Annotated in this window: 80 protein-coding genes and 2 pseudogenes (1 of these 82 cut by a window edge); 33 read left to right on the top strand and 49 right to left on the bottom strand. The window is 60.7% G+C overall.

What is annotated here, in order from left to right; genetic code table 11:
- Window positions 1–104: 104 nt before the first annotated feature.
- A pseudogene (locus tag NCR98_RS06600) lies at window positions 105–350 on the bottom strand (SDR family NAD(P)-dependent oxidoreductase); the annotation flags it as partial.
- Window positions 351–927: 577 nt separating this feature from the next.
- On the opposite strand from NCR98_RS06600, the gene NCR98_RS06595 reads away from it, so the two are divergent.
- Together NCR98_RS06595 and NCR98_RS06590 are read left to right on the top strand one after the other, a co-directional pair.
- Window positions 928–1,140 carry a YgaP family membrane protein gene (locus NCR98_RS06595; RefSeq protein WP_250525807.1) on the top strand — a complete coding sequence of 71 codons (213 nt, stop codon included), beginning with the start codon at window positions 928–930 and terminating at the stop codon, window positions 1,138–1,140.
- A gap of 130 nt (window positions 1,141–1,270) precedes the next feature.
- Entirely contained in the window at window positions 1,271–1,429 is a 159-nt protein-coding gene (locus NCR98_RS06590) for a hypothetical protein (protein WP_250525806.1), read from the top strand.
- A 49-nt stretch (window positions 1,430–1,478) separates the two neighbouring features.
- Here NCR98_RS06590 and NCR98_RS06585 read toward each other — a convergent pair whose 3' ends face one another.
- The 7 genes and pseudogenes from NCR98_RS06585 to NCR98_RS33310 form a co-directional block, all read right to left on the bottom strand.
- On the bottom strand, window positions 1,479–2,933 hold the full coding sequence (locus tag NCR98_RS06585; RefSeq protein WP_250525805.1) for an efflux transporter outer membrane subunit: 1,455 nt from the start codon (window positions 2,931–2,933) through the stop codon (window positions 1,479–1,481).
- The gene (locus tag NCR98_RS06580) at window positions 2,930–4,534 is read right to left on the bottom strand and encodes a DHA2 family efflux MFS transporter permease subunit (RefSeq protein WP_250525804.1); all 1,605 of its coding nucleotides are present in this window, start codon (window positions 4,532–4,534) and stop codon (window positions 2,930–2,932) included. The genes NCR98_RS06585 and NCR98_RS06580 overlap by 4 nt, the downstream gene beginning before the upstream one ends.
- Window positions 4,531–5,697, bottom strand: coding sequence for an HlyD family secretion protein (locus NCR98_RS06575; protein WP_250525803.1), 1,167 nt, complete (start codon window positions 5,695–5,697; stop codon window positions 4,531–4,533). Before NCR98_RS06575 ends, NCR98_RS06580 begins: the two co-directional genes overlap by 4 nt.
- A gap of 46 nt (window positions 5,698–5,743) precedes the next feature.
- Window positions 5,744–7,009 carry a flavin-containing monooxygenase gene (locus tag NCR98_RS06570; RefSeq protein ID WP_250525802.1) on the bottom strand — a complete coding sequence of 422 codons (1,266 nt, stop codon included), beginning with the start codon at window positions 7,007–7,009 and terminating at the stop codon, window positions 5,744–5,746.
- The gene (locus NCR98_RS06565; protein ID WP_250525801.1) at window positions 7,006–11,028 is read right to left on the bottom strand and encodes a non-ribosomal peptide synthetase; all 4,023 of its coding nucleotides are present in this window, start codon (window positions 11,026–11,028) and stop codon (window positions 7,006–7,008) included. Before NCR98_RS06565 ends, NCR98_RS06570 begins: the two co-directional genes overlap by 4 nt.
- The gene (locus tag NCR98_RS06560; protein WP_250525800.1) at window positions 11,025–17,327 is read right to left on the bottom strand and encodes a type I polyketide synthase; all 6,303 of its coding nucleotides are present in this window, start codon (window positions 17,325–17,327) and stop codon (window positions 11,025–11,027) included. Before NCR98_RS06560 ends, NCR98_RS06565 begins: the two co-directional genes overlap by 4 nt.
- Window positions 17,328–18,001: 674 nt before the next feature.
- Window positions 18,002–18,459: pseudogene (locus tag NCR98_RS33310) on the bottom strand (bacteriophage T4 gp5 trimerization domain-containing protein).
- Between the two features lie 519 nt (window positions 18,460–18,978).
- On the opposite strand from NCR98_RS33310, the gene NCR98_RS06550 reads away from it, so the two are divergent.
- Window positions 18,979–20,358, top strand: coding sequence for a hypothetical protein (locus NCR98_RS06550; RefSeq protein WP_250525798.1), 1,380 nt, complete (start codon window positions 18,979–18,981; stop codon window positions 20,356–20,358).
- An 8-nt stretch (window positions 20,359–20,366) separates the two neighbouring features.
- Here the strand turns inward: NCR98_RS06550 and NCR98_RS06545 are convergent, their stop codons facing one another.
- The 3 genes from NCR98_RS06545 to NCR98_RS33475 all read right to left on the bottom strand — a co-directional run bounded on the left by NCR98_RS06545 (window position 20,367) and on the right by NCR98_RS33475 (window position 23,711).
- Window positions 20,367–20,885: a CBS domain-containing protein gene (locus NCR98_RS06545; protein WP_250464651.1), complete on the bottom strand. Its 519-nt coding sequence runs from the start codon at window positions 20,883–20,885 to the stop codon at window positions 20,367–20,369.
- Between the two features lie 63 nt (window positions 20,886–20,948).
- Window positions 20,949–21,257 (bottom strand): TFIIB-type zinc ribbon-containing protein, encoded by a 309-nt coding sequence (locus tag NCR98_RS06540; protein WP_250525797.1) that lies wholly within the window; start codon window positions 21,255–21,257, stop codon window positions 20,949–20,951.
- Between the two features lie 111 nt (window positions 21,258–21,368).
- Complete coding sequence (locus tag NCR98_RS33475) at window positions 21,369–23,711, bottom strand: tetratricopeptide repeat protein (RefSeq protein WP_502799723.1); 2,343 nt, start codon at window positions 23,709–23,711, stop codon at window positions 21,369–21,371.
- A 471-nt stretch (window positions 23,712–24,182) separates the two neighbouring features.
- Between NCR98_RS33475 and NCR98_RS06520 the strand changes: the two genes are divergently transcribed.
- Entirely contained in the window at window positions 24,183–24,881 is a 699-nt protein-coding gene (locus tag NCR98_RS06520; RefSeq protein ID WP_244827862.1) for a carbonic anhydrase, read from the top strand.
- Between the two features lie 48 nt (window positions 24,882–24,929).
- On the opposite strand, the gene NCR98_RS06515 is transcribed toward NCR98_RS06520, so the two are convergent.
- Window positions 24,930–25,466 (bottom strand): DUF4142 domain-containing protein, encoded by a 537-nt coding sequence (locus NCR98_RS06515; RefSeq protein WP_250525793.1) that lies wholly within the window; start codon window positions 25,464–25,466, stop codon window positions 24,930–24,932.
- Between the two features lie 153 nt (window positions 25,467–25,619).
- Here NCR98_RS06515 and NCR98_RS06510 point away from each other — a divergent pair, with 153 nt between their 5' ends.
- A complete protein-coding gene (locus tag NCR98_RS06510) occupies window positions 25,620–25,847 on the top strand; it encodes an FmdB family zinc ribbon protein (protein WP_244828022.1) in 228 nt (75 codons plus the stop codon).
- Between the two features lie 203 nt (window positions 25,848–26,050).
- A complete protein-coding gene (locus tag NCR98_RS06505) occupies window positions 26,051–26,326 on the top strand; it encodes a DUF1488 family protein (protein WP_244827860.1) in 276 nt (91 codons plus the stop codon).
- Between the two features lie 70 nt (window positions 26,327–26,396).
- Here NCR98_RS06505 and NCR98_RS06500 read toward each other — a convergent pair whose 3' ends face one another.
- Window positions 26,397–26,861 carry a response regulator gene (locus tag NCR98_RS06500; RefSeq protein ID WP_250508984.1) on the bottom strand — a complete coding sequence of 155 codons (465 nt, stop codon included), beginning with the start codon at window positions 26,859–26,861 and terminating at the stop codon, window positions 26,397–26,399.
- Window positions 26,862–26,937: 76 nt separating this feature from the next.
- Complete coding sequence (locus NCR98_RS06495) at window positions 26,938–27,405, bottom strand: ElaB/YgaM/YqjD family protein (RefSeq protein WP_250525792.1); 468 nt, start codon at window positions 27,403–27,405, stop codon at window positions 26,938–26,940.
- Window positions 27,406–27,746: 341 nt separating this feature from the next.
- Here NCR98_RS06495 and NCR98_RS06490 point away from each other — a divergent pair, with 341 nt between their 5' ends.
- Window positions 27,747–28,688 carry a DMT family transporter gene (locus NCR98_RS06490; protein WP_250525819.1) on the top strand — a complete coding sequence of 314 codons (942 nt, stop codon included), beginning with the start codon at window positions 27,747–27,749 and terminating at the stop codon, window positions 28,686–28,688.
- Window positions 28,689–28,706: 18 nt separating this feature from the next.
- Here NCR98_RS06490 and NCR98_RS06485 read toward each other — a convergent pair whose 3' ends face one another.
- The 3 genes from NCR98_RS06485 to NCR98_RS06475 form a co-directional block, all read right to left on the bottom strand.
- Window positions 28,707–29,240 (bottom strand): cupin domain-containing protein, encoded by a 534-nt coding sequence (locus NCR98_RS06485; RefSeq protein WP_250525791.1) that lies wholly within the window; start codon window positions 29,238–29,240, stop codon window positions 28,707–28,709.
- 89 nt (window positions 29,241–29,329) lie between these two features.
- Window positions 29,330–29,575, bottom strand: coding sequence for a hypothetical protein (locus tag NCR98_RS06480; protein ID WP_250464633.1), 246 nt, complete (start codon window positions 29,573–29,575; stop codon window positions 29,330–29,332).
- 29 nt (window positions 29,576–29,604) lie between these two features.
- Entirely contained in the window at window positions 29,605–29,964 is a 360-nt protein-coding gene (locus NCR98_RS06475; protein ID WP_250464706.1) for a hypothetical protein, read from the bottom strand.
- A gap of 197 nt (window positions 29,965–30,161) precedes the next feature.
- Between NCR98_RS06475 and NCR98_RS06470 the strand changes: the two genes are divergently transcribed.
- Window positions 30,162–31,100, top strand: coding sequence for a LysR family transcriptional regulator (locus NCR98_RS06470; RefSeq protein WP_250525790.1), 939 nt, complete (start codon window positions 30,162–30,164; stop codon window positions 31,098–31,100).
- A 75-nt stretch (window positions 31,101–31,175) separates the two neighbouring features.
- Here NCR98_RS06470 and tehA read toward each other — a convergent pair whose 3' ends face one another.
- Window positions 31,176–32,165, bottom strand: a complete 990-nt coding sequence (tehA, locus tag NCR98_RS06465) for a dicarboxylate transporter/tellurite-resistance protein TehA (RefSeq protein WP_250525789.1) — start codon at window positions 32,163–32,165, stop codon at window positions 31,176–31,178.
- A gap of 480 nt (window positions 32,166–32,645) precedes the next feature.
- Here tehA and NCR98_RS06460 point away from each other — a divergent pair, with 480 nt between their 5' ends.
- From NCR98_RS06460 to NCR98_RS06440, 5 genes are all read left to right on the top strand, one after another.
- The gene (locus NCR98_RS06460; protein WP_350029499.1) at window positions 32,646–33,149 is read left to right on the top strand and encodes a hypothetical protein; all 504 of its coding nucleotides are present in this window, start codon (window positions 32,646–32,648) and stop codon (window positions 33,147–33,149) included.
- A 172-nt stretch (window positions 33,150–33,321) separates the two neighbouring features.
- A complete protein-coding gene (locus NCR98_RS06455; protein WP_250464626.1) occupies window positions 33,322–33,492 on the top strand; it encodes a hypothetical protein in 171 nt (56 codons plus the stop codon).
- Window positions 33,493–33,571: 79 nt separating this feature from the next.
- Window positions 33,572–34,489 carry a YihY/virulence factor BrkB family protein gene (locus tag NCR98_RS06450; RefSeq protein ID WP_244827851.1) on the top strand — a complete coding sequence of 306 codons (918 nt, stop codon included), beginning with the start codon at window positions 33,572–33,574 and terminating at the stop codon, window positions 34,487–34,489.
- A 503-nt stretch (window positions 34,490–34,992) separates the two neighbouring features.
- Complete coding sequence (locus NCR98_RS06445; RefSeq protein ID WP_250525788.1) at window positions 34,993–35,703, top strand: hypothetical protein; 711 nt, start codon at window positions 34,993–34,995, stop codon at window positions 35,701–35,703.
- A gap of 19 nt (window positions 35,704–35,722) precedes the next feature.
- Complete coding sequence (locus NCR98_RS06440) at window positions 35,723–36,883, top strand: GGDEF domain-containing protein (RefSeq protein ID WP_250464622.1); 1,161 nt, start codon at window positions 35,723–35,725, stop codon at window positions 36,881–36,883.
- On the opposite strand, the gene NCR98_RS06435 is transcribed toward NCR98_RS06440, so the two are convergent.
- Window positions 36,880–37,791, bottom strand: a complete 912-nt coding sequence (locus NCR98_RS06435; protein ID WP_250525787.1) for a recombination-associated protein RdgC — start codon at window positions 37,789–37,791, stop codon at window positions 36,880–36,882. The genes NCR98_RS06440 and NCR98_RS06435 overlap by 4 nt on opposite strands.
- A 122-nt stretch (window positions 37,792–37,913) precedes the next feature.
- On the opposite strand from NCR98_RS06435, the gene NCR98_RS06430 reads away from it, so the two are divergent.
- Window positions 37,914–38,234 carry a hypothetical protein gene (locus NCR98_RS06430; protein WP_250525786.1) on the top strand — a complete coding sequence of 107 codons (321 nt, stop codon included), beginning with the start codon at window positions 37,914–37,916 and terminating at the stop codon, window positions 38,232–38,234.
- Between the two features lie 82 nt (window positions 38,235–38,316).
- Here the strand turns inward: NCR98_RS06430 and NCR98_RS06425 are convergent, their stop codons facing one another.
- Window positions 38,317–38,475, bottom strand: a complete 159-nt coding sequence (locus NCR98_RS06425) for a hypothetical protein (protein ID WP_244827846.1) — start codon at window positions 38,473–38,475, stop codon at window positions 38,317–38,319.
- Between the two features lie 317 nt (window positions 38,476–38,792).
- Between NCR98_RS06425 and NCR98_RS06420 the strand changes: the two genes are divergently transcribed.
- From NCR98_RS06420 to NCR98_RS06410, 3 genes are all read left to right on the top strand, one after another.
- Complete coding sequence (locus tag NCR98_RS06420) at window positions 38,793–40,187, top strand: selenium-binding family protein (RefSeq protein ID WP_244827845.1); 1,395 nt, start codon at window positions 38,793–38,795, stop codon at window positions 40,185–40,187.
- The gene (locus tag NCR98_RS06415) at window positions 40,184–40,804 is read left to right on the top strand and encodes a hypothetical protein (protein WP_409014939.1); all 621 of its coding nucleotides are present in this window, start codon (window positions 40,184–40,186) and stop codon (window positions 40,802–40,804) included. The genes NCR98_RS06420 and NCR98_RS06415 overlap by 4 nt, the downstream gene beginning before the upstream one ends.
- A gap of 288 nt (window positions 40,805–41,092) precedes the next feature.
- Window positions 41,093–41,701: a class I SAM-dependent methyltransferase gene (locus tag NCR98_RS06410; protein WP_244827844.1), complete on the top strand. Its 609-nt coding sequence runs from the start codon at window positions 41,093–41,095 to the stop codon at window positions 41,699–41,701.
- 136 nt (window positions 41,702–41,837) lie between these two features.
- Here the strand turns inward: NCR98_RS06410 and NCR98_RS06405 are convergent, their stop codons facing one another.
- The 8 genes from NCR98_RS06405 to paaA form a co-directional block, all read right to left on the bottom strand.
- Window positions 41,838–43,331, bottom strand: coding sequence for an efflux transporter outer membrane subunit (locus NCR98_RS06405; RefSeq protein WP_250464614.1), 1,494 nt, complete (start codon window positions 43,329–43,331; stop codon window positions 41,838–41,840).
- A gap of 23 nt (window positions 43,332–43,354) precedes the next feature.
- Window positions 43,355–44,554: an efflux RND transporter periplasmic adaptor subunit gene (locus NCR98_RS06400; protein ID WP_250464612.1), complete on the bottom strand. Its 1,200-nt coding sequence runs from the start codon at window positions 44,552–44,554 to the stop codon at window positions 43,355–43,357.
- Between the two features lie 22 nt (window positions 44,555–44,576).
- A complete protein-coding gene (locus NCR98_RS06395) occupies window positions 44,577–47,771 on the bottom strand; it encodes an efflux RND transporter permease subunit (protein WP_250525785.1) in 3,195 nt (1,064 codons plus the stop codon).
- Window positions 47,772–47,970: 199 nt separating this feature from the next.
- Window positions 47,971–49,059: a 1,2-phenylacetyl-CoA epoxidase subunit PaaE gene (paaE, locus tag NCR98_RS06390; protein WP_250525784.1), complete on the bottom strand. Its 1,089-nt coding sequence runs from the start codon at window positions 49,057–49,059 to the stop codon at window positions 47,971–47,973.
- 29 nt (window positions 49,060–49,088) lie between these two features.
- On the bottom strand, window positions 49,089–49,619 hold the full coding sequence (paaD, locus tag NCR98_RS06385; RefSeq protein WP_250525783.1) for a 1,2-phenylacetyl-CoA epoxidase subunit PaaD: 531 nt from the start codon (window positions 49,617–49,619) through the stop codon (window positions 49,089–49,091).
- Between the two features lie 5 nt (window positions 49,620–49,624).
- On the bottom strand, window positions 49,625–50,437 hold the full coding sequence (paaC, locus tag NCR98_RS06380) for a 1,2-phenylacetyl-CoA epoxidase subunit PaaC (protein ID WP_250508969.1): 813 nt from the start codon (window positions 50,435–50,437) through the stop codon (window positions 49,625–49,627).
- A 9-nt stretch (window positions 50,438–50,446) separates the two neighbouring features.
- Window positions 50,447–50,731, bottom strand: a complete 285-nt coding sequence (gene paaB, locus NCR98_RS06375) for a 1,2-phenylacetyl-CoA epoxidase subunit PaaB (RefSeq protein WP_250464602.1) — start codon at window positions 50,729–50,731, stop codon at window positions 50,447–50,449.
- 11 nt (window positions 50,732–50,742) lie between these two features.
- A complete protein-coding gene (gene paaA / locus NCR98_RS06370; RefSeq protein WP_250525782.1) occupies window positions 50,743–51,753 on the bottom strand; it encodes a 1,2-phenylacetyl-CoA epoxidase subunit PaaA in 1,011 nt (336 codons plus the stop codon).
- Between the two features lie 298 nt (window positions 51,754–52,051).
- On the opposite strand from paaA, the gene NCR98_RS06365 reads away from it, so the two are divergent.
- Window positions 52,052–52,375 carry a DUF4148 domain-containing protein gene (locus NCR98_RS06365; RefSeq protein WP_250525781.1) on the top strand — a complete coding sequence of 108 codons (324 nt, stop codon included), beginning with the start codon at window positions 52,052–52,054 and terminating at the stop codon, window positions 52,373–52,375.
- 225 nt (window positions 52,376–52,600) lie between these two features.
- On the opposite strand, the gene NCR98_RS06360 is transcribed toward NCR98_RS06365, so the two are convergent.
- Window positions 52,601–53,665 carry a hypothetical protein gene (locus NCR98_RS06360; protein WP_250464599.1) on the bottom strand — a complete coding sequence of 355 codons (1,065 nt, stop codon included), beginning with the start codon at window positions 53,663–53,665 and terminating at the stop codon, window positions 52,601–52,603.
- A gap of 345 nt (window positions 53,666–54,010) precedes the next feature.
- On the bottom strand, window positions 54,011–54,232 hold the full coding sequence (locus NCR98_RS06355) for a hypothetical protein (RefSeq protein WP_250525780.1): 222 nt from the start codon (window positions 54,230–54,232) through the stop codon (window positions 54,011–54,013).
- Window positions 54,233–54,506: 274 nt separating this feature from the next.
- Between NCR98_RS06355 and NCR98_RS06350 the strand changes: the two genes are divergently transcribed.
- Window positions 54,507–55,550, top strand: a complete 1,044-nt coding sequence (locus NCR98_RS06350) for a T6SS phospholipase effector Tle1-like catalytic domain-containing protein (RefSeq protein ID WP_250525779.1) — start codon at window positions 54,507–54,509, stop codon at window positions 55,548–55,550.
- A gap of 89 nt (window positions 55,551–55,639) precedes the next feature.
- On the top strand, window positions 55,640–57,253 hold the full coding sequence (locus tag NCR98_RS06345) for a hypothetical protein (RefSeq protein ID WP_250525778.1): 1,614 nt from the start codon (window positions 55,640–55,642) through the stop codon (window positions 57,251–57,253).
- Between the two features lie 47 nt (window positions 57,254–57,300).
- On the opposite strand, the gene NCR98_RS06340 is transcribed toward NCR98_RS06345, so the two are convergent.
- From NCR98_RS06340 to NCR98_RS06320, 5 genes are all read right to left on the bottom strand, one after another.
- Window positions 57,301–57,663 (bottom strand): hypothetical protein, encoded by a 363-nt coding sequence (locus NCR98_RS06340; RefSeq protein ID WP_250525777.1) that lies wholly within the window; start codon window positions 57,661–57,663, stop codon window positions 57,301–57,303.
- 215 nt (window positions 57,664–57,878) lie between these two features.
- On the bottom strand, window positions 57,879–59,114 hold the full coding sequence (locus NCR98_RS06335) for a porin (RefSeq protein WP_244827828.1): 1,236 nt from the start codon (window positions 59,112–59,114) through the stop codon (window positions 57,879–57,881).
- Window positions 59,115–59,682: 568 nt separating this feature from the next.
- Window positions 59,683–59,973, bottom strand: a complete 291-nt coding sequence (locus NCR98_RS06330) for a hypothetical protein (RefSeq protein WP_244827827.1) — start codon at window positions 59,971–59,973, stop codon at window positions 59,683–59,685.
- Between the two features lie 70 nt (window positions 59,974–60,043).
- The gene (locus NCR98_RS06325) at window positions 60,044–61,195 is read right to left on the bottom strand and encodes a Rieske 2Fe-2S domain-containing protein (RefSeq protein ID WP_250492436.1); all 1,152 of its coding nucleotides are present in this window, start codon (window positions 61,193–61,195) and stop codon (window positions 60,044–60,046) included.
- 150 nt (window positions 61,196–61,345) lie between these two features.
- Entirely contained in the window at window positions 61,346–62,266 is a 921-nt protein-coding gene (locus NCR98_RS06320; RefSeq protein WP_250525776.1) for a LysR family transcriptional regulator, read from the bottom strand.
- A gap of 118 nt (window positions 62,267–62,384) precedes the next feature.
- Here NCR98_RS06320 and NCR98_RS06315 point away from each other — a divergent pair, with 118 nt between their 5' ends.
- Window positions 62,385–63,320, top strand: a complete 936-nt coding sequence (locus NCR98_RS06315) for a DMT family transporter (protein ID WP_250525775.1) — start codon at window positions 62,385–62,387, stop codon at window positions 63,318–63,320.
- 1 nt (window position 63,321) lies between these two features.
- Here the strand turns inward: NCR98_RS06315 and NCR98_RS06310 are convergent, their stop codons facing one another.
- On the bottom strand, window positions 63,322–63,957 hold the full coding sequence (locus NCR98_RS06310; protein WP_250525774.1) for a DUF938 domain-containing protein: 636 nt from the start codon (window positions 63,955–63,957) through the stop codon (window positions 63,322–63,324).
- Between the two features lie 343 nt (window positions 63,958–64,300).
- On the opposite strand from NCR98_RS06310, the gene NCR98_RS06305 reads away from it, so the two are divergent.
- From NCR98_RS06305 to NCR98_RS06295, 3 genes are all read left to right on the top strand, one after another.
- Window positions 64,301–64,807 carry an ankyrin repeat domain-containing protein gene (locus tag NCR98_RS06305; protein ID WP_250525816.1) on the top strand — a complete coding sequence of 169 codons (507 nt, stop codon included), beginning with the start codon at window positions 64,301–64,303 and terminating at the stop codon, window positions 64,805–64,807.
- Window positions 64,808–64,943: 136 nt separating this feature from the next.
- On the top strand, window positions 64,944–66,131 hold the full coding sequence (locus NCR98_RS06300) for a PRC-barrel domain-containing protein (RefSeq protein WP_250525773.1): 1,188 nt from the start codon (window positions 64,944–64,946) through the stop codon (window positions 66,129–66,131).
- A gap of 76 nt (window positions 66,132–66,207) precedes the next feature.
- On the top strand, window positions 66,208–67,449 hold the full coding sequence (locus NCR98_RS06295) for an MFS transporter (protein ID WP_244827821.1): 1,242 nt from the start codon (window positions 66,208–66,210) through the stop codon (window positions 67,447–67,449).
- 3 nt (window positions 67,450–67,452) lie between these two features.
- Here the strand turns inward: NCR98_RS06295 and NCR98_RS06290 are convergent, their stop codons facing one another.
- Window positions 67,453–68,835 (bottom strand): FAD-containing oxidoreductase, encoded by a 1,383-nt coding sequence (locus tag NCR98_RS06290; RefSeq protein ID WP_250525772.1) that lies wholly within the window; start codon window positions 68,833–68,835, stop codon window positions 67,453–67,455.
- A gap of 245 nt (window positions 68,836–69,080) precedes the next feature.
- On the opposite strand from NCR98_RS06290, the gene NCR98_RS06285 reads away from it, so the two are divergent.
- Window positions 69,081–70,394, top strand: coding sequence for a cation:proton antiporter (locus tag NCR98_RS06285; RefSeq protein ID WP_244827819.1), 1,314 nt, complete (start codon window positions 69,081–69,083; stop codon window positions 70,392–70,394).
- Between the two features lie 118 nt (window positions 70,395–70,512).
- On the opposite strand, the gene NCR98_RS06280 is transcribed toward NCR98_RS06285, so the two are convergent.
- Window positions 70,513–71,631 carry a saccharopine dehydrogenase family protein gene (locus tag NCR98_RS06280; protein ID WP_250525771.1) on the bottom strand — a complete coding sequence of 373 codons (1,119 nt, stop codon included), beginning with the start codon at window positions 71,629–71,631 and terminating at the stop codon, window positions 70,513–70,515.
- Window positions 71,632–71,787: 156 nt separating this feature from the next.
- Window positions 71,788–72,243, bottom strand: a complete 456-nt coding sequence (locus NCR98_RS06275; protein ID WP_250464575.1) for an Lrp/AsnC family transcriptional regulator — start codon at window positions 72,241–72,243, stop codon at window positions 71,788–71,790.
- A 285-nt stretch (window positions 72,244–72,528) separates the two neighbouring features.
- Between NCR98_RS06275 and NCR98_RS06270 the strand changes: the two genes are divergently transcribed.
- Window positions 72,529–73,047, top strand: a complete 519-nt coding sequence (locus tag NCR98_RS06270) for a Spy/CpxP family protein refolding chaperone (protein WP_250525770.1) — start codon at window positions 72,529–72,531, stop codon at window positions 73,045–73,047.
- 161 nt (window positions 73,048–73,208) lie between these two features.
- Window positions 73,209–73,637 carry a PGDYG domain-containing protein gene (locus NCR98_RS06265; protein WP_250525769.1) on the top strand — a complete coding sequence of 143 codons (429 nt, stop codon included), beginning with the start codon at window positions 73,209–73,211 and terminating at the stop codon, window positions 73,635–73,637.
- Between the two features lie 381 nt (window positions 73,638–74,018).
- Here NCR98_RS06265 and NCR98_RS06260 read toward each other — a convergent pair whose 3' ends face one another.
- From NCR98_RS06260 to NCR98_RS06225, 8 genes are all read right to left on the bottom strand, one after another.
- The gene (locus tag NCR98_RS06260; RefSeq protein WP_250464566.1) at window positions 74,019–74,384 is read right to left on the bottom strand and encodes a DUF3022 domain-containing protein; all 366 of its coding nucleotides are present in this window, start codon (window positions 74,382–74,384) and stop codon (window positions 74,019–74,021) included.
- A 14-nt stretch (window positions 74,385–74,398) separates the two neighbouring features.
- Window positions 74,399–75,190, bottom strand: a complete 792-nt coding sequence (locus NCR98_RS06255) for a YhfC family intramembrane metalloprotease (protein ID WP_250525768.1) — start codon at window positions 75,188–75,190, stop codon at window positions 74,399–74,401.
- Window positions 75,191–76,270, bottom strand: a complete 1,080-nt coding sequence (locus NCR98_RS06250; RefSeq protein ID WP_250525815.1) for a LacI family DNA-binding transcriptional regulator — start codon at window positions 76,268–76,270, stop codon at window positions 75,191–75,193.
- Window positions 76,271–76,388: 118 nt separating this feature from the next.
- Window positions 76,389–77,360 carry a 2-hydroxyacid dehydrogenase gene (locus tag NCR98_RS06245; protein ID WP_250525767.1) on the bottom strand — a complete coding sequence of 324 codons (972 nt, stop codon included), beginning with the start codon at window positions 77,358–77,360 and terminating at the stop codon, window positions 76,389–76,391.
- A gap of 106 nt (window positions 77,361–77,466) precedes the next feature.
- Window positions 77,467–78,750, bottom strand: a complete 1,284-nt coding sequence (locus tag NCR98_RS06240) for an MFS transporter (RefSeq protein ID WP_250525766.1) — start codon at window positions 78,748–78,750, stop codon at window positions 77,467–77,469.
- Window positions 78,751–78,788: 38 nt separating this feature from the next.
- Window positions 78,789–79,775: a sugar kinase gene (locus tag NCR98_RS06235; RefSeq protein WP_250525765.1), complete on the bottom strand. Its 987-nt coding sequence runs from the start codon at window positions 79,773–79,775 to the stop codon at window positions 78,789–78,791.
- Between the two features lie 14 nt (window positions 79,776–79,789).
- Window positions 79,790–80,560: a sugar phosphate isomerase/epimerase family protein gene (locus NCR98_RS06230; protein WP_250509002.1), complete on the bottom strand. Its 771-nt coding sequence runs from the start codon at window positions 80,558–80,560 to the stop codon at window positions 79,790–79,792.
- A 168-nt stretch (window positions 80,561–80,728) separates the two neighbouring features.
- The gene (locus NCR98_RS06225) at window positions 80,729–81,616 is read right to left on the bottom strand and encodes a LysR family transcriptional regulator (protein WP_250525764.1); all 888 of its coding nucleotides are present in this window, start codon (window positions 81,614–81,616) and stop codon (window positions 80,729–80,731) included.
- A gap of 112 nt (window positions 81,617–81,728) precedes the next feature.
- On the opposite strand from NCR98_RS06225, the gene NCR98_RS06220 reads away from it, so the two are divergent.
- A complete protein-coding gene (locus NCR98_RS06220; RefSeq protein ID WP_250464556.1) occupies window positions 81,729–82,793 on the top strand; it encodes a YeiH family protein in 1,065 nt (354 codons plus the stop codon).
- A 76-nt stretch (window positions 82,794–82,869) separates the two neighbouring features.
- Here NCR98_RS06220 and NCR98_RS06215 read toward each other — a convergent pair whose 3' ends face one another.
- A complete protein-coding gene (locus NCR98_RS06215) occupies window positions 82,870–84,108 on the bottom strand; it encodes a cystathionine gamma-synthase family protein (protein WP_250525763.1) in 1,239 nt (412 codons plus the stop codon).
- Between the two features lie 240 nt (window positions 84,109–84,348).
- Between NCR98_RS06215 and NCR98_RS06210 the strand changes: the two genes are divergently transcribed.
- The 5 genes from NCR98_RS06210 (at window position 84,349) to NCR98_RS06190 (ending at window position 88,583) form a co-directional block, all read left to right on the top strand.
- On the top strand, window positions 84,349–85,074 hold the full coding sequence (locus tag NCR98_RS06210; RefSeq protein WP_250525762.1) for a glutathione S-transferase: 726 nt from the start codon (window positions 84,349–84,351) through the stop codon (window positions 85,072–85,074).
- Between the two features lie 48 nt (window positions 85,075–85,122).
- Complete coding sequence (locus NCR98_RS06205) at window positions 85,123–85,926, top strand: aldo/keto reductase (protein ID WP_250525761.1); 804 nt, start codon at window positions 85,123–85,125, stop codon at window positions 85,924–85,926.
- Window positions 85,927–86,082: 156 nt separating this feature from the next.
- Window positions 86,083–87,819, top strand: coding sequence for a ClcB-like voltage-gated chloride channel protein (locus NCR98_RS06200; protein WP_250525760.1), 1,737 nt, complete (start codon window positions 86,083–86,085; stop codon window positions 87,817–87,819).
- A gap of 227 nt (window positions 87,820–88,046) precedes the next feature.
- On the top strand, window positions 88,047–88,310 hold the full coding sequence (locus NCR98_RS06195) for a hypothetical protein (RefSeq protein ID WP_244827803.1): 264 nt from the start codon (window positions 88,047–88,049) through the stop codon (window positions 88,308–88,310).
- A gap of 30 nt (window positions 88,311–88,340) precedes the next feature.
- A complete protein-coding gene (locus tag NCR98_RS06190) occupies window positions 88,341–88,583 on the top strand; it encodes a DUF2795 domain-containing protein (RefSeq protein WP_250525759.1) in 243 nt (80 codons plus the stop codon).
- Between the two features lie 334 nt (window positions 88,584–88,917).
- Here NCR98_RS06190 and NCR98_RS06185 read toward each other — a convergent pair whose 3' ends face one another.
- Window positions 88,918–89,933: the final stretch of an AsmA family protein gene (locus NCR98_RS06185; RefSeq protein ID WP_250464543.1), read on the bottom strand. It continues 1,357 nt past the right edge of the window; the window shows 1,016 of its 2,373 coding nt (coding positions 1,358–2,373); its start codon lies beyond the right edge, outside the window — the gene reads right to left on this strand; the stop codon is at window positions 88,918–88,920.

Here is an 89,933-nt window from a genome sequence, read left to right as displayed (position 1 = left end):
TTGGAAGCAGGAACCGACCCCAAACCGGACATTTCAATTTAGCCGGATATCGGACATTTCAAATTGGCCTCGACATGCGTGTAGCGGGCATATTCTAATGTCGTGCGTCGAACTGCGCCCGGGGTTTCGTAGTACTTATCGATCACGTCGGGCGTGGCGAGCAGCGAGGACGTATCAAGAAACTCCGGGCGGAGATAGCCCAACTCGACCACTGTCGTGTGACTGTCCAGCGGCTCCAATTTGGCATGCATGGCTTCCGTGATGCCTTCGACCGCGAACTTTGTCGATGAATACACGACCGAACCGGCCGCCGCCCGTTAGCCGCCAATCGATGAAATGTTGATGACGTGGCTTAAGGCCGACCCGACCTCTTCCGAACTTGCTGCGACACAATCCGGGAATTGAAAGAGCTATAGGGTAGATCGTCCTTTGACCTGCCTGACGTTTTTTATCTCGGCAAAGAGTTTAGGCGGCCGATTGCCGCCTGATGCTAACGAGCAATTCTCGAGTCGAGCGCAACGTCGGCGATGCGTGCCTTGCCTTGACTAAAGCAAACATCGGCGACAACACAGGTGGTGAAAATCCGCGAATCGCCGAGTTTGCGTGCGCCCTGGCAATCTCCCTTTCCTATCGATAAAAATGACGTATATAAGAATACCTAATCATTTTTTATCTCATAATAAGATCACGATCAACTCATTGACATCGTTCATGTATGACGCATATCCTTAGCATTGAATATTTGCTTCGCATAACGAATTTCAAGCGGATTTGCTGGCAAGTGGCAAATGTATTTCTTGCGAGCGCAAGTATTCCCGTCGGCGCAGAATCAGCTGCTCAAGATAGCTTCAATTTAGCTTTTTCGCACACATCTCAACAGAAAGCTTGCCGTCTTAACTCATTAATCGAACAAGAGAACAAACGCATATGTCTGCACTTTTTTTTCAGAAAAACCTGCCTCTGTGGGAGCGTGCCCTTCGAACCTGCGTTGGCGTGGCTGTCGCCATCGTCGCGTTCGTCATCCCTATGGAGCCGTGGCTCAAGTGGCTGCTTGTCGTTGCGGGCGTGTCGTTCGTCGTGATGGGTTTCGTCGGTTTTTGTCCAATGTGCGCGATGGTGGGCCGAAGACTGAAGGGATAACGAACTCCGTTCGAATCTTCCCGAAGACGCATCGACAACACTCATCTCGGAGGCATCCATGTATTGCAGTCGATCTATCACCATTCATCTGTTGATGGGAGTTCTAGCGCTCCTTCTCATCGGCGCGGGCATGTATCTCCTGATTTTTTCCGCCTTGTCAGTGAAGCTGTTTTCCATGGTTTGCTTTGTCACCGCCCTCTTCCTGCTCAAGGGGTGTCCCATGTGCTGGCTCGCAGGTCTTGTGGAGAAGATCGCCGCCCAGAAGGCGAAGCCGTTGGCATCGTCGTAGAACCGTCACGTCGCCAGGAGGCGCATCAACGCGCATCCTGGCGACGCCATCACTCCAACTGGCCGGGAGTTACCGCACTCCCTGCGTCCCAGCCCCCGCCTACCGCACGCACTAGTTCGACGCTAGCGACGAGCGCCCGCATGCGGTTTTGCAGGCTGGCTCGTTCGATGGTCAGCATCGTGCGCTCCGACTCCAGCACATCCAGGTAGTTGGTCAAGCCACTCTTCTGACGGGCCTTGGCGACTGCAATCGCTCGTCTGGCAGCATCGAGCGCTTGCTGTCGTCCCGTCACAGCGGTTTCGTTCGTCGCGATTTCAGTCAGCGCATCGTCGACTTCTTTCAGCGCCAGCAACAGCTTGCTCTTGTGCGATGCCACGGCCTCTTGGTAGCGCGCATCCGCCGCCGCGAGGTTTGCCTTGTTCCTGCCGTCATCGAAAATCGGCAAGGAGATGGCCAGGGGGCCGAACGACAACTGTTGACCGCTGAGCAGCGAACCAAGATCCCTGGACGCGAATCCAAAATCTCCCGTCAGTTTGATCGTCGGGTAAAACGCCGTTTCAGCGATGTTTCGATCGGCAATCGCCGCGCGGATGTCCTGCGCACTCGCTGCCAGATCAGGACGTCGCGAAAGGATCGTCGCGGGCGCGCCAGGAGCCATACGCGGCGGCGGTGGCGGCAGCCAGTCGGCGGTGGCTTCGTCGTGATGAATCGCCGGCACGGAAAACTCCGCCACCGGCCGCGCGGTCAGAGTAGCGAGGCTGTGCTCGTTCAACTCGCGCCGCTTGCGCGCTTCTTCCATGTCGGCCGTGGAGTTCGCCAGTTCGGCGCGGGCCCGGGCCAAGTCGAGTTCGCCCGCCAATCCACCGCGATAGCGCGTTGTCAGCAGGCCAACGGTTTCGGCATGTGAGCGCTGAACAGCTTGCAGGAATGCCAGATCCGCTTCCGCCGAGCGCATCTGCCAATAAAACTGAACCACTTCGGAACAGAGAATCAACATGTACGAATCGATGTCGATCTTCGCCAACTCGACCCGGGTATTGGCTGCCTTCACGGCATTGGCCACGCGTCCCCACAGGTCCGGTTCCCAGGAGGCTCTGGTTTCGATCGTATACTGGCTGCCTTTGATCGATTGCTGCCCAAGCGCTAGGCCGAACGGTGTATTGGGCGAAGTGCGAGAGTAGCCAATGCCGACGTCGGCATCAAGACGCGGTAGTGATGTGGACGAGACGGCATTGACCTGTTCGCGGGCAGCACGCAATCGGGCATAAACGACACCCAGATTGGGATTGTCCCGCAAGCTCGTTTTCACGAGCTGGTTGAGGACTGGGTCGTGATAATTTTCCCACCACTTGCCCTGAATACGCTCGCCGTTAAAGTCACCCTTGAACTGCTGCGGCGCGTTGACAGGTCCTTCGATGGGAGTCAGCGGACCCGTGGAACAACCCGCCTGCGACAACGCGAGCGTCAACAAAAGAAGCTGGTACTTGTTCTTGCGGATGCTCATTTTCCCGTTCCAGAAACCACTCTATCTGCCAGCCAGATGACCACGGCCGACGCACTCAACACGACACCCAGGACGAAAAAACAGTCGTTATAGGCCATGACGTACGCCTCCCGGCGCACCACATGCGAAATCGCCGCGAAAGCCTGATTGGTCGCACTGGACGAGTCCGCATCACTTTGCAGAAAGCCGGACGACAAACGCCCGATTCGCTCAAGCACACTGTTCGAAAAAAAAGAAACCGATTCACCAAGGCGCATCGAATGGTATTTCTCCCGCGTAGTGAGTAATGTCGCGAGGATGGCGGTCCCGACGGCGCCACCCAGTATTCGCGACATATTGAACAGGCTGGACGCCGAGGACATGTTGGTCAGTTCCATCCGGGCCGTGGCGAAATTGGACAAGGTCAACACGATCATCGGCTGACCCAGACCTCTAAACAGTTGCGAGGCCACTAACTGGTCGTGCATGGTGCCCGCCGTCATGTTGGTATTCATAAACGACGATACGGCGAACAGAATCAGACCCAGCGCGCAAATTAGACGGTTGTCGTAGACTTTTGCGAACCTGGCCACGACAGGCATCAGAAATATTTGTGGCAGCCCCATCCACATGATGACCAGGCCTATCTGGAAGGAGTTGTAGCCCGCGATCTGCGAGAGAAACAACGGCAGCAGAAATGTCGACCCGTACAGCGCCATGCCGCTCGTGGCGCCGACGATGGACGACACGCCGAAATTCCGGCGCGCGTAGAGTCGCAGGTTCACGTAAGGGCTCGTGCGCGAGAACATCCTGTATATCCAGATGCTCAGGTTCACCAGCGCCAGCCCGAAGAAGACCTGAACGAAGCGCGAGTCGAACCAGTCGCGCGTGTTGCCTTCTTCGAGGAAGACGATCAGCGAGACTAGCCCCACCGTCATTGTCGCGATGGACAGCCAGTCGGCTTGCCGGAGCGCACCGGCCTTGCCCGCATCGTGGTCGAGCCCGTGGGCAAGGCCAATCAGCAACAGGATGCCCGGCCCCCAGTTGATGAAAAAGATCGACGGCCAGCCATACATACTCGTTAGCACGCCGCCGATGGTCGGACCGAAGGCCGGCGCCAAGGTGGTGGAAAGCATCAGCCACGCAAGTCCTGCCGGGCGGCTGGCCGGCGGAAGGCGCGTCAACAGCAGCGTCATGGCCATCGGAATCAGCGCGCCGCCCGCCAGGCCCTGCAGCATGCGAAAGACGATCATGCTTTCCAGATTCCACGCATAGCCACACAAGGTGGAAAACACGAGGAAAAAAAATCCGCTGGCCAGCATGTACATACGGAGACCAAGAACGGTCATGAAAAAGGCCGTCACCGGAATGACCGTCACCTCGGCCGCCAGATAGGCGGTGGACATCCACGAGCCTTCGTCCTGTGTGGCGGACAGCGAGCCGAAGATGTCCTTGAGCGATGCATTGGTGATCTGGATGTCCAGAATGGACATGAATACGCCGAGAATCGCGGCGGAGACCGCCACCCACGTCCGACGCAAGGCCGCATCGTCGGTAAGCGGGTCTGGTGATGACGGCTTGCCGGGGCCGCTTTGGAACATATCGGTGCCGACGGTCTTCATGAGCGCCCTTGATGACTGGCTGCTGCGGCAGGATGCGCGGGGCGACCCTGCCGAAGATCAATCTCCACGACTGCGGACATGCCCGGCGCAAGACGCGACTTGTAGGCATCGACGGAGGACGGCTCCAGCGAAATTCGCACGGGAACGCGCTGAACGATCTTGGTGAAGTTACCGGTTGCGTTGTCCGGCGGCAGCAGCGCGAACTGATTGCCGGACGCGGGCGAGAAGCTCTCGATATGCCCAACGAAATCGTGCGCCGGAAAGGCATCCACGTGAACGGTCGCAGTCTGCCCCGGCACCAGTTGGCCAAGCTGGGTTTCCTTGAAATTTGCATTGACCCACACATGGTCCTGCACGATGGCAAGCACCTGCTGACCTAGCGCGATCCGGGATCCGACCTCCACGTTCTTCCTGCCTACGACGCCGCTGACTGGCGCGTGGATGTCGTTATAGCTCAGTTGAAGTTGCGCGTCCTGAAGTTGAACGAGCAGCCCACTTTTCTTGGCGAGCAGGATGTCTCTCGACGCGACGGCCGAAGCCATGCCGGCCTGCGCCGCGGATTGTCGTTCCTTCTTTTCGAGCAGCTCGGCGGCAGCCACGTCGGCGGCGGCCACCGCATTATCCAGCTCTTGCCTTGACACCGCCCGCATTTCCTCGGTGAACACGGTCTTGTAGCGCGCCGCATCGGTGCGCGCCCGGCGTGCTTGTGCCTCGGCGCGCTCGACCTCTGCCCTGGCCGATTGGACCTCGGCGGTCGACTTCCGGATTTGTGCTTCGACCTGCTTGCTTTGCGCATCGATTTCCACGAACAGGGCCTGGACCTCGCGGACCTTGATTTCCTGATCGGATTTGTCGAGTTGGATCATCAGGTCCCCGGCGCTCACTCGTTGATTTTCTTTAATGAGAACCCTGCTCACCGTGCCGGCGATACGCGGTGAAACGAAAGTGATGTTGCCGTCGAGAAAAGCGTTGTCCGTTTCCTCGAAATAGTGGCTTCGCCATGCCATGCGCGCCGCAACCATCAAAGCCGCAACGACGACCGCGCCGATGATCAACCGGTTCTTCCGGCGGCCATCGCGCCGCTGGGCCGAAACTGCGGAAGCAGCAGCGTCGTTCGGATCGGGCACGGATAACCGTGCCGCCGTATCTTGATTCTCAGGCATCTCCACCTTTTGCGTGATCTGTATGAATTAGGACAGTGATGAAGCATCAACCGTGTCTTACGGCAGACGTGCGCCGCACGATCTCGGACACCACGTGCGCCGCGTCGTCGCCCACGCCGCCCAGAAGGCCGGACTTCTGCTTGTACAACCACGGCAGTCCGACGAAGTAGAGGCCTGGCTGTGCGGTGACGCCGCGCTTCTGGACGGGATATCCGTCCTCGTCAAACACCGGGAAGTCCACCAAACTGAAGTCGAACCGGTAACCTGTTGCCCAGATGACGGTTTCGATGCCCTCTCGCGTGGCGTCGAGCGAAGAAAGTTGCTCGCACTCGAAACCATCCTTCCACTGCGTCAAGCGTTGCGATTCGCAGTCGAGTCGATGCTCTGCGATGTACTGATCGATTTGCTCGAGAAGCGATTTCTCGAACTCGTCGGCCAGTTTCAGATTCCGGTGCAGGTCCGGCGCAAGATAAATTGTGCTATTGCGCACGTCCATCAGCCGGCCCAGTAGCGTGATGCCGTCGCGGTGGAAGCGGTGCAGATTGATATCGCGGCCATCCGATCGGCCGACAATGTGCGGGTTGGCCGCGAACTTGATTCCTGGCGACATCAACTGGTCCACTGTTTTATCCGCAAGGCCAAGCAGTTCCAGCCACTCCGAACTATCCTTGCCGCGATACCGCCGCGGCGCCCGGCCCGACTCGCCGACGCACAGGAATACCTTCCGGTTGCTGCGATTGATTTCGTCGGCAATTTGGGCGCCAGATTGGGAACTTCCGACCACGAGCACGGCCCCTCGTCCCAGCTGCTCAGGGTTCTTGTAGTCGCTGGAATGCAGTTGACGGACGTGGCTGGAAAAGCCCCGTTCAAACGAAGGAATGCGAGGTGTCTGAAACAGGCCCGTGGCCATGACCACCTGCTTCGCCCGCATTTTGCCGGCATTGGTCTCCACCTCGAAGTCGTCGTCCACGCCCGCGGTCACTGACAGCACCCGGGTGTTGTAAAGCACGGGCAATTGATACTTCGCGACGTAAGCCTTGAAACGAGCCGCCACTTCGGCCTTGGTCATGAACCCGTGGGGATCGGTCCCGTCGTACTCCGCGCCAGGAATCCGGAAAGTCCAGTTGGGTGTTACGAGGGTAAAGGAGTCCCAAAGACGGTCCGTCCATTTGTGGGCCGGGCGGCCTTCGCTCTCGATGACAAGATGCTCGATGCCGTGCGAACGAAGGTGATAGCTCGTGACCAGACCAGCTTGTCCGGCGCCGATGACGAGCGTGTCCACAGTATTGATGAAAGATGATCGATGGTTCATGCGAGGTTTTTGCTACCAAGAGTCATATCCGTGATTCGGCGAAGACACTCGCCGCGGACAATCGAAAAATGGGTTTCGTCGAGATCGATCGTCTCTCCTGGCGCGGCCGCATTGCCAACTGACGCCGGGAAAGGCACGAGGAAGGGGAAGTCGGAGAGTCGCGTCGCGCGAAACTGCACTGGTGCGATACGGGTTGCTTGCGGCCGGTGAAGAATCAGCGCGTTGAAGTTCGCCCGATGCTCGGCAAGAAGGCTGTCGAAATCGGCCGCCGACAAGCGCACACCGCCCGCCTCGTCGAGCATCGACCTGACTGCCTGCAACCTCCGGGCCTCAGGCAACGACAGCAGCGATTCCAGGTCTTTCGGACTGTTCTGCGTCTGTAGCAGATCGCGAGCGAAATTCTCCAAGAGTCGATGCCCTTCCAGCACCGTACGATCGAGAGCTGGATTCCCGACCCAACTGTCGATCATGATCAGGTTCGCGACCGTCGCGCCGGCGTTCTCCAGCAAACGTGCCATTTCTTGCGCTATGGCGCCGCCCATGGACCATCCCCACAGCGAGATTCGGGCATTGGAAGAAATGTGGCTAGCCAATTCCTCGGAATAACTGGCGGCCATACCCGTCACCGTCCTTGCGACGCCGTCGCCGCGCGACTGGATGCCGATGACAGTCATGTCCGCGGGAACGTAGTCCAGCAGTTCCCGGTAGCACAAGATGTTGCCGCCTACTGGATGAACAGCGACCAGCACATCCCGCGAATCAGACTCGAGAGCCGCGTCCCGAATGCACACCACCGCTTTTCGTGGAAGATTTGAACCGGCACTCCGGGCATGATCTTGCGGGGCGCTTTCGCGGATTAATCCGGCTTGAGCCGCGATCGTGCCGTGACGCAGCAGCGAGGCCAGCGACAAGCTTTGCCCGAACTCGACCGCGATAGCGTTGAGCAGGCGCACCGCTAGTAGCGAACTGCCGCCCAGCGCGAAGAAGTCGTCGTGAACGCCGGGACTTTCGATTCCCAGCAAGCCTTCCCAAAGGCTCGACAAGGCACACTCGGTGTCGTTGCGAGGCAAGATTTTTTCCGTACTTGTTATCTGTAGCACGGCTGCTTTTTGACCCAACGCGGCGCGGTCGATCTTTCCGTTGGCCGTCACGGGCATATGATCGATTTCAACGAGCAAACTGGGCACCATGTACTGGGGCAGCAAATCGCTCAAGTGCTGTCGTATCGATGTCTCGATTGCTACAGCGCGCTCTGGAACAGCGCGATCGCGAACGTAGAATGCCAGCAGTTGCAGCCCGTGCTGTTCACCGACAGTCTTGACTAGCGACGCGGCGCTACGCACGCCGGGGCATCGTTCGAGCACAGCGTCGATCTCGCCCAATTCCATGCGATGCCGATGAATCTTGACTTGGGTGTCGTTGCGCCCGAGAAACTCCAGACAGCCGTCCGAACGGTAGCGGCCGAGGTCCGACGTCTTGTAGAGACGTTCACCGGTCTGAGGATGCGTGATGAAGCTCTGACTAGTCCGTTCCGGGTCCCGGTAGTAGCCCTGCGCCAAACCGATGCCGCCGATATACAGCTCGCCGACGGCGTACGCGGGCCGGGCCTGCAAGGCGTCGTCGAGCACGTGGAAACTTTGGTTCGAAAGCGGCCATCCGTATGGAATACTCCGCCACGCCGGGTTCACCGTATCGATGATGAAATAGTTCGACCAGATCGAGGCTTCGGTGGCTCCGCCCATGCTGACAAACGTCGCGTTCGGCGCGACGGCGGCCATGCGCCCCGGCAGGGATACCGGAATCCAATCGCCGCTCAGCATGATCAGCCGCAAACTCGCAAAGACCGCCGCCGCCTGACCCGCCGATGCTTCGAGCAGCATTTCCAATAGCGCGGGCACGCTGTTCCAGACGGTGACGCCATGCTCCTGAAGACATTTGGCCCAGTCGGCGGGAGACGGGCCGTCGCCGTAAGGCGGCAGCACCAGCGTTGCGCCCCGGCCCAGAGTGGCGAAGATATCGTAGACAGAGAGATCGAAATTGAAGGCCGAGAGACCTAAGACGCGATCGTGCGTGTCTAGGCCAAACCGCGCGATGACGTCCTGGAGCGTGTTGACAGCCCCGCGATGATCAATGGCAACGCCCTTCGGCTGGCCCGTCGATCCGGAGGTGAATATCACATAGGCCAGATCGTGCGGATGCTGAACGTTGGCCAGTGTGAAGGCCTCGGTGGGCGCTTCGTCCGGCAGCACGTCCTCGAGCGCCAGCACTATCACGTCCGCCGGGACGCTCAGACTAGCAACGCATTCCCGCTCGCCTAAAACGACCCTGACGCCCGGCTGCTGGATCAACCACTGCTTTCGTGCCCGGGGAAGGTCATGGGCGACAGGAAGGTACGCGCCGCCAGACTGCACCGTGGCAATGACCGCGGCCACCTGACGCCAGCTCCGCCGTGCCACGATGGCAACGAGGTCATTGGCGCACACGCCCAGGCGCCGCAATGTCGCCGCCAAATGCGTGGTTCTGTGAAACAACTCGCGGTAGCTGATCTCGACGCGGGACGCGATCAGCGCGGTTTGCTCGGGATAAGCAACACACGCCGCGTGGAAGAAGTCATGCAACAGTCCCTGAGGCAGCACCCGTGCGGTCTGATTCGCGAGGCGGCGGGCGGCAAGCGCGGTCTCGGGCAGACTCGGAACGAGCGAAGAAGAGTCCTCCAGCGCCAGAAGTTGACGCAGCGCGTTGCCGTACGTCTCGAACATTTCATCGATCACGCCGACCATGAACACGCCGTCGACGTAATCCCAGTTCAGCATCAGACGGCCTTCATCCATGTAGACCTGATGGTCCAGCCATACCTGAGGCGTGTTCATGCCGCCGCCGTCGGTGCGCCAGCCCAGTTCGGCCGGTGCGGCCATCGAGCCATTCTCGAGTCCCAAGGTGCTGGCAAACACCACCGGCATGGCCGGCAGCACGGACGCCGGACGGCTCATCATCCGGATCACGTCCACGCCGGACACCTTGCAGTATTCGATCTCGCGAAAGAGTTGCCTTTGCAAGGCGCGCGCGCGCCCCTGAAAATCGCCTTCGACTACGGGCACTTCCAGCAGCAAGGTGTTACTGAAATTGCCAATGGTGCGATCGAAGCGCGCATCGTCTGCGGGCCGATTGGAAATCAGCAGATTCAACGTGAAGGCCGGATGACGCGACCACATGCGTAGGACATCCGCGAACAGCGTGCATAGCACGGCGTTAAGCGTGACGCCGAGCTTTCTTGCCTGCAAGCCGAGTTGCTGAACATCGGCCGGTTCAAGGCAGATCTGGAGGCGACGGAAGACCGACTTCCCAGGAATTTCATCCAGATCCCGAATGGGCAGATCCGGTGCGGAAGGCAGTGTCTTGAGCTTGTTGTTCCAGTAATCGAGGGACAGCTGATACTCCGGCTCGGACCTTTCCACAGACAGCCGTTCGGCATACTCGCGAAACGCGGCCGTCGGCGCGTCCATCGCCCTTCCGCTATACGCATGCGTCAGGTCGTGGAAAAACAACGCGAGCGAGTAACCATCCAGGATCAGCAGACGAAACAGGAAATGAACACGATAGCCGTCGTGAACACGATCGACGAAGCAGGCGAACTGGCAGCCGCTGTCCATGCCGGGCAGATGCTCGCTCGCCGCGTCCTTCCGGCTACCCGCGAGGCTCTCTTGGAATGCCACTTCGTGATGCCGCAAGTCACGAATGCGCACCTCGTAGCGTTCGGGCATAGCGGCGATGGACTGCGTGCTGTCCGCATGAACGCGGGTTCGCAGCGCCGGGTGGTTGACCATGAGGACGAGCAGTGCCTGCTCCAGCCGCTGCACATCGAGTTCCGTCGTCCGGAAGCCGCGATACAGGCTGGCAGCGGTGTTCAGTCGATAGCCGTTTTTTTCGCCGATCCAGTAAGCCTGCTGCATCGGAGTCAACGGGTAGGCCCCGCGGACGCTGTCGTTCGGGACAGGCAAGGTCGCAATTCTTCCGCTCATGAGATCTCCTGTGCGGCGTCGATATCCTGCAAGCGCGCCTGACTGGTCTCGCTCGCATCGAGGAAGCGCGACAGCACATCCAGGCTCGGGTAGTGCTCGAAGAGCTGGGGCACCGTCAGCTTCATGCCACGCTGCCGACTGACGACGCGCGTAAATTCCATCAGCACGATGGAATCGACGCCAAGCTCCATGTAGGTGGCGTGAGGATCGATGCTCGCCGCATCGACGTGGATGAGCTTTGCTAGCAGACTCTTCAGCGAGTCCATGGTGCTTAAGCCTGGTTCGGTCCGTGCGTCCGAACTAGGCGCTTTCTTAGCCACCGCAGCCGGCGGATGAATGGCGGGCGCGCCATGCGCGGCCGCCGGAGGCAACGCAGCGTTGGTTTCCGAAGCGAAGGCCAGCAGCACGTTCTGCGGCCACGCCGTGGACGAAACGCCCGTGCCCGGAATGGCGCTGAAGTGATCGAAACCGGCCTTTAGCACACACTCCCGCCATTGATCGATCGCCATGAACGGCAGGTTGCTGACCTTGCGGTGGTCCTGATAGTGGCCAAAGCTCTCGATGTGCGCGAGCGTCAGCATCTGAATTGGCGTATTGACCGTGCCCTCTATGAGCATGGTTACGCCGCCCGGCGCGAGAAGCCGGCGCAGGTCCAGCAGCGTCCGGTCGATGTATTTCGCGGCGTGCACAGCGTTCGCGGCCAGAATCAGGTCGAAAGAAGCCGCTTGATAGCCTTGTTCGGCGAAGCCCTTGTCGAGATCGAAGAGGCCATACTCAATGAACGGCACAGCGGCGAAGTGCGCCCGGGCGCGGTCTGTGAAGAAGTGCGAGACATCCGTGAAGCGATAGACGACGCCTGACTGCGGCAGCGCCTTCAGCAGCGCCGCCGTCGTGCCGCCGGTCCCCGCGCCCAGTTCCAGGATGCGCATGGGAGTCCGGCGCGAAGCGGTGTGCCGGGCCACGAGCGCCCCTAGCACTTCCGCCGCGATACGGTTCTGCATTCTGGATACAGGATTGAGTTGATAAAGCGAGTCGGCGACACTGGTTTGGCCGTCAGGGAACAACAAGTCGAGCGGATTCATCAGGCCCTTGAGCAGCCCGACCTGACTGAAGGCGCACGCCCTTACATAGTCCACGAACGGTCGAACGTCGTCGTCCGCCTGGATCGTGGCGAACAGCGTGGCGACCTGGCTGCGCAGCTTCACCGCATCGAACGCAACGAGGTTGCGAAAGAGGCCGTCACTTCCGGCCGCCTTGACGAAGCCGGTCTGCTCGAGCGTCATTAGCCATTGTCCGAGCGGCGCAAGCCGATTGGCTTTGAGTCCGAACCGTTTGCAGATAGATTGCGCGGACGCCGTTTCTCCAGGCTGGCGGAACTGCCCCAGTTCGGCCAGTGAGGCAGCCATGACCAGCGGGCAGGCCTCTTCTAGACGTTGCCAAATGTCCTCAAAGCGCGCCAACGCCGGGCGCTCGGCAGCGCGGAAGCCGTCAAGGGCCTGTTCGCCGCGGCGGACAACGGCATCCCAAGCCGGCAGTCCGACGAATGGAATCGATGGATCTGGTCGTGTCGGCAATTGCGTCGTTGCGGCGGGAACATCGGGCGAAGCCAGCTCCGGAGAACGCGACCGGAACCAGTGCTGTATTTTCTCGAACTCGTACACCGGCAATGACAGAATCTTGCGTGACGATGCGTCGAAGAACGGCCGCCAATCGATGTCCGCGCCCGCGCCCATCGCGTCCAGCAGGCTTTCGATCACATTCTCGTGGTCGCGGTCGTCTTGCCTCAGCAGCGGCAGCCAGCGAGGGCCAGCATCTCCCAGGCACGCCTTGCCAAGGGCGCACAGAACCGGCCGGGAGCCAATTTCGATTGCCAGGTCGATACCAGCGCGTGCCAGCGTTTGCAGCGAATCAGCAAAGCGCACGGGTTCACGCAACTGACGCGCAAAGTAGTGGCCGTTAAGCTTCTTTCCCGGATTCCACAGGCCACCCGTCACGGTGGAAACGAAGCCAATCTCGGGCGCGTGCAGTTCCAGCGCCTCGGCGGCGTTCATCAGCGCGGGTAGAGCCGGCTCCAAAAGAGCCGAATGGTAAGGACGCTCGACCTGCAACGTGCGCGAGTCTATTCCGCGCTGCTCTTTGAGGCGAGCGCAGAACTGCGACACGGCATCGGTGGTCCCGGACACCACGCAATGTTGCGGGCCATTGACCGCGGCCAGTTCAACCTGACCATTTGCGAGCAGTATTGCGCGCCGGACTGTATCTTCATCGGAAAAGACCGTTGCCATGCTGCCCGAAGCGACCCGGTTCTCGCACAGGTCGCCGCGTACGAGGACCAACCGGAGCGCGTCTTCCAGGGTCATGGCCCCGCAGGTCACTAGCGCCGCATACTCGCCGAGGCTGTGACCCAACGCGAGATCGGCACGGATGCCGAACGACAGTACGACCTGGCTGATGGCGTATTGCAAGGCGAAATGGACCGGTTGCGCCAAGGCGGGCCGTCTCGTGAGCGGGCCGGTAGCGTCCTCGTAGAGCCACGCGTCGAGCGTCATGCCGAGCACCGGCTGCAAGACTTCGTTGCAACGCTTCAAGGCATCCTGAAAGACGGGCATCCGACGAAACTCACGCGCAGCGTTCTTCAGCGGCATGCCTTGTCCTGTGTAGACGAAAGCGATCTTCGGCGCGGCACGCCTGGATACGTATTCATCGCTACCCTGGACCAGAGCCTGCAATTTCGCCGCGAGCGCCGCCGGACCGTCGGCCGTGACTGCGAAACGGACATCTTGCGGCGTTCGGCGGCAACTGCTGGTGTAGGTGAAGTCGGGCCAATCCTGCGCGGGCAAGGTCGAAAGCATCTCGACATAACTGACGGCCAGGCGATCTAGCGCCGCCCTGTCGCGAGCGCTCATGACGAAGGGCAGAACGTCTGAAGAGGGTACCGGCGCGGGCTGCGCCCCAGCTGCATCGCTCGCGTCCCCAACCACCACGCAGGCGTTTGCACCGGAGAAGCCGAAGGCGCTCACCGATGCGTAGCGCCTAGCCTCGGTCGACGAAGGCCAATCGACGCGAGTGCGGGAAATCCGCAGGCGCGCGCCAAGATCAAGCAGCGGGTTGAGCCGCGACAGATTGCGCTGCATCGGAATGGACCCGTGATGCAGCATCAGCAACGCCTTGATGAGTCCGGCCATGCCGGCGGCGGCTTCGAGATGACCGACGTTTGCCTTGGCCGACCCCAGATAGCATGGCTTTCCTTCCGCGTGGGCGCCCTGCGCCAGAACGCGTGACAAGGCCCGGCATTCGATGGAATCGCCTAGCGCCGTACCAGTGCCGTGTGCTTCGACATACTGAAGATCGGACGGGTCGACTTTCGCATCCGCAAGCGCGCGCAACACGAGCGCTTCCTGCGCACTGCCGTTGGGTGCGGTCAGGCCGTTGCTGCGTCCGTCCTGATTGATCGCGGTACCAAGGATGGCGCCATAGATTCGGTCACCGTCGGCCAGCGCGTCCTCGTATCGTTTGACGACCAGCACGCCGCAACCTTCGCTGCGCACGTAGCCGTCGGCCGCTGCGTCGAAGGTCTTGCACTGACCGTCGGGCGCGAGCATACCGGCCTTGGTCAGTCCAATATCCCAGTCCTTGGCAAGCAGAACGTTCACCGCACCAACGAGAGCCGTACGGCATTCGCGCTCGCGCAAGCTGCGGCAAGCGAGATGCACCGCCGTCAGTGCCGACGAACAAGCCGTATCGACGACGAACGACGGGCCGCGCAAATCCAGATGATAGGCAATCCGGTTCGCAATGACCGCCAGCACCGACCCCTGATTGCTGTAAGCGTCCAGTTCACTGTGCGCCAACTGAAGCGATCCGTAGTCGAATGCGGAAGCGCCAAAAAACACACCGGTTTCCGTTCCGGCTAGCGTGGACGGAATGATGCCGGCATCTTCGAGCGCATTCCAGGCCACTTGCATCGCCATGCGCTGCTGAGGGTCGATACACGCCGCTTCGCGATTGGTGATCATGAAGAATGCGTTGTCGAACTGCCCCACGTCGTCAACGAAACCGCCATGACGCGTCGCGCCATCCGCTTCGCGGCGCGTGCCGACACCGCTTCGTCCTTCCGACAGCAATTCCCAGTAGGCCGCCAGATGACTCGCACCCGGAAACCGGCATGCCATGCCGACCACGACGAGAGTGTCGTCATCGGGCGATGCCGTGGCCACGCGCGGCTGCCCGGACGCGGGCGCGGGCGTCCGCACCAGGCCGCCCAGATGCGCCGCCAGCCGCTGGACATCCGGATGGTCATAAAACATTGCGGGAGAGACGGCGATCTTGAAGTGGACCGCCAGTTCTTCCGCGATGCGCGTCGAATCGAGCGACCCTAGTCCGTACTCCGAGAACGGGCGATCCACACGGATGCTTTCTGGCGAAAGCCGCGAAATATCCGCGATACGCCGGATCAGAAAGCGTTCCAATTTCTCCGAGTTGGCCTGGGCTGGCGCGGCGGTCCCGACGGCAGGCACATCCGCGTTACGTTCGCGACTCCACGTTGCGACGAGCCGCAGACTACCGTCGAGAAAAGCCTGCCTGGACTGGCGGCGCTGAATCTTGCCGCTCGAGGTCTTGGCCGTGGTGCCTGGCTGTATCAGGGCGATGGATTCCACCGGGAGATCGAACGCCGCCCCCACCGCGCGCCGGATCGCATCGAACATCTCCTCATAAGGGCCGTTGCGATGTCCGCGCGTGAGTTCCTGGACCACGACCACGCGCTCCTCGCCCTCTCTTAGCACCGAAAAAACAGCGCAGGAGCCATGCACGAAACCAGGATGGGCGCGCTCGAGGAGGCTTTCAGCATCCTGCGGATAATAGTTTGCCCCCCGCACGATGATGAGATCCTTGATGCGCCCGGTCGTAAAGACTTCGCCCTCGTGAATGAAACCGAGGTCACCCGTGCGCAGAAAAACCTTGCCGGGAACGCTGGCCAGGGTGGCGCCGAACGTCGCCGCCGATTCGTCGGGCCGCTTCCAGTAGCCGCTCGCCACGTTGTCGCCGGATACCCAGATTTCCCCGGCCTCGTCCGGCGCGCATTCGGTCAAGCCTGCGGGATCGACGATCTTCACGATGGTGTCCGATAGCGGCTGACCGCAGGCCACCAGGGACGCAACCGTCTCGTCCGGTCCCGCCAACCGGACCTTGTTGCGCTGCAGTTCCTTGTCGGACAAGCGCAGGATGCGACATGGCGAATCCCAGTTCTGGCCTGTGACGATGCATGTCGCTTCGGCCAGACCGTAGGCCGCCGTCATGGCGAGAGGATCGAAACCGAACGGCCCGAACTTTCGGGTGAATCGCTCCACGGTTTCGGCGCGGATCGGCTCTGCGGCGTTGAGCGCCATGCGCCAGGAAGACAGATCGAGACCTTCGCAATCCTGCTCTGTCATGCGCTCACAGCAATGCCCGTAGATGAAGTTGGGCCCCATGCTGTGCGTGCCTTTGAAATCCGAAATCGCGCGCAGCCAGCGCGATGGCTTCTGCGCGACCGCAACGCCCGGCAACAGATAGGCCGAGATGCATCGATACATCGGGAACAGAATGCCGTACAGCAAGCCGAGATCATGGTAATGCGGCACCCAGCAGACGAGCTTGCTGTCGTCGTCATGCCCCAGTCCCTGATCCCATTGCTGCAAATTACTGAGGATGTTTCGGTGCGACAGCATGACTCCCTTGGGCATGCCCGTGGAGCCAGACGTGTATTGCAGCAATGCGATTGCTTCGGGAGACGGCATGTCGAAGCTTAAGTCGGACAACGAATCCCATTCGTCGAATCGATCGACTTCCAGCCACGTCAGGTTTCCATATTCGGGATACCGTCCCACGAAGAGCGCCGAATTGCCGATACTCTTGCTGACACCCAGCACTAGCGATGGCTGGCAATCCTCCATGATCGCGAGCATTCGCCGAACCTTGTTGGAGTCGCCCGTGAGCGGCACCGGTGCAACCGGCACCGCTATGACATCCGCCAAGAGACACGCCAGAAACGCTTCCACGAACTCCAGGCTAACCGGGAACACCATGATGGCTCGCTTGCCCGAAAAGCCCTTCTGCTTCATCCACCCTGCCAGGGCTCTGGCACGCTGGAGCAGTTCGACGTGAGTCAATGTGCGTTCGACGGTTTCCCCGTCCCGTAGACTGGTGTAAGAGGCTGCTACTCCACGGTTTGTATTGCGGACGAAGACTTCGAATAACGAGCCGGAATTCATCTCTTCTTGTTCCTCTTTGACTGATTCTAGTTGCGCACGTCGATTCATTTGGGATGCTCGCGTGCTAAGCGACGATCTGTTCGGATAAATGGACTGGTGCGCGCTCAAAAAATCGACCTTCCATGCGCGTTTTGTTTAGCGTCTGAAATCCATCGCGTCACTTGCGAGGACTACGGTTCTTACACTGTTGTCGGCGAGTCGCGCCTGCTCTCGAATCACGTTTATTTAAATTCGACGGCTTAATTCTTATTCGGCACGGACAGGGTTTTAATAGGGGGAAGCGATAGATGTTGATTAGGACATTTCTAGTTGTGATTTTCGAGCACTGCTGAATATGTCTGATTATCCGAAGAAAAAGTAAGCTAAGACTGCTAAAGCAACGGTGTCGATTGCTGGCGCGTGTCGCGTACTTGGCGGTGCGGCCTAAAGGCGCCGGACATGGATATCTCGGAATTAATCTCTTTCGTCGCCGGAAAACCAATCGCGCTAAACTTTACCTGCTCCGTTACAAGCGGAAAGATCAATGATTGGCAGCCTATCATGTGAGGTGAAGTATTGAAGCTGTAATTTCACGTCCTTTGCACTCGATCAAAATACGGGAGAAGCTGAATTACGTAGTTGCCATCGGGCATTTTCAAAAGATAGATTACTGCTAGAAATGAAAATAAATTGATCGCAGTTTATATCTCCTTGCATTTCGACCGTCTGTTTCGCGCCGACTTTCACGCTTTCGTAAGCACCATCGTCACCGCCTGAAACGCGCCGATGGTCACCTCTCCGCATCGCGCCACCGAAACGGTTTCATCGATGCCTACCGCGTGCGTTGCAAGAGCACGGTCGCGGTCTCCAGGGCTTGGCGAGGATTGTGCGCTTGGCGTCAACGGTGATGGCTTCTTCTCGCCTACGGTATCGGTCCGGTTCGCGCCGATGGGAATCTTCTCGTTGTTGTTCCCCCGCTCGCTACGATCAATACCGATGGTGATCGTTTCGTCATGGCCAACCGACTCGGTCCGGTCGTGCTTCACGACGGTGGTTTCGTTGTTCCGATAATCTTCGTGTCGTGCCCGTCCCAGTGAGTCTCGACTGCAATATCCCGATTGCGCTCCGCATTTAGAAGTACATGCTCGCCGCCTTTCGTGTCGTCGAAGCGGAGTTGATTTTCGGACCTTGCACAAAAGATTTACGCGCCACGCGGCCCGGAGTGAAGGGCTGCTTGGCGTTGATGACGCAGAATCCGCATTCGCAGCCATTCTGTTGTGCGCTGTTGAAGGTCGCAGTCTGACAAGTCGATCTCGTAGCGCGATGAGATTCTGCGTGTTTTTTAGGCGCTACGCGGATGGCGTCAAGCCCGACAACATACGGGGCGGCTCGCACCCGCTGGCGGGCAGCGTCGTCCATCCTGGCCATCCATCGAGTCTCCCTTCGCGGCCATGATCACGCAATGCGCCAACACCGAATCCGTTGCCAATTACTTGGTAAGACTTAGAAGTAGCACCATTCAACGGCAAAACTATAAGGAGATGCCGTGTTTTTGCATGCAACATCCACCTATACTTAATAGCCGTTCGTCACCGATTAATTCAAAAATTGTCATCTTTCTCAAAGATTAATCGAAACTTCGAAACACAGTGACATCGAAGTGCCAGACTACCCGGTTACGCCAATTGAGCGCGTCCGCGTCAAACGACAGAGTCATCGCATGATCGAAAACTACCAGGACCTTCCGCCGAAACTATATGCCGGCGACATCGACGAATGCTTCGAGTTTCTCGATGCACGCCGCGCCGCTGACAGCAACAGCGCCGATTATTGGCATTGGCGCGCGGTAACGCATTTGCGCGCGCAGCAATTCGAGAAGGCGCTCGACATCTGTTTTTATCTGACGCGCGAGTCGGATGTCTTCGGCTACCAGATTCACTGTCTCGCCGATGCCTGCTCCCACTTGGGACTGAAGGAAACAGCGCTCACCGCCATCGATTACTTCGGAAAGAAGCCGACGACGCAGGCCATCGGCGCGTTTTTGTGGCGCGTCTACGGCTGGCACTATCTCGGCGAGGATCAACGCGTACTCGATTTAAATGCGGATGGCGTCGACGAGCATTCAGTCTACGTGCTCGGTCATCACCAGGCACGCAGCCAGATGCGGCTGCAAGGCATCGAACACGGGGTTGCGGCGATGCATCGATGGTGGTCGTCGCCAGAAGCGCGGCGCGTGCTCTTTCCGCATTTAAATCTCGACGGATACTGGAGCGGCCAGCGTGAATTGCCCGCGCGTATTACCGTCAAGTCGATTGCATCCGGTTACGGGGATCTTATTCAATGGGTGCGCTATCTAGGCGCGCTGGAAGTCATGGGAGTGAAAGTCGAGTATGAAGACAGCCGGTTCAGGCTCGTCATTCCCGAATCCGAACACGAGGCGCTTGCTGCCGCGATGCGCGCGGCCGGCTTCACACGCGCATCGACGGAAGGCGACATGTGGACCGATCCCTTCGCGCTCTTCACGTCCCTCTTCCCAGCGCTCGGTCATATGCCGTTGGGGCGCTATATCGAGCCCGCAGAGCCGGATGCGGCCGACGCCATTCTCGACACGATCTGGCATCGCGCGCGCGGCAGGCGCTGCGTAGGCATCTTCTGGTCGTCGTCCGAATCGCCGGACAATTTCGGTCATCGGAGCCTATGTTTGCCCGATCTCGACGCGCTGTTCGACCACTCCGGCGACATCTACTGGGTGATCATGCAGCGCGGCTTCGAGCGCAAGCGTTGGCTGGACGACCCGCGTTCACGCAATCTCAACCGTTTCACGACGCTCGATTCCAACACGACTTTCGCGCAATCCATCGCCCTGCTCGACCGGCTCGATGCGTTCGCCGGCAACGATGGCAGCCTGGCGCACATCGCGGGCGCGCTCGGCAAACGCAATTACTTGCTGCTCAATCAGGTCGCTGAATGGCGGTACGAACGCGATCCGGCGTTAACGAAGTGGTATCCGGCCACGCGGCTCGTACGCGCGAACGAGTTGGGGGGATGGCGTGGCTTGGCGGATAACCTGGGGCGTCTGTTGAATACGGATGCGCGCTGACTTGCGCATCAAGCGAAGCGCAGCGCCAACGTCTGCGGCACGGGACTGCGCCGGGTAAGCGCGCAAGCGGGCATTTCTTCGCTGGTTCCGCGAACGTACGTTTCCAGCTGCTCGATCGCGAACTGCTGTTCATCGATCAACTGCCGCACCATGTCGCCGATGGAAACGATCCCCATCAGCCGGCCGCATTCGATCACCGGCAAATGACGGACATGGCGCGTGGTCATGAGCGCCATGCATTCGTCGGTGCTCGTGCGCAGGCTCACCGACAACACGGGCGCGCTCATGATTTCGCACACGGTCGTATTGCGTGATGCCTTGTCCTGCAAGATGACTTTGCGCGCGTAGTCGCGCTCGGTGACGATCCCGCACACCGTGCCGTCCGCGCGCCCTCCCACCGTGACCACGACGGCACCGACGCCGGCCTTCGACATCAGCACGACCGCATCGAACACGCTCGCTTCGACGTCGATGGTATGCACCGCGTCATCGTTCTTGGCCTTGAGTACTTGCTTTACCGTTGCCATGCTTGATCTCCTTCGCGCAGCGCGCGGTTGGGTCGGATTGCCTGAAAAGTTGGAAAGACGGGTTCAGCCGAAGTCGAACAGATCGCCGAGAAACGACTTCTTCTTGCGTGAATGTCCATAGTTCGAGTGCGAGTCGCCATAGCGATGGTCGTCATAGCGCGGTCGCACGCGATGGTCGCGATCGTCGTCCTTGTCGCGCCACGCTTCGCGCCCTGCCGTTTGCTGCGGCGAGACCTGTTCGTCGCGCTGAATGAGCCGGTCGAGCTCGCCGCGATCGAGCCACACGCCCCGACAGGACGGGCAATAATCGGTTTCAATGCTCTCGCGCGAGGTCATCAGGAGATCCGTCGCGGGACACACGGGGCATTTCATGTCGAACCTTTCTTTTTGCTTACGATGACCTAAGCCTATCGCAGCATTCGACATTGAAAAACGTGAATTTTTAGAGGTGTCGGTTCGTAAAAACCGAAGCGAAGCTCTTTTTCAAGCGCCTGCCGAAGCGCACCACGCGCGCCACATCTGCCGATACGCCGCTTCCAGATTGCGCGTGAAGCGCGGTGCATCCATCATCGGCGAGCGTTCGAGCCTTGCGCGCAGCGTCGAGCGCAACTCGGTCAAACGCGGCAGATCGTTGGCGAGGCGAGTCACGACATCGACGTACGCCGCGTCGTCATGAACCACGAGTTCGCCGATGCCGAGATTCATCAGCAGGCTCAGACCCGCGCGGCTGACCGACGTGTCGCCCGCGCGCGATGGCACGGGCACGCCCATCCACAGGGCGTCGAGGCTAGTCGTGTGGCCGTTGTACGGATAGGTGTCGAGGCCGATATCGATAGATTGATAGGTCCGCAGATAATCGACGCGCGACTGATATCCCACGTACCGAACGCGCGACAGATCGACGCCCAACGCGCCGAGACGCTCACTGAAACGTTCGCGCGGGCCCGGACCGGCTAGCAGAATGAAGCGCGCATTGGGCACGGCGGCGAGTATTGCCGCCCACATGCGCAACGTGCGCTCGGACGCCTTGCACGGATTATTCAGGCATCCGAATGTAATACGACCGTTGCGCCACGCTGGCAATGCATTCACGTCCGGTGCATTCGGCGACGTGACGCGCGGATCGAAACACCAGAACGTCTCGGGCAACCACACGGTTTCTTCGCTATAACGATCCGCGAGATCGGCCGTGTCGCGCGGATCGATCCACGGGTCGGTCAGGCGATAGCGGATGGCGCTGCTGCCCGTCGTGCCCGGATACGCGAGCCATTGCACTTGCACAGGCGCCGGTCGGCGTGCGAACAATAATGGACGGCCGCGCGACATGTGCATCGTCAGATCGACCAATACGTCGATGCCATCGTCGCGAACGAGTTGCGCCAATTGCTCGTCGTCGAGCGCGTGAACGTCGCGCCAGGTATCGGCCATCGGACGGATCAGGTGTGTTATCGCGTCGGGCGTTTTAACGCTGGAATAACAAAAGATGTGGTACGCCGCGTGATCGTGTTGCGCGAAGACCGGCGCGGTGAACATGGCCTGGCAGTGTCCGTCGAAGTCTGGCGCGACGTAGCCAATTTTGAGCCGTCGCTCAGAATCGCGATTGTTGGTATGGACGATGTCATGGCGAAGCAGCGGCGCTTCGTGTCGCGCGGCAAAGCGCAAACATTCTTCGAGAATTTCGCGTGGCGTTTCTGCGTGATAGGTCAGCGCGTAGTTGAGATTTCGATGCACACATTCATCGTTCGGTCCGCAATAGACGGCGCGACGGAAGCTTTGGATTGCCTCTTCCATTGCGCCCATATCCTTGAGTACGCCGGCGAGGTTATTATGAGCCTCGGGAATATCGTCTCGGATTGCAATCGACCGGCGCAGGACTGATTCAGCCTCTTCAAGGCGACCGAGGCTTTGCAAAATGCGGCCAAGGTTGTTATGCGCTTCGACGTGATCCGAACAGCATTCTATTGCCCGGCGATATGTCCGTTCAGCGTCGTTCAGGCGATCTTGATGACCATAAAGTATGCCGAGGTTGTAGTGGATATCGGCAGCATCGGGCGCGAGAATCAACGCCTCGCGGTATTCAGCCTCGGCATCGCAAAGGCGCTCCAGCTTTTGAAGCGTATAACCGAGCGTGGTTCTTGCCTGTATGTTATCCGGCTCCAGAATGAGAACTCGACGATATATGCGTTCCGCATCCTCCAACGAATCAAGTGCGTGGTAGGCATTGGCCAGCCCCATAAGCGCATTCGTGTCGTCTGGACAAATCGACAATGCCGCGAGAAATACCACTTGCGCTTCTTGCACGCGTTGCAGCTTATGTAAAAACGCGCCGAGACCGACATGTGCCTCGGAGTAGTCTCGTCGGAGTTCGATGGCGCGCCGGTAAAACGCCTCAGCTTGCGCAAAGTCTTTCAGATCGTTCAAAACCTGAGCGAGATTAAAATTTGCTTCAGCAAAATCAGGGCGACACGCCACGGCTTGCCGCAAAGCCGCCTCCGCTTCCACGAGGCGTCCTGATTCGCGCAATAAATTACCCAGATTGTTGAATGCGTCCGCGTAATTTCCTCTAGCAGCAATTGCGCGTTGAAAGGCAATTTCAGCCTCAGCCAATCGACTTTGACTCTTCAAAAGATTCGCGAGATTGAAATGTGCGTCCGCAAAATCGGCGCGCGCGGCGCACGCCTGACGAAGCGCGGCCTCTGCCTCCACAAGACGTCTCTTTTTGACAAGCAGATTACCGAGATTGTAATGAGCCTCCGCGAAATCAGGACGAATGGCAATCGCCTCGCGATAGACAGTTTCCGCATCTTCTAATCTGCCTCGCAGCATCAGCAAATTACCGAGGTTGGCATAACCGCCGGCGTATTGAGGATCTTGCGCTACCGCACGACGCCAATGCGATTCGGCCTCGTCGAGTCGATTCAGCCGATAGCAACACACCGCGGCGAGATTCAGCGCTTCGATATCCGCATACGGCTGATTTATTTGATAACTCAGCGCTTCAAGCGCTTCAACGAACCGCTCGCTGGAGTAAAACGCAGCTGCTGCGCCGTATGAATCGGATTTGGCGGACATGCTTCGGGCACGCATAAGAAAATGGACCCAAAGATAACAAACCACCGGTCCGAATTCGTCAATAACTATAAAGAAACGTCCTCGCCTGCAAAGCGATTCCCCCACTCACGCCCTCTCCTGGTGCACCGCCCTTCGCTCCTTCGACTTGCGATCTATCTTAAAACCCCGCAAGCTCTCGCCTGAGCGCGAACCAACGCCGCGCATTGTCCAGAACCCGAGGCGCCCATGTCCGATAAATCGATGAGTGAAGAACGCAACGGCTCCGACACGCCCGACCTCCTCTATCTCCTTCAGGGCGCGGACGATTTCAGCCACTTCGTTTTCCCCGATAGCGAAGCGCTTTTCAAGAGTCTTGCGCGACGGCAAGCACCGCACACGCTTTTCATCACGTGCGCGGACTCGCGTGTGTCGCCCGAGATGATCACGCAGACGCGGCCCGGCGAGCTCTTCGTGTGCCGCAACATCGGCAATATCGTGCCGGCTTATGGGGAGATGCTCGGCGGCGTGTCGGCGGTAGTCGAATACGCGGTGCTCGCATTGAACGTGCGGCAGATCGTGATCTGCGGCCATTCCGACTGCGGCGCGATGAAAGGCCTCGCCTCGGGCGCAACCATCGCCGATGAAATGCCTACCGTGCACGCGTGGTTACGCAACGCAGAAGCGGCGCGCAGTGTGGTACGGGCGCGAAAACTCGAACACGAGCGCATGGTTCAGGCGATGGTCGAAGAAAACATCCGCCTTCAACTTACGCATTTGCGTACGCATCCGGCAGTCGCGGGACGCCTCGCGCTTGGCCAGCTTCAAGTGCAGGGTTGGGTGTACGACATCGGGCAGGGAAAGGTATCGATCTTCGACGAACACGGGGGCGGCTTCCAGTCGATTGCCGAAGCGCGCTTGCGCCTGCTACGAGAACAGGCGCGTTGAAAAACATGGGGATGGCGGCGTCAATAGGGCTGACGCCGCAACGAACGATTACTGCACGCCCTTCTTCGACGCGAGATCCTGCGCCATCTTCAAGTGATCCTGGATCGTCGGCAACGCCTTTTGCGCCGCTTCCTTCAGCTTCGCGTTCTGGCCGCCGTCTGCTTCCTTCTGGAATAGCGCCACTGCCTCCTGGTGGCCCTGCACGCCAACCTTCTGGATATATGCGGTATCGAATGCCTTGCCGTGCAGTGCCTTGAGCGAATCGATCGCGGAAGTATCCGAATTGTCCTTGGGCACGGTCACGCCTTTGGGCGCCGCCAGTTTCAGCTGCACGGTCAGCTTGGTATGGTCGACGATCATATGACGCGCGAAGCTCTTTACGTCCTTGTCCTGCGAGTGCGTCTGAGCAAGCTTGGCGGCATCGATTTCCGTGGATCCCGAAGACGACGCGCCCTGCACGAAATCCTTGTCCGGTTGCGTAAGGTCGTTGGCAAGCGTGGTGCTGGCAGCTTCGGTCTGTGCAAAGCTCGCGATTGGCGCGGCTGCTGCAAGCGCGGTGACGATCATAACGATATTGCGTTTCATGTGGCCTCCTGTGGCGATTGGTGCTATCTGCTGTCAGCAATGCAGGTGCCACTCAATGTTTTTCTGGCAGATTCGAGAATGCGTGAAGCGGAATGTCGCTTGCTCGAACTTGATAAACTGGTCGTTCATTCCATCTTCTGCCCGATAGAAGCCATGCCTGTCTACGATTACGAATGCGCCGACTGCGGCACTTTCGAAGCAAATCGCCGTATCGCCGAACGCGATGAACCCGCAGCCTGTCCACGCTGCGGTGAAACCAGCGCGCGCGTCACCATCGGCGCGCCATCGCTTGGACGCGGCGGTAACGGCGGCGCCAACGCGAGCGAAGATTCGGGGAGCTACGGCATGCGCCATCGCGGCGGTTGTGCGTGTTGTGGCTGATCGTTGCACGCGTGTCCACATGCGTTCGGGCACGGCCATTGCAAAAGCACGAACCCGTGGCGGGCGGCGTATGATGCACGGGACAGGCGCGTAGTTGTGCAGCTTGAGTCGAGTATCAGCGTCATTGCCGTTGCGCGACCTGAAGCGTGGATCACGAGCATTGCGGTCCACGTGCCTCAAACGAACAACCGGAGGTAATAAGGATGACGATAGAGTTCAGTGGGCGGCGTCACGTCGTGGCGGCAGCGCGAGTTGCGTTCGAAGCCAATGTAGATGGACGTGAAGTCTGGTGCAGCGTCTCTCTCGATGCGCTCAACGATCACTTCGGCAATACCGGCACCTCTTCCCATGCCATCCTCAGCGCGTTCGAAGGCGGACGCGTCGAAATCGAAGATTCAGCGCGGCGAGCGCTCGAACGCAATCACGGCCAGTCCGTGGAACTCGAAACCGGCGACTTCAGGAACAGCACGAAGCAATAGCAAAACGCGTACGCGTTGCATCGGGGCGGCGCCGCCGCCTCGGTGAACAAATCGACGCTCGATGCACTTATCAGTGCACGTAAAAACGCGTCACTGCATCGAAAAGCCGCCACACGGGGCACGGCATTCTGAAGAATCCGTCATAGCCGGCGCTCAACAAAACGTCGCGTGGGTCGCTGCTCTCCTCGGCCGCGAACGCAATCAACATCTGATCCAGCGATGCCTCCCTGCCACATTCGCGCAACGCGCGTACAAGTGCATGGTCGTGCTTTGCCAGCACCTCGTGCGCCTCGTTCACGCGTGTATCGATGAACAAAACCTGCGGCCGCCACATGTGAGCGAAATGAAGTGCGCTTTGCGCATCCGCGATCTGCACGGCATCGAAGCCACGCATGGCGAGCATCATTGCGAAAGACTCGCCGACATCGGACTCGGAATGCACGAGCATCACGCGCCGTGGATCGCTTTCCACGGCGGTACGCTGATTCCAGATTTCGCTGCGCCCGGGGCGCGTGTTGAAGGGTCGTCGGTTCATGTCGGAATGACGCAATGATAAGCACCGCGCCATTTACGTGATTTAGCAAGGACGAGGCCCGCACTTCGACAAAAGTTCAGCGGGCGGCCAGCAAGCCGACGATCAGTCCACCAATTGCCGCTAGTGCAATCGACTTCCACGGGTTGTAGTGCACGTAATCGTCGGCGCCTTCGGTGACGTCGCGATAGCGCATCGCAACGGCGTCCTTGGCGCGCCGCCCATGCTCGATGAACTTGTTCTTGGCCGCCTGCGGATGAAACCGGCTACCTAGATGCTGCGCCGTGACTGCTGCGGGCTGCGCGAGCACGGCCGGACTGTCGCCGCCTTCCAGCACGCTGCCATGCACGTGCCGCGACGGATGCGACGGATGCGCCGCGTGCGCCGGTTTGTGCGGCGCGCCGGGCGAGAGTGGAATCACGCCCTGATGCTGTTCGAGACCGGGCGTGAGCGCGGACCCGAGTGCGCCCTGCACGCGCCTTTGCCGAAGCGGCAGCGATTCGCCCGATGCCGCAACTCCCTTCTTGTTGCCGTTTGCATTGTCCATGGCGCTCTCCTTTTTACGTCGTCCCACCAAGTCATCAAGCCTGTCGTGAAGCCCATGTCACCCTTACGCAAGAGTCGCACCGAATGGGCGCCGCGGCAACTCGCTCCTGACGATATGGCGCCACGCGATATCGAATCAATCGCAATCTGGCTCACATATCCGTGAGAATTGCTCGTTTGCGACGCCCACACGGCCAGCCTACGATTCGGCGAACAAGAACGAAGCGTTTATCGGTGATGCGGGCTTGATGCTGCATGATTCGTTTCGCGCCGCGCAGAAGCATCCGCCCAACAAGCGCCGATACCATGGCTTCGCTCTTCCCTCCTCTTGCGAAGCCCGCCATGAATCCCGTCAATCTCGTCCAGTTGTTCATCCTTGCCGCACTGTGGGGCGGTTCGTTCCTTTTCATTCGTATCGGCGTAACGGATTTGGGCGTGGCGCCGTTGATGGCCTCGCGCGTCGGCATCGGCGCAGTGTTTTTGTTTGCGGTGCTCATGCTTCGCGGCCGCATGCGTCAGGCAGTCACCACGATGCGCGAGCGCGCATGGCCGCTTCTGATGGTCGGCATCCTCAACTCGGCCGCGCCGTTTTGCCTTTTCGCCTATGCGGAGTTGACGCTGTCGGCTGGCGTCACTTCCGTCATCAACGCGACGACGCCGCTGTGGGGCGCGCTCGTCGCCTACATCTGGCTCGACGATCGCCTGAGCAAGCTACGCATCGCGGGACTCGCCATCGGCTTTGCGGGCGTGCTCGCGCTGGTTTGGGATCAGATGTTCGTCCACGATGCCGGCGCCGCGCCCGTTGCACCGCTCGCCACTGCGCTCGCCGCCCTGGCCGCACTGGGCGCGACATTGTTCTATGGGATCGCCGCCAGTTACACCAAGCGGCATCTCATGGGTGTCGATTCGTTGATCGTCGCGACAGGCACCATGAGCGCCGCGACGCTCGTCCTGCTGCCGTTTGCGCTGTTCTGGTGGCCGACAGCGAGCGTGTCGACGCACGCGTGGGGCGGGGTGCTCGGATTGGGCGTGGCATGCACAGGCGTCGCTTACATGCTGTTCTTCCATTTGATCGCCGTGGCTGGGCCCGCTCGCGCGATTACCGTGACCTTCGTCATTCCAATCTTCGGAATTCTGTGGGGCGCGCTATTTCTCGCCGAACGTGTATCGATCGGGATGGCGGTGGCGTGCGGAATCGTGCTGATCGGGACAGGGCTTGCAACGGGCGTGGTCAAGCGCGTTGCGTGGCCGCGCGCACGACGCGCAGCCGCGGCGAAGCAGTGACGCCAGGAGCGCGTGGCTTTACCGCCAGAGATGGACGAGCGGGCCATCTTCGCCGGCCACGGGATCGTCATGGGGAAACGGCAACGCTTCCATCGCTTGTCGTTCCGCCTTGCTGATGCCTTCGCGGCGGATGTCCCACTGCTGTCCCGGCGGATATGCGCCCACCACTTGAAAGCGACGACCACTCGTCAAAAGACAGTGCCCGGTGCCGGCGGGAAGAACGATGGCATCGCCCGCGCGGATCGCGATGACTTGGCCTTTCGGCCCGCCGATGATCAATTCCGCCTCGCCAGAGATCACGCCGAGCGCTTCGTGCGCGGTCGAGTGAAAGTGGTGATAGTCGAAGACCCCGTCGCGCCATTGCGGCGGCCAGCCGTTTTGCTGAAAGAGAGATTCGAAGCGGCCGGCTACGTCGAACTCGCGCGAGTCGATTGCATTACGCCAGACGAGAACCGGCAAGCGCGTGTTATTCGGTACCCAGCCGTTTTGCGCCAGCATGAAAGATTCGCAGCGCGCGTTGGCGGCAAGTGAGGTTTTGGTTTCATGGGACATGACGTGATCCTCCGGGTCTTACGACGGAGGAGCAACGTGTGTTCCAACGAAGTCATGGCGTCTCCTGCCGCCCTCACAACCATTACGCATCAATGCCCGTGCCAATGCCCATAACCGCCCACGCCGATCCCCACTGAAACCGCCGGCGCCGCGTAATAACCGGGGCCGTAGGCATAGCCATACGCCGGTGCATAGCCGTAAGCGGGCGCAGGCGCATAGCCGTAAGGCGGCGCATAAATGCAGCCGCCAAGCCCCGCCGCGATGACTATCGCAGTTGCAGTCGCGAGCGTTCGAACCGCACCTCGCTTACCGTGTTGTCGATTAATGTTTTTCATGATCGATGCGACTCCCCGTTCGTCCCCGTCTACCAGCGGCGATACCCATATCCACCGTGATGCGCGTACCAGTCACGCCGGTTCCAGTACCGATAGCCGTCCCAATACCGGTCGCCATGCCATCCGACGATGACAGCAGGCCCCGGCGCGACGACAACGGGCGCCGGTTGATAAGCGACCACGGGCGGCGATTGATACACGACCGGAGGCGGCGGAGGCGGCGCGGCATAAACCGGCGCGGCGGGCGCCACATATACAGGCGGAGGCGGCGCATAGACCGGCACCGGTACACCCAGATTGACGCCGACGCTCACACCCGCCAGCGCCGATCCACAAGCAAGCCCCGCACAAGACGCGATACCCAGTCCGATGAGACTCTTCACGTTCATGTTTTCCTCGTCCGAAGCGACCGCGCATCGCAGCCATGAATCCATGTTAGCGATGCCTTCGCAGGCTTGAGTTACAAGCGCTGTAACAGATGTGAACACTGAAATGAAGCTTGCAGTGCCCTGTTGAACCCGTCAGCGGGTTGCGCGCTCGTATCGTGCATGGGATATTTCCGGCTCGATAAAAAGGATGCCGGCCAATGGACCTCTTGCGCAGCATGCGAATCTTTGTCCGGGTAGCCGAGGCGGCAAGCTTTACCGTCGCCGCGCAGCACATGGACATTACGACCGCGCAAGCGTCGCGCGCGATCACCGAACTCGAGTCGCATCTGCGCACGCGTCTTTTGAATCGCACGACGCGCCGCGTCGCATTGACCGATGCTGGGAATCGCTATCTGGCGCGCTGCAAGGAAGTGATCTCGCTGGTCGACCTCTCTGAAGCGGAAGCCAGCGACGCGCAAGTGTCGCCAAGCGGCGTGTTGCGCATGCACGCGCCGATCACCTTCGGTCATCACTATGTCGTGCCGGCGCTTTCTCAGTATTTGGAAGAGCATCCGCTCGTGCGCGTCGAGTTGACCTTGTCGCAGCAGGTTCCCGACATGCTCGACGAAGGCTACGACGTCTTCCTGCAGGTCACGAGTTCGACGCTGCCCGACTCCGCGCTCGTCTCCACGCGTATTTGCACGATGCCGAGCGTGCTGTGCGCATCGCCGAACTATTTGCGGCGGGCCGGCATGCCGATGACCGTGGAAGATCTTTCGAAGCACGCGTGCCTTCAACTCGTCACGACATTCTTTCCGGTGGATCGATGGACGTTCGAAGGCGCGCAAGGAAAAGTCGATGTCGAACTTCCGCCTGGCCGCCTTCGCGTGAATTCCGCCGATGCACTCGCCGTCGCGGTGGCCAATGGTCTGGGTATCGCGCCTTTGCCGATGTTGTCTGCCCTGCCCTCGCTTTCGAATGGCGCGCTGGTGCGCGTGCTGCCGGACTGGGAACTGCAAAAGATGACGGTGTATGCGATGTACGCTTCGCGCCAATACCTCGATGCGAAGATCAAGACTTGGGTAGCGTTTCTGCGTGATTACGTCGAGGCCAAACTGGATGCTAGTTTTGGAGAACGGTACGACGTCGACAGTTGAATGTGGATGTTCAAAAAGCCGACCATTAGTTGCATGTTTGTGCTGAACGAGCCTGCACCTCGCAGGCTCGTCGTCTCAAACTGTCTTGACTTGCGTGGCCATTATCGGAAAAAGCTTGCCCTTGAACAGGGCCAGCACGGTCCCGACGGTGAGACTCGCAAATACCACGTTCGCCACGATGAAAGATGCCGGAGCCAGCCAAAGCAGCGGGCCTGCTGCACCGCGTTCCAGCATGCGGATTGCCATCGTCGGCAACGCTGCAACGCCGAAGCTGAACGCCCAGTACGAAGGCGTGAACGATTGCTGACGAATCCACGGCAGGAGCCGCGTGAGCATCATTGCCTGATACAGACCGTAGCCGAGCAGCATGTAAGCGAAGAGATCCGGCACGCCATGCGTAATCGCGAGATACGACACGCCTCCCACCACCGGCGGCGCGAGCTGGATGCCGAGCGTGGGACGCAGCGCGTCGGGAAGCGGATCGTGTACAGCCGCGCGATGCATCACGATCGATTCGATCGCGAGCCACGAGAACACACCCGCCCCGAAGAACAACGCGCCGATCTGCGTCCAACCAAGACTCGCTGCCGCCGTTCCCGCGACGAAACTCGGCGCGACGGTCGGCAGATAGATGGCCGGCGTCGTCAGTTCGGGCTTCCGGCCGCCTTGCCAGAAGCGTCCGTGAAGATAAGCGCCGAGGCCGAGCTGACTCACCACGCCCGCGACGAACAGCACGATCGCTAATTCTCGCGAATAGTTCTGCACCGCTTGCGCCGCGAGCAATGTCGATACAGGCGCGAGCGCGGCGAACGACGACTGCACGGGATGCGCCATCTCGGCGATGGCCGCGTCGCGCTCGATAAGCCACTTGCGTGCATACGCGATCATCAAAGCGAGCCAAACCGACAGCGCGCCCGCGGTCAAGAGCGGCGGCACGACGGCCGGAATCGCCCAGACATGCGCCGCTGCTCGCCATGCGCCCGCCAAGGCCAGAAGGCCCACCGCGATGCCGAAAAAAGCGACCGGCATCGGTTGACGCTTGTTCATACGATCATTGGTGTCCATTGCCCTTCTCCGTGAATGCGCGGGTAAGAACGCGTGGTGCGCTCTTGTGTCCGTCGATGGAGAAAGCTTAGGTCCGTCAGGCCGTTGCGCGAATGTCGCAGCGTCTCGATTGACTACTCGATCGTCTCAAAGACAAGAGGTATCGGCGAAAATGGGCTGTCTTTGGACCGGAGATTTGCACACAGTCCTGGCGCAGGGATGGCGAATGGCGAATGATGCGGATGGCATGCAAAGCACCACATGCAAAATGCCAAGCGCAAAGCAGATCCGCTCTACTCACAAGAACAATGCAGCCGACGGCATCCCACCAAGGAGGGACTGCGGCAAAACAGGCGCGGGCGCCAAGTCCGCCGCGTGTCAAACGCAGAAAGCCATCACGTCACGATTCGGGACACGCAGTAACCTTCGCGCGGATAATAGACACGACGGCATCATCCCAAACGGCACTGCGAATAGCACCCTTGGCATTAGGTGCACCGCATGCAAAACACAAAATGCCAGCGTTTTTTGATCATCAGCGTCGCCGGCAACTTTGCCCGTTTTGCGCCACAGCCATCAAGCACGCCAGCGCACCGGGCCATGTCACCTCGAACGTGCACGACAACAACCACGCAAAACATCGATAACGCCTGGAGAATCGAGAAGATGAGAACTTTCCCGCTGGGTCTGCCGTTCCGAGCGTTTTCAATCGCGACCGCCCTATTCCTTTCGGCTTGCGCACAGACCGGCCCGGTCGAATTCTCCGCGAGCGCCAACCCACCCGCTTCCGACAACGACGGTCCCGCCGACTTCAGCGGCATGGACGACTCGATGAACGCCTGCAAGACGCAGTCGCGACAGGCAGGCGCGGACCGCTGCACACAGGTGCGCGCCTACGAATCCTGTATGAAGAGCAAAGGCTACATCACCGTTCTAGGCCCGGAAAACCCGCCGAACTGCGGACAACCCGACTGGGAGCAGGACGTGCGCAAGTGGCTGCGTTGAGCCGAGCAAATTCATCGACGGCGCGAGGTCCATATCCACCACGCCCGTGTTGGCTTACGACCGCGCGCATCATTGCACCGACGAGCAACGACACGCTTACCACACGCTAAAGTCGGGTGATCCGCATGCCGTTATGCGGTGCATGAGAAAGAAACGCCTACACTCCCGCGATATGAACAACGCCTTCGCCGCAGCCGCCGAGGCGCTTGCCCTTTTTTGCCGGCTGCGCAACGTGGATGCCGCCGACTTGCCCGCCCAGGACGTGGATACACTGCTCGACCTCGCCTTCGAAGAAGCCGCGCAGCAAGCGGCCGCCCGTAGCGAGGCACGCCGTCCCGGCTGAGCAAGAGTATTCACGGACGGGAGCATTACTTGCTTTTCAGAACGACATGGCGCCGTGGGCCACGCGCCGCGGAGGCTCCATGTCGAAGATACTCGGCCCGATTCTGGGCCCGCACGTAGCGAACGTCGCACGTCACCCGTTCGGCTTCGTCATGCGCACGATCAAGGCATTTCGCGCCAATCAGGGCATGTTGCTCGCGGGCGCGGTGGCTTATTACGCGCTTTTGTCGATCGTGCCGCTTTTGATCCTCATCGTGATCGTGCTGTCGAAATTCATCGGACAGAAGGAACTGCTCGACACGCTCTCCCATTTACTCGAATGGCTCGTGCCGGGACAGGCACGCGCAGTCGTGCGTGAACTCGCGAATTTTTTGACGCATCGGGCGGTCATCGGTTGGCTTCTTCTCATCACGATGATCTTCTTCAGCTCGCTCGCCTTCACCGTGCTCGAGAACGCGATGTCGGTGATCTTCGTGCATCGCGTGGCGATCCGCCGTCGGCACTTTCTCCTGTCCGCCTTGCTGCCGTACTGCTACATCCTGTTCTTGGGCGTCGGCATGCTGATCGTGACTTTCGTGTCGAACGGGCTCCAGGCGATGGGCACGAACAGCCTCTATTTCCTCGGCATCGAAATATCGCTCAAGGGCGTGTCGCGCCTTTTGCTGTATTTGCTCGGCTTCGCGGGCGAAGTGTTCGTGCTGACGTCGATCTATCTTGTGATGCCGGTGGGACGTCCGTCGCTGCGGCTCGCGTTGATAGGCAGTGTGACGGCTGCCATTCTTTGGGAAATCACGCGCCACGTGCTCGTCTGGTATTTTGCGACGCTTTCGCAAGTGAGCGTGGTGTACGGTTCGCTGACGACGTCGATTGTCGTGCTGTTTAGTCTGGAGGCACTCGCCACGTTGTTGCTCTTCGGTGCGCAAGTAATCTCCGAGTTCGAGCGTTTCGGCCTGCCTCAGGCCACCGAGCCGCAACCGTTCCACACCGGCACGGGCTGAACCTATCCGCCTGATGATCAGATTGCATTTTATGTGCGTTACCGCACATAACTTCGACTTTCTCGTCCGACAAATAGCGCTAAATTCCCCATTTCGATGCGCGGGCGTGAACTCTGCTACGGTACTATTCAAAATGCGAGCGACACGTCTTGTAAATGTCGATGGCACGGTGCCGCTCCAAGCACTTCGCCATTAAACGCGGCGCCAGCCCTCCTTACGCGGGCATCGCGCAAAGCAAACTGAATTGCATCCATTGTTGAGCGCCAGGTAACGGAGGCGTTCGGCATGCTTTATTGCGGCGAGAAGGATCAGTCGGCTGTCGCTGCATAGCCATCGATCTTCAAGGCTGTACTCATCATCAGTTGGGCCATTCGTTTGAATGGGTGCGCCACGCGGGCTTTCATATCGCATGCGCGCCATTCCACTGTTATACGGCGGTGTCGAGCGTGTTGTGTAACGCTAGTTGGACACCGCCCGACGATCACGTTCCGGAGAGCGCTGTCATGCCTCACCACGCTGAACTACCCCAGGAGAGCATCGCGGGTCATGCACGACCCGCGAATGATCCCACTGTCATTGCCATGGAAACACCGCCGCTCGATTTGGAGGATGAGCCCGTGGCGCAGCGCACACCATTGCGCTTTGGGCGTCTCGCCTTGTGGAGCGCGTCGGCGGGCGCGTTGGCCGTCGGCGTGCTGGGAACCATCGCCTACAGCATGTGGTTCTCGCACGATCAACGCGTCTATGCCGAAGCGATGTCCAGCGCACGCCAGACGTTAGGTGTCGATCAACCGACTTTTGTCGCGGCTCAGGTGCCTGCACAGGTGCAAACGCAGACGCAAGCCGTTGGCACAGTGGAAGCGGCGCCCGTCTCCGTTCGCGATGCGTCCATGAGCACGACTGCACCCGCCGTCTATGGCGCGGACACAGTGGATGCCGCCGCCATCGCCGCCGCTCCAACGCAAGCGGCGCCGACCGTGCAACGTCCGAGCGCGGTGGCCGCAACGCGACCTCAGTCGCAAACTGCCTCGGCGCGCGGAAACCGCGCGGCTTCGGCCCAGGCGAGCGCCGGCCAGACTCAGGCTGCACGCCGTCGCGCGGCGCGCGCCAGAACGGACACCGGCCTCTTCGCGCGCGTGGGCGCGTTCTTTCATCGAGTGAGTTATCGACGCAATGCAACAGCCGGTCAGCGAGAGGAATATTCCCGTCCGTGAAGCATCGGCAGCGCCACCGATGCCCGCGGATGAAGACGCCGTGGATCGGCCGCTGCCGCATCGCATTTTGAATACCGTTCAGGCGCTCGCCCGGCGTGCGGGCATTCGCGGGCCCGCTCCGCTTGCAGCCGTGGCGTTGTCGCTGCTGCTCATCGGCCTGCTTTTTCTTGCGGTTCAGGTCCGCACCATTTTCTCGGTGCAATTGCATCAGGAATACATCGGGCTCGTGCTCGAAGCAGTCGAGCGCGCCGATGCCGCGCGTAGCGCCTCGGTGGTGCTGCTAGGCACGCCGGCGAGCGATGCACAGCACCACATTGCGTACCGCCAGGCGCGCATCGAGTTTGCCGCGCGGCTCGGAAGCCTGCACGCGCTCATCGGTTCGAGCCCGGTGCCCGCGCCGCCAATGCCCGCTGACGTCCTCTCGCCTGCTGCCGATTTTCGCGCGGCCAGCAGCGCGCTCGATTCCGTCTACGCCTACTGGCGCACCGAGCGCGACCGCGCCAGCGCCGATCTGCGCGAGCGCATCGTGAGCGTGTCGCATACGCTCATCGCGTTATCGGCGATCGTGTTCGGCGTGTTGATCACGGCGATCGGAATGTATGCAAAACGCAATCGACAATTGGTCGGCATGTCGCATGAGTTCGAACACGCTTCACTGCACGACGCGATGACGGGCCTGCCCAATCGACGCAAGCTGTTCGCGTCACTGGAGGAGTCGGCCGCGCGCCTTGCGAACGGCACCGAACCGGCACGCATCGCCGTGTTGTATATCGACCTCGACGGCTTCAAGCGCGTCAACGATACGCACGGTCACCGTATCGGCGACGAGTTCCTGATTGCGGTATCGCGACGCTTTCGCCAGACCGTGCGTAGTGGCGACGTCGTCGCGCGTATCGGCGGCGACGAGTTCGCCGTGCTCGTGCGCGAGTTTTCCGGGGACAAGGAGCTGGCCGCGATCGCGCAACGGATTATCGATTGCGTAACCGAAACCGACATGCAGATGCGTCTTTCGCTGGTGCGAGCAAGTATCGGCATCGCGAGCTACCCGGACCGGGTGAGCGACTATTGGCGCCTCGTCGCGGTCGCCGACGACACCATGTACACAGTCAAGCGTAACGGCAAGAACAACTACGCCTTCGCCTCTCTCGCACCCGCTGCATCTGCTTCCGCTTCTATCTAGGCCGCTGCACGAAGGTCTTCCTCGCCACCGAGCGCATCGGTCAGGTCGGCGAGCATGCGCGCGAGTTCGCCTGTCATCAGCGTGAAGTCGGATTCGAAGCGTTCATCGTCGTTGGTCGCGGTGGGATCGGCGGCTTCCTTGATGACGTCGAGCGCGCTGACCCGCTTCAACGTAAGCGATGGCGTCAAGACGTAAGAAACGCGGTCGTTCCACGTCATGGCAAGCCGCATGCACTGCTTGCCCGCTTCGATATGACGGCGCATGTCTTCCGCTTCCAGCGCGTGACCCACGTAGCGGACCGTTGCATTGCCCTCGCCAGCAGAACGCAGCTCGGTATCGCGGTCAAGCGTAAAGCCCGCGGGCGCTTCGCCTGTTAGGAGCCACTCGGTCATCGCGGAAACGGGCGACCGTGCCACGCGCACACTCATCAACGGAAGATCGGTCACCGACTTGACGAGCAGACCGATGATGTCGTCGCATAGCGTCGCCGACGCAGCGTCGATTGCAAGCCAGCCATTTACAGGGTCGATCCACACGCGCGTATCGCGCCGGATGCTGAACGCGCGCGGCAAGAGTTCGTCGGTGATCTGCTCCTTGAGCTCGCGCATCTGCTTGCGGCCGGGTTTGAAGCCCTGCTGTTCTTCCACTTCGAGCGCGCGTTCCTTAGTGAACTGCGTCACGACCGAAGCGGGCAAGAGCTTCTTCTCGGCGCGATACGTAATGAGCATCTGTCGGTTGACGGCATAGACGAGCGAGTCGTCGCCGTGCGGCGAAACCCAGCCGCGCCGTTCGTTCTCGACGCTCGATGCAGCACTGAAGCCAAGTGGCGCGAGCCACTGCTGCAGCTTTTCAGGGGTGATGTTCCACGGTGCGGGCAGACGGTGAAGCTGGAGGTTTTTGAACCACATGGCGAGGTATCGATGCGTTCGGGAAAAGCGCGCCATTTTATACGACGTGGCACGAGGTCGAAGCGCGTTACACTAGAACGGCTCAAAAACGCTTGAATGCCTCAGCAATAGGAGCACCGATCATGGATAACCTGGACGCGCAAGGCACCTTCCGCGGGCTGCCGTTGACCACCGAGCAGGACGCCGAAGTGCGGCATTACATCAAGAAGAAAAAGCAGCGGAACGAGCCGTGGGATACACCCGAACTCAACGCAATGATCAAGGACATGCTCGACCCTCCTGGCGATGACGACGATACCGCCGACATCGACGATGAAGAGGAAACGCGCTCCGTGGCCGAGCGTGCATCGGCGTTCATCGACGAAGACATGGAGCCGATAGAGCACAACGAGGAATGGCACGCCGCCATGGAAGCCGAAGTGATGAAAGGGCCAAGACGCTAAAGCGATTCATAGCAGCCAGGCCAAGGCAATAAAAAGCGCCGGTAATCAGCCGGCGCCGCATGTGCTTAAAACACTTCGAGCTTTAATGTCTGTGACGCATCCAGTCGCGCGGCGGATGTGTATCGAGCCATCGTGCCTTGGGGACGTTGATATGCGGATGACGATGATGCATCACGAGAATCACCGCGGCGCATAGCAGCACGACAATGCCCACCATCAGGCTGATCATCGGTTCGGTCATAAGCAACCTCCTTAGCGGAACAAGGGGCGACGCTTGCACAGCTTGAGAGCGTGCGGCGCTTCCAGGCATCATGCGCTTAAACGAACTTCACGGCGCAGTGCATGCCGATGGAATTTTTCAAGCCAGCCTGAGGTAAAGCTTGGAGCGACCGAGCGATCCTTAAGCGCACGTTGCTTTGTATTGCGCAAATACTTCGAAGCTTGACGGAACGAGTCGCGCACGCTTGTCCTATGATGAAGAGACTTGAAGAGACGTAAGAGAGTCGCAAGAACGCTTTAGAAGAGCCGCTCAAGGACCGCTAACCGGAGACGTGCAACATGGCAACATGGAAACCCGACCCGAGCTTCTATCCTTCGCCTCGCCTTGCAGCCAAGGCTCCGCGAGAAACACTCGCCTATGTCGCGACATTCGACCCCGAGCGCAATACGCCCGACAAGCTAGCGGTCGTCGATGTCGATCCCGATTCGCCGGACTATACGAAGATCGTCGGCGAACTCGCCATGCCCGATACCGGCGACGAACTGCATCACTTCGGCTGGAACGCCTGCTCTTCGTGTCTTTGCCCCAATGCGCCGCACCCGCATATGGAAAGGCGTTATCTCGTGGTGCCGGGGCTGCGCTCGTCGCGCATTCATATCGTCGATACGAAGCCCGATCCAAAGCAACTCAAGATCGTGCGTACGATCGAGCCCGATGAACTCGCCGAGAAAACGGGCTATACGCGTCCGCATACCGTGCATTGCGGACCGGGAGGCATCTACGTCACGGCATTGGGCAATGCAGAAGGCAAAGCGCCCGGCGGCGTGCTGATGCTCGATCAACAGAGCTTCGATCCACTAGGCCGATGGGAAGTGGACCGCGGCCCGCAACAGCTTGCCTACGATGGCTGGTGGCATCTCGGTTACGACACGATGGTGACGAGCGAATGGGGCACGCCCGATACCTTCGAGAGCGGCCTCGTACCCGAACTTCTTTTAGGCGCGAAATACGGCAGAAAACTGCATTTCTGGGACTTCACCAAGCGCAAGCATATTCAGGAAATCGACTTTGGCGACGAGTATCAACTCGTGTTCGAACTGCGCCCCGCGCACGATCCGACCAAGGCGTACGGCTTCGTGAATTGCGTCATCAGCTTGAAGGATCTGTCCTCGTCGATATGGACTTGGTATCGCGACAAGGACAAGTGGGCCGTGAAGAAGATCATCGACATTCCCGCGGAACCTGCCGATGCCTCGGTTCTGCCGCCGCTTCTTCAAGGCTTCGGCGCGGTGCCGCCGCTCGTCTCCGACATCGATCTCTCGATGGATGATCGCTTCCTCTACGTGTCCTGCTGGGGCACGGGCGACATGCTTCAGTATGACGTCTCCGATCCCTTCTCGCCCAAGCTCACAGGTAAGGTCCGCATCGGTGGGATCGTGTCGCGCGCCACTCATCCCGGCGCTAAAAACGGTGCACTCAATGGCGGACCGCAAATGGTCGAAGTCAGTCGCGATGGTCGGCGCGTCTACTTCACCAATTCGCTTTATGGCGCGGTGGACGCGCAGTTTTATCCCGAAGGTATCGACGGCTGGATGGTGAAACTCGACGCCGATCCGAACGGCGGCCTGAGCACCGACAAGAACTTCTTCATCGACTGGCCGAAGGGGCACAGGCCGCATCAGATCAGGCTGCAAGGCGGCGATTGCTCGTCGGATTCGTTCTGCTATCCGTGACCTCCTCGTCGGCGTTATGGCTCACGGCTGCGGGATTGGGCGCCTTTCATGGACTCAATCCCGCAATGGGCTGGCTCTTTGCCGTCGCGCTCGGACTCTATGCGCATAGCAGGCGCGTCGTTCTGATCTCGCTCGTGCCGATTGCGCTCGGTCATGCGTTATCGGTAGGGCTCGTGCTGGTTGGCGCGCTTACGCTCGGGACCATGCTTGGACATGAGATGCTCGCGCGTGGTGCAGGCCTGGTGCTGATCGGCTGGGGCATATGGCGGCTGTGGCGCGGTCATCGTGGACGGCCTTCGGTTGGCATGCGCACGGGCCTCGCGGGCCTCGCGTTGTGGTCGTTCGTAATGTCGAGCGCACACGGCGCGGGCCTCATGCTCGTGCCGGCGCTCTTGCCCCTGTGCTCGGGCAAGCTTGCCGGCGGCGCGCTCGAAGCGGGCGCCCTCGCGCTCGCCATCCACACGGCGTCGATGCTTGCCGTCATTGCCGTCATCTCCCTGCTGGCCGTGACGGTGCATGAGCGTGTGGGGCTCGGGTTTCTACGCACGGGGTGGGTCAACGTCGATTGGCTCTGGAGTGTGGCCCTCATCGCATGCGGCGCGTGGCTCTTCGTGTAGTCTGGATTCCGCTGCTGCAAGACAGGCCTCAAGGGCCGACGCACGTGGCGGACGCCGGCAGAAGTTAGGCGCTAAAGGCCTACTGTCGTCGATTGCGTGACTCAGTCAGTCCCGGCAATATCAACCGACATAACGATAAAAATAAAAGAACGCGGCGCAGAAAATTCCAGGAACAAATGGCCTAGTCGAACGAGGGGGAGCACACCGATGCGCGAAATTTCATACGAAGAACAAACCGTCAAATCCGGCAATCCGCTAGCGCGTTATGCACATCGAACGCGCATGAACATGGCGATCGATTTGGTGACCGGACTATGTGCGAAACGCGGCACGGTGGTCGATTTCGGTGCTGGCCCTGGACTCTTTTTGCACACGCTCGGCGAAGCGCGCCCGGACGTGACGCTCGTCGGTCACGATCCGTACATGGCGCCCACCTTTCCCGAAGTCAAATACGCGGAGTCGCTGAACAACGTAACGCCGCAAAGCGTCGACGTGCTGACCGCCTTCGAAGTCTGCGAGCATCTCTACGACAACGAACTGGCCATGCTGCTCGATGACGCCGCGCGCATTCTCAAGCCGAGCGGCGCGCTCGTGATCTCGGTGCCGATCATGTACGGCCTCGCAATCGCGCCGAAGGTATCAAACTGGATGCTCCGCAGTCGTTCCTTCAAGTCGGAATACACGCCTTCCGAAGTACTCAAGTCGATGGTCGGCATGTCCGTGAGCCGGCCGATCAATCCGCGCATCACGCATAAGGGTTTCGACTTCCGTGAGTTGCGCGATCTCGTAAGCGTGGGCTTCGATATCGATGCCGTGCATATGAGCCCGGTGCCGCATATGCCTTGGTGGTTGAGTTCGCAATACTTCATGATCTGCAGGCCGAAAGCGCAAGGTTGAGGTATTCGACTGCTGGGCGATACGCCGGGAACGCGACGAATGCGGCCCGGCGTTTCACATGGCGAGCGCTTCTGCCAGGCAATTGCATTCGGCATGCAAAAGACTGAATGCAAAAGACTGAATGCAAAATGCGCTCTCACTCTTGCCGCGATACTTCTTCCGCATCTGGTAACGCGGCGGTCGTCCATCCGCCGCCGAGCGCCTTGATCAGCGCGACGCTGGCCGCCATGCGCCGCCGCTCGATACGCACCTCAGTGCGTTGATCCGATAACACGATAGCCTGCGTCACCACTACGTTCAGATACGTGATCGCGCCGTTCTCGTAGCGATTGCCAACCTTCGATAACGCGCGCTTCGCTGCGTCGACCGCGTCGCGTTGCGCTTCGCTCTCACGGCGCAAAACCTCCAGCGCGTTGAGGTTGTCCTCCACTTGCCCGAAAGCCGTGAGCACCGTTTGACGATAATCAGCGACGCTCTCGTCGTAAGTCGCGCGTGCCGCATCGCGTGCCGCGGCACGGCCACCGAAGTCCAGTGCGGTGAAAGCGAGTTGCGGCCCGAGCGACCAGAAGCGGCTTGGCGCCATCAACCAGGAACTGAAATTGGTGGCTTCGAGGCCACCCGTCGCGGCAAGCAGCAGATTCGGAAAGAACGCGGCCGTCGCCACGCCGACGCGTGCGTTGGCCTCAGCGACGCGGCGCTCGGCCGCCGCGATATCGGGCCGTCGCTCCAGCAACGCGGAAGGCACGGAAAGCGGCAGCGCAGCGAGTGCCGCCGATGGGCGCGGCGCATGCCCTTCATCGAGCGGCTCGACATCGAGCGTGAAACTCGACGGCGGCTCGCCAACGAGAATCGCGATTGCATTCACGAGGCTCGCGCGCGCGGTTTCGAGATCGATCAACTGCGCCTGCGTCGAGCGCAACTGCTCCTCCGCCTGCGCAACATCGGACTCAGCCGCGATGCCGCCTGCAAACCGGTCACGCGTCAACGCGAGCGCCTTGTCGTAGGCTTGCAGCGTCTCCTTTAAAAGCCGCTCTTCCTCCACCGTGCCGCGCAACTCGAAGTAGTTACTTGCAAGCTCGGCCTGCATCGACAGGATTGCACTTTGCAAGTCGGCTGCGCTTGCCTGCGCTCCCGCACGTCCGCCTTCGACTGCGCGGGAAATGCGGCCCCACAAGTCGGGCTCCCACGAGATTTGCGCATCGACCAGATAGTCCGGCACTGTCACGCCCGCGCTCGACTTGTACAGTATGTTCGACGACGCCCGCGACTGATTGAATGCAGCATTCGCCGTGACAGTCGGAAAGTACGCCGAACGCGCCTGCGCGACGGCCGCCCGCGCGCCGCGAAACCGCGCGGATGCCGCCGCCACCGTTTGGTTCGCGCTCGCGACGCGTTCCTCCAGAGCGTTCAATTGCGGGTCGCCGTAGATTTCCCACCAGGGAGCGCGTTGCGTGGCATCGGCGGGCTGCGCGGCTTTCCAGTTTTGCGGCAGTGTGTCCGCATGAACGGGCGCATCGGCGGGTTCTGCCGTTTTGTATGCAACCGGCATCGCCACGTCGGGCTTGCTGTAATCCGGCCCGACCGCGCATCCGCTTAACATTAGCGCCAGCACCGCCGCCAAACTTGGCATTCGGCATTTTGCATGCAGCATGCTCATGATGCTTCGCCGCCCTGCTTCGGTTGACTCGCACCAGGCGTGGCGTTCGCGCGTCCGATGCGCACCGCCGCTCCATCGATGATCGAATCCGGGGGATTCACGATCACACGCTCATCGCCCGACAATCCGGCTGCGATCGAAACGCGCGTGCCGTAATCGGTTCCAAGCGTGATCGGCAGCAGCTTCACGCGATTGTTCGCATCGACGCTCGCCGCATGCACGCCATCCGGACGAAACAGCAGCGCATTGCCGGGTAGCGTGTACGACGCGCTAGCGTTGGTGAGATGAAAGCGCACTTGCGCATAGGCGCCTGCCAGCAATTCCCCGCTCGGATTCTTCACGCCGACTTCGACACGCATGGTGCGTGCAACCGGATCGACCGCTCCCGCCGTTCGCACCGTGACGCCCTCGAACTTGCGATTGCGCTCTTCGTTAAGGATCAGTTCCGCTGGCAAGCCGGGGGTCACGAGCCGCGCATAGGCTTGCGGCACATCGACGAACACGCGCAGCGTAGTGGCATCTTGTATATGGAAGAGCTCGCGGCCGATCCCCGCACTGCCCGCATCGATCAACTGGCCGACATCGGTGTTGCGGGCCGTCACGACGCCATCGAACGGTGCATAGATCTTCTGGAACGAAACCATCTGCTCCAGTCGCGACACGTTCGCCTGCGAGGCGTTGAACGCAGCTTCCTTGGCGAGCATGTCGCCGGTCTTTTCATCTGTCTCCTGCCGCGAGACCGAGTTGTTCTTCGCCATCTGCACCCAACGATCGGCGGTGGTCTTCGCCAACAAATAATTGGCGCGCGCCGTCTGCGCATCGGCGCGAGCCTGGCGCAGCTGATCATTGATCTCGGGTGCATCGATCTCCGCAAGCAGCTGTCCTTTGCGCACCTTGGTGCCGATATCCGCGGTCCAGCGTTTCAAATAACCATTGGTGCGCGCAAAAATCGGGGCATCGGAGAAAGCACGGATATCGCCCGCGAGCACGAGGTCCTGGGTCGGCTTCATGCGCGTCGGCTTGATGATTTCGACGGTCTGGACGCTGTGCTCGCCAGCATCGCGTTCCAGTTCCGCGTGCGCGGAATGGCGTGACCAGATACCCTGCGCCACCAGCAACACGACGACCACAAGCGCGATCACGAGCCACATGCGCCCGCGCTTGCGTGTCGATCGTTCGTTTGACTGCTCGTTCATTCGAACTCCGTATATATCGGCATCACGACTGGCCTTGCGGCTCGCCATCCAGGTGCTTTGCGCCGCCGCGCTTCGCTTCGATACGCTTATAGATCATCGAGAACACCACGGGCACGAAGAAGAGCGTGGCGATGGTGCCGACCATCAGGCCGCCGATCACCGCGCGGCCGAGCGGCGCATTCTGTTCGCCGCCCTCGCCGAGACCGATGGCCATGGGCACCATGCCGATCATCATCGCGAGTGCGGTCATCAGCACGGGCCTGAAACGCGAGTAGCCGGCTTCGAGCGCCGAGCGCATGGCATCGCCGTGTTCCTGCAATGCAGAACGCGCAAAGCTCACGACAAGAATGCTGTTGGCCGTCGCGATGCCGATACACATGATCGCGCCGGTCAATGCGGGAATGGACAGCGTCGTATGCGTGAGGAAGAGCATCCAGACAATGCCCGCTAACGCACCCGGCAGCGCGGTGATGATGATGAACGGATCGAGCCACGACTGAAAATTGACCACGATAAGCAGATACACCAGCACGACGGCGAGAATCAATCCAAACGCCAGGCCCGAGAAAGACCCGTTCATCGTTTCGACTTGTCCACGCATGTCGATTGACGAGCCTTTGGGCAATTGGCCGCGCGCTTCGTCGATGATGCGTTGAACGTCATCCGATACCGCGCCCAGATCGCGCCGCTCGGTGCTTGCATAAAGATTGATGGTGGTCTGCGCGTTGTAGTGATACACGACGGCATCGCGCGACCCGCGAGACAATGAAGCAAGCGCGCCGAGAATATTCGTCTTGCCGCTAGCCGATGTCACTGGAATATTCGCGACTGATTGCAACGAGTTCATATCGTATTGCGGCGCGGACGTAATGACGTTGTAGCTCACGCCATTCGCGGGATTGAGCCAGAACGTAGGCGTCGTCTGCTGACTTCCCGACAGCGTGATGAGCAGATTGCTTGCGACATCGCGTTGCGTAAAGCCTGCCTGAAGCGCCTTCGTACGATCTACTTCAACGTTGACGAATGGAAGATCGGAAGGCTGCTGAATGCGTGCATCGACGAGACCCGGCACGCGACGAATCTTCTCGAGCAAGTGATTGGCGAAGGCGCGATTGCCACGCACATCGCGGCCCGTGATGGCGATATCGAGCGGCGCCGGGACACCGAAGTTGAGAATCTGACTCACGATATCCGCAGGTAGAAACGAGAACGCCACGCCGGGGAACTCCTGCGGCAAGCGCTTGCGGAGTTGGCGGATATAGTCGTCGGTCGGCGCGTGATCTTCGTTGAGCGTGATAAGCACGTCGGCATCGGCGGAACTGATGGTGCCGGTGTTGCTATACGAAAGATTGATGCCCGATACCGGCAAGCCCATGTTGTCGATGATCGAATGCACCTCGCGCGACGGGATGAGTTGGCGAATGCGCTTGTCGACACGATCGGTCAATGCCGCTGTTTCCTCGATACGTGTGCCGGTTTTCGTGCGCAAGTGCAGTGCGATCACGCCCGAATCGACGGAAGGAAAGAAGTCACGGCCAAGAAACGGTGCGAGGGCGAGCGAGAGCAGACAGCAGACGAGGAACAACGACGCGAAGCGTGCGGGATGCGCGAGCCGAGCTTCGAGAAAGGCGCGGTAGCGCCCGCGCACCGCTTCGAAGCGCCTCTCGAAACCGAGATGAATACGCACGAAGGGGTTGCGCGAACCCTTCATCGATTCGACATCGCCACCCATGTGTTCGTGGTTGCGCAACAGATACTTCGCAAGCGTCGGAACGAGCGTGCGCGAGAAGAAGTACGACGCAATCATGGCGAAAACGACTGCTTCGGCCAGCGGCACGAAGAGGTAGTGCGCAACGCCGGTAAGCAGGAACATCGGAATGAAAACGATGCAGATGGAAAGCGTGGAAACGAGCGTTGGCACGGCAATTTGTTGCGCGCCATCGAGAATCGCTTGCTCCAGTTCCTTGCCTTCTTCGAGATTCTGGCTGATGTTTTCGATAGCGACGGTCGCATCGTCCACGAGAATACCGACCGCGAGCGCCAGTCCGCCGAGCGTCATGATGTTGATGGTCTGCCCGATCGCCGAGAGTGCGACGATCGACGTGAGCATCGACAAGGGAATGGAGATGGCGATGATAAGCGTCGCGCGCCAGCTACCTAAAAACAGCAGCACCATGAGCGCGGTCAGGCCCGCCGCGATCACGGCCTCGCGCAACACACCCTCTACCGATGCCCGCACGAACAGCGATTGGTCGGCGACCGGCTCTATCTTTAAAGATTCGGGCACCATGCCACGCAGCGTCGGCAACAGGTTCTTCACGCGCGACACGATATCGAGCGTCGATGCATTGCCGCTCTTGTTGATCGTCAGAAGCGCCGCACGCGTGCCATCGAGTCGCACGATATTCGTTTGCGGCTGAAAGCCATCGCGCACGTGCGCCACGTCGCGAATATAGATGGTGCCGCCAGGCCCTGTTCGGATCGGAATGTCGTTGAGACCTTCGATCGTATCCGGGCTCGCATTGAGTCCCACTTGATATTCGGTCGGTCCGATCTTGGTCGTGCCCGTCGGCAAGATCAGGTTTTGCGCGCTGATGGCATTCACGACATCGGTGGGCGCGAGATTCTTTGCCTGCAGCCGGCGCGAGTCGATATCGACCATGATCTGCCGCTGCTTGCCGCCATAGGGCAACGGCACGGATGCACCCTGCACTGTCGCAAGCTGCGTCTTGAGAAAGCTATTGCCGAAGTCGTAGAGCTGCTGCTCGGTGAGTTCCGACGATGACAACGCAAGCCGCAAGATCGGCACGGTCGACGCATTGAAGCGCAAGATGTTCGGCGGCGTGATGCCCTGTGGCAACTGACGAAGCTGCGTCTGCGAAAGCGCGGTAATTTCCGCGATCGCTTCATCCACGTTTGCGTTCGGCTGAAAAAATATGCGGATGACCGCAATGCCTGGCAGCGATTCCGATTCGATATGTTCGATGTCGTTGACCGCCACCGAAAGCCCACGCTCGTAATTGAGCGTGATGCGGCGCTCCATTTGATCAGGAGGCAAGCCCGTGTACGACCAGATCACGCTAACGACCGGAATGTCGATGTTCGGAAAGATATCGGTCGGCGTGCGCATGATCACGAGCGGGCCGATGATAAGCAGCAGCAGCGACAGGACAATGAACGTATACGGGCGCTTAAGCGCGAGTCTGACGATCCACATCGAAGTTTCGCTTGCCCCGTTTGATGTTCGTTATTTCGAATACTTTTCGCTAAGCGCCAACTAAAGCGCTGAAAGCATCCGTACGATGACACAAACAAAGCTTACAAAACAATTTGTGCAAACGCTTGCGAGGGTTTATGCGTAAAGAATTCTTCCGATATTTCCTGAATTGTTTTTCTAAAGCCACGCTAAGACGTGTCTAGCGTTCGTCGAAGCTCACGACTATGCGTTCGCTAACCGGATGACACTGGCACGTCAGCACGAAACCGTCATCGATCTCGTGTTGTTCGAGCGTGAAATTCCGGTCCATCTTTACCTCTCCCTCAAGCACTTTTGCGCGGCACGTGCAGCACACGCCGCCTTTGCACGCATAAGGCAGCGCCAAACCCGCTTTGAGTCCGACGTCGAGCACACTCACGCCTTCATAGGGCAAACGCAGTTTGCGCCTTTTTCCGTCGATGACGAGTTCAAGGTCGGCCGCAGGCGTGTTCTCAGTAATTTCGACGGCCGGAACGCCCGCTTGCGGCAAGGGTGTACCGAAACGCTCCACATGGATCTGTTTCTGTGCGACGCCCGAACTCTTGAGCGCGGCTTCAGCCGCATCCATCATCGGCCCAGGACCGCAAATGAAGGCTTCATCGATTTCTTGTGGAGGCAGCAGCGTTTGCAGGAACGCACGGCACTTTGCTTCGTCCAGCACGCCGTTGAAGAGTTCGACGTCCTGCAAGTCGTCCGAGAGCACGTGATAGAGCGAAAAGCGGCTCATATAACGGTTCTTGAGATCTTCGAGCTCTTCGGCAAACATGATCGCATCCACGCTGCGATTGCCGTACACAAGCGTGAAGCGGCTCGTGGGTTCCATATCGAGCGTGGTCTTGACGATGGCGAGCACTGGCGTGATGCCCGAGCCACCTGAAAACGCCACGTAATGCTTGGCGTGGTCCGCGTTCAAATGCGTAAAGAAACGGCCATCGGGCGTCATGACTTCGATCTCGTGGCCGGGCTTCAGCGTGTCGAATGCGAAGTTCGAAAAACGCCCGCCGCGCACGCGCTTGATGCCGATACGCAATTCTCCATCGCGATCGTAGTCCGTGACACCCACGCAGATGGAATAAGACCGGCGCGTCTCTTCGCCGTCGATATGCGTCTTCAAGGTCACGAACTGCCCTTGCGTGAAGCGGAACGCGTCGCGCAGCAGTGGCGGTACATCGAACGAGACGGTGACCGCGTCGGCCGTTTCAGGACGAACCTCGCGAATGCGCAGCGGATGGAATTGCGGAGTGGCCATGAGCGTCGAATCGATGAAAAAGAAACGGATCAGTACGGTTTGAAGTAATCGAACGGCTCGCGGCAATCGATACATCGGTACAGTGCCTTGCACGCCGTCGAGCCGAATTGCGCGAGCTTTTCCGTATGCGTCGAACCGCAACGAGGACACGCGACCGGCTCTTGCTTCATCGGCTTATATGGCACGAAACGCAGCGGTTGCTCCGGATTCGGTGCAGCAGTTCCACATTGCCCCGTCGGCGGCGCGATGCCATAACGTCGTAGCTTGTCGCGCGCTTCATCGGTGATCCAGTCGGTGGTCCATGCCGGCGCGAGCACCGTCTCAATGCGATGCGCCCCGAGCTTCGCGGTATGGATTGCATACGCGATGTCCTCGGCGATCTGCGACATGGCGGGACATCCCGAGTAAGTCGGCGTAATCACGACCTCGAGCACGCCGTCCGCGCCATGACGCACGTCGCGCAAGATGCCCAGTTCGCGTATGGATACGACGGGGATCTCCGGGTCCGGCACGGCTTCGAGCACGGACCATACGTGTTGCAAGACAGTATCGGCGTGCATGGTGTTCACCAGCTTGCGCCCGGGTGCTGACGTGCGAGGCTTTGCATCTCCGCGAGCAGATAACCCATATGCTCGGAGTGTTCGCCGAGTTTGCCTGTGCTGACATGCTTTACATCGGCGGGCGCGGTGAGTGTGGCTTCGTTTAAAGCGTCGTCCAGTTGTGCGCGCCATGCCGCTTCGAAATCGCTTGCAAGCGGCGCGATGCCTGCTTGTGCAACGGCGCGCTCGATTGCATCGATCGCAAAAAACTCGCGTGTGTAAGGCATCAAATAGTCGAGTGCAGCCTGTGCGCGTCGATGCGATTCCTCCGTGCCGTCGCCGAAGCGCACGAGCCAGTCGCGTGCATGATGCAAGTGGTAACGGACTTCCTTGATCGACTTCGCGGCAATGGCGGCAAGCTGCGCATCGGCCGATGCCTGCAAGGCCGTCCATAGTTCAGCCATCAACGCCGAATAGAGGAAGTTGCGCACGATGGTCACTGCATAATCGCGCTCGGTTCGCACCGTGCCCGCGAACGGTCCATAGTGCGGCAGCTCGGCAATCGTATAGTTGGCGAACTCACGCTCGCCACGAAAGTACGCGTAATCGTCTTCGGTTTTCTGCGTGCCGGTCATCTCGGCTTCGAGCGTTGCCGCATGCGAATAAAGCAAGCGCGCCTGTCCGATGAGATCGAGACTCATGTTAGCGAGCGCGATGTCTTCTTCGAGCGCGGGACCGTGGCTGCACCATTCGGCGTTTCGCTGACCGAGGATCAACGCGTTGTCGGCGAGGCGCAGGACGTAAGCGAGATGTTCGCGCGTCGGAATGAGCGTCGTCATGTCCCGCCTTTACATGTGATTGATTTCGTCGGGCAACACGAAGAACGTAGGATGCCGATATATCTTGTCGATCGCGGGTTCGAACAATTCGCCCTTGTCCGCCGGGTCCGATGCCGTGATAGCCGATGATGGCACCACCCAGATGCTCACGCCTTCCTGACGCCGCGTATAGACATCGCGCGCCATTCTCAACGCAGCGCCCGCGTCGGGCGCATGCAGGCTGCCGCAATGCTTGTGATCTAGACCCTGCTTGCTACGCACGAACACTTCCCAGATCGGCCATTCCTTGCTCATCGTCGTCTCCTTCATGCGGCCTGTTTCTGCTGATCCTGCGCTTTGCGCGCTTGTTTGTCGGCATAAGCGAGCGCCGCTTCGCGCACCCACGCGCCATCGTCACTCGCCTTTACGCGAGTCGCAAGCCGTTCCTTGTTGCACGGACCGTCACCATTGACCACTCGCCAGAATTCGTCCCAGTCGATCTCGCCGTAGTCATGCGCACCGCGCGCTTCGTTCCATTTGAGATCGGGATCGGGCAACGTTACGCCGAGAATCTTCGCTTGCTCGACGGTGGCATCGACGAACTTTTGCCGCAGGTCGTCGTTCGAAATTCGCTTGATGCCCCACGCGAACGACTGGCCGCTATGAATGGAATCCTTGTCGCTCGGTCCAAACATCATCAGCACGGGCCACCACCAGCGATTCACGGCTTGCTGCACGAGGTCTTTCTGCGCTTGCGTGCCTTTCATCATCGCGAGCAGGGCATCGAAGCCCTGCCGTTGGTGGAACGACTCTTCCTTGCAAATGCGAATCATCGCGCGCGCGTAAGGGCCGTAAGTACAGCGGCACAGCGGTATCTGATTCATGATCGCGGCGCCATCCACGAGCCAGCCGATCACGCCCACGTCGGCCCATGTAGGCGTCGGATAGTTGAAGATGCTCGAATATTTGGCCTTGCCCGCATGCAGCGCGTCGGTCAGTTGGTCGCGCGAGACGCCGAGCGTTTCAGCCGCGCTGTAGAGATACAAGCCGTGGCCGCCCTCGTCCTGCACCTTGGCGAGCAGGATCGCCTTGCGCTTCAGGCTAGGCGCACGACTGATCCAGTTGCCCTCGGGCTGCATGCCGATGATCTCCGAGTGCGCGTGCTGAGAAATCTGCCGCACCAACGTCTTGCGATACGCTTCGGGCATCCAGTCTTGCGGTTCGATCTTGCTATCCGCCTGCATCACCGCATCGAAATGTTGCTGTTGCGACGACGCCTCGGCTGAAGCGTCCGAAACCGCGGGCTGACCCGGAAGATCGAGGGATTGCGTGTACATGCGAGACTCCGCTCTATTTTGAGAAGCGATGCAGCGAGTATATCGATTAACCGACCGTCCGGTTGATTAATTTTAAGATGAACGTCTTGAACGCCGATAGGCTAGGTGAAACCCTAATTTTGTATGCCAGTGAGTGGTATTTTTAATTCAAGCGCATCCATGGATTGTTGCCATCCCTAGAAAGATCCTTCAACGGATCGATAGATGATCCGCGACTCAGCCCTCTCTACACTCCGTGCAAACGCTGTCCCGAAAGCTATTCGAAGAGCACGACCTATCCACCACGGAGCCGACATCCATGAAACCGTTCTTCTCTGCGATCGCCATCGCCGCTGCTTTTGCCGTCCCCGTCCTTGCTTACGCGCAAACGGATACGCCGCTTACTCGCGCGCAGGTTCGCGCCGAACTCGCGCAACTGAAGAACGCCGGCTACAACCCGGTCGCAGCCGATCCTACCTATCCGTCCAATATTCAGGCAGCCGAAGCGCGTGTGAGCACGCGATCCGTTGCGCAAGCGTCAGCGCAGTCGAATGACTATGGTTCGGTCACGGCTGGGTCGTCGCAAGCTGGTCGCACGACGAGCACTCAACCTCGCGCGTTCGGCACGTTTTTTGGGCAGTAAGCGCTGGGGTTGTCTGCGCTTGGCGTGTGCTTGTGTTGCTTGTGTTGCTTGGCGCGTCATTGGATGCAGAATGCAAAGCCAAGGCAAATGCACCCGGCCTATCCGTGCTGGCAATCTCATCTCGCGCTTCGCGACATTGCGACACGAGGACATCCATAGCGGCGGCGCCACTCGATCTGCCTTTTACAAGAACAGTAACGAGCAGACGCCGAGCGCGCGGACCACTCAATTGGCAGGGATCGTCACGACCGGCGCTTTCGATGTGTCCGTCACTTCGGCTAGCGCCATCAGGTTCTGCACGACGGTAAATGCGTACTTCGAATCGAAATCCCTTCTGTCGATCCAATAGTTCGTTTTGTCGTAGGGCACGCTGACATACGCATCCTGCGGCGGCTTCTCGCCCACTTGCACGATGATGGTCGGACGCGTCTCTCCGCCGATCAACCCGATGGTCGGCTTGGTTGCTCCCGTTCCCACCTGCTCGTCCGGCACCGTGATCTGCGCGCCGATATCGGTCAGGATCCCAAGCACGGAACGCGTGACCATCGGAATGCGATCATGATCCGCCGCCTGGCCGTAGACGAGTTCATACGTCTTCATCTTCGGGGACAACTTGAGCAGCTTGCGCACGAGCGTGAGATCGCCGACGGTCTGCTTGTTAGTGCCGCTGCGCGTTGCGCCGAGCGTGATGAACACGCCGCCATCCTTTCCATTACGTGATTCAATATTCAATTCGCCGGCCAGTTGCAGACGGCGCAGCGCTTGAATCAGCATGAAAAATTCAGGCGCGCCTGATCCATTCGGGCCGCCGAGCGCCGTGCCGTTCTGTAACCCGCCGATGGATTGCGCCGTGATGCGCAAGAGCAGATCGACCGGAATGCCGCTTTCGGCAAGCGGCATCACGAGCGCGGGTGCGAGCGGGCGGATGTATGCGCTCGCGTAGGCGTCGCCCGTGGTAGGGGTGAAGGTGAAAGTCGGATGGTTCGAATACGACACGCTTCCGGTGGCTGCCGCGTAGTTCGGCACGCTGCCAGAACCCGCATTGAGCGTGGCGCCAGCGGTGGTATCGAACGTGTAGGCGGCAATGATGCTGCTCACCGTGAGGAATGAAGGCGAATCTGCGAAGCGCAAACCGACGATTGCGGCAAGAATTTCGCGCTTCTTGGCATCGCCGAGTGCGCGTGAATAGTCGACCTGATCGGCTTTTAGACGGCTCGGGCCGATGCCCGCGCAGCCTGCCGCCAGAAAAGATGCAGAGAGTACAGCTATCGATAGGGCTTTCCGTGTCATGGCTCTCGGGGAAATTAACGGGGAGGATCGTCGGCATGTCGCCGCGGAACATTCGGGCGGTCATCGCAAATTTCATACCTTTGCCAGCCGATTGCATGTTGAATGCGGTGGACCGGATGCCTGGAACCTGCGCCATCTTCGCGTCGCACGAACGTGGCTTTCCTTCGGAGCGTCGCATGTTACTGTTAGACACGCCCTAACGATTTGCATTTTGCATGCGGTCGACCCAATGCGTAATGCCTCTCCGCTCTCGCCTTGCACGAAAGCGTCTCTCTTCCGGCGCCGTACACGTTGGTGCCTAATGCACCCGGCCGGCACACAAGCCGTCGCGAAAGCCGCGAGCGATCACTTGGAAGCGTCGTTGCCAAAACTTTGCGATGACACCGTCCCCGATGCCGCCGCGCCATGCGTCCCACCGCGGATATGCCGATTCGCGTCCGCATGCTGCGCGACCAACCGATCGAGATGGTCCTGCGCGAAGCGCGGACCATCGTCGCGTGCGAATGCCGGTGCACCGAGTGTTGCAGCGCATGCAAAAACGATCACGGCAAGAAACGTTTTTTTCATGATTCACCCCCGCAATAGTCGACGGCCCGATCACGCCCTATCGCATCGGCCGTGGATCAAGGATGGCACATTCATGTCGATCCGTCCGTGCGCAAGATGCATGGGTCCCCCTCGTATCCGCCAAAATACAGCCGCTCCATGCCCGCGCGCCGTTTTCGCGTATCCGATGCTTGCAGCTTGCCCCGCGATTTCCTATCCCTTACTCAAGGCGCTTTTGTCAGACCGCTGACAACGTATGAGAGCGTATCGAGACTTGGTAAGGAGACCCTTCATCATGAATCTCGCCATCTTTTTCGACGGCACCTGGAACGAACCCAACGATCGCACCAACGCATATCTGCTCTACAAGCTCGCACCCGAGACGGACGAGCAGGAAACGCTCTACGTTCAAGGCGTCGGGACACAAGGTAACGGGTTGTTCGCGCTGGCCAGCAAGTTCCTCGGCGGCGCGTTCGGCGACGGGTTATCGGAAAACATCAAGGCCGGTTATGCGTGGCTTTGCGAACGCTACAAACCGGGCGCATCGATCTTCATTCTCGGCTTCAGTCGCGGCGCCTATTCGGCGCGCAGTCTTGCCGGGCTGATCCGCAAATGCGGGCTCGCCACCGACACGGGACAAGATTCGATCGATCAGGCATACGGCATCTATCGTGATCAGAATGCGAGCGCCACGGATGACGCAGTCGTCGCGTATCGCAAGCAGTTCTCGCGCGATGTGGATATCGCATTCGTTGGCGTCTGGGATACGGTCGGCGAGCTGGGCATTCCAGTCGGCACATTGCCGGTGCCAGGATTTTCGAGCTACTACAAGTTCCACGATACGACGCTGTCCAACACGACGAAGGCCGCGTATCACGCGATCGCGGCCAACGAATATCGCTCGCTCTATGCGCCGACGTTGTGGACGCAAGGTTCCGAGGATCGTGGCAACTTGCCGCTCGAGCAGCGCTGGTTCATGGGCGCGCATGCCAATGTCGGCGGCGGCTACCTGAGTCCACCACGCACCCCCGAAGATCTGCTACCGCTGATTCCCGCCGAATGGCTGCGTGAAAAGGCGGCATCGCATGGCCTCGTGTTCGACAAGCCAATCGATATTCCGTTAGCCGCTTACGCGTGCGAGCCAATCGATTCATACGCCGAGTTCATTAGCAAAAGCGCCGTGCTAAGGGATGTTTGCGAAAAGGCACCACGTGTTGCAGGTACGGCGCTCAACGAGACGATCGATCCAAGCCTTTCAAAGCGGCTCGATACGCCCGGCTTTCTGGACATCTATCCGCAACTCTGCGCACAGCTTCGCAGGCTGCCAGTTGGTCAATGAGTAAGCAGTCGATCGATCAGTAATCCGATCAATTGGCGATCCCAGCGTCAGGGCTGTCGCCTGTTCGGTTTGATCGACGGGAGACCGTAATGAGCGTACCGTCTACACCGCAACTCCGCGCAGGCGAGCGCGAACATATCGAGCCGAGCGATACGGAAGCCGGGCACGGCGATCCCGGGCCGCGCGCCGCCGAGGATCTTGCCAAATGCGAAGCACTCATCTCGCGCGCTGCCGCAACCGGTACGATCCTCGACAACGCCGACGTCGACGCCGTGCGTAACGCGCGCTGCGCCTTCGGTCGCGGCGTGTGGAACCGCGCTACCGCCAGTGCGTTTTATGGTGCGATGAGCCGTATCGCGGCAGCGTCGCATTATCCGGGCAGCAGCATCGTCGCCGATCTCGATCACTGCCGCGACATGGTCTCGTATGGCGCACAAAACGGCAAACCGCTCGATGAACACGATGTCGAAGCCATGTCGAGGGCACGCGCCGCCCAGCAAAATCGCACGTGGAACGCGGAAACGGAGAGCGCCTTCTATGCCGCGATGAGCCGCATCGCGCATGCGGTGACGCCTGTCGTCGCCGCGACTGCCGGCAACGAAGCACGCGAAGGCGCGCGTCGTGCAATCCGCATCTATACGCGCTCGGCGATTGCGCTCACCGTGCTGGTGGTGTCGTTGTCGTGCCTGCTCTTCGTGGGCAATCAGATTTCGAGCGATATCGCCAACGTCGTGAAGAGCAACGACGCGGCCGCGCTCACACTGCACAACCAGTTGCAGGCGCATGCGGTGGCTATCGAAGAGGCTGTCAAAAAGAAGGACGATGCCGCTCTCATCGCGCTGCAGAACTCGCAGCCCGCACTGCAGATCAAGGAGGAACTGCAGAACTTCGCGACCAATAACCGGCAGCTTTTCGCGGACGTGTCCCGCATTAGTGCGTTAACCACCGGCCTTGGACTCGGCGTCATCCGCAGCCCTTATAAGCGGCCTTGCGACGATCAAGAGAGCGTGCTTAATTTTCAGAGCGCGTACCGCACTTCGCATTCGCGTCGATACACCGGCGGCAATGTAGACAGCGACTGGCAATGCAATCCGGACGTCGCCCGGAAGGTGCTCGAAATCACACTGCCGCTACTGGCCAAACCGCGCGCGCAGACCGGGGACGAGCATCCGCCGACCGATCTCGACGCTGTCGAGCAAGGGTTTCAGAAGATCGCCGTCTATCAGGACATCCGCGCGATGGCGCTGTATGCAAACGACATCATTCTTTCCATTGTGGGTGCTGTGACCGGCTTCTTGCTGCCCGTGCTGTATGCATGGCTCGGTGCGTGCGCCGCGATCTTGCGGCAGTTGAGCGCGGAGTCGTCTGCCAGCACGTTTCATCCCGAGCATTCGAAAGTGGCGAATCGCGCACATGTGACAAGCGCGATCATCGTCGGCATTTCCATTGGACTCTTCAGCAAGCTATTGGAGGGCGGCAAGGACGTATCGCCGCTCGCGTTGGCGTTCATTGCGGGGTACGCGTCGGACAAGTTCTTCTATTTCGTCGATCGCCTCGTCGGCGCGATGTTTCCCCCGCGCGACGCACCGCCGGCCTGGGGGCATGCTTCTGGAACGCTGTCTGGCGGTAAGACCAGAATTTCGGCTGGCAGCGCCGCGGCCCGGTCTGTCGAAGGTGGTGAATCGCCGCGAGGGCACGCGTGATTTTGCATGCTGCATGCCGCATTAAGAATGCAGCATGCAAACGCTCATCAGAACACCTGTGGTGGCGTTCCATCGGTCAAACCACGCGGCAGCGGTTCATCGAGCGCAAATTCCACGTTCGGATAATCCTGCAACCGCCCGCTCACTTCCGTCTCGCCTTCGCTCGTGAACAGTCCATCGAGATAATCGAACGACAGCTCTTCCACCAAAGCCTTGAGCGCCAGTTCCGGGCTGCGCTTGGGCTCCACTGAAATCTCGCCTACATCGAGACTCGCGCAATACTCGCCGTCTTTGGATTCGATCGCACCGATGTCGATAACCTTGCCGTCGACATTCTGTGCCAGTATGCGCTGTTCGACGGCGAAGAGGCGAAACAACTGTTCATCGAGTGATTCGTCTTTGGTGGTCATGTCCGTATCTCCGTTACAGGCCCTTGAGCGAGACTCAATGCCGACGTTTGCATGCTAAATACCATACGCAGCAAAGGCTGCGCCAGCAAGCCCGCAACCGGCAACCCGGCAACACGGCATGAACCCGGCATCGACCACGTAAACGAAAAACCGGACGCCGAAGCGCCCGGTTTTCTGCATGCAGCTTTGTACAACCCGCTCCGCAGCCCGAAAGCTTAGAAGCGGTGAATGATACCCACGCCTGCCGCGAACTGGCTGCGCGAGGTCGACGGAGCGCTTTGGAAGCCGTCGCCGATCGAAGCCGTGGCGTTGATCTGGCGATTCGTCGCGCCCGCAGCGGTGAACGTCGGCGTGCCGAGCGTGCGGCCGTTGGCGCGCTGGAATGCTTCCAGTGCATACAGACCCGTGCGCTTGGACAGCGAGTAGTACTGGCTCAGGTTGAACTGATGGTAGGACGCTGCATCGTCGATACCGTTCGCCTTGCTTGCCCACGTGTAGCTGTAGCCAGCGGCAAAGTCCCATGCCGCCGTTGCCTTCCAGTGCAGCACGGTGCCAGCCGTATTGAAGATCGCCGTGTCGGTGAACTTCGAGTTGATACCCGGGATGTACTGAACGTTCGTGTACGTCGCCGAAATATCCCACTGGCTGTTGAACGTGTAGCCGCCGCCAACCGCGAAGCGGTTCTGAGCTTGCGCGCCCTGATAACCGTTCGTGACTGCCGAGATGCCCGACTGGCCGCCCGTGTTGGTCGTCGAATCCGCGCCGTAGACGCCGCCGCCGATCGTCGAGTTGTTGATACGCGTGAACGCGACCGTCGCGCCGATCGGGCCTTGCGCGTACTGCAAGGCGCCCGACCACGTCGATCCGCGATAGGCGCTATCCGGCGTGCCAGCCAGAGAGTAAGAGCCGCTTGCCGTGAAGCCGAAGAGTTTCGGCGACGTGTAGACGATCGAGTTGTTCGCGCGGTAGATCGTATCCAGTTCGTCCAGATCGCCCGGGTGCGCGCCGAAGTATCCGGTCAGCCAGTTCGTCGGGCTATACGGCGCCATCAGCGTGTAATACGACGTGTATTGGCGACCGAGAGTCAACGTACCGTAGGTGGGGTTCGTGAGACCGACCCAAGCCTGGCGACCGAACATCGCGTTGGCGTATTGCTGTCCGCCATTGTTGATGTTGAAGCCCGATTCCAACTGGAAGATTGCCTTGTTGCCGCCGCCGAGATCTTCGGCGCCCTTCAGGCCGAAGCGGCTTCCCGCCCAGATGCCCGATGCCAGCTTGACGTTCGAACGTCCGCCGCTGTTGGAGCCAAGTGCGCCCTGGCTGCTCTGGTAGACGATCGAGTCATCGACGATACCGTAAAGCGTCACGCTGCTTTGAGCGAACGCCGGGACTGCTGCGGCAAAGGCGGTGGCGGCGACGATGGCAGCCTTGGTCAAGCGGAAACCCTTCATTTCTTCTCCTGTGTGCGAATGGCAAATCTTCTGATCTTTAGTGAGCCGGTAACGGATGCCGCTTAACGCTGAACCGCCTTATAAATTCGTAACATTTCATCGCTGGCAAGTGTATGGCTTACGGATGCAATGCGAAAGAATCAGGCAGATTCGTGTCTTTTTTTTGCACTGTGTGGTTAACCAGTATTTTCTGGCGCGCAAATATTGGGCATCCGGTCATGAAACTGACCGGTAGCTGACAACTGCGGGACGAAAGTCGAGATGTGACGAGAGCGGGCAAAGCTGTGACGAAGCCGGCGCGATCGCCTGAAAGCCTTATTGGATAAGACTCGATGTGAAAATTTGATACGCGGAGAAGGGAAGCGTGCCCGAGGACTCGGCCTGGGCCGAAGACACGACTGAAAGGATTTGCACAGTGCCAGTCACGCGGCGCGACTGAGTTTGACCACGGCTTACGGCCCGACGAAAGCCGTTACGGTGCCGAAGGAAATATGTAAATCACTAATCGATTGTTGGGAAAGCCGCATGGATGGTCACCATGCGGTTCATAAGACTGCGCGCGGATGGCTCAGTCGTCGATCTTCGAGCGCAGTTCGCGCGCTGTTTCCAGCAAACCTTCATAGCCCGAACGCGCATGCGCAGGCAAATCCGGGTCGCCGACGAGCGTGCCGAGCGTCTCGATGATGCTGTAGAGAATGCCCTTTGCCGCGCCGGCCGCCATCCTGCCTGCCGCGACGGATTCATCGACGTGTGAAAGCGCCGCATCGAAATGCTCGACGCCAGGATGCGCTTCGCCAACCGCCGGGTCGGTTGCGCGCGGATCGTTCAGATTGCGCGGATCAGTCGGGTCGCCGTTCATGTGATGGTCCTCCAGACGAATGGCCTTCTTCTTGTATAGCGCCGTGGCGATGCCGCCGCAATCGGTGGCATCACGACGTCGGCAAGTCCATCACCGGTTGCATGAAATGGATGCGCTTGGCATCGCCATAACCGGCGCGGTGCGCCACGCCATGCTCGGTCAGCAAAGCGCGCAATTCGAGAATGACCGGAAACACTTCGTGGTTGTGATCCGCGCCCTGCCTGTCATGCGCTTCCTGCTCGCGCTCGACGATCCACCGGTCTTCCTTGAAGATGCGCTCGGTGAACCACACGAGCAACGGCCACGCGGCATCGAGCACGCCGGGAAGTTTCGGGCGGCGGATCGACAGCAAGCCGAAGGTGCGGTTGGTGCGCTGTTCGGCATCGAGCGGGACATAGGCGATCCACAGGTCCATTACCATCGTCTCGTCCTTCGTGTGGATCTTGAGCGTCTGGTACGGATACTCGGTGCGAATCGTCATCACGTCCTTGTGCGAATCGTCGGCCTTGGTGCCGCGTTTCTGGCCGAACACGAGCGCCTCCCCGATAGGCTGCTTGCCCGCCTCGCGCGCGAAGGTGTAATCGACTTCGATCCAGTCGTCGCCGCGACGTCGTCCGACCGAGCGCGCGCGCATGCTGCCCATTTGCCGCCGATGCAGAAACTGATGGTTCATATCCATCAGGTTTTCATGCATGAAGCTGTAATGGCACTTCACGGGCTTGCCGAAACGGCGTGTCTTGTAGGCTTTGTCGCTCGCCGAGACGAGGTTGGGAAACTTGGCTTCGTCGGCCTTGGCCGGGTCGCCGGTGAAGACGAAGATGAGCCCCGCTTCCTCGCGGCACGGATAGGAACGCACGCCGTTGGGCAAGCGTTCGCGGCCGAGATACGGAATGTCGGTGCAACGGCCGGTGCAGTCGTAAGTCCAGCCGTGATAGCAACAGCGGATGGATTCGCCATCCACGACACCCGCCGACAACGGCACTTGCCGATGCGCGCAGCGGTCCTCCAGCGCGAACACTTTGTCCGACTCACTGCGCACGAGCACGATGGGATCGCCCGCGAACTTCACGGCGTGCGTCTTGCCGCGTTTGACCTCGCGCGACCATGCAAGCGGATACCAGTGATCCGGATGAATATCGACGCGGCGCAGATCGCGCGGCGCTCTTGTTGTTGTATCGACCGAACCGGCTTCCTGTTCGCCCTGCGGCAACGCTGCGTGCATGTACGACGCCTCCGGAAAAGGAGATCGGATTGAGCGCCACGCATGATGCGCGGCGCGATGAACGACCTTTGGCAGTCTACACGGCGCGGCCCGATTCGGTGCGCGTGCAGCCTGCGTTTCGTCAATGTGGGCCATGTCAGGCCGGTTCGGTCAGTCTGACTCGCCGAGATGGGCGTGCAGATAATCGATCAGCGCGCGCGCCTTCGGCGGCAGAAAGCGATTGGGCGGATAAAGCAGCCACACCGGTCCCCGATACGCGCGCGCCTGCACCTCCCAATCCACCAGCACGGCTTGCACGCGGCCGCTCGCAAGCGCTTCGCGCGCCGCGAACTCCGGCAGAGTCGCAATGCCCATGCCGTTCTCCGCCGCGTCGAGCCGCGCGCCCGCGTGATTGGCGATGTACCGGCCGTGCACCGCGACCGTCGCCGTCTCACCGCCGCGCGCAAACCGCCAGCGATGATCGTCCACGGTCTCGCCGAGCGGAATGCAATCGTGACGCGCAAGATCACGCGGATGCGCGGGCTCGCCGCGCGTCTGAAGATAACGAGGCGCCGCGCACAGCAGCCATCGCACGCGGCCGATGCGCCGTGCCGCGAGACCTTGCGGCGGATCGTCGGTGGCGCGAATGACGAGATCGACGTCGCTCGCGAGCGGATCGATGTCGTGATCGCTGAACACGAGCTGCAAATCCACTTCGGGATAAGCCGCGAGAAAGCCTGGCACGAGCGGATGAATCACCGACTTCGCATATGCCGTGGGCGCCGATAGCGAGACCTTGCCCTGTGGCTTTCCGGATAGTTGCCCGGCGGCATCCACCGCGCCGGACGCGGCCGTCGCCATGTCGCGGCAATGCCGATACACCTGATATCCCGATTCCGTCACGCGCACCTTGCGCGTCGAACGTTCAAGCAGGCGCGTGGCGAGCGCGTCTTCGAGCCGCTTGATTTGCCGGCTCACCGTCGATGGCGTGCTGCCCACTTGCCGCGCCGCGATCGAGAAGTTGCCGGCATCGACCACGCGTGCGAATACCGCCATGTCCGGCAGCAAGTCGAAAAGATCCGAAGGGTTCATTTGTGCATCCGCGACAATTAATCTGTGCGTCCAGACCCGATTATCGCGATGAACGCATCATTCGACAATGACGGCTCGCTGCTGGGCACTGCCAGTCAGCACTTACCGGAGACGTCGCATGACCCTCGCATCGCCTGTTCGCCGCCTGCTTCCTGTCTCCGATTTGCTGCTTTTCGTGGTGGCGATGGTTTGGGGAAGCAGCTATGGCGTCGTCAAAAACGCGCTCGGTTTTTATCCGGTGCTGGCGCTCATCGCGTTGCGGTTCGGCACTACCTTCGTGCTGTTGAGCGTGAACCTGCGCCACTTGCGCCGTGTCGACCTGAAAACGCTCATGGGTGTGCTGACTTGCGGCCTCTTGCTGCTCGCCATCTTCCTCGCGGAGACCTTTGGCGTGATGCTCACGCGCGCCGCGAACGCCGCGTTTCTCATCAGTCTGTGCGTGGTGATGACGCCGCTCGTCGAATGGGCGATGCTGCGTCGCAAACCCGGCGCGACCGAGTGGCTCGCGGTCGCGGTGTCGCTCGGCGGTGCGTGGTTGCTCGCCGGCGATGGCGCGTTCAGCTTCAATCCCGGCGATGCGCTGATTCTGGTCGCCGCCGTGCTGCGCGCGCTCTCGGTGTGCGTGACCAAGCGCGTGATGCGCGCCTCGCCGCTTCCGGCGCTCACCGTGACGGCCGTGCAGGCGGGCGTCGTCGCGAGCGGCAGCGCGCTGCTGGCGTTCTTCTTCGTGCCGTCGCAATGGCAGCCCTTGCCGTCGTTCGCGGGACACGGCGCGTTCTGGGGCTCGGTGATGTATCTCGTGATCGCGTGCACGCTCTTCGCGTTCTTCGCGCAAAACTATGCGATTGGCCGCAGCAGTCCGACGCGCGTATCGCTTTTAATGGGCAGCGAACCCGCGTTCGGCGCGCTCTTCGCAAGCGTCTGGCTGGGCGAGCATGTATCGGCGACGGGATGGATCGGCGGCGGCCTGATCGTCCTCGCCTCGTTGATGGCGACGGTGCCCTGGCGCGGATGGTTCGCGGCGCGGTCGGGCCTCGCAAACCGATCGACCTGATTTAACCGCGCCGAAACACCAGACTGAAGTTGTTCGCCGGCATCGGCACGACTTCCTCGAGCGCAAAGCCCACCGATCTACCCAACGCCTCCACCGCCTCCAGATTGCGCACGCCCCAGCGCGGATCGCGTGCGCGCAACTCCATGTCGAACGCTTCGTTGCTCGGAGCGGTATGCGCGCCATTGCGCCGATACGGCCCATACAGGTAAAGTACGCCCCCCGCCGGAAGATGCCGCGACGCGCCGCGAAACAGTGCCTCGGCGGCCTCCCACGGCGCGATGTGGATCATGTTGATGCACACGACCGCCGCGATTCCCGCGTCCTCGCCGATGCGCCAGTCGTCCTCACGCACATCGAGCGCGAGCGCCGCGTTCAGGTTCGCGAGGCCCGCATGCTCGCGCCACGCGTCGATGGATGCGCGCGCGGCGGCATCCGCATCGCTTGGCTGCCACACAATGCCAGGCAACGCCGCCGCGCAATGCACGGCATGCTGACCGGTGCCGCTCGCGATCTCCAGCACGACGCCAGCGGACGGCAGCACGCGCGTCAAGACCGATAGAATCGCATCGCGATTGCGTTCGGCGGCGGGAGCGCGGCGGCGCACGCGGGCATCGTCATCGGGGGAAGTGGTCGTCATCGAAGAGCGGTTGAGTTTGGATTCGTTGAGCGTCAGGGCTTCGGTGGCACACGCTGAAAGAGTTGGCGCGATTCCTGCTGCCCGCCCCGTCGCACGAGCGTTGCCAAGCCCGCCGCGCGCCGGAGTTATGAAGCGCGCACGCAACCCCGTGTATGCTCCCGGAAGATTTCCGCGCGGCGCTCAAGCTTACCCGATGAGCAGCCGGTTGCCCGCAGCGCGATTCAGATAACGCGAAACCATGGAGCTGACCATGCCGCACGACCCAACCAGCGATACGCCTTCGGGCAACGCCCCGCAGCACGCTTCGCCGGCAAATGGCCCCGCCGACGGCCCGGACGACGAAATGATCGCCTTCGCGACCGAAGTCTTCGAAGTCGCGCGCAAAGGCGACGCCGCCATGCTCGACGCGCTGCTTGCCAAGGGCCTGCCGCCGAACCTGCGCAACGACAAGGGCGACAGCCTCGTCATGCTCGCGAGCTATCACGGCCACGCCGATGCCGTGCGCGTGCTGCTGCAACACAAGGCCGATCCGAACCTGCGCAACGATAACGGCCAGTCGCCAATCGCGGGCGCGGCCTTCAAGGGCTACAAGCCAGTAATCGAGACGCTGCTCGAACATGGCGCCGATGTCGAAGGCGCATCGCCTGACGGACGCACGGCGTTGATGATCGCGGCCATGTTCAATCGCGTGGAGATCGTCGAATATCTGATCGCGCGTGGAGCCAATCCGGATGCGCGCGACAAGGGCGGTTTCTCCGCACGCGACGCCGCCGAAAAAATGGGCGCGCCGGACACTGCCGCGCGTCTTGCGAAGGCGGCGAGCACGCATACACGCCCGTCCGATGTGTGACGGCGCGCGTGACACGCTCTCTGGCAAGGCCGCGCTGAATGCACGGTAACGAAGCCGCCCTCTTGCATGGCACTGGAGCGAGGCGCGCAGTGCCCGCTCCGATCGACAGGTGACACGGAACCATGGAGCTTTTGTGATGACAGGCGGACTCTCGCATCGAAGCGATGCGTCGACGACCGGCCTCGCCGCGCTCGGCCTCGTAGCGGGGATGCTCGCTATGCGCCTCGCCTGGCGCGCTGTCGCATCGCTGATGCGGCACCCTGCGCGGCATGAGCGATTCCCGCTTGCAACGCTCGCGGTGATCTTCGCGGCCTTCGCCCTGTCCGCCTGCGGACTCTTGCCGGTGCAGACGCCCGCGCCCATCGTCGAGCATTCGTATATTCCGACGCCGGACGAAACCGAGAGCACCGAGCCCGAGGAACCCGCGCCTGTCGCCGCCGTGCCCGAGCCCGCATCGACGCCGAAGCCCGCGCCCGCGCCAAAGCCCAAACGCCGTATCGTCAAACCGAAGCCGCCGGAGCCGGTGATCGTGCAGCCGCAAGAGGCGCCCGAGCCGCCGCCTCCGCCCCCGCCGATCATCTCCACGCGTATCCTGCAGCACGATCAGCTGCACGGCCTGCTCGATGCCGAAGTGCAGCGCGCCGATGGCAAGGTCGTGGGCCGCGCGGTGGACCTGTATATCGATACCGCCGCCAAGCCGAAGCTCATGATGGTGAACCTCGCCGGCTTCCTCGGCGTAGGCGACCGAAAAGTCAACTTCCCGTGGACCGCGTTCCGCTTCGCGCCCAACTCGAAGACCGCGCCGATCACCTTCGTGCCGCCCGCGCCCGCCGTCAAGGGCAAGCCCGCCGACCCCGCGCCGAAGCCGCAACCGGTCGCGGAAGCGCCGCCGAGCTACCTGCAACTCGTCGATTCGACCGTGACCCAGAAGACCGGCGCGCGTATTGGACGGGTGGTCGACGTGCTCGTCGATTCGCAAGGCGAGCCAGAAGCGCTCGTGCTCGACCTGAGCAATTCGCTCGCGGAAGACAAGCGCCATGTGGCCGCGAACTGGGGCGATCTGCACGTCGTGACGCGCAACAAGCAAGCGAGCTTGCAGATGGACTTCACCGAACCGCAACTGAAGGCCTCGCCGACCTACTCGCCCGAGCAACCGATCAAGATCGTTTCGCCGGTCGTAGCCGCGCCCGCCGCGCCTGTTTCTTCGCCGGCGGCTGCGGCATCGGCGGGCGCGCCGGCCTCGAACTCGTCCACCGGCACGACCGCATCCGGGTCCGTGGCGGCGCAGTCGTCGGCATCGTCCGGCGCGCGCCCGAACAAATGACGCAGACGACGCACATGACGCAAAAGACGCAAAAGACGCACATGAAGATTCACGAGATCGATAACCGAATCACAACATGGTAATTGCACGAAGTCTGCGCGCGCTCGACTGGCTGAACTTCTTCGTCGCCAACGTGCAGACGGGCTTCGGCCCTTTCATCGCCTCTTATCTCGCTGCCAACAAATGGACGCAGGGTGAGATCGGCCTCATGCTGTCGGTCGGCACCATCAGCGCGATGGCGAGCCAGCTGCCCGCGGGCGCGCTCGTCGATGCCATGCGCAACAAGAAGTTCGCCGCGCTTTCGGCCATCGTCGCGATCATCGCGAGTGCGTTGTTGCTCGCAGCGAGTCCGACCTTCATTCCGGTGTTCGCCGCCGAAGTGCTGCACGGCTTCGCGAGCTGCATGCTGGTCCCGGCGATGGCCGCGATTTCGCTCGCACTCGTCTCGCGCGCCGATCTCGGCGACCGGCTCGGCCGCAACGCGCGCTGGGCGTCCATAGGCAGCGCGCTGACCGCCGCGTTGATGGGCGCGTTCGGAGAATATCTGTCCTTGCGCTCGGTGTTCTTTCTCACGGCGGCGCTCGCGTTGCCGGCAATCTTCGCCTTGCGCATGATTCATTACGATGCGCCGCCCGTCGTGCCGCGCATGCCTGCGGGCAAGCCGAACCTGACGCCGGAAGGCGAAGAGCGCGAGTCCTTGCGCGAGCTTCTGAAAGACCGGCGCCTGCTGATCTTCGCGGCTTGCGTGGTGCTGTTCCATCTCTCGAACGCGGCGATGCTGAATCTTGCCGCCGGCGAAGTCACCGCGCACATGGGCGACAACGTTCAACTGGTGATCGCGGCGTGCATCATCGTGCCGCAGTTCATCGTCGCGGCGCTCTCGCCGTGGGTCGGGCGCAAGGCGCAGCATTGGGGCCGCCGGCCGGTTCTGATCATCGGATTTTGCGCCTTGCCCCTGCGCGCGATTCTCTTCGCCGGCGTCAGCAGCCCTTATCTGCTCGTGCCGGTCCAGATGCTCGACGGCATCAGCGCGGCCGTCTTCGGCGTGATGCTGCCGCTCATCGCCGCCGATGTCGCCGGCGGGCGCGGGCATTACAACCTGACCATCGGCTTCTTCGGGCTGGCAGCGGGCGTCGGAGCAACCTTGTCGACTGCGGCCGCAGGCTTTGCCGCCGATCGCTTCGGCACGTCGATGAGCTTTTTCGGCCTCGCCGCTGCGGGCGCGCTCGCCGTCTTGCTCGTCTGGCTCGCGATGCCGGAGACGCGCGGAGCGGAGAAAGCCGAGGCCGGCACCGCCGAACCATCCGTCAAGGTTTGATAGTCACTTCAATGGCTTGAGCATGCCGAGAAGCGTCGGCACCAGTTCGCTCACCGTCGGATGAATGTGCATGGCGCGCTGCAGCGTCTTGTAGGAAGCGTCGGCATTCATGATGTCGATGAACGTATGAATGACCTCGTCGCCTTCGATGCCGTAGATCTGCGCGCCTAGAATCCGCTCGGTGCGGGCATCGACGAGCGCCTTCATGAAGCCATCCGTTTCACCGCGTTCCTTCGCGCGGCCTACGCGCGACATCGGCATCGTGGCGATGAGCGCCTCACGCCCGTCCTTCCTGACCTCCGCCTCGCTCATGCCGACACGCGCGAACGGCGGATCGACGAACACGGCGTAAGCCATGATGCGCGTATCGACGCTGCGCGTTTCGCCATCCAGCAAGTTGGCCGCGATAATCTCGTAATCGTTCCACGACGTATGCGTGAACGCGCCCCGTCCGTTCACGTCGCCCAGCGCCCATACGCCCTCGACGCGCGTACGCAATTGCCCATCCACTTCGATGATGCCGTGCTTGTCCGGCACGATGCCCGCGTGTTCCAGACCGAGATCGTCCGTGTTCGGCGTGCGGCCGGTGGCGAACAGCAGATGCGAGGCATCGATCGTTTCGCCCTCGGTGACGATTCGCACGCCGCCGTTTTGCGTTTCCACGCGACGCGGTTCCGTGCCGAAGCGAAACTCGATGCCTTCGCGCTGGAGCACGTCCTGCATCGCAAGCGCGACGTCCTCGTCTTCGCGCGCAAGGATGCGCTCGCCGCGTACCAGAAGCGTGACGCGGCTGCCGAAGCGTCGGAACATCTGCCCGAATTCGAGCGCGATATAACTGCCGCCCACGATGACGAGATGCTCGGGCACTTCGGTGAGTTCGAGAATCGATGAATTCGTGAGATACGGCACGCCGTCGAGCCCGTCGATCTTCGGCACCGACGCTCGCGTGCCCGTGTTGATGAAGATCATGTCCGCGTCGATGTCCTGCTGCGAGCCATCGGCGGCTTCGATTTGCAGCGCATGCGGACCGGTGAAGCGCCCGTGTCCCTCGAATACGGTGATGTCGTGCGTGCCGCGCAGCCACGCCTCGATGCCATTGCGCGAGCCGGCGATGACCTCGTCCTTGCGCGCCTTGACGCGCGCCATGTCCACTTTCACGTCGCCGCCGACGATCACGCCGTACTTTGCCGCCGTGCGCGCCACATGCGCGGCGCGCGCGCTCGCCACATAGGTCTTGGTCGGCGTGCAGCCGACATTCACGCACGTGCCGCCAAAAAGATGCCGCTCGATCACGGCGGTTCGTTTTCCGCCCTGTGCCAGCCGCACGGCAAGCGGCGAGCCGCCCTGACCGGTACCGATAACGACCGCATCGAAGTGCTGTGACATGCCTTGATCTCCTAAATGCGCACGCTGGACCGGTGTCGCCGAACCAAATGGATACAGCATGCAAAACGCAAATTAGCCAGCCAATATTACGCGGATCGTCGGGCCCAAGCAGGTTTGCTGCAAGCATGGGCATGTGACGTGCTTGCTGTTGTCTTCTCAGCCGCTTGCATTGATCCTGCATGCAGAATGCAAACGAGGATCCAGACGGCTTCCCGCCATCCTCGAAACAATCGAACAGGGCTTCCATGACCGAGACGATGTGGTTTCTCATCGTCGGCGGCGTGCTCATTTTCATGGGGCTCGCCAGTTCGACATTCCGGCATTTGCCGATCAGCACCGCGATGTGCTACCTCGCCATTGGCTTCGTGCTGGGGCCGGGCGCGGCGAACATGCTGCATTTCGATCTCGCGACCGACGCCACGGTTTTGCGACGCATCACCGAAGTCGCGATGCTCGCGTCGCTCTTTGCCATCGGCTTGCGTCTGCGCGTGCCGCCCACGGACCGCATCTGGATACTGCCGCTACGGCTCGGCGTGGTCGCGATGGTCTTGACCGTCGCCCTGCTCACCGTCTTTTGCGTGTATGTGCTCGGCTTCAGCTGGGGGCCTTCGCTGCTGCTCGCCGCGATGCTCGCGCCGACCGACCCTGTCCTCGCTCATGATGTCCAGGTCGAAAAGCCTGGCGACATCGACTTGTTGCGCTTTTCGCTGACGGGCGAAGGCGGACTGAACGATGGCATCGCGTTGCCCTTCGCGCTGCTCGGCATCGCGGTATGCCGTTTCGAAGCGTCGCCTGCGGCGGTGCTGCACTGGAGCTTCGCGTTGCAGGCTTTGTGGGGCATTGCCGGCGCGCTCGGCAGCGGCTGGTTCCTCGGGGAACTGGCTGTGCGGCTCGTGGCTTATCTGCGCACGCGCCACGGACAGGCGCTCGGTCCGGAAGGTTTTTATGCGCTAGGACTGATCGCCTTGTCGTATGGCGTGGCCGAATTGCTGCACACGTATGCATTTCTCGCCGTGTTCGCGGCGGGACTCGCCATGCGACGCGTAGAACAGAAAGCGAGCGGCGACAAGTCCGCGCGCGAAGCGGTCGGCACGATCGACGCCGACGATGTCGGCGCCACTGCATCCGATCCGGCCCGCGCGCACGCCTTCATGGCCGAGCGCGTGCATGGCTTCACGATCGAACTGGAACGTATCGCCGAAGTCGCGATCATGCTGATGGTCGGCGCCGTGCTCGCCACTATCTGGCGCGAGCTATTCACGTGGCAAGCGGCCTTGCTGATCGGCTGCCTATTCTTCGTGGCGCGGCCGCTGTCGGTGGAGGCATCGCTCATCGGATCGGGCGCACATGGCGCGCAACGGCGGCTGATGAGCTGGTTCGGCATACGCGGTGTCGGCTCGTTTTACTATCTTTTGTATGCAATCGAGCAGGCGCCGAAGGACGTGGCCAAGCCGCTCGTTCCGCTTGTCATCGCGGTGATCGTGGCGTCGGTGATCATTCATGGCGTCACGGCGACGCCCTTGATGAAGCGGTATCAGCGTGTAATCGATCAGGCTTGAGGTGTGGCAGCGTGCATGCAAAATGCCGAAGTGGCGCTGTCTTCATGTCCGCTCTCAGGTGCGCTCTCATGTCCGTTATTGCCCCGCAGACCGACGAGGCGTATCTGAAGTGGCTGTTTCAGAGCGTCGCCATCCGCGGCGCGCTCGAAACCATATTCGCGCCTTGATAGAGCTTTCCAAAACGGTTATTCAAAAACGCCGCGAGCGGCACCTGCTCCTGACGCACGAACCCGCTTTGCGGCAGCACGCCTTCGCGGAACAGATCGAGCTCGGCACAGATGGCGCCCGCCGTCGTGATCTGTATTGCGCTCATCGGCATGCCGCCGACTTCCTTGGCAAAGACCTTGCGCGTGAAGACGTTCTGCACGAGTTGTCCCGATGGGCCGCCGCGCATGCCCGTTACCGTGACGAAGATCAGCACCACGTCCTGCGAAGTCGATGGCACTGCGCGCTTGAGCATTGCCTTGAGACCGTCGCGATCGGTCGACATGCGCAGATCGTCGAGGAGGAACTTCATCAGATCGCGATGGCCGGGGTATCGAACCGACTTGTAGTCGAGCGATTCCACCTTGCCCGCCAGCGTCTCGCATAACGTGCCGAGCCCGCCCGAAGTATTGAAGGCCTCGTACTCGATGCCATCCAGCGAAAAATGTTCGACGCCTTCGAGCGGCTGGACCCATTGCGTGCGGCCATCGCGGATCGCTTCGCATGGCTGACAGTACTCGTTGATGAGTCCGTCGATGCTCCATGTCAGGTTGTACTTGAGCGCATTGGTCGGAAACTCGGGCAGCGCACCGACGCGCATTTTCACTTCGCGCACGTTATCGAGCCGCTCGGCCAGATCATGGGCGACGATGCCGATGAAACCCGGCGCAAGCCCGCACTGCGGCATGAAGGCCACGTCCGAACCCTCCGCGATGGCGCGAATTGCATGCGTTGCGCGCACGTCCTCGGTCAGATCGAAATAATGGACGCCCGCCGCCTTGGCCGCCGATGCAACGCTGATGGCAAGGTAATACGGCAAGGCGTTGACGAGTGCGTCGAAGCCGTGGAGCGCCTGACGCAGCGCTGGCGTATCGGCGGAATCGACGCGGCGAGTCGCAATTCCCTCCGCTTCGAGCGCGGTGAGCGCCTGTTCGTCGCGATCGAATGCAACGACTTCGAAGTCTCCTGTGTCACGAAGCAAGTGGGCGATGCTCTTGCCGATCAATCCGGCGCCGACTAACGCTACTTTCATCGTTGTTCTCCTAGTGTATTTTGCATTTTGTGTCGCCTGGGAAGGCATGCTGAATACAGTTTAGGGACCGACGAATATTGATCCTAGACGCAAAATGATGCGTATCGACGATAATTTTCGACGTTTTGACGATATTCCGCTGCGTTTTGTATCGCCCTAACTCGAACGGTCGATCTTGCGCGCCAGAATGATCGAGGTGGTGGTGCGTTCCACACCTTCCAGTGCGCCGATTTCATCGAGCAAGTCGTTCAGGCGATCGGGCGAGTCCGCACGCAACCAAGCGACGTAATCGAACTCGCCGCTTACCGCGCAAAGCAGTTGCATCTCCGGCATGCGCGCGAAGCGTTTCTGCACGTCGCGGCCGAACTTTGGCGCGAGCTTGATGCCGACGTAAGCCTGAATACTGGCGTCGAGCACGTCCTGGCCTAGCCGTACGCCGTAGCCCGCTATCACGTTGTTCTTTTCGAGCCGCGCCATGCGCGCGATGACTGTGGTGCGCGCCACGCCCAGCTGACGCGCGAGATCGGCAACGCTTTCACGCGCGTTCGTCTGCAATAGCGCGACGAGGTTACGGTCGATGTCGTCGAGCTGGTCGAGGCGCGGGGGTCTCATGTCGTCCTTCTCGCTGTGATGTTTGGCGTTTGTATTGCGTTATGCGTTTTGTGTACCGCATGCGGTATGCAATCGGCCGCAAGCAGGATTATCGCCGACGTCACCGCCCGATCTTGCTTGAGCTTCCTTAACAGAATTTTCCAGAGAAGTATCGGATGTAAGCAGTTGTGGCAATCGAGGCGAATTGTCAGGCGGGCGTGTTACTAATAACCGCCGACGACGTTTCTGCCTTGACTGAGATCAACCAGCAAGCGCGCTTTCTCTTACTTCGACTAAGGTTTCAGAATGAAAAAAACATTCGTAGCACTGGCCGCATCTTGCATGCTTAGCGCCGCGTTCGCACAGACTGCGGCGCCCTCCGCGGCATCTGCCTCCGCCACGACGGCGGCATCGGCGCCCGGCGCCACGAAGCGCGAAGCTCGCGTGGAAGAACGTATCGCCCAATTGCATGCAAGCCTCAAGATCACATCGCAGCAGGAAGATCAGTGGTCGAAGTTCGCCGACGTGATGCGCGACAACGCGCACACGGTGGGCGATCTATACCGCCAACGCGTTGCACAACGCGACACCATGTCCGCGCTCGATGACATGAAGCAATACGAGCAGATCACGCAGGCGAATGCAGACGGCACAAAACGTCTGGTTGAGGCTTTCGAGCCGCTTTACGCAAGCCTTTCGCCGGAGCAGAAGAAGCTTGCCGATATGAGCTTCCGTCAAGAGCATCATGATCGCGCAAAGAATGCACGCGCTCGTCATCCGTCGCGCGCGGGCGCAGCACAACCGGCATCGACGACGAAGCCTTAAGCCGCAGCGCGTAAGCGCTTGAATGCTTGGCATTCGGCAGCTTTGCCAAAACCCGCATCGGGCGTCATCATGGCGAACGAAGCGGGTTTTTCGTATTCTGGATGCAAAATCATCCGATTGCCGTTACGATCCCGCACCGCAACCGCATTGGCCGACTAATCATGCTCCATCTATCCCGCCTCGATCTCACAACAGATGCTGCCGCGCGCCGCGTCGTCAAGGACGAAGCCGTGACCGTGGAATTCGCCGCTGCGCCGGGCGAGTTGATGAGCCTGGAAGGTCCGAATCGCTATGCGCCCGGCGACGCTATCGTGACTGGCGCGACGCATGAACGCTGGGTCGTGTCGCGTGACCGGTTCGATCCCAAGTACGTGCCGGAAGGCGGCATCGCGCATGGCGAGGCTGGGACTTATCGCAACAAACCGAGCGTGGTTCTTGCGCGGGAGATGCATGAGCCTTTTTCCATCGCGCGGTCAGACGATGGCGACGTGCTCACCGGCGAGGCGGGCGATTGGGTCATGCAGTATGCGCCGGGCGACTATGGCGTCGTGAAGGCGGCGCGCTTCGCCAAGGTTTATCGCGAAGTTTGAATGCGGTATGCAGGGACGTGGCACGCAGGATGCAAGTTGCTGCGTTCGACGGGATGGCCATCGGGCGTGCAAATCACGCGGAATTCGAATGCGAAGTGCAGGAGCGTGGCATACGGAATTCAAATCGCACGTATGACGGACAGCCTCAACCAGGTTCAATAAATCCACGCAGACTTCGAATGCGAAATGCCAAGGCGTGGCATACAGAATTTAGATCGCCGCATCCGACGCGGACAGCCGCATAGCGCACGCACATCCGAGTGCAAGATGCGAAAGCGAAAAGCCAATTCGCATGTGCATCGATCACCCGTTCCGCCCCACCTCGCTCAAATCTCGAATACAAAACGCAACCTGTCGGCATACAGAATACAACCTGCCCCTTCACGCGAAATCCTCTCCCATCTCGATTTCAAGCTGCCGCGGGACCGCCTCGCCATTCGCGTATGCTTCTTCCAGCGAACCCAGCGTCGCCTCCACATAGGCACGTAACACTGCATAGCTTCGAGCATGCATCCTCACCGGCATGGCTCGATATCGTGCCAGCGCGGCAGCATCGAAACGCACGTCGATGGCAATGCGCCGCGCCGTCGAACCGAAACGCATCGCGATGTAATGAATCGTCAGCGAAGTACGGCCTTCGTCGTCGAGGCGTTCGGCGAATTGCGTCTGCTCGGGGAAGAGATCGCTGATGACATGCGCAAGCATGTCGATGTCCGCGCTCGGGCAGTCGTATTGGTAGTCGTCCATGGATACTCGATGAATCAGGATTGGCGCGTGACTGCGGCGCGATAGTAGCGCACGAGCGCTACGGTGACGATCACGCCGAGCACGAGATACACGGCATCGGCGGCGGCGAGCGGAATCAGGCGCGCTTGAAAGAGCGCGGCCGGCATGCCGACGAGCGCGTGGGCCGCAATCAGCACGCCAAGCGCATGACGCGACCGTTCGCGCAGCATCTGCCACATCAGTGCCGAAAAGCCGAGCTGGAACGCAAACGCACTCGCCCGCTCGACCACGAAGATAGCCGCCGACACAGGCGAGAGACTCATCAGCACCAAGTGAATACGCGCTACTGCATCGAGCGGCGCGCTTTCGAAATGCGCATCGAGCGTACCGTTGTTGGCCAGGATCGCATACACGATCCATTGCGCCTGTACGAGCACGCCGACGATCCACGCCTCCGCGCCGCCATGTCCGATGCCGTAACCGAGCGCCGGACCGGGACGATCGAGCGCGCCGGGCTCGCGCGAGATGAGCCACTTCATCGCCAGGAAGCGGCCCACTTCCTCGCACAGGCCCGCAGTGATGGCGCCATAGACCACGAAGACCGCGGGATTCATCAGCCACGCGGACGTGGCCGGATTGCCCAGCATGAAGCCGTGCAGCGCACGCTCGATCACCATGGCGAAAAGCGCAAACACGGCAATGCCGAGTATCGCCTCGCGCGGCACGAGCTGAAAACGCGGCCTCGCGAGCTTGTACAACACGACCGGCAATGCAGCGATGATGAGCGTGGCGAACCCCACGCACAGCAACGTCGTTAGACTGACCATTCAGGTTCCTTGTGATGCTTCGTGTCTCGCTCTCGTCGTCGATGCGCGCACGACGAGTTCTCCCGGCAACAGACATTCGCGTGGCGGCATGACCGCGCCGCCGAGCCGCTCATGAAGAAACTCCACCGCGCGTCGGCCGATATCGTAAGTCGGCTGCCGCACCGTCGTCATGCCGGCGAGTTGCGCCCATTCGGAATCGTCGATGGACATCAGCGCCACGCCCGCTTGCCAGTCCGCGCCGTATCGTTCCTTGAGATGCACCGCGACGCGCAGAGCCACCGGACCGTTCGCCGCGAACAACGCGACGCGCCGGTTCGCCGCGCGCGCACCTTCGATGCGCCGATCGATTTCTTCGAGCGTGGATGCCGCATCGGCGAGATCGATCACGAGCGTCGCGCCGTTTGCAGCACGCGCGCTCACGCTTTCGCGAAACGCGGCCTCGCGCAAACGACGCGAACTGACATGCGTGACGGGCTGCACGATGAAGAGCAATTCGTCGAAGCCTTCATCGATGAGATGTCCGGTTGCCAGTGCAACGGCCGCCGGATTGTCGAGCCCGACCATATCGGTAACGATGCCTTCCACCGAACGATCGACCAGCACGACCGGAATACCGCCTTGCGTGAAGCCTTGCAACAACGCTTCCTTCACGCCGAGCGCATTCACGATCACGCCTTCGACGCGATACGTCGTAAGCAGTTGCAGATAACGCCGCTCCATGTCGACTTCATTGGCCGCGTGGCAGATGAGCGGCATGTAGTTGAGCGCATGGCACGCGGCTTCCACGCCTTGCAGCACTTCGACGGAGTACGGATTGGTCAGGTCGGCGAGCAACATGCCGAACAGTCGATTGCGCCCGCGCTTCAGGCCGCGCGCCATCTGATTCGGTCGATAGTCCAGCCGCGCGATGGCCGCCTCGATACGCTCGCGCAAATCGGGCGACAACACGCCCGTCTCGCCGTTCAGATAACGCGAGATGCTGGTCTTGCCGGTGCCGGCTTCGCGCGCGACATCGGTGATGGTCGCGCGGCGCGCCCCGAAAACGCGCGGCCGGTTGCTTGAAGTGGGATCGTCGGACATGGTGGTCGTGATGGCTTGACGAACGCCCGACATCGGGCGAGCGGTATCGACATCGTTGTCGTTGGCCTCGGCATGCGCATGTTAGCGCATCGTGGCTGCCCGTCGATCCGATCCGCGTTCAGCGCTTGAGAACTTCGCGATTCACGATGTTCTGCGTGAGCGTGCCATCGAGCGCGCCGATGAGGTTCTCGGCGGCGTTGAGGTTCATCGCGTGACGCGTTTCATGCGTGGCCGAGCCGATGTGCGGCAACGCGACGACGTTCTTCAGCTTGAGCAAGGGCGAATCGACGGGCAGCGGTTCCTTGTCGAACACGTCGAGGCCTGCCGCGCGAATCGTGCCGTCTTTGAGAGCTTCGATGAGCGCCGCTTCATCGACGGTCGGTCCGCGTGATGCGTTGATGAGAATTGCGCTCTTCTTCATTTTCTTGAGCTGCGCCGCGCCGATGATATGACGCGTCTGAGCCGTGAGCGGCACTTGCAGAAGCACGAAGTCGGATTGCGCAAGGAGGTCGTCGAGTTCGACACGCTTCGCGCCGTAGTCCTTCTCTGCTTGCTCGTTGGAACTGCGATTCATGTAAAGCACGTTCATGCGAAAGCCCAGCGAAGCGCGTCTTGCCACCGCGCCACCAATGCGACCGAGCCCCACGATACCAAGCGTCTTGCCCTGCACATCCACGCCAAAACCTTCTTCGCCCAGGCTCGCTTTCCAGTTCCCTTCCTTGACCCATTCCGCGAGTTCGACCACGCGGCGCGCGCTGGCGAGGATCAACGCGAAGACCGTATCCGCGGTCGATTCGGTGAGCACGTTAGGCGTATGCGTGAGCACGATGCCGCGTTTGGTTAGGTCGTCGACATCGAATGCATCGAAGCCTACCGAGACCGTCGAAAGCGCCTTCAAACGCGTCGCGCCTTCGATCATCGCGGGCGTGATCTTCGCGCTCGCACCGATGGCGCCGTCGGCATCCTTGAGCGCCGCCACGAATGCATCGTGATCGGCCGGATCGACATGCACGACGTCCGCATGCTCGCGAAGGTACGCTTCGACATCGGATGGCAGAGACTTATAGGCTACGATTTTCTTTCGGCTCATGGAGTTTTCAGACCTTTGCAGGCTCATGGTAAGAGTGGATGACGGCCGCTACGTTCATGCTTTCCATTAAAGCATAGACAGCAGCAGCGCTCTGGAGCTCTGGACATCACGACCCCACGGCGACGCGCGGACTCACCACCGCTGGCGGCTTTACGGCCAGCGTCAACGCCACGGCCACGAGCAAGGCCGCGCTCATGAAGACGTACGACGCAGCCGGCGATCCAGTGGCCCCGTTCAGGTATCCGACGACATAGGAACCCACGAACGAACCGAGCGCGCCCATGCTGTTGATGAGCGCCATGGCACCGCCCGCGACGTTCTTCGGCAGCAGTTCAGGCACGATCGCGAAGAACGGCCCATAAGGCGCGTACATCGCCGCGCCCGCAATCACGAGCAAGACGTACGAAGCCCAGAAGTGGTTCGATCCAAGCAGATACGAACCCGCGAACGCCACCGCGCCGATCAGCAGGAACGGCCATACGAAGGCCTTTCGCGCCTGCAGTTTGTCGGAGGCCCAGGAAGCGAGCAGCATGGCGATGGTCGCGGCGAGATAAGGCACTGCGGATAGCCAGCCCGTCTCGACCATGCCGAGCGTGGAGCCGCTCTTGAGGATGGACGGCAGCCAGAGTACGAAGCCATACACGCCGATGCTCCAGCAGAAGTATTGCGCGCACAGCTTGATGACAGCGGGAGACTTGAATGCCTCGCCATAGTTCTTCACCGGCTTGATCGCCGCTTGCTCGGCGCGCAAGGTGGCATCGAGATCGCTCTTTTCCGCGTCCGTGAGCCACGTCACCTGCGCGGGTTTGTCCTTCACGATGAACCACCAGATCACCGCCCACACCACCGCAGGCAAACCTTCGGCGATAAACATGTGCCGCCAGCCGAACGAATTCACGAGATAGCCCGAGACGACCGACATCCACAGCACTGTCACCGGATTGCCGAGAATCAGAAAGGTATTCGCGCGTGAACGCTCCGACTTGGTGAACCAGTTCGCGATGAAGACGAGCATCGCGGGCATCACCGCCGCTTCGACGACACCGAGCACGAAGCGGATCGCCATCAGCGACGGTATGTTGCTCACCATGCCCGTCAGCGCGGCGCAACCGCCCCATAAAATCAGGCTCCAGAAGACGAGCTTCTTCACGCTGCGGCGTTCGGCGTAGATCGCGCCCGGAATCTGAAAGAAGAAGTAGCCGAGAAAGAACAACGCGCCGATCAGCGACGACAGTCCCTTGCTGATGCCCAGATCCTGATTAATGCCCGCCGCCGACGCAAAGCCATAGTTCGCGCGATCCAGATATGCAAGGCTATACGTGATGAAGACGATCGGCATGATCATCCACCAGCGGCGCACGGCGAGAGTCGGGGTTGAAGATGCTTGCATGGTTGTCTCCGAACACAGTTCGATTGAGTCTCTGAGGATCACGCGGCGTCGAGGGCAGCGCCCACATCCTGCGCTTCGAGCACGTCGAGCGCGGCGCGCGTGGGCAGGCCCTCGCTGTCGCCGATCACCTGAATCGCCAGCGCGCCGATGCGGTTGCCGCGCGCGATTGCATGCCGCACGTCGCGGCCTTCGAGCAGCGCGCTCACTACGCCGACCGCGAAGCCATCGCCCGCGCCGACGGTATCCACGACCTTCGCGACGGGCACCGCGGGCACGATGCCGGCATCGCCATCGACGGTGCGGAAATACGCGCCGTATGCGCCCAGTTTCACGACCACGCCTTTCGCGCCCTGATCGAGATAAAACTTCGCGATGTCCTCGGGTTTCTCGTAGCCCGTCAGCGTCAACCCTTCGCTCACACCCGGCAGCACCCAGTCGGCAAGCGCCGCGAGCGCGTTGAGCGATTGCGCCATCGCGTCGCGCGACGGCCAGAGTGTCGGGCGCAAATTCGGATCGAAGGAAATAGTCTTGCCTGCTGCACGCATTTCGCGGGCCATGTGGAAAGCCAGTTCACGCGAACTCGCGGAAATGGCTGGCGCCACGCCCGTCAGGTGCAGATGCCGCGCGTTGAGCACGTAATCAGCGGCGTAATCGTCAAGCGAAAGATGGCTTGCGGCCGAGCCCTTGCGGAAGTATTCGACTGCCGGATCGCTGCCGTCGTCGCACTTGCCCTTCAACTGGAAGCCAGTCGGATAGCGCTCGTCGATACTCACGCGGCGCGCATCGATACCTTCGGCCGCGAGCACATCGAGCACGTATTGACCGAAGGAATCTCGCCCGACACGGCTCATCCAGCCCACCTTGAAGCCGAGCCGCGACAACCCGATAGCCACGTTCAGATCCGCGCCCGCGACGCGTTTAGTGAACTGGCCGACCTTTGCCAGATTGCCCGTTTCGGCGGCGACGAACATGGTCATCGCCTCGCCGTACGTAACGATGTCGAGGGCGTTTCGTTGTGATTGCATGCGGTACCTTGTATTCAAAATGCCGCGATACGCGCGACCTGAACGGCGGCGTCATCGGCGTCGAGAAAGGGATATTCGATTCCGCGCGGCACGTCACGCGGCAATTGCGCGAGGAGCGCGGCGAAGTGCGCATCGTCTTGCGACGGGGCTATGGCGAAACGTCGCGCGCCCTCGCCTGTCACTGCCTTGCAATGGATATAGGCCACGTGCGGCGCGAGACGCACGGCGGCATCGAGCGGGTCTTGATCCGGCCAGCGCCAGTTGCCAGTGTCGAAGGTCATCGCAAGCCCGTTTTGCGCCTGCGCGGGCAAAGCCGCGAACAACGCCTCGAACGCGCCGATCGTGCCGCCCGCCTTCAACTGGCCGTTTTCGGCGACCACCCGCGCCGGTGACGACGCCACCGCGTTCAGCAACCGATCGAGCGTTGCCGCATCGGTCGCAACGCCGCGTTCCGTGCCGCCCAATTGCAGCTTCACGATGCGCGCGCCCAGCGCATGTGCCTCGCCGATGGCCTGGGCGAGCGCACTGTCATCGAGAGCGCCATCGTCGCGAAACAAGGTTGCGGGCGTCGAGTGGACGGCCCACAAACCGAGTGCGCGGATGCGCGCGCCGAGACGCGAGAGCGCGTCGAAACTGGCATCGGATTCGTCGGCGAAAAGTTCGCGGCGCACTTCGAAACCCTGGGCGCCAGCGCGCGCGGCGGCTTCGGCGCACACCGCGTGACCATCGGTGCGAACCGTGTCCAAGCCGAAGGCGCTGGCGACTACGACGACATCCGGGCGCATGCCGATTTTTGAAACATCAGATGAAATCACGCCTCTTTTCCATTGAAAACTGACAAAAACTAGTGGTTGGAACCGGTTCCATTACTGCTGTTTGAAAAGGACGCCGCGGCGCCCCAATGAAGACGAATAGTGCTCTTGGCGGTGCGCGTTGCGCCATAGTGGAATTCCCTAGCCGAGAATCGAGGCGTCCTGGCAAAGTTCGAGAAAGCGCGCGGCGACACGCGAAGGCGCGTCGGCATGAGGAAACAGGATTGAAAAGCGGCGCGTGAGCGGCGCCGGGCCGACGTGTACGCGTTGCAGCATGCCGTCCTCATGCCGGATCGACATTGCCGAGACGAAGCCGATACCCATGCCCGCCCGCACCGCTTCCTTGACGCCCTCGACGCCCGCGATTTCGAGCGCGACGCGCACGGCCACCTTGCCCTGGGCGAACGCGCGCTCGACGATCTGCCGCACGCCCGAGCCGCTTTCGCGCAGCACGAGCGGATAGCCGCCGATTTCATCCAACGTGGCGTTTTGTCTTTCAGTGAGCGGATGACCGCGCGGAACGATAGCCACGATCTCGTCGTCGCGCCAGGCAGTCACCGTAGTGCCCGACGGCAACTCGCCACTTGGCTGGCCTTCGATGAGCGCGATATCGAGCGAACCTAGCGCAGCGACGATTTCCGCCGTGTTCCCGTCGATGGTCGTCAGCGTCACGTCGGGATAGCGCTTGTGGAATGCGGCGATCAGATAAGGCAGCAGGTAGCTCGCGGGCGTCGTGCTCGCACCGATACGCAATGTGCCGCGCTCGAGCCCGCGCAACGCGTCCCGCAGCGCGTGTGCTTGCCGGAAGCTCTCGCGCACACGCTCCGCGTGGACGAGCAGCTGTTTGCCGGCTGCGGTCAGGCGAACGCCCCGGCCGTCGCGCAAATACAGCGATTCGCCGAATTCGTCCTGCAAAAGTCGAAGTTGGCCCGACACGGCAGGCTGCGACAAATGCAACGCAATAGCTGCGCGGCTGATGTTGCCGTGCTCGGCAACAGTAGCGAAGGTTATCAGCTGATCCGGGGTCATCTTGCAAAAATATCAGATCAACCGATACATTGCATCCTAAATCACGATTTTTCATATGCATATGAGGGATTTAGGATTAGCACATCGCAACGCAATCTCAAAAGGACGCCCCATGTCCGCCGTACCCGCCGCACCGTCAATCGCCGAAGCATCGTCCACGCGTGGGCAGCTCAACGGAATTCTTTTCGTCGCGCTGTTCGCGGCAGCCGTGACGCATCTGTCCGCGCTGCCGTTCATCGCTGGATTGGGCATCAGCCCGTTGATCGTCGGCATTGCCGCGGGGACGATCTACGGCAACGCGCTGCGCCACGGCATGCCCGAAAGCTGGGCGGCGGGCGTGAACTTCTCCGCGCGCAAATTGCTGCGCATCGCGGTGGCGTTCTTCGGGTTGCGCGTGAGTCTGCAAGAAATCGCGCACGTCGGGCTGTCGGGTTTCGCGGTATCTGTGCTGGTGGTCGTGAGTACGCTTGCCATCGGCACATGGTTCGGCATGAAGGTCATGAAGCTCGACCGCGATACCGCCTTGCTCACGGCCGCCGGCAGCGCCATCTGCGGCGCCGCGGCCGTGCTCGCGTTCGAATCGACCTTGCAATCGAAGCCCCACAAGAGCGCGATGGCCGTTGGCAGCGTGGTCCTGTTCGGCACGCTCTCCATGTTCCTCTATCCGCTCGCGATTCACGCAGGCTGGTTGCATCTCGACACGCTCGGCACGGGCCTTTTCTTCGGCGGCACGATTCACGAAGTCGCGCAGGTCGTTGGCGCGGCAAGCAACGTGAGCCCGGAAGCGGCGCATATCGCGACAATCGTGAAGATGACGCGCGTCATGTTGCTCGTGCCGGTCCTGCTCGTGGTCGGCTTCTGGATCAATCGCAAGCGTCATGATCAAAGCGCACAAAGCGGCACGGGCAAGCTCGCGGTGCCCTGGTTCGCCTTCGGCTTCCTCGCGCTCGTGGTGGTGAATTCGCTGCACGTGTTGCCCGCCAGCGCGACCAGCACGCTCAACACGCTCGATACCTTTGCGCTCACCATGGCGATGACCGCACTCGGCATGGAAACGCGCATCGCGCAGATTCGCGAAGCGGGTCCGCGTGCGATTGCAACCGGCGCGATTCTGTATGCATGGTTGATCGGCGGTGGACTTGCGATCACGTATGGTGTGGAGCGTCTTTTCGGCTGATCGTATCGATGCTGGACACAAAAAAGCCGTCGACTGAACCGACGGCTTTTTTGCATTCGAAGCCCGCTTTCGCGGCTTACGCGTGCTTCAACGCTTGTTCGAAATCGGCGATGAGATCGTCGATATCCTCGATACCCAGCGACAAGCGCAGCATGCCGTCCGAAATGCCCATTGCGCGGCGTACGTCCGGACCGGCTTCGTGGAAGATGGTCGGTGCAACGGGGATGATGAGCGTGCGTGTATCGCCGAGACCGGTCGCCTTGATCGGGATCTGCAGCGCGTTGACGAAGTCGATCATGCGTTCGGGATTGCGCAACTCGAATGACAAGAGCCACGAGCCGTTTTTGAACAGACTCTTCGCGACTTCATATTGCGGATGACTCGGCAAACCCGGATAAAGCACGCGACCCACCGCTTCGTGTTTCTCCAGGAACTGCGCCAGTGCGAGCGCGTTATCGCTGCTCTTGCCGACTCGCAACGCCAACGTCTCCGCGCCCAGCGCAATCTGATGCGCCTGCTCGGACGACAACGCCGCGCCCATGTCGCGCAGACCCTTCTTGCGAATCTGCAGAAGCCCTTGCTCCTTCGCGGGCGAGCGCCGGTAGTCATCGGCGATATTCGGGTACGTGCTCCAGTCGAAGACGCCCGTGTCCGTGACCGCACCGCCGAGCGCCGCGCCGTGTCCCGCAATCGTCTTTGTCAGCGAGTTGACGACGAGGCTCGCGCCGACATCCTTCGGCCTGAAAAGCGCCGCGGACGTGATGGTGTTATCGACGACATAAGCGAGGCCGCGTTCGCGACACAGTTCGCCGATACCCTTCAGATCCGGGATCTGCGTGCCCGGATTCGCGATGGTCTCGACGAACACCATGCGCGTGTTGGCCTTGAGCGCGTTGGCGACGTTAGCGACATCGCCTGCATCGACCACCGTCACTTCGATGCCGAGCGTGCGCAGCGTGCCGAACACGCTATTGGTATTGCCGAAGACGAACTGGCTCGACACGAGATGATCGCCCGCGCGCAGAAGCGTGAGAAACACCGCGCAGATCGCGCCCATGCCGGTGCTGAAGCAGATGGAACCCGCGCCGCCTTCGAGCTTCGTGATCTTGCGCTCGAGCGCCGCAGTGGTCGGCGTGCCCTGACGAGCATAGTTGAACCCGCCCTTCTTCGTGCCTTGAAACACGCCGATGAGATCTTCCACGCGTTCGAAGCCATACTGAACCGACGTATGGATGGGTTGACGCACGCCGCCATGCTCGACGCCCGCGTCACGATCGCCGTGTACGATGCCAGTGGTGAAGCCTTGCTTGTCCATCTTCTCTCCGCTTCGAAGTCGTTCGCTCTCTGACGGGCATCGCGAATCGGCCCTCGAGCAAAGGATTCATTTTACATCGCGGCCCGCGCCGCCACGGCCCCAAGCGGGTACGCGTGTTGCTCGCCTGAACACTCGTTCGCGTGCTCGACCCGCGGCAAGCAGCACGCGATTAACTTGCCAACCCAAGCATCCGCCGCGCATGGCGACAAAAGCACGGCACGTTTGACAAGGAGCCCACGCATGGCTTACGAACTCTATTACTGGGACGGATTGCAAGGCCGGGGCGAATATGTGCGCCTCGCGCTCGAAGACGCGGGCGCCGAATACATCGATGTCGCGCGTTCGAAGAAAGGCATGGACGCGATGATGAAGCTCCTCGGCAGCAAGACCGAGCCGCACATTCCGTTCGCGCCGCCGTTTCTGAAGGACGGCGATCTGATCGTGCCGCATGTCGCGAATATCCTGCTGTATCTCGGCCCGAAGCTGAAGCTCGCGCCGAAGGACGAAGGCCTGCGCTACGTAGCGCATGGCTTGCAGTTGACCATCGCGGATATCGTCGCGGAAGTGCATGACACGCATCATCCGCTCGCGACCGATCTCTATTACGAAGACCAGAAAGAAGCCGCGAAAACGCGCTCGAAAAATTTCCTGGACCAGCGCGTGCCCAAATTCATGGGTTATTTCGAGCGCGTGCTGAAGCAGAATCCGCACGGCGACACGCAAATGGTCGGCGACACGACGACCTACGTCGATCTCTCCGTCTTTCAGCTCGTCGATGGCCTGCACTACGCCTTCCCGCGCGCGATGAAGACCTTCGGCAAGCACTATCCGCGTGTCGCGGCGCTGCATGACGCCGTGCTGCAACGGCCCAATATCGCCGCTTATGTCGATTCGGAACGGCGCATCCCGTTCAACGAATCCGGCATTTTCAGGCACTATCCCGAACTCGATCAGGACGCGAAGTAAGACGTGTCACTGAGTTCACTGATCGCCTCAACGAAACAAGGAGCCAGCATGATCGAAACGATTCCCTCCTTCGGCCTCGGTACATTCCGTGTCGATGCCGCGAAGACCACCGAAGCCGTCAGAAGCGCATTGCAGATCGGCTTTCGTCATATCGACACCGCGCAGTTCTACAACAACGAAGCCGCCGTCGGCGCGGGCGTGCGCGAGTCAGGCATTCCGCGCGAAGACGTCTGGGTGACGACGAAAGTCTGGTGGGACCGGCTGCAGCAAGACAAGCTGATCGCGAGTCTCAAGGACAGTCACGAAAAGCTCGATATCGGCACGATCGATCTCGCGCTCGTGCATTGGCCGTCGCCCGAGGGCGCGGTGCCTATCGCCGAAACGCTTGGCGCGTTTCAGGAAGCGCAGAAGCTCGGCCTCATCCGTCATTACGGCGTGTCGAACTTCACCGCGCCGCTGCTCGAACAAGCGCTCGAGGCGCCGGGCGGCAAGGAGATCGTGACGAACCAGATCGAAGTGAGCCCGTTCCTCGCGAACCGCGCGTTGGTCGAAGCCACTCAACGGCTCGGCGTGAAAGTGACCGCGTATATGCCGCTCGGCGAAGGCCGCGCGCATAACGACATGACCATCAAGGCCATCGCGAAGAAGCACGGCGCGACGCCCGCGCAAGTGACCTTCGCATGGCTTCTGGCGCACGATATCGTGGTGCTGTCGGCATCGACGAATCCGGAGCATCAACAGATCAACTGGGATGCGCAAAAGCTCCAGCTCGACGCCGACGATATCGCGAAGATCGACAAGCTCGACGAAGGCAAGCGCAACGCGAATCCTTCGTTCGCGCCGAAGTGGTGAGCGCGTAGACCGAAGCGCTGGATGCATCACTTGAAAAGCCTGGCTGTCTTCGATAGCCGGGCTTTTTTTCGCGCGCTCGAAAGTGGACGGATGATGCGCAATGCTATCCTTGCGTCGGCCTTATTCCATTTGCTTCTAAGCTTTCCACGATAATCCGTGCTTTCGTTCCTGCTTCGGCTGCGCACGCGCGCTCAACAACTCTTCCGTTTGTCGGATGCGCACACCATGCTCATCTGGGCAGTCGTCGTCGGCGTTGCGGGCGCGTTCGCGACATCGGCGTTTCGTGAAGGCATCGATTCGCTGCAACGGGCGTTCGGCGGCGAACCCGGCAACTTCGTCAAGATGGCCGAAAGCCTGCCGTGGCCGCTGCGTATCGTGTTGCCAGCGGCGGGCGGGCTCATCGCGGGCTTCTGTTTGATCGTTGCACGGGTTCGTCAAGACAAGCACGCGAACACGGATTACATGGAAGCGGTGACCATCGGCGATGGCGTCGTGCCCGTGTGGCAAAGCATCTGGCGCAGCCTGTCGTCGCTTTTCACGATCACGAGCGGCGGCTCCATCGGCCGCGAAGGGTCGATGGTGCAGCTCGCCGCGCTCGCTTCATCGCTTATCGGACGCTGGGTCCACTTCGATCCGCCGCGCCTGCGACTGCTCGTGGCGTGCGGCGCGGCGGCAGGGATCACCTCCGCATACAACGCGCCGATCGCGGGCGCGTTCTTCGTCACCGAAATCGTGCTGGGCTCCATGGTCATGGAGAGCTTCGGGCCGATCGTCGTGTCGTCGGTCGTCGCCAACATCACGATGCGCGAGTTCGCCGGGTATCGGCCGCCTTACCAAATGCCGGTGTTTCCGCCCATCGCGGGCCTCGAAGTGCTGCTCTTCGTCGTGCTCGGTTTGCTGTGCGGCGCGCTCGCGCCACACTTCCTGCGGCTGCTCGCAGAGTCGCGCAAGCGCTTTGCGAAGTTGCCGTTGCCCTTGCCGATTCGTCTCGCGCTCGGCGGACTGATCGTCGGCGTCATTTCGATCTGGTGGCCCGAAGTCTGGGGCAACGGTTATGAAGTGGTGAACTCGCTTCTGCATCAGCCGTGGACGTGGTCCGCGCTCTTGCTGGTGCTCGTCTTCAAGCTCCTCGCCACCGCCGCGACGGCGGGCTCGGGCGCGGTAGGCGGTATCTTCACGCCCACGCTTTTCGTCGGCGCCGTGCTCGGCTGTCTCTTCGGTCTCGGCGTTCACGCCATCTGGCCGCATTCGACTTCACAGCCATTCGCCTACGCCATGGTCGGCATGGGCGCGTTTCTCGCCGCGGCCACGCACGCGCCGCTCATGGCGATCCTCATGATCTTCGAGATGACGCTGTCGTACTCGGTGGTGTTGCCGCTCATGCTTTCGTGCGTGGTGGCATATTTCATTGCCCGAACCTCCGAGCAGACGTCGATGTACGAAGTCACCCTGCGTCGCACGCGCGAAGAGAAGGAGCGTCTGCGCCTCGCGGCCACGCAGATGCGCGAACTCGTCAAGCCGCCCGATACCGTCGTCCCGCTCGATGCGAACGTGAACGACATGACGCGCGTGTTCCTCGAATATTCCGTGAAGTATCTGTATGTCGTGGATGACGCGGGGCGCTTTCGCGGTGTGGTCGCACTCAAGGACATCACGTCCGATCTTCTCGACAAGCAAGACACATCCGCGCGTACCGCCGCCGATTACCTCCAGCCGCAATTCGACGTGCTCACACCCGACATGTCGCTCGGCGAAGCACTGCAGCACTTCCTCGCGTTTCAGGGCGAGCGGCTTCCTGTCATCGAAAAAAAGAGCGAACCGCTGCTGCTCGGTGTCGTGTACAAAACCTCTCTTCTCGACGCATACTTCCGTCTGAATCCGACGCAGCGCTGAAAGTGCGCGGCTGTGCAATTTCGCGGCGCATGCCCATCCGCAACGCTGGGTGGAAGCGGATTATTCATAAGTTAGAAATCACGCGAAGTGTTTGCGCGCGAGCACCGCTCGTTGCGCCCGTGCGAGGTCTGCTTCATTGGCATCTACGCATGAACGGTGCGCGAGGGACGTATCGGCATAGGCTTTGCTTGATGCTTCTCGCTGCCTACGTGAGGAGGGGTTGCCCGATGAAGACCTCAACGTTGTTGACGATGGCATTGGTTTCGGCGTCGTGTTACGCCGCGCCTCTGCACACGAGTTCGACTGACGATTCGGCCGTAGTGGCCGCAACGCGCGCTGCCTTGCGTGTGAACGCCGGGCCGGTCGCGCCGCCCGCGCCCGAAATCGCGGCAGACAGTCTCGACCACGCGCACTGGCGTCATGTGCCGCTGCCGAAATCGCGTACGCCGAGTCACGGCATGGCAAGCCAGACCATTCAGGTACAGACCTGAAGCGCTCACTTCTTCATCTATAGGAATTCCATGTCGGATACACCCGGAACTCAGAGCCTGAACGACGAACCCATCGACGATGAAATCGCCGAAGTCCTGCGTTATGCCACGTTCCCAGCCAACAAGGACGCACTAGTGAATGCCGCGCGCGAAGCCGGTGTCAGCAACGATGTGATTGCTGTCTTCGATGGTCTGCCCGAGCAAGACTATAAGAATGCGAATTCCGTCGAGCAGTTGCTCGGAAGCAATGGCGGTCCGGGAATCTCGGTCTAGGAAGGGCGTCTCGAAGAGCCGAAGTTGTCCCCAGCAATTGGGGACCACCCTGTTGAAAACCCGCTGTGAACTCGTCTAAGCATTTGAAGCGCAACGAAAAACACCCTGCGCTTCAAGTCGCGCCAACCTGCCCGCGCCCTCTGCATAACTTATCCCCCGCAAACGGGGAAATGCCTGTGGAAAAGCGCTTGGCGACTCAGCTATTTTCTTGATTCTGTTCGCAAAACGCCGTGCGTCGCGGATCAGGTCATGCTCTACGTTGCAAACGAATAGCTCGATCCTTTGCCCGACTTGTCCACAGATTCTGTGGACAAGCCTGTGCAGTACGTTGCTCTTAGCTTCCGCGATACTGCGCCGCACTGGCCGGCGCGGCCGGCACGGCCTTCTTCGCCGGCGGCTTGGAAGCCGAGCCCGCGGCCGCACCCGACGACATATAAGCCGGCGCCGCCTTGGTCGTCTGCTTCTGTCCGGCAGGCGGCGCTGTTGGCGCATTGCGCATGTCGGCCAGCATCTGCGCGCACGGCAACGGCTTGTTGTTGCTCGGCTGGATCAGCGGGATCAACGCGGCAAACGGGTTGATGAGTCCAAGACCGACCATCGCACCGCCGCGCACCGCCAACGCGCCGACATTCACGCCAACCTTCGGGTCCTTGAACGTGCCCTTCACATACAGCGGCGAACGCAACGAAAAGATGCGGAAGCCCTTCGTATGCGGATGAATCCCCAGATCCATCTGTTCGCTCTTCAGATTGATGTTGCCATCGACGTTGATGACCGCGTCGTCGGTATCGAGTGCGAAGACGCGCGAGTCGAGCACGCCATCCGTGACGACGAAATCGGTCGCGGCGCAGTTGATGTTCACATCGCGCTTGCCGAAGAGCTTCTCGTAGACGACGTTCGCCACGTTCAGGCCCGCCGCTTCCATGTACAGCCGGCTCACGGTGCCCTGCGTCACGAGCGCCTTGATCTCGCCGTTAGACGTTGCGGCAAGCGCGGCGGGCGAATTGCCGGTGGCGGACAAAGCCGCGTCGCCGTTCACTTCACCGAGCGCGGATTGCATGGTCTTCACGGTTGGGAACAGCTGCTTGAGCTTCAGATGCCGCGCCTCCGCCGACACGCGTCCCTTAAGAGGCGCCGCACTGCCATCCAGATGAATGTTCGACGAGAACGCGCCGCCCGCCACGCCGAACTTGAGCGGTTCGAATGACAGCACGCCATCCTTCATCACGACGTGCGTATAGAGATCCGTGATCGGCAGGTCGGGGTCCTTGATGATGCGCTGACCGGTGAACTTCACGTCGGCATCGATGGCCTTCCAGCGATCAGTTTTGAACTCCTCGGTCGGCAACG

This window comes from Caballeronia sp. GAWG2-1 (assembly GCF_023631405.1).
In the GTDB taxonomy this organism is placed as follows: domain Bacteria; phylum Pseudomonadota; class Gammaproteobacteria; order Burkholderiales; family Burkholderiaceae; genus Caballeronia.
This window is presented reverse-complemented; position numbering and strand designations above follow the sequence as displayed.

What these genes read in the sequence shown, in the direction of transcription:
- NCR98_RS06595 (WP_250525807.1), top strand. Translation starts at nt 928, where the DNA reads ATGTCTGCACTTTTTTTTCAGAAAAACCTGCCTCTGTGGGAGCGTGCC.
- NCR98_RS06590 (WP_250525806.1), top strand. Translation starts at nt 1,271, where the DNA reads ATGTATCTCCTGATTTTTTCCGCCTTGTCAGTGAAGCTGTTTTCCATG.
- NCR98_RS06585 (WP_250525805.1), bottom strand. Translation starts at nt 2,933, where the DNA reads ATGAGCATCCGCAAGAACAAGTACCAGCTTCTTTTGTTGACGCTCGCG.
- NCR98_RS06580 (WP_250525804.1), bottom strand. Translation starts at nt 4,534, where the DNA reads ATGAAGACCGTCGGCACCGATATGTTCCAAAGCGGCCCCGGCAAGCCG.
- NCR98_RS06575 (WP_250525803.1), bottom strand. Translation starts at nt 5,697, where the DNA reads ATGCCTGAGAATCAAGATACGGCGGCACGGTTATCCGTGCCCGATCCG.
- NCR98_RS06570 (WP_250525802.1), bottom strand. Translation starts at nt 7,009, where the DNA reads ATGAACCATCGATCATCTTTCATCAATACTGTGGACACGCTCGTCATC.
- NCR98_RS06565 (WP_250525801.1), bottom strand. Translation starts at nt 11,028, where the DNA reads ATGAGCGGAAGAATTGCGACCTTGCCTGTCCCGAACGACAGCGTCCGC.
- NCR98_RS06560 (WP_250525800.1), bottom strand. Translation starts at nt 17,327, where the DNA reads ATGAATCGACGTGCGCAACTAGAATCAGTCAAAGAGGAACAAGAAGAG.
- NCR98_RS06550 (WP_250525798.1), top strand. Translation starts at nt 18,979, where the DNA reads ATGATCGAAAACTACCAGGACCTTCCGCCGAAACTATATGCCGGCGAC.
- NCR98_RS06545 (WP_250464651.1), bottom strand. Translation starts at nt 20,885, where the DNA reads ATGGCAACGGTAAAGCAAGTACTCAAGGCCAAGAACGATGACGCGGTG.
- NCR98_RS06540 (WP_250525797.1), bottom strand. Translation starts at nt 21,257, where the DNA reads ATGAAATGCCCCGTGTGTCCCGCGACGGATCTCCTGATGACCTCGCGC.
- NCR98_RS33475 (WP_502799723.1), bottom strand. Translation starts at nt 23,711, where the DNA reads ATGCTGCGAGGCAGATTAGAAGATGCGGAAACTGTCTATCGCGAGGCG.
- NCR98_RS06520 (WP_244827862.1), top strand. Translation starts at nt 24,183, where the DNA reads ATGTCCGATAAATCGATGAGTGAAGAACGCAACGGCTCCGACACGCCC.
- NCR98_RS06515 (WP_250525793.1), bottom strand. Translation starts at nt 25,466, where the DNA reads ATGAAACGCAATATCGTTATGATCGTCACCGCGCTTGCAGCAGCCGCG.
- NCR98_RS06510 (WP_244828022.1), top strand. Translation starts at nt 25,620, where the DNA reads ATGCCTGTCTACGATTACGAATGCGCCGACTGCGGCACTTTCGAAGCA.
- NCR98_RS06505 (WP_244827860.1), top strand. Translation starts at nt 26,051, where the DNA reads ATGACGATAGAGTTCAGTGGGCGGCGTCACGTCGTGGCGGCAGCGCGA.
- NCR98_RS06500 (WP_250508984.1), bottom strand. Translation starts at nt 26,861, where the DNA reads ATGAACCGACGACCCTTCAACACGCGCCCCGGGCGCAGCGAAATCTGG.
- NCR98_RS06495 (WP_250525792.1), bottom strand. Translation starts at nt 27,405, where the DNA reads ATGGACAATGCAAACGGCAACAAGAAGGGAGTTGCGGCATCGGGCGAA.
- NCR98_RS06490 (WP_250525819.1), top strand. Translation starts at nt 27,747, where the DNA reads ATGAATCCCGTCAATCTCGTCCAGTTGTTCATCCTTGCCGCACTGTGG.
- NCR98_RS06485 (WP_250525791.1), bottom strand. Translation starts at nt 29,240, where the DNA reads ATGTCCCATGAAACCAAAACCTCACTTGCCGCCAACGCGCGCTGCGAA.
- NCR98_RS06480 (WP_250464633.1), bottom strand. Translation starts at nt 29,575, where the DNA reads ATGAAAAACATTAATCGACAACACGGTAAGCGAGGTGCGGTTCGAACG.
- NCR98_RS06475 (WP_250464706.1), bottom strand. Translation starts at nt 29,964, where the DNA reads ATGAACGTGAAGAGTCTCATCGGACTGGGTATCGCGTCTTGTGCGGGG.
- NCR98_RS06470 (WP_250525790.1), top strand. Translation starts at nt 30,162, where the DNA reads ATGGACCTCTTGCGCAGCATGCGAATCTTTGTCCGGGTAGCCGAGGCG.
- tehA (WP_250525789.1), bottom strand. Translation starts at nt 32,165, where the DNA reads ATGGACACCAATGATCGTATGAACAAGCGTCAACCGATGCCGGTCGCT.
- NCR98_RS06460 (WP_350029499.1), top strand. Translation starts at nt 32,646, where the DNA reads ATGCAAAACACAAAATGCCAGCGTTTTTTGATCATCAGCGTCGCCGGC.
- NCR98_RS06455 (WP_250464626.1), top strand. Translation starts at nt 33,322, where the DNA reads ATGAACAACGCCTTCGCCGCAGCCGCCGAGGCGCTTGCCCTTTTTTGC.
- NCR98_RS06450 (WP_244827851.1), top strand. Translation starts at nt 33,572, where the DNA reads ATGTCGAAGATACTCGGCCCGATTCTGGGCCCGCACGTAGCGAACGTC.
- NCR98_RS06445 (WP_250525788.1), top strand. Translation starts at nt 34,993, where the DNA reads ATGCCTCACCACGCTGAACTACCCCAGGAGAGCATCGCGGGTCATGCA.
- NCR98_RS06440 (WP_250464622.1), top strand. Translation starts at nt 35,723, where the DNA reads ATGCCCGCGGATGAAGACGCCGTGGATCGGCCGCTGCCGCATCGCATT.
- NCR98_RS06435 (WP_250525787.1), bottom strand. Translation starts at nt 37,791, where the DNA reads ATGTGGTTCAAAAACCTCCAGCTTCACCGTCTGCCCGCACCGTGGAAC.
- NCR98_RS06430 (WP_250525786.1), top strand. Translation starts at nt 37,914, where the DNA reads ATGGATAACCTGGACGCGCAAGGCACCTTCCGCGGGCTGCCGTTGACC.
- NCR98_RS06425 (WP_244827846.1), bottom strand. Translation starts at nt 38,475, where the DNA reads ATGACCGAACCGATGATCAGCCTGATGGTGGGCATTGTCGTGCTGCTA.
- NCR98_RS06420 (WP_244827845.1), top strand. Translation starts at nt 38,793, where the DNA reads ATGGCAACATGGAAACCCGACCCGAGCTTCTATCCTTCGCCTCGCCTT.
- NCR98_RS06410 (WP_244827844.1), top strand. Translation starts at nt 41,093, where the DNA reads ATGGCGATCGATTTGGTGACCGGACTATGTGCGAAACGCGGCACGGTG.
- NCR98_RS06405 (WP_250464614.1), bottom strand. Translation starts at nt 43,331, where the DNA reads ATGCCAAGTTTGGCGGCGGTGCTGGCGCTAATGTTAAGCGGATGCGCG.
- NCR98_RS06400 (WP_250464612.1), bottom strand. Translation starts at nt 44,554, where the DNA reads ATGAACGAGCAGTCAAACGAACGATCGACACGCAAGCGCGGGCGCATG.
- NCR98_RS06395 (WP_250525785.1), bottom strand. Translation starts at nt 47,771, where the DNA reads ATGTGGATCGTCAGACTCGCGCTTAAGCGCCCGTATACGTTCATTGTC.
- paaE (WP_250525784.1), bottom strand. Translation starts at nt 49,059, where the DNA reads ATGGCCACTCCGCAATTCCATCCGCTGCGCATTCGCGAGGTTCGTCCT.
- paaD (WP_250525783.1), bottom strand. Translation starts at nt 49,619, where the DNA reads ATGCACGCCGATACTGTCTTGCAACACGTATGGTCCGTGCTCGAAGCC.
- paaC (WP_250508969.1), bottom strand. Translation starts at nt 50,437, where the DNA reads ATGACGACGCTCATTCCGACGCGCGAACATCTCGCTTACGTCCTGCGC.
- paaB (WP_250464602.1), bottom strand. Translation starts at nt 50,731, where the DNA reads ATGAGCAAGGAATGGCCGATCTGGGAAGTGTTCGTGCGTAGCAAGCAG.
- paaA (WP_250525782.1), bottom strand. Translation starts at nt 51,753, where the DNA reads ATGTACACGCAATCCCTCGATCTTCCGGGTCAGCCCGCGGTTTCGGAC.
- NCR98_RS06365 (WP_250525781.1), top strand. Translation starts at nt 52,052, where the DNA reads ATGAAACCGTTCTTCTCTGCGATCGCCATCGCCGCTGCTTTTGCCGTC.
- NCR98_RS06360 (WP_250464599.1), bottom strand. Translation starts at nt 53,665, where the DNA reads ATGACACGGAAAGCCCTATCGATAGCTGTACTCTCTGCATCTTTTCTG.
- NCR98_RS06355 (WP_250525780.1), bottom strand. Translation starts at nt 54,232, where the DNA reads ATGAAAAAAACGTTTCTTGCCGTGATCGTTTTTGCATGCGCTGCAACA.
- NCR98_RS06350 (WP_250525779.1), top strand. Translation starts at nt 54,507, where the DNA reads ATGAATCTCGCCATCTTTTTCGACGGCACCTGGAACGAACCCAACGAT.
- NCR98_RS06345 (WP_250525778.1), top strand. Translation starts at nt 55,640, where the DNA reads ATGAGCGTACCGTCTACACCGCAACTCCGCGCAGGCGAGCGCGAACAT.
- NCR98_RS06340 (WP_250525777.1), bottom strand. Translation starts at nt 57,663, where the DNA reads ATGACCACCAAAGACGAATCACTCGATGAACAGTTGTTTCGCCTCTTC.
- NCR98_RS06335 (WP_244827828.1), bottom strand. Translation starts at nt 59,114, where the DNA reads ATGAAGGGTTTCCGCTTGACCAAGGCTGCCATCGTCGCCGCCACCGCC.
- NCR98_RS06330 (WP_244827827.1), bottom strand. Translation starts at nt 59,973, where the DNA reads ATGAACGGCGACCCGACTGATCCGCGCAATCTGAACGATCCGCGCGCA.
- NCR98_RS06325 (WP_250492436.1), bottom strand. Translation starts at nt 61,195, where the DNA reads ATGCACGCAGCGTTGCCGCAGGGCGAACAGGAAGCCGGTTCGGTCGAT.
- NCR98_RS06320 (WP_250525776.1), bottom strand. Translation starts at nt 62,266, where the DNA reads ATGAACCCTTCGGATCTTTTCGACTTGCTGCCGGACATGGCGGTATTC.
- NCR98_RS06315 (WP_250525775.1), top strand. Translation starts at nt 62,385, where the DNA reads ATGACCCTCGCATCGCCTGTTCGCCGCCTGCTTCCTGTCTCCGATTTG.
- NCR98_RS06310 (WP_250525774.1), bottom strand. Translation starts at nt 63,957, where the DNA reads ATGACGACCACTTCCCCCGATGACGATGCCCGCGTGCGCCGCCGCGCT.
- NCR98_RS06305 (WP_250525816.1), top strand. Translation starts at nt 64,301, where the DNA reads ATGATCGCCTTCGCGACCGAAGTCTTCGAAGTCGCGCGCAAAGGCGAC.
- NCR98_RS06300 (WP_250525773.1), top strand. Translation starts at nt 64,944, where the DNA reads ATGACAGGCGGACTCTCGCATCGAAGCGATGCGTCGACGACCGGCCTC.
- NCR98_RS06295 (WP_244827821.1), top strand. Translation starts at nt 66,208, where the DNA reads ATGGTAATTGCACGAAGTCTGCGCGCGCTCGACTGGCTGAACTTCTTC.
- NCR98_RS06290 (WP_250525772.1), bottom strand. Translation starts at nt 68,835, where the DNA reads ATGTCACAGCACTTCGATGCGGTCGTTATCGGTACCGGTCAGGGCGGC.
- NCR98_RS06285 (WP_244827819.1), top strand. Translation starts at nt 69,081, where the DNA reads ATGACCGAGACGATGTGGTTTCTCATCGTCGGCGGCGTGCTCATTTTC.
- NCR98_RS06280 (WP_250525771.1), bottom strand. Translation starts at nt 71,631, where the DNA reads ATGAAAGTAGCGTTAGTCGGCGCCGGATTGATCGGCAAGAGCATCGCC.
- NCR98_RS06275 (WP_250464575.1), bottom strand. Translation starts at nt 72,243, where the DNA reads ATGAGACCCCCGCGCCTCGACCAGCTCGACGACATCGACCGTAACCTC.
- NCR98_RS06270 (WP_250525770.1), top strand. Translation starts at nt 72,529, where the DNA reads ATGAAAAAAACATTCGTAGCACTGGCCGCATCTTGCATGCTTAGCGCC.
- NCR98_RS06265 (WP_250525769.1), top strand. Translation starts at nt 73,209, where the DNA reads ATGCTCCATCTATCCCGCCTCGATCTCACAACAGATGCTGCCGCGCGC.
- NCR98_RS06260 (WP_250464566.1), bottom strand. Translation starts at nt 74,384, where the DNA reads ATGGACGACTACCAATACGACTGCCCGAGCGCGGACATCGACATGCTT.
- NCR98_RS06255 (WP_250525768.1), bottom strand. Translation starts at nt 75,190, where the DNA reads ATGGTCAGTCTAACGACGTTGCTGTGCGTGGGGTTCGCCACGCTCATC.
- NCR98_RS06250 (WP_250525815.1), bottom strand. Translation starts at nt 76,270, where the DNA reads ATGTCCGACGATCCCACTTCAAGCAACCGGCCGCGCGTTTTCGGGGCG.
- NCR98_RS06245 (WP_250525767.1), bottom strand. Translation starts at nt 77,360, where the DNA reads ATGAGCCGAAAGAAAATCGTAGCCTATAAGTCTCTGCCATCCGATGTC.
- NCR98_RS06240 (WP_250525766.1), bottom strand. Translation starts at nt 78,750, where the DNA reads ATGCAAGCATCTTCAACCCCGACTCTCGCCGTGCGCCGCTGGTGGATG.
- NCR98_RS06235 (WP_250525765.1), bottom strand. Translation starts at nt 79,775, where the DNA reads ATGCAATCACAACGAAACGCCCTCGACATCGTTACGTACGGCGAGGCG.
- NCR98_RS06230 (WP_250509002.1), bottom strand. Translation starts at nt 80,560, where the DNA reads ATGCGCCCGGATGTCGTCGTAGTCGCCAGCGCCTTCGGCTTGGACACG.
- NCR98_RS06225 (WP_250525764.1), bottom strand. Translation starts at nt 81,616, where the DNA reads ATGACCCCGGATCAGCTGATAACCTTCGCTACTGTTGCCGAGCACGGC.
- NCR98_RS06220 (WP_250464556.1), top strand. Translation starts at nt 81,729, where the DNA reads ATGTCCGCCGTACCCGCCGCACCGTCAATCGCCGAAGCATCGTCCACG.
- NCR98_RS06215 (WP_250525763.1), bottom strand. Translation starts at nt 84,108, where the DNA reads ATGGACAAGCAAGGCTTCACCACTGGCATCGTACACGGCGATCGTGAC.
- NCR98_RS06210 (WP_250525762.1), top strand. Translation starts at nt 84,349, where the DNA reads ATGGCTTACGAACTCTATTACTGGGACGGATTGCAAGGCCGGGGCGAA.
- NCR98_RS06205 (WP_250525761.1), top strand. Translation starts at nt 85,123, where the DNA reads ATGATCGAAACGATTCCCTCCTTCGGCCTCGGTACATTCCGTGTCGAT.
- NCR98_RS06195 (WP_244827803.1), top strand. Translation starts at nt 88,047, where the DNA reads ATGAAGACCTCAACGTTGTTGACGATGGCATTGGTTTCGGCGTCGTGT.
- NCR98_RS06190 (WP_250525759.1), top strand. Translation starts at nt 88,341, where the DNA reads ATGTCGGATACACCCGGAACTCAGAGCCTGAACGACGAACCCATCGAC.